Source organism: Nonomuraea rubra (assembly GCF_014207985.1).
Lineage (GTDB): Bacteria > Actinomycetota > Actinomycetes > Streptosporangiales > Streptosporangiaceae > Nonomuraea > Nonomuraea rubra.
In genome coordinates this window covers 8,247,890-8,363,232 of record NZ_JACHMI010000001.1, presented here as the reverse complement: position 1 = coordinate 8,363,232, position 115,343 = coordinate 8,247,890, and the positions used below count along the sequence as shown (strand labels likewise).

Genomic DNA, 115,343 nt, shown 5'->3' with positions numbered 1-115,343 from the left:
CGGCCAGACCGCGCCGGGTGGTGCGGCGCAGGGGCAGGGCGCGGGTGGGCGGGGGCGGCCGGTTCCGCCGAGTGCGATCAGGCGTGAGGTGCCGCCCGAGCTGGACCGGCTGGTGCTGGCCATGCTCGCCGATGACCCGGCGCAGCGGCCCGCCAGCGGCGAGGCCATCCGGCGCGCGCTGGCGGCCATCGCCCGGCCGAAGCCCGGCCCGGCCGGGCCGCCCGTGACCGGCGTCTCCCTCCGCGACCCCGGCCTCGGCCCGGGCGCCGCGGGCGCGATGGGCGCGGCAGGGGCGCCGGCCGGTGGGTTCGGGGGCGCCGGGCAGGGGGCGACGGAGGTCTTCCATGCCGCGCCCGGCGGGCCCGGCGGGGCGCCGCCCAGGGCCGGGGACACGGCGGTCTTCCAGGCGGCCGACCTGGAGCCCGACCCGCCATCGGGCCCGAACCGCAAGCTGATCATCCAGCTGGGCGTCGCCGTCGTCGTGATCGCGGCCGTGACCGTCGGCATGGTGCTGTGGGCAGGCAGGCGCGACATGCAGGCGCCGGTCGCGGAGAGCACCCCGACGGCCGAGGCCACCACGCCGTCCGCCACCCCCACCACCCTCCCGCCCACCCCCGACCCGTCACCGGGCCTCGTGATCACCGCCGGCCCCGGGCAGGACTCCGACGAGGAGCCCGACTACCTGCGCGAGACCTCGATCCCCAAGGCCACGCTGGGCGAGGCGATCCCGCCCGGCGGTTACGCCAAGTGGCTGCAGGAGTTCGACAAGGCGCTGATGGCCCAGCAGAGCATGGGCGGCATCAACCCCCAGGTCGCGGGCAAGGCGCGGGAGAAGATCCGCAAGGCGGCCAGGAAGTTCGGCGAGGGCAAGCCCGACGCCACGCTCAGCCAGATCGCCGACGTCTACCGCGACCTGGCCAGGGCGCGGGAGCGGGGCGACATGGCGCCGGAGGGCCCGGCCGTCTCGTTCATGGAGGAGTGGCGCCTCCCCACCGGGTGACCGACCGGCATTCGGGACTCCGCGGGCAATAGTGACAGGAGAGGCGTTACCCGTACATTGGGCGAATGACCTTCGACTACGCGGCGCGCCGGGAGCGGCTCGCCGGGCTGCTGCCCGCCCACGAGGTCCACGCCCTGCTGGTCACCTCCCCCGTCAACGTCCGCTACCTCACCGGCCTGGCCAGCTCGAACGCCGCCGTCCTGGTCAGGGCCGACGGCACGGCGACGCTGGCCACCGACAACCGCTACATCGAGGCGGCGCGCAGGCTGGACGTGCCGTCGGCCGAGGCGGCGGACGTGGCGGGCAGCCTCGCGTTGCCGGGCACCGGGATCGAGGCCGCGAGCATGAGCGTGGCCGCCTTCCGCCGGCTGGGCGACGGGCTCGTGCCGCTGGGGCCGGTGGTGGAGGTGCTGCGCGCGGTCAAGGACGAGGCGGAGCTGGAGCTGATCCGTACCGCCTGCGCCATCACCGACCAGGCGTTCGCCGACGTCTCCCCGCGGATCGCCCCCGGGATGACCGAGCGCGAGCTGGCCGGCCTGCTCGACCGCCGCATGACCGAGCTGGGCGCCGACAAGCCCGCGTTCGACACGATCGTGGCGTCCGGCGAGAACGGCGCGATCCCGCACCACACCCCCACCTCGCGGGAGCTGCGCGCCGGGGACCTGGTGACCATGGACTTCGGTGCCCGCTACCAGGGCTACCACGCCGACATGACCAGGACGGTCAGCCTCGGCCCGCCCGCCGACTGGCAGCGCGAGGTCTACGAGCTGGTCGCCGCCGCGCAGCGGGCCGGCAGGCACGCCCTCACCCCCGGCGCGAGGGCCGGGGACGTGGACGAGGCCGCCCGCTCCGTCATCGAGCACGCGGGCCACGGCGGGCACTTCAGGCACGGGCTCGGTCACGGAGTCGGGCTGGAGATCCACGAGGAGCCGTTCCTGGGCCCCTCCAGGACCGGTAGACTAGAGGATCGAGTTCCGATCACCGTCGAGCCTGGGGTCTACCTCCCGGGCCGGGGCGGCGTCCGGATCGAGGACACCCTGGTGACACGTGAGGGCGGGCCGGAACTTTTCACCAAGACGACCAAGGAGCTGCTCGTCCTTTAGAGCGGCCGCACGCGGGAGAAGAACGAGTGGCGACGACCAACGACCTCAAGAACGGCATGGTGCTGAAGCTCGAGGGCGGTGAGCTCTGGAGCGTTGTCGAGTTCCAGCACGTCAAGCCGGGCAAGGGCGGCGCGTTCGTGCGCACCAAGCTCAAGAACGTCCTCTCCGGCAAGGTCGTCGACAAGACCTTCAACGCCGGGGTGAAGGTCGAGGTGGCCAACGTCGACAAGCGCGAGATGCAGTACTCGTACAAGGACGGCGACGACTTCGTGTTCATGGACACCGAGACCTACGACATGGTCAACGTGCCCAGCGCCACGGTCGGCACCGCCGCCAACTACATGCTGGAGAACACCCTGGCCACGGTGGCCTTCAACGAGGGTTCCGCGCTCTACGTCGACCTGCCCGCCGCCGCCGAGCTGACCATCGCCGAGACCGAGCCCGGCCTGCAGGGCGACCGCTCCACCGGCGGCACCAAGCCCGCCAAGCTGGAGACCGGCGCCGAGATCAAGGTGCCGCTGTTCATCACCACCGGCGAGAAGGTCAAGGTCGACACCCGCAGCGGCGAATACCTCGGCCGGGCCTGAGGTGTCGGCACGGGGCAAAGCACGCAGGCGAGCGCTCGACATCCTCTTCGAGGCCGAGCTGCGCAGCGAGGATCCGCTGAAGATCCTCGCTGAGCGCGTGGAGCGGCAGGAGCCGCCGGTGAACGAGTACACCTCGGCCATCGTCGAGGGCGTCGCCAGGCACCACGCGCGCATCGACGAGCTGATCACCACCTACGCCGAGGGCTGGACGCTCGACCGGATGCCCGCGGTCGACCGCAACCTGCTGCGCGGTGGCACGTACGAGCTGCTGTGGATGCCAGACGTGCCCGAGGGCGTGGTCATCAGCGAGTGGGTGCACCTGGCGGGCGAGCTGTCGACCGACGAGTCCCCGCAGTTCGTCAACGGCCTGCTGGCCCGCTTCAAGCAACTCAAGCCAAGCCTCACCCTTTAGACACCCCCTTTGGTTCCGTCTTCGCGGGCCGGGGCCGCGCGTTCGGGGTACGTTCTGACCACGCCGGCCTGCACCACGGCTTGCGAGGCGAGGGACGTGTACTGCCGCGCGGTCAGGCGTCGCATCCGTCAGCCCGGGGCGGGTGCCTGACCGTGTGGCCGGGACGGTACGGAAAGTGGCGCGTCACCAGCCGCGACGCGCCCTTTTCCTTGTCCGGCTAATTTCCTTGTCCGGCTAACGTGGTTCCCATGGCGACCGAGGACGACGTGCGCGGGCTCGCGCTCGCGCTGCCCGAGACCTCCGAGAAACTCATGTACGGCACCCCGGCCTTCTACGTGCGCGGCAGGTGGTTCGCCCGGATCAAGGAGGAGGGCGACCTGCTGGTGCTCCCGGTGGCCTCGCAGGAGGACAAGCAGGAGCTGATCGCCGCCGAGCCGGGCACGTTCACCACCACCCCGCACTACGACGGGCACGCCATCGTGCTCGTGCGGTTCGGCGCGGTGGACGCCGGGGAGATGGGCGAGCTGCTGACCGACGCGTGGCGGTTGCGGGCGCCCAGGCGGCTGGTCGCCTCCCTGGGCGACGGCTGAGCGGAACGGGTATCGGCGGTGGGGAGCGGGAGCTCGCGCGTACGGCGTAGGCTGGGCCCGACCACGAAGAAGAGGCGTTCGCGACGTGCACCTTCGCGGCGTGCACATTTACGCGGGGAGAGAGGCGAGCCGACGTTGCGTGCTGAAGGCGTCACCACCAGGACCCCGGCGGTGCGGACCGCCGTCGTCTGGGACGCGTTGCGGTCCATGCTGGCCGAGCGCACGGCGGCCACCGGCCGGGAGTCGCTCGACATCGTCGACGCCGGCGGCGGCACCGGCGGGTTCGCCGTGCCGCTGGCCGCGCTCGGCCACGCCGTCACCGTCGTCGATCCGAGCCCCGACTCGCTGGCCGCGCTGGAGCGCCGCGCCAAGGAGCGGAACGTCGGCGTGCGCGGCCTGCAGGGCGACGCCGCCGACCTGGGCGAGCTGCTCGCCCGCGACTCCGCCGACCTGGTCCTGTGCCACAGCGTGCTGGAGTACGTCGAGGACCCGATCAGCGCGCTGACCGCGGTCGCGGCCCTGCTGCGCAGGGGCGGAGCCGTCAGCGTGCTGGCCGCCAACCCCGTCGGCAGCGCCATCCACCGGGCGCTGTCCGGGCAGTTCGACGAGGCCGCCGCCGTCCTGGCCGACCCGCGCGGCACCTGGGGCGATCGCGACCCCACGCCCAGGCGCTTCGCCGCCGACACCCTCGTCGAGCTGCTGACCGCGACCGGCTTCACGGTCGGCGCGATCCACGGCGTACGCGTCTTCGCCGATCTGGTGCCCAGCCGGCTGGTGGACGGCGAGCCCGGCGCCGCGGAGGCGCTGGTGGCGCTGGAACAGGCCGCCTCGACCCATCCCGTGCTGCGTGACATCGCCACGCAGCTCCACGTGCTCGGCCACCGCAACTGAAGGAAGTTCGCATGCTCGCCCCCCTCGGTGTAGAACGCGTGTTCGGATAGACTCGGAGACGTGTCTCGCAAGCAGATCACCGGCATCGGCCCCGCTCCGCGGACCGGGGTCGATGACAGCGGCTGCCCGATCCTCCATGTCGACATGGATGCCTTCTTCGCCAGCGTCGAGCTGCTCGACCGTCCCGAGCTGCGCGGCCGCCCGGTGATCGTGGGCTCGCCCGCGGGGCGCGGCGTGGTGCTCAGCGCCACCTACGAGGCCAGGGCCTTCGGCGTGCACTCGGCCATGCCGATGAGCAGGGCACGCAGGCTCTGCCCCCAGGCCACGGTCATCCCGCCCAGCCACGGCAAGTACTCCGAGGTCTCCAAGGGCGTCATGGAGATCTTCCACACGATCACCCCGCTGGTGGAGCCGATCGCGTCCGACGAGGCGTTCCTCGACGTCGGCGGCGCGCGGCGGCGGCTCGGCGCGCCCGCCGCGGTGGCGGCGATGATCAGGGAACAGGTTCTCGACCGCTACGGCATCACGTGCTCCGTCGGCGTGGCGAGCAGCAAATTCGTGGCAAAGCTGGCCTCCAAGCAGTGCAAGCCCGACGGGTTGCTGGTGGTGCCCGCCGACCAGGTCGTCGACTTCCTCCATCCGCTGCCCGTGTCCGCCCTGTGGGGGGTCGGCGAGCGCACCGAGCAGTCCCTCGTACGCCTGGGCATCCGCACGGTCGGAGATCTGGCCAGAGTGCCGTCCAGCACGCTCCAGCGGGAGCTGGGGCAGGCCGCGGGGGCCCACCTGGCGGCGCTGGCCTGGGGGCGTGACGAGCGGGCCGTGACGGCCCACGTGCCGGACAAGAGCATCGGCAACGAGGAGACGTTCGCGGCCGACGTCGACGACCCCGAAGTGATCAAGCGGGAGTTGCTGCGACTGTCGGAGCGGGTGGCGGCCCGCATGCGTAAGGCCGGTCACGTGGGAAGAACTGTAAGTGTGAAGCTACGCCGAGCCGATTTCACCACGATCAACCGCTCGCGCACGCTGCGTGAGCCGACTGACGTGGCACAGGTGATTTACGCCACCGCCTGCGAGCTGTTCGGGGCGGCCGGGCTCGACCGGGTGCGGTTGCGCCTGGTGGGCGTCCGGATGGAGAACCTGCGGCCGGTAGACGAGGCCACCCGCCAGCTCGCTCTGGGGGAGAAGGAGACCGGGTGGCGCGAGGCCGAGCAGGCCATGGACAAGGCGATCCGGAGATTCGGACCCGATGCGGTGGTCCCGGCGTCGCTAGTACGTGGCAAGCTTGATGAAATAGAGACATGACGTTCGATGTGCGGACATGCTGGGGGCGTCCGTGTCAGGATTTTGGGGGAAGGGGGGCGAGATGGGCCACAATAGAGCCATGACGTCACCTCCGGTTTGGTCTGCGTTGGACGTTTGCTTTCGCCTACGTCTACAGCCTCGTATTCTGGGGATAACCGACCGCGAGGTTCGGACACCCCGTGTCGTCCGTTGCCGTCTTCCCCGTCCTGGGGCCGTCCTTGGGAGGCGCCGTGCCGCTCTCTGAGCACGAGCAGCGCTTGCTCGACCAGATCGAGCAGGCCCTCTACGCCGAGGACCCGAAGTGGGCCAACACCGTAAGGATCAGCGACCCGCGCAGCCATTACAAGCGTCGCCTCATCAAGGCCTCCATCGGCTTTGCTGTCGGTGTCGTGACCATGATGGTCGGCGTGGTGTTGAGTGGCGCTGCCCTGATCCCGCTCGGCGTCGGCGGTTTCGTGGTCATGCTCGCCGCGTGTCTGTGGGGCCTGTCCAGTTGGAAAAAGATGAATGGGTTCGGTGACGCCGCCCCCGCCGCAGGCACGGCACCTCCTCCGGGCAAGCAGGCCCGCAGGGGCAACCGGGGCAGTTTCATGGAGCGCATGGAAGAACGCTGGCGCCGTCGCCACGACGAGCGCTGACCGGCAGAGCCGGCGTACGTGCGGCCGCCTCCTTCGGGAGACGGCCGCACGTGCGGTCGGTGTGAAGGCCGGTCCGGCGTGCCGCGCCCTCGCGGGCTCCGGCGCCGCCGCACCGGTTCCGATGGCGCCGTCTCGCTCAGGCGACTCCCGGCGGCGCCGGATCCTCCTCAGGTCTTGACGGCCGGGCACTGCCCGCCGGGGAATCACGGGGCCCCGACGGCACGCCCGCACCGGCCGCCCCCGCCTCCAGCCACCCGCCCGCACATGAGATGGCGGCCGCCCCCAACGGGGGACGGCCGCCATTCGCCTTTCCGGTCCGGTGCCTCAGCCGCCCTTCTGGGCCGCCGTCCTGCGCAGCCTGATCGTCTCCAGCAGGTCGAACCCGTCCAGCAGCCGCTCGCCCAGGAGCCGCAGCCGGCGCAGCGTCGACGGGGGCAGCAGCACCGCCCGTACCCGCCGGCCGCGTGACACCGTGGCCGCCAGGGCCTGCCGCACCTTGCGCAGGTCCTTGCTCATGGGCTCGATCCGGCCAGGGTCCCGGGCGAACAGCACCCGCTCGACCGCCGAGGCGATGGCCGTGATGGCCGCCGCCGAGCCGGCGTCGAACTCGTACTGCTGGGACAGCCGCCGGGCCAGCGCCCGCGGGGTCTCGCTGGACTCCCGGGCCATGCCGTAGTCGAACAGCACGTCGTCCAGCTCGGCCCACGCGGCGGCCACCGTGACCTGGTTACGGCCCGCCGCCATCCTGGCCGTCAGCTCGTCGGAGGGTTGTGACACCTTCCAGCCGAGGCTGCGGACCCGCCGGTTCCTGGTGATCAGCCGCACGCCCGCCGGGATCAGCAGGACGAGCAGCAGCGCCGCCGCCCCGATGCCGATCTTGCCGATCAGCGGCATCGAGTCGTCCGGCGGCAGCGTGCCGGTCGCCGCCGTGCCCTCGCGGTCCAGCTCGCGGGGGTTGCGCCGGGTCGCCGGGTTCTGCGGCTCGTCGGCGGAGGAGCTGGAAGCCCCCGGCGTCGGCGTGTTGCTCGCCCCGGGCGTCGGCGTCGGCCGCGGCGCCGCGTACGGGGGAACGCGCGCGCTGCCCTGACCGGCCGCCCCCGACGGGGTCGGCTCGAACGGCAGCCAGCCCACACCCTCGAAGTACAGCTCCGGCCAGGAGTGGGAGTCGTTCGTGCCCACCTCCCACCGGTCGCCGACCTGCACGCCGCCCGTGTAGCCGATCGCCACCCGCGACGGGATGCCCACCAGCCTGGCCAGCACCGCCATCGACGCGGCGAACTGCTCGCAGTACCCGACCCGGTCACTGATCAGGAAGTTGCGCAGCGCCGAGCTGTTGTGGCCCTGCGTGCGCAGGTCGTACTGGAAGTTGCCCGGCTTGGTGAAGAACTGCTGCAGCTTCAGCGCCGCGTCGTAGGTGGTCCTGGCTCCCGCCGTCTCGTCCTCGGCCAGCTGCCTGATCTCCGGCGGCAGGTCGTCCGGCAGGGCGAGGAAGCGCTCGTCCACCTCCGGCCTGATGCCGTCGAAGGAGTCGAGCAGGTCCGCGGTCGGCTCGGGCTCGCTCGTCATCACGTCGTAGTCGATGCCGGCGGCCTCCTCGCGGGTGGAGAAGACCATCAGCGTGTCCACGTCGGCCCGCCAGTCGCCGTCCACCCTGATCTCCCGCGCCGGGTACGGCAGCGGCAGGAACTGCAGCCGCGCGATCTCGTCGCTGATCTGGACGTTCGTGACCACGTTGTTGATCTTCACCTCGGGGCCGAGCCCCGGAGGTTCGGGCAGCGGCCCGTTCTCCGTCCTGTTCTCCGGGGCGCCCTTCGGCTGCGTCATGCCGAACTGCTGCCCGTCGAACGTGTCCAGCGCGTAGATCCGCAGGTACCGGGGCTTCTTGTCGGAGCTGGTGTAGGACAGGACCACCCGCCGCTCCGGCAGGTCGAGCTGTCCCTTCAGGTTGGCGATCGGGTTCGGGATGCTGATCGAGTTGCCGGGCCCCGAGCCGCGCCCGCCCACGCCGAACGTGAAGAACGACACCGGCTCCATCGCCGGCAGGGCCGCGGGCAGCAGCACGGCCAGCAGGATCGCGGCGAACCCGATGCGCTTGCCCGACAGCCGCAGGCCGCTGGTGTCCGCCGGGGCGCCGTTGCCGGCCAGCGGGCCCGAGGCGGTCTGGCGGCTGCGGCGTACCAGCACCGCCCTGCCCCAGTGGCCCACCCGCTCGCGCCCGTCCGCGATCAGCAGGCTGACGAAGCCGAGCGCGGCCACGATGAACGCCCACCAGCTGATCGGGTCGGTCAGGATCGTCGCCGGCACCGTCGCCAGCGCCAGCAGTGGCAGCCCCGACAGGGCCGCCCGCCGCACCCGCGCGGCGAGCAGGTCCACGGCGATCGCGATCAGCGCCACGCCACCGGCGGTCAGCAGCGTGATGCCCTCGGTCTCCGGCACGGGGGCCGCGAAGCGCTGGATGTCGGCCCAGCCGACGCCCAGCAGCCTGGCCAGCTCCACCACCGAACCCTTGGTGGGCACCACCAGCGCCCACGCCTTCTCGGAGGCGAAGGCCGCCGTCAGGTAGATCCACGTCGCGGCCACGCCCAGCAGCGGCGCCGCCCACGCGGGCAGGGCCAGGCGGCTGCTCAGCAGTCCCGCCGCCACCACGGCCAGCACGGCGCCGAGCGAGGTCCAGAACCAGCCGCCGCCCTGGAAGAGCGGGGTGAGCAGCAACGCCGCGGTGAACGCGGCCACTCCCGAGGCGATCGTCAGTCTCATGCCGCACCTCCCGCGGGGTTGAGCGCGTACCTGCCGCGGTTGGCGGCGTCCTGCCAGACGGAGGCGATCGAGGTGCCGGCGGGCAGGTTCACGATGCGCCAGCCGTACCCGGCCAGGACGGTCTGCACGGCCTGGTGGTTCTCCTCGGCGGCCCGGTCGCGGCCCTCCCACGTGCTCACGTCGAGCAGGACGGCCACGCCGGTGATGCCGCTGTGCCGCAGCCTGGCCAGCTCCCTGGCCTCCTCGGCGTCCATCCCGCCCAGCACCGCCACGATCAGCCCGTCGCCGCCGCCCGAGCGCAGCGCCGAGATGCCCATCTCCAGAGAGCGGGCCGGGCTGTGCCGTACCACGGCGAGGGTGTCGAGCAGCGAGTAGCTCAGGCCCGTGTCGGTCAGGTGCTCGGCGCCCTGGTCGGTGACCAGCCGCAGGCCGAGGCCCTCGTGGGCGAGGTGCACGCCGATCGAGGCGGCGGCCGAGACCGCCACCTCGAAGGACGAGCGCGGGCCCTCGCCGCGGTGGGCGTGCCTGCGGGTGTCCAGCAGGAGCGCGCCGCGGCTCTGCCACTGCTGCTCCTCGCGGCGCACCATCAGCTCGCCGTAGCGGGCCGTCGAACGCCAGTGCACCCGGCGCAGGTCGTCGCCCTGGCGGTATTCGCGCGGCGCCACGTCGTCGTCGCCGGCCGCCGCCACGCTCCTGGTCCTGCTGTCGCCGCCGCCCGTCCACTCACCCGACAGCCGTACGTGCGGCAGCGCCGCGACGTGCGGCGTCACCACCAGCGTGTCGCTGATCGTGAACGAGCGGGTCAGCTCCACCAGCCCGAACGGGTCGGCGATGCGGATGGACAGGGGCCCGATCGTGTACCGGCCGCGCAGGTCGGAGCGGACCCGGTAGTCGATCTCCCGCACGCCGCGCGGCTCCACCCGGTCCAGCACGAACCGGGGCCGCACGCCCAGCGCGTACGGCACCGTGTCCTCGACGAGCAGCAGGCCGGTGGGCAGCCTGGTGACGTTCTCCAGCCGCAGGGTCACGGTGGCCTCTCCGCCCACCTCGGCCCTCGGCGGGTCCAGGCGCCTGGCGCAGCTCAGCCGGTAGCGGGTCCGCGCCACCACCATCGCGGCCAGCAGCGGCAGCGCCGTCACCAGGACACCGATCCTGAACAGGTCGTTCTCGCCGAGGAAGAACGCCATCAGCAGGGCGGCGATCCCGGACGCCAGGAACGACCTGCCCCTGGACGTCAGCGCCTGCATCCCCGCTCTCACGGTGTCTCCTTGGGAGCCATCAGCGGGTCTCCGGCACGGGAACGCGCCTGATCAAGTCGGTCACCACCTGCTCGGGCAGGCGGCGCTGTCCCTGGGCCTCGACGCTGGGCAGCAGGCGGTGCGCCAGCACGGGGATGGCCAGGTCCTGGAGGTCGTCGGGGATGACGTAGTCGCGCCCGGCCAGTGCCGCGTGCGCCCGCGCGGCGCGTACGAGCTGCAGCGTGGACCGGGGGGAGGCGCCCAGCCGCAGGTCGGGGGAGTGACGGGTGGCCACGACGAGGTCGATGGCGTACTTCTTGACCGCCTGGGAGACGTAGACGCCGCGTACGGCCTCGATCAGCGCGCGCACCTCCGCGGTCGTCGCCACCGGCTCGAGCTTGTCGAGCGGCGAGGTGCCGCCGTGCACGTCGAGCATCTCCAGCTCGGCGTTCGGCTCGGGGTAGCCCATCGCGACGCGCGCGGTGAAGCGGTCGCGCTGTGCCTCGGGCAGGGGATAGGTGCCCTCCATCTCGATCGGGTTCTGGGTGGCGATCACCATGAACGGCGCGTCGAGCTGGTACGTGTGCCCGTCCACCGTCACCTGGTGCTCCTCCATGCACTCCAGCAACGCCGACTGCGTCTTGGGAGAGGCACGGTTGATCTCGTCGCCCACCACGATGTTGGCGAAGACGGGCCCTGGCTTGAACTCGAACTCTCTGGTCTGCTGGTTGTACGCGCTCACTCCGGTGATGTCGCTGGGCAGCAGGTCCGGGGTGAACTGGACCCGGCGCACAGGACAGTCGATGGAGCGGGCGAGTGCCTTGGCGAGCATCGTCTTGCCGACACCCGGCACGTCCTCGATCAGGAGGTGGCCCTCCGCGAGCAAGACGGTCAGCGTGAGGCGGACGGCATCGCTCTTGCCCTCGATCACCGATTCGATGGCCTGCCGAATCCGGTGGGCTGTGGAGACCAGCTCGTCGAGCTGGGGAGGGACGTCATGGGTTACTGCCACCAGGCCTCCATGAGAAGTGCGACGGCTGTCCCGGTACGGTGCCTTTGCGGGAGCCATGCCATTCCTTTTCCATTGTCTGTACGACCCTACGACGCTGCGGGTTCTTGAGCGACATTTGCGGATATTCCAGCGAACACCGGCAAAGTTCCTGTTCTTGTGGCATAGCAGTGCGAATCCAGTGACACAGCCGGTCCCACGGAGCGCCCCACTTTCCCCCACCCGGCGCCTCCCCGGCCCCGCGCCCCCTATTTCCACGGGCTTTCGAACTCTCGACACGCCCATGAGGGTTGACCCCCCGTGCACCGCCCCCCACCCCGCCCCATGGCTCTGACCTGCGGTAACGCAAGGGAAACCGATGATGAAGACGGTTCGAATCAGTTGACGGTGGGGAGAAGTGGAGTATGGTGGTGCGCAGTGGAGAGCCCGGTGCACCAGCGCTGAGCGCTTCACGAGGCACGGGAGGTGGGGCCGATGTTCCTCGGCACCCATCAACCGCGTCTGGACGACAAGGGACGGCTGTTCCTGCCGGCTAAGTACCGTGAGGAGCTGGCGGAGGGTCTTGTGATCACCAAAGGCCAGGAGCGATGCCTCTACGTGTTTCCCGTGGAGGAGTTCCAGCGCATTACCGAGGCTCTCAGCACCGCCCCGGTCACCGCCAAGGCGGTGCGTGACTACAGCCGCGTCTTCTTCGCCAGCGCGTCCGACGAGAAACCAGACAAGCAAGGGCGCATCACGATCCCGCAGAGCCTCCGCCAGTACGCGGGGCTGGAACGTGACTGCGTCGTCATCGGGGCCAACACCCGGCTGGAGATCTGGGACGCACAGGCCTGGGACACCTATCTCAGCGCACAGGAGCAGGCGTTTTCCGAGCTGTCGGAGGAGGTGCTGCCAGGGATCTTGTAGTGACCACGGTCGATCCGTCGGTGATGTCGTTCGGCGAGGTCTCCACCCGCAACCACTGTCCGCCAGCTGATGCACCTTCCCCGGTGTCAGATGGCGGGCGTCCACGAAGAGGGTGCGGATGGGGACCTGGCCGGGCGGCTCCGGGTGGGGACCCAGGAAGGACCGGCGAACGATCGATGAACGCGTCAACCGCGAGCAAGGACGCGAGAGGGGGGTTGGAGATGAGCGACGACGTCGGCACGGGCGGTCACGTTCCGGTGCTGCTCGAGCGCGTACTGGAGCTGCTGGGCCCCGCGCTCTCGGTGCCTGACCCGGTCGTCGTCGATGCCAACCTCGGCCTCGGTGGCCACTCGGAGGCCCTGCTCGCCGCCCACCCGGGCCTGCACCTGATCGGGATCGACCGCGACCCCTTCGCCATCGACTTCTCCACGCGCAGGCTCAGCGCGTACGCGGACCGGATCACCCTCGTCCACGCCTCCTCCGCCGAGCTGGCGGACGTGCTCGCCCGCACGGGCCGCACCGCGATCAACGGGGCGCTGTTCGACCTGGGCGTCTCCTCGCCGCAGCTCGACGAGGCGGAGCGCGGGTTCGCGTACTCCTACGACGCGCCGCTCGACATGCGCATGGACACCTCGCAGGAGCTGACGGCCGAGCAGGTGGTCAACACCTACGGCGCCGCCGAGCTGACGCGCATCCTGCGCGACTACGGCGAGGAGAGATTCGCCCCGCGTGTCGCGGGGCTGATCATCAAGGAACGGGCCAAAGAGGCAATAACGTCTACGAAGCGGCTGGCGGACATCGTCCGCGAGGCGATCCCCGCCGCGACCCGGCGCACCGGGGGCAACCCGGCCAAGCGAACTTTCCAGGCGCTGCGCATCGAGGTGAACGCCGAGCTGTCCGCCCTGGAGGCGGCGCTCCCGGCGGCACTCGACGCGCTGGTGCTCGGCGGGAGAGTCGTCGTGCTCTCCTACCACTCACTCGAGGACCGGCTCACCAAGCAGGCCCTCACGGCGCGAACCAGGGACACCAGCCCCCCAGGGCTGCCCGTCCCGCTACCGGCTCACCAGCCGAGGTTCCGCCTGCTGACGAGGGGAGCGGAGCTCCCAAGCGACGAAGAGCTCGCCCGCAACCCGCGGGCGGCCTCGGCCCGGCTACGGGCGGCAGAGAGGATCCGTGTTGACGACTGAGCAGGAGACCGGCAAGGGTGCGCCCGGCCGCCGCGCCGTGCCCAAGACGGGCACGCGCCGCTCGGCGACGGGGCACCAGCCCAAGCCGCGTCCCCGTCCCGACACGCGGCACGAGCCCGAGGCCAAGCGCTCGGCCGCCGAACGAACCCGCGCCGAGGCCGCCGGGAGGCGGCCGGCCGACGAGCGCGCTCGGGCCGAGGCGGATGGCACGGCGCCCGCCGCCGGCCGCTCGCGCGGCTCCGCCGGTGGCCGTGAGGCCGCCGGGCGGGTGCGCGGTGCCGCCGGCCGTGAGACGGGCGGGCGTGACGCGGGTGAGCGGGTGCGTGACGCCGCCGGTCGTGAGGTGCCGGCCGCCGAGCGGGTGCGGGGTGCGAGCCGCAGGACGCCGGTCGTCGAGCGGGTGCGTGCCCAGGCCGCCGGGAAGCGGCCGGCCGGCGGGCGCTCGCGTGCCGAGACGGCGGCGAGCCGTCCCGCGGCGCGGCGTGGTCCCGCGCGGCGGCAGCGGGCGCCGTTCGTGCTGCTCGTCGTCGGGCTGCTCTGTGGCGGCCTGGTGAGCCTGCTGCTGCTCAACACCATGCTCGCCCAGGACGCCATCACCGACGCCACCCTGCGCAAGGAGATCGCCGAGGCGCGGCTGCAGAACGAGCAGATCGACCAGGAGTACCAGCGCAAGACCCAGCCCGACGTCATCGCCGACCTGGCCGAGAAGCAGGGCTACGACCGCGACTGGGGCGAGGTCAACAGCTGGAGCAGCGCGGGTGACCAGGCGAGCCGGGTGGACACGGAGCGGTGAGGGATTCGGGCGGCAGGGGGCAGGGACCCGGCCGCGGCGCTGGCGGCGCCGGCTCTCAGGGAGGGCCCGGCGCCGCTCGTCGTACGCCGGGAGGTCCGGGGCGGGCGGGGCGCCAGGGCGGCGGCTCCCGTTCGGACGGTTCGCGGTCTGACGGGGGCCGTTCTGACGGTTCCCGCTCGGACGGTTCCCGCTCGGACGGGGGCCGTTCTGACGGGGGGCGTTCCGACGGGGCGGGGCGTCCGGCGTCGCCCGAGAACCCGCCGCGACGCCCGCGCGACCCCCTCGACCTGCCGTTCGGACGTGACACGTTCGGCCGCGACGACGGCCGTGACCGGCCGGGGCGTGACTCCGGCGACAACGCGCGCGGCCGCTCCCGGCAGGAGCCGGCGGACGACACCCGCAGGCGGCCCCGCGACGAGGGCGACTCCCCGCGCGGCCGCGGCGCCCAGGGACGCGAGGACACCGACAGCCCCAGGGGCCGTGGCTCCCGGGGCGCCGGAGAGGACGAGCGGCTGAGGGGCCGCGTGCAGGGGCGGGACGAGCGTGACCGCGGTCGTGCGGGCGAGCGGCCCGACGACCGCCCCTCGGCATCCCGGGGCGCCGGATCCGGAGGCGCCGCGGCCCGCGGGACCGGCGCGCGGCGCGGGGACGGGCGCACCGGGTCGGAGGCAGGGCGTCCCAGGGCGGAGAGCGGCCGCACCGGGGCGGAGAGCGGTCGCGCCAGGCCCGAGACCGGCCGCGCCAGAGCGGAGGCGGGGCGGGCCGAGACCGGCCGCGCCAGGCCCGAGAGCGGGCGTGCCAGACCCGAGGCCGGACGGGGCGGGACGGAGTCCGGGCGGGGCGGAGGTGAGGACGCCAGGCGCAGGAGCAGGCAGGAGGACGGGCCGCACCGCCGCCCCCAGCCGGGAAGCTCCCGCCCGGAGGCACGCGAGCGGGCCGCCAGGCGCGGCCCGCTGGGTGGCGACGTGCCGCCGCCCAGGGGCCCGCGCAGGCCGCCGCCCAGGCCGCCGCGCCCGCCGCTGGTGCTGCGGCTGGGCAGCCCGCGCCGGCGGATCAACTTCGGCCTGATCGGCATGACGTTCATCCTGTCGATCTTCGCCGGGCGCCTGATCCAGATGCAGGGCCTCGACTCCAAGGTGTACGAGGAGGCCGCCGCCGACCAGCGCCAGCACGTCGAGACGATCCCGGCCAAGCGCGGCTCGATCACCGACGTCAACGGCCACGACCTGGCCGTCACGGTCGAGGCCCGCGAGGTGTCGATCGACCCCACCAAGGTGCCGGTCGGCGTGCGCGCCAACGTCGCCAAGATCCTGGCCCAGCAGCTCGGCAAGGACGAGCAGGAGATCGCCGCCAAGCTGGCCAAGCCGGGCACCCACTACCAGCTCCTGGCCAGGGACGTCGATCCCGTCGTGGCCACGCGCCTGCTGCAGGCGCGCGTGCCCGCGCTGTCGGCGAAGAAGACGTACAAGCGGCTCTACCCGTCCGGCGATCTGGCGGGGAGCCTGATCGGGTTCGTCGGCGACGAGGGCGACGGGCTCGGCGGCATGGAGCAGGCCAAGAACTCGCTGCTGGCCGGGCGCGACGGCGAGCAGCGCGTCGAGACGGGCCGCGACGGCCTGCGCATCCCGATGACCAGCAGCCAGCGCACCGCGCCCGTGGACGGCCAGGACATGCGGCTGACCATCGACCGCGACATCCAGTGGGCCGCCCAGAAGTCGATCGCCGAGCAGGTGCAGAGGTCCGGGTCCGACAGCGGCACCGTGATCGTCATGGACGTGCAGACGGCGCAGATCGTGGCCATGGCCAACGCTCCCGAGCTCGACCTGAACAACTGGCGCAAGGCCCCCGAGTCCAGGTACGTCAACAAGGCCGCCGCCGACGTGTTCGAGCCGGGCAGCACCAACAAGGTGATCACCGCCGCCGCGGCGCTGGAGGCCAAGGTGGTGACCCCCGACACGGTCTACCAGGTGCCCGACCGGATCAGGTGCGCCGACCAGGTGCTGCGTGACGCCCACGCGCACAAGGTGGAGGCGCTGACGTTCCGCCAGGCGATGGCGCAGTCCAGTAACGTGGCCACGGTCATGGCGGCGCGCAAGGTCGGCAGCCAGAAGCTGTACGAGATGCTGAAGGCGTTCGGGTTCGGCTCCACGCCTGGTGGCGGCGTGCCCGGCGCGGAGGCGGGTCTGCTGCCCGACTACCGCAAGTGGTCGGGCAGCCAGAGCTGCACGGTCGCCTACGGGCAGGGCGTCTCGGTGACGGCCCTGCAGATGGCGAGCGTCTACCAGACGATCGCCAACGGCGGCGTGAAGATCGAGCCGCAGATCGTGGCGGGCACGACGGACGCCACGGGCAGGTTCGTCCCGGCTCCTGCTGGTAAGCAGACCAGGGTGGTGAGCGAGACGACGGCCAAGGAGATCACGACCATGCTGGAGAGCGCGGTGGGCGAGGAGGGCACGGGCCAGCTCGCGGCCATCGACGGCTACCGGGTGGCGGGCAAGACGGGCACGGCCAACCGGTACGACGCCGAGCTCGGCCGCTACGACGGTTACACCGCCTCGTTCGTCGGGTTCGCGCCGGCCGACAAGCCCCGGCTGGTGGTGCTGTCGGTGCTGCAGAACCCGAAGAAGGGCCACTTCGGCGGGCAGTTGGCGGCCCCCGTGTTCAAGGATGTGATGACGTTCGCCATCAAGAGCAAGAAGATTCCTCCCACAGGCTCCGCCGCGCCGACGGTGCGTACGCGCGCCGGACAGTGACCAGGGAAGGTACGCTCTCGCCGTGCGTCCCCCGTCGTCTATGCGTCCCACGACCAGCCCGCCTCGCCCGCTGACCGGGCTCGCGACCATGCTCGACGCCGATTCGGGCACTGCGCGGTCGCCTCATGCCGCGCTGACCGGCGTCACCATCGACAGCCGCAGCGTCAGACGCGGCGACCTCTACGTAGCGCTGCCCGGCAACCGGGTCCACGGCGCCACGTTCGCCGCCGACGCGATGGCGTCCGGCGCCGTGGCCGTGCTCACCGACCGGGCGGGCCGCGACGCGGCCGTGGCCACCGGCCTGCCGGTGCTCATCGTGCCCGACCCGCGCGCCCTGCTCGGGCAGATCTCCTCCTGGGTGTACGGGCAGCCGGCCCACGACGTCCAGGTGCTCGGCGTCACGGGCACCAGCGGCAAGTCCACCACCACGTTCATGCTGGAGGCGGGCCTGCGGGCCGCCGGCCATCGGGCGGGGCTGGTGGGCGGCGTCGAGATCCACGCGGGCGACCTGCGCTTCCAGCCCACGCTGACCACGCCGGAGGCCAGCGACCTGCACGGCCTGTTCGCGCTGATGCGCGAGGAGGGCGTCACCGCGGCCGCCATGGAGGTCTCCAGCCACGCGCTCGCCCTCGGCAGGGTCGACGGCATCTACTACGACGTCGCCCTGTTCACGAACCTGTCGCAGGACCACCTCGACTTCCACAAGGACTTCGAGGACTACTTCGCGACCAAGGTGAAGCTGTTCCAGCCGGAGCTGAGCCGCGTCGGGGTGACCAACCTCGACGACCGCTACGGGCGCGAGCTGCTCGACCTGGCGAAGGTGCCGATGACCACGTTCTCGGCGCTGGGCGACCCGGAGGCCGAATGGCGGGCGGTGGACGCCAGGCTCGGCTCCGACGGCAGCGTCTTCCGGGTGGTCGGGCCCGGCGGCGTCGAGGCCGACGCGAGCGTCGCGCTGCCCGGCCCGTTCAACGTGGCCAACGCGCTCGGCGCCGTCGTCACGCTCGTCGAGGCCGGGGTGCCGCTGCACACGGCCGTGCACGGCGTCGGCACGCTGGGCGGGGTGCCCGGGCGCATGCAGCGCGTCACGGGCGCCGAGGACGACTTCCAGGCCGTCGTGGACTACTCGCACAAGCCGGGGGCCGTCGAGTCGGTGCTGCGCTCGCTGCGTACGGTCACGGAGGGCACGCTGACGATCGTGCTCGGCTGCGGCGGCGACCGCGACAAGGGTAAACGCCCCATCATGGGGGAAATCTCCGCCGAGCTGGCGGATGTGGCCATTTTCACGAGCGACAATCCGCGCTCGGAGGATCCGCTGGCCATCCTCGCGACGATGATGGAGGGAGCGCTCCGCGTTCCGCAGCACGACCGCGCTCATGTGATCATTGAGCCCGACCGCGCGGCCGCCATCGGCCTGGCGATCGCCCGGGCCGGGCGCGGCGACGTGATCGTCGTGGCGGGCAAGGGTCACGAGCAGGGCCAGTACGTTTCAGGCGAGGTGATCCCCTTCGACGACCGCGAAGTGGTCGCCGGAGCGATCGACGCACGCAAGGAAAGCAGGAAGCACTAATGATCCCGTTGCCGCTGGCCAGGATCGCCGAGATAACCTCGGGCGCCCTGTCGGGCATGGCCGATCCCCGCGCGGTGGTGCGCGGGCCCGTCGTGATCGACTCGCGGGCCGTTGAACCGGGATCCCTGTTCGTCGCCATCAAGGGCGCGCGGGTCGACGGTCACGACTACGCCGCGCACGCCATCCGGGCCGGAGCCGTCGCCGTGCTGGCCGCCAGGCCGGTCGAGGCGCCCGCGGTGATCGTTCCCGACACCGCCGCCGCGCTGGCCGAGCTGGCCGCCGCCCAGGTCCGTACGCTGTCGAACGTCACCGTCATCGGCGTCACCGGCTCGGCCGGCAAGACCAGCACCAAGGACCTGCTGGCCAGGCTCACCGCCAGGATCGGCGCCACCATCGCGCCCCAGGGCAGCTTCAACAACGAGCTCGGCCACCCGCTGACCGTGCTGCGCGCCGACCTCGACACCCGGTTCATGGTGCTGGAGCTGGCCGCGCGCAACATCGGCCACATCAAGGAGCTGACCCGCATCGCCCCGCCGCAGATCGGCGTGGTGCTCAACGTCGGCACCGCGCACCTCGGCGTGTTCGGCGGCAAGGAGGCCATCGCCAAGGCCAAGGGGGAGCTGGTGGAGTCGCTGCCGCGCTCGGGCGTGGCCGTGCTCAACGCCGACGACCCGCTGGTGCGCGGCATGGCCACGCGCACCGAGGCGCGGATCACCTTCTACGGGCGCGGCGAGTCGGCGTCGATCAGGGCCGAGGGGGTCGTGGTGGACGCGCGCGGGCGCGCCTCGTTCACGCTGCGCACCCCGTCCGGGGCCGCGCACGTGTCGCTGCAGCTGTACGGGGAGCACGCCGTCGAGAACGCGCTGGCCGCGGCGGCGGCCGGGTACGAGCTGGGCCTGCCGGTGGCCACGATCGCCGAGGAGCTGTCGGAGGCCACGCCGCGCAGCCGGTGGCGGATGGAGGTCACGGAGCGGGCCGACGGGGTCACCGTGGTCAACGACGCGTACAACGCCAACCCCGACTCCATGAAGGCGGCCTTCTCGGCGTTCGAGGTGCTGGGCAGGGGGCGGCGGCGCTTCGCGGTCATCGCGGCGCTGCGGGAGCTGGGCGAGGAGGGGCCCGCGCTCAACGCCGAGCTCGGCCGGCTGGCCGGCGGCGCGGGGCTGGCGGGGCTCGTCGTCGCCGGACCCGACGCCGAGCCGGTCCTGGCGGGCGCCCACGCGGCCGCCCAGGCGAGCGCCGCACAGCCCCCCGCCGGGTGGCAGGGGCCGGACGGCGCACCTCCGGGAGCGCCCGCCTACCCCGGGCAGCCCGGCCATGGGCAGCCCGGTTACGGGCAGCCGACGCGGATCGTGCACGTGCCCGACGCCGAGGCGGCCGCGAGGGAGCTGGCCGCGTGGCTGCGGCCGGGTGACGCGGTGCTGATCAAGGGCCCGAGGGCCATGGGTCTGGAGCGGACGGCCGAGCTCGTGCTCGGAGGTGCCACCCAGTGATCAACATCGTCATCGCCGGCGCGGTGGGCCTGGTCCTGTCGATGCTCGGCACCCCCCTGGCGATCAGGCTGTTCTCCCGGCGAGGCATCGGCCAGAACGTCCGCGAGGAGGGCGTGCAGGCCCACCTCGGCAAGAAGGGCACGCCCACGATGGGCGGCATCGTGTTCGTGCTGGCCGCGCTGCTCGCCTACGGCGCCTCCCACCTGGCCACGGTGGAGCCCCCGACCGTGTCGGGCATGCTGGTGCTGTTCCTGATGACCGGGCTGGGCGCGGTCGGCTTCCTCGACGACTTCATCAAGATCTACAAGCAGCGCAGCCTCGGCCTGCGCAGCGGCGCCAAGGCGCTCGGCCAGCTCGTCGTCGGCGCGGTCTTCGCCGTCCTGGTGACCCGCCAGCCGAACGTCTACGGCATCACCCCCGCCGAGACCCGCGTGTCGTTCCTGCGCGACATCGGCCCGTCGATCGGCATCGTCGGGTTCACCATCTGGGTGCTCATCATGATCGTCGGGTTCTCCAACGCGGTGAACCTCACCGACGGTCTCGACGGCCTGGCCAGTGGCGCCACGGGGGCGGTGCTGGCCGCGTACGTGCTGATCGGCAACTGGCAGCTGCGCAACAACTGCATCGACCAGCTCGGCCCCAACTGCTACTGGGTGCGGGATCCGCTCGACCTGGCGGTGGTGGCCTGTGCCGTGCTGGGGGCGCTGATCGGGTTCCTGTGGTGGAACGCGCCGCCCGCCAAGATCTTCATGGGCGACACCGGCTCGCTGGCCCTGGGCGGCGTGCTGGCCGGGCTGGCCATCGCCACCCGCACCCAGCTCCTGCTGATCATCCTGGCCGGCCTGTGCGTGATCATCACGCTGTCGGTCATCATCCAGGTCGGGTCGTTCAAGATGACCGGCAAACGTGTGTTCAGAATGGCCCCCCTGCAGCATCACTTCGAGCTCAAGGGCTGGGCTGAGACCACGATCGTGGTCCGATTCTGGCTGATCGCGATCCTGTGCGCGGCGCTCGGGCTGGGGCTGTTCTACGTGGAGTGGATGCCCAAGTAATGAGTTACACCTGTGTGGCCGGGCTCGGAGTGTCCGGTACCGCCGTCGCCAGGGTGCTGGCCGCGCGCGGCGAGCGGGTCGTGGTCGTCGAGTCCGTGGAGGGCGAGCGGCAGCTCGACGCCGCGGCCGGGCTCGCCCGGCTCGGCGTGGAGACCCGGTTCGGCGAGATGGTGCTGCCCGAAGGGGTGACGCGGCTGGTCACCACCGGGTGGGCGCCGCACCACCCGCTGATCGCCGCCGCGCTGGGCGCCGGCGTCGAGGTCGTCGGCGAGGTGGAGCTGGCCTGGCGGCTGCGCCCCGGTCACGCCGCGCCCTGGCTGGCGCTCACCGGGACCAACGGCAAGACCACCGCGGTACGCATGCTCACCGCCATCCTCCAGGCCGACGGCCGTAAGGCCCTGGCCGTGGGGAACGTGGGGGTGCCCGTGGTGCAGGCCGTCGCGGAGCCGTACGACGTGCTGGCCGTCGAGCTGTCCAGCTTCCAGCTCCACTGGTCCGGCACGCTGGCCCCGCACGCCGCGGCCATCCTGAACGTGGCGCCCGACCACCTCGACTGGCACGGGTCCATGGAGGAGTACGCCGCCGCCAAGGGCCGCATCTACGAGCGGGCCGGCACCGTGATCTTCAACGCGGACGATCCCGAGACCGCCCGGCTGGCCGCGCCGTACCCCGGGGCCGTCGGGTTCACGCTGCGCGTGCCCAAGCGGGGCGAGATCGGCGTGGTGGAGGACCTGCTGGTGGACCGGGCGTTCGTGGCCGACCCGGTCGAGGCGGCCGAGGAGCTGGCGACGCTGGAGGACATCCGCCCCTTCGCGCCGCACAACGTGGCCAACGCGCTGGCCGCCGCCGCCCTGGCCCGCTCGCTCGGGGTGCCGTCCGAGGCCGTACGCCAGGGGCTGCGCGACTTCGTGCCCGACCCGCACCGGCTGGCCCACGTGGACCGGATAGGCGAGGTCGACTACATCGACGACTCCAAGGCCACCAACCCGCACGCCGCCGCGGCGGCGCTGGCCTCGTACCCGTCGGTGGTGTGGGTGGCGGGCGGGCTGCTCAAGGGCGCCGACGTCGACGACCTGGTACGCCAGGCGGCCCCCAGGCTGCGCGGCGCGGTGCTGCTGGGCACCGATCGCGCCAGGATCGCCGAAGCCATTGCGCGACACGCGCCGAATGTCCCCCTCGTGGACATCCCCGATCGGGACACTGGTGCGATGGAAAAAGTCGTCACCGAAGCCGCGCGGCTGGCCTCCCCCGGGGACACCGTGCTGCTCTCCCCGGCGGGGGCTTCCCTCGACATGTTCGCGAACTATCCGGCGCGGGGGGAGGCCTTCGCGCGTGCCGTACGTGAGCTGAAGCAGCGACATGAGCGCGAGCGCTGAGGAGCGGGTCAGGGCGCCCGCCCCCGCGAAGGAGGGCCCGCAGGGCTGGGCCCGCGAGCAGCTCGGCGCGCTGAAGGAGCTGCTCGACCGGCCGCTGACCACCTACTACCTGATCATCATGTGCAGCGCGCTGCTGCTCGCACTCGGGCTGATGATGGTGCTGTCCGCCTCCAGCATCGAGGCGCTGCAGAAGACCGGCAGCCCGTTCTCGTGGTTCATCAAGCAGTCGCTGTCGGCCGCGATCGGCGTGCCCGTCATGTACCTGTGCTCGCGCCTGCCCGTCAGGTTCTTCCGCTGGGCCGGCTACCCGGTCATGGCGCTGTCGATCATCGCGCTGGTCATGGTGCTGTTCATCGGCTCGTCGGAGCTGGGCGCGCAGCGGTGGATCTACATCGGCCCGCTGACCATCCAGCCGTCGGAGCCGGCCAAGCTCGGGCTCGTCCTGTGGGGCGCCGACCTGCTGGCCAGGCGGGCGCGGCAGGGCCGCATCGAGTGGCGGCAGCTGCTGATCCCGCTCATGCCCGGCACCGCGATCCTGGCCGTCATGGTCATGCTCGGCCGCGACCTGGGCACCACGCTCGTGCTGTTCATGATCTTCCTGTCGCTGCTGTGGGTGGTGGGGGCGCCGGTCAAGCTGTTCGGCGGCATCATGGCGCTGGCGGTGCTGGCCGCGGTCATCATGATCAAGGTGGAGCCGTACCGGATGGCGCGCATCGGCGCCTTCCTCGACCCGTGGGCCGACGCGCAGGGCGCCGGTTACCAGGCCGTGCAGGGGCAGATCGCGATGGGCTCGGGCAGCTGGTTCGGGCTGGGGCTGGGCGAGAGCCGGCAGAAGTGGAGCTGGCTGCCGCACGGCGAGAGCGACTTCATCTTCGCCATCATCGGCGAGGAGCTCGGGCTGATGGGCACGCTGATGGTGGTGGCGCTGTTCGGGCTGCTCGGCTACGCGGGGCTGCGCGTGGCCGTCCGGGTCAACGACCCCTTCATCAGGCTCGCCGCCGCCGCCATGGTGGCCTGGATCGTCGGGCAGGCGACCGTCAACATGGGGGCCGTGCTCGGCGTGCTGCCGATCACGGGCATCCCCCTCCCGCTGGTCTCGTACGGCGGCTCCGCGCTGCTGCCCACGCTCGCCGCGCTCGGCATGCTGCTGTCGTTCGCCAAGCGCGAGCCAGGCGCGCGTGAGGCCTTGGCGGCTCGTGGCCCCGGACCGGCCGCCCGGGCCCTAAGCTGGCTTGGCCTGGGGGGTACGACCAGAGGCCGAGTGACACGTTAGGGAGTGACCGAGATGAGGGTGGTCCTCGCCGGTGGGGGGACAGCCGGGCACATCGAGCCCGCGCTCGCCCTTGCGGACGCGCTGCGTCATCTTGACGGGAGCGTCGGCATCACCTGCGTGGGCACGGAGCGCGGCTTGGAGACGCGGCTCGTGCCTGCCAGGGGCTACGAGCTGGAGCTGGTGCCGGCCGTGCCGCTGCCCAGGGCGATCACTCCGAGCCTGCTCACCGTGCCCGGCAGGCTGGCCGGGGCGATCAACGCCACGGCGGCGATCCTCGACCGCGTCAAGGCCGACGTCCTCGTCGGCTTCGGCGGGTACGTGGCGACCCCCGCCTACCTGGCGGCCAAGCGGCGTGGCGTGCCGATCGTCGTGCACGAGGCCAACCCGCGCCCCGGCCTGGCCAACCGGCTGGGCGCGCGGCTGACCGACCACGTGTTCAGCGGGTTCCCCGACGCCGCGCTGCCCAAGGCCGAGTTCATCGGCACGCCGCTGCGGCGCGAGATCGTCACGCTCGACCGGCTGTCCACGGGCGACAAGGCGCGCTCGTGGTTCGGGCTGGAGAACGACCGGCCGACGCTGCTGGTGTTCGGCGGCTCGCAGGGCGCCAGGTCGATCAACGAGGCCGCGCTCGCCGCCGCCCCCGTGCTGCGCAGGGCCGGCGTTCAGGTGCTGCACGTGCTGGGCCCGAAGAACACCGTCGAGCACGAGCCGCCGCCAGGCGACCCGCAGTACGTGCTGCTGCCGTACGTGGACCGCATGGATCTCGCCTACGCCGCCGCCGACCTGGCCCTGTGCCGCAGCGGCGCGCTGACCTGCGCGGAGCTGACGGCGGTGGGGCTGCCCGCCGCGTACGTGCCGCTGCCGCACGGCAACGGCGAGCAGCGCATCAACGCCGAGCGCATCGTCGCGGGCGGCGGCGGCCTGCTGGCCGACGACGCCGAGTTGTCACCCGAATGGATCATCCACAACGTGCTGCCCATCCTCCACGACCCGGAGCGGGTCGCCGTCATGTCGGAGGCCGCCTCCAGACTGGGGAGGAAGGACGCCGATATCATGCTTGCCAGGAAAGTGTTGGAGATAGCCCGATGAGTCTCGTGAAGCTGGTCGATCCCGTGTCCGTCGAAGAGTTGGGCCGGGTGCACTTCATCGGCATCGGCGGCGCGGGAATGTCGGGGATCGCCCGCATCCTGCTCAAGCGCGGCGTGCGGGTGACGGGCAGCGACGCGCGCAGCTCCGAGCAGATCACCGAGCTGCGCGAGCTGGGCGCCACCGTGCACATCGGGCACGCCGCCTCCCACATCAGGGACGTCGACACCGTGGTCGTCTCCACCGCCATCCGCGACTCCAACCCCGAGCTGGGCGAGGCGCTCAAGCAGGGGCTGCGGATCATCCCGCGGGCCGCCGCGCTGGCCTCCGTCATGGCCGGGCGCACCGCGGTCGCCATCGCCGGCACCCACGGCAAGACCACCACCACCTCCATGCTCACCGTGGCGCTGCAGAAGTGCGGCGCCGACCCGTCCTACTGCGTGGGCGGGCAGCTCGTCACCACCGGGCTCGGCGCCGACGACGGGCAGGGGCGGGTGTTCGTGGCCGAGGCCGACGAGAGCGACGGCTCCTTCCTGATGCTCGCCCCCGACCTCGCCGTGGTGACCAACGTCGAGGCCGACCACCTCGACAACTACGGCGACCCGCGGGCCGTGCACGACAGCTTCGCCCGCTTCGCCGAGCGGGTCGGCTCGCTGCTCATCGCCTGCGCCGACGACCCCGGCGCGGCGGAGCTGGCGCGGCGCGCCAGGGAGCGGGGGCTGCGCGTCAGGACGTACGGCGCCCAGGGTGACGACTACCGCGTCTCCGGCGTCAGGCCCGACGGGTTCGGCACCGTCTTCACCATCGAGGGCAGGGGCGAGGTGCGGCTGGCCGTTCCCGGGGCTCACAACGCGCTCAACGCCACCGCGGTGATCGCCGTGGCCGACGAGCTGGGGCTCCCGTTCGAGGAGATCAGGGAGGGCCTGGGGGCCTTCACCGGGGCCAAGCGGCGCTTCGAGGCCAAGGGCGAGGCCGGGGGCATCGCCGTGTTCGACAGCTACGCCCACCACCCGACCGAGCTGACCGCTGACCTGAAGGCCGCCAGGGACGTCGTGGCGTCCTACTCCGGCACCGGGCGGGTGATCGCGATCTTCCAGCCGCACCTGTACTCGCGGACGCGGTTCTTCGCCGACGAGTTCGGCCTGGCGCTGGGGCTGGCCGACGAGGCCATCGTGCTCGACGTCTACGGGGCCAGGGAGGATCCCGAGCCCGGGGTGTCGGGGGCCATGGTGGCCGGGCGGGTGCCGTTGCCGCCCGAGCGGGTGGCGTACGCGCCGGACCGGTCGGCCGTGCCGGCGATGGTGGCCGAGCGGGCGCGGCCGGGCGACATCGTGCTGACGATGGGGGCCGGCGACGTGACGGAGCTGGGGCCGCAGATCGTGGCGCGCCTGGCCTGAGGGGGGCCGCCCCAGGCCGCCCGGGGCCCCACCAGCGGCGGGACGGCGTGTTTGGGCGTGGCGTGCGGTGTCGGGGCTCGCGTCGGCGTAGGTTCGGTGCCGACATGAGCCGCGTTCGGTGGGAGGGCGATGAAGGCGCGCACGGCGTTCCTGGTGCTGCTGACGGCAGGGGTGGTGGGCTCGGCCGCGTGGCTGGTGTTCTTCTCGCCCGTGCTGGGAGTGCGTTCGATCGAGATCGTGGGAAATCTCACAGTCCCCAGCGAGCGGATCGAGCAGCAGGCCGGCGTGGCGGACCTGCACCCCCTCGCCACCGTGAACCTCGCCGACGTCGAGACCCGCGTCCTGGGCATCAGACAGCTCGCCTCGGCCAAGGTCGACCGGGTCTGGCCCGGCACGCTCAAGATCGAGGTGGTCGAGCGCCAGCCGGTCGCCGCGGTCCAGGCGGGCGACAAGGTGGCGATCGTCGACGGGCAGGGCGTGGTGATCGAGCTCAAGCCGGCCGCCCCGCCCATGCTGCCGCTGCTCAAGGTGGACCGCCCGCAGCAGGGCGACCCCGCCATGATGGCCGCGCTCAAGGTCATCGAGGCGGTGCCCGACGAGGTGGCGGCCAAGGTCAGGCAGGTACGCGCGGGCACGGCCGAGGGCGTGACGCTGACGCTGTCGGACGGCCGTACCGTCATCTGGGGTGGCCCGGACCGGCCGGAGGAGAAGGGCCGCATCCTCAGCTCGCTGCTCAAGAGCGAAAGATCGGTCACCCTGTACGACGTCAGCTCACCCGACGTGGTGACCCTGAAGTGATCGTGATCGTCAGGGTCTGGCAACTCAGGGGCAAGGGCATCGCCGAGCCTGTGCGAGGCGGGGGCCGCGGCGTGAGAGCCTGTAAGCCGGACTTTCGGCGAAGGAGGGCCGCCACCAGGCGCGACTGCGGAGCGAAACGGACAGCCCGCGACACGCCGGACGTGCTTGCGGCGCGGTTAGTTGACCCGCCTGGAGCGTAACTCCTACTGTCCGTATCAATCTCAGGTTGACATAAATCTAAATCTCAACCTGAGGTTGAGAGTTACCCGAACTGACAAAAAGCGGAGACAATCCGCACCGAAATGGCAAGTCAACGAGCGGAAAGGCCCCTCGTCGTGGCAGCACCGCAGAACTACCTCGCGGTCATCAAGGTCGTCGGCATCGGCGGCGGCGGAGTCAACGCCGTCAACCGGATGATCGAAGAGGGACTCAAGGGCGTCGAGTTCATCGCGATAAACACCGACGCCCAGGCGCTGCTGATGAGTGACGCCGATGTGAAACTCGACGTGGGCCGCGAGCTCACGCGCGGACTCGGCGCGGGCGCCAACCCCGACGTCGGCCGCAAGGCCGCCGAGGACCACCGCGAGGAGATCGAGGAGGTCCTCAAGGGGGCCGACATGGTCTTCGTCACGGCGGGCGAGGGCGGCGGCACGGGCACGGGCGGCGCCCCCGTCGTGGCCAACATCGCCAGATCGCTCGGCGCGCTCACCATCGGTGTCGTGACCCGGCCGTTCAGCTTCGAGGGACGGCGCAGGGCGTCGCAGGCGGAAGCGGGCATCGAGACGCTGCGCGACGAGGTCGACACGCTGATCGTGATCCCCAACGACCGGCTGCTGTCGATCTCGGACCGGCAGGTGAGCGTGCTCGACGCGTTCAAGGCCGCCGACCAGGTCCTGCTGTCGGGTGTCCAGGGCATCACCGACCTGATCACCACCCCCGGCCTGATCAACCTCGACTTCGCCGACGTGAAGTCGGTCATGTCGGGCGCGGGCTCGGCCCTCATGGGCATCGGCCACGCGCGCGGCGACGACCGCTCCGTGGCGGCGGCCGAGATGGCCGTCTCCAGCCCGCTGCTGGAGGCCAGCATCGACGGCGCGCACGGCGTGCTGCTGTCGATCGCGGGCGGCTCCGACCTCGGCCTGTTCGAGATCAACGAGGCGGCCCAGCTCGTCTCCATGGCCGCCGCGCCCGACGCGAACATCATCTTCGGCACGGTCATCGACGACGCGCTCGGCGACGAGGTGCGGGTGACCGTGATCGCCGCGGGCTTCGACGACGTGCCGGGGCCGGCGGAGAAGCAGGCGCCGCGCCCGGTGGGCCGCGCGCCCGCGCAGCCGCCCGCCGCGGCTCCTGTGTCGCCTCCGCGGCCGAGCGCGGCCGCCCCGAGCGTGAAGTCCGAGCCGCCCGCGCCGCGCCCTGAGGTGCGTCCTGAGCCCCGTCCCGAGCCGCGCGCGGAGTTCAGGGCCGAGCCGCCGCGTCCCGAGCCGCGTACGGAGTTCAGGCCCGAGCCGCCCCGCCCCGAGCCGGTGCGCCCGGTCGAGCCGGTGCGCGAGGTGCCCAGGGAGCCCGTGCGGGAGCCGGCACGCGACTCCCTGCGCGACCCGGGCCCCGGCGACGACCCGGCCGACGAGCCGTCCGGCCCCGTCTCGATCCCCCGGCCCGCGCCCGAGCCCGCCAACCCGCCCACGCCCATCACCTCCCGCATGTCGGAGCCCCCCAAACGTCCTCGAGTGATCTTCGAGGAGCAGGAAGAGGAACTCGACGTTCCCGACTTCCTCAAATAGCCGTCAAGTAGCCGCGCCTGACGCCGCTCCCCACAGGGAAACGGGAGCGGCGCCGTCGTGCGTACGGGATGCCGGCGAGCACACCTGGAGGAGGGGGAGAGGCACGTGAGAAGGGACGAGATCGCGGCCGGTCTCGCCGAGGTCGACGCGCGCATCGCCGAGGCGTGCCACGCGGTGGGGCGCGACCGCGGCGAGGTCACGCTGATCGCCGTCACCAAGACGCGCCCGGCGGAGGACGTGCGCATCCTGTCCGAGCTGGGCGTGCGCGACGTCGGCGAGAACCGCGACCAGGAGGCCGCCCCCAAGGCGCACGAGCTCGCCGGCCTCCCGCTGACCTGGCACTTCGTCGGCCAGCTGCAGACCAACAAGGTCCGCTCCGTGGTCGGGTACGCCGACGTGATCCACTCCGTCGACCGCGTCAGGCTGGTGGAGGCGATCAGCAAGGAGGCCGTGCGGCAGGGCCGCAGGGTCGGCTGCCTGGTGCAGATCGCGCTCGACGACGACCCCGACAGAGGCGGCGTGCCCCCCGCCGGCCTGCTGGAGCTCGCCGACGAGATCGCGCTGACCGAGGGGGTGTGGCTGGGCGGCGTGATGGCGGTCGCGCCCCTGGGCGAGGAGCCGGCCAAGGCGTTCGCCCGGCTGCGCGACCTGGCGATGCGCCTCCAGGAGCAGCACCCCCGCGCGACCATGATCTCGGCCGGGATGAGCGAGGACCTCACGGAGGCGATCGCCTACGGCGCGACACACGTGCGGGTCGGTACGGCGTTGCTCGGTCGTCGCAAGCCCTACGTCAGGTAATGTCCCCTCAAGTGGGTCTTCAGGCCCATGACCAAGTAGAGGTCGATCAGCGGTGAGCTCCAAGGGGGTACGGCTACCGCCTCGGACACGGCGACGGGCCCGAGCGAGTGCGACCATGAGCAGGAGGACGACGTAGCGATGGCCGGCGCGATGCGCAAGATGGCGGTCTACCTCGGTCTCGTGGAGGACGACCGCTACGAGAGGTACGAGACCTACACCGACGACTACACCTACGACGACGAGGTGCAGCGGCCCGGCGAGGAGCGTGCCGTGGCGGTCCAGGAGCGCGAGGACGAGCCCGACGCCGGGGCGCCCGCACCGAGGCCCACGGCGACGATCCTGGAACGCCGCACGACGGATCTGGCCCGCATCACCACCCTGCACCCCCGCACGTACAACGAGGCCCGTACGATCGGAGAGCACTTCCGCGACGGGACCCCGGTCATCATGAACCTGACCGAGATGGTTGACAGCGACGCCAAGCGGCTCGTCGATTTCGCGGCAGGTCTGGTCTTTGGCCTACACGGCAGCATTGAACGTGTTACCAACAAGGTGTTCCTGTTGTCCCCTGCCAATGTAGAGGTGACTGCCGAGGACAAGGCTCGAATCGCGGAACGCGGGTTCTTCAATCAGAGTTAGAGTCTCTGTATGCCTATCGGACCCAACCCGGTCTCACCGAGGCCGGGCGGGCACATCAGAAGAGGAGGCGCGGCCGGGCCGTGGAGATCATCGGTGGGATCTTGGTCGTTGTCCTGTCTCTCTATCTGGTGCTGCTCATCGGCAGGATGATCTTTGAGACGGTGCAGGCGTTCGCCCGTCAGTGGCGGCCTTCCGGCGTCGTCCTCGTGCTGGCGGAGGCCACATACACCGCAACTGACCCACCCCTCAAGTTCCTCCGCCGTTTCATTCCTCCGCTCCGGTTGGGTACGGTGGCCTTTGACCTAAGCTTCACTGTCCTGTTCATCGTGGTTCTGATCTTGATACAGATCGCCGGAACTCTGCGATGACCGGTCCGGTGAGGCGCCGGTCGTGATCCAACTCGTGTCCGCGCTGAGGTGATTCGGGTTACCGTCCTCCGGACAGACTCCAAGCGCGCCAAGGAGACCAAAAAATGCCGCTGACGCCCGCTGATGTGCGGAACAAGCAGTTCAGTACCACCCGGCTGCGGCCGGGCTACGACGAGGAAGAGGTCGACGCCTTCCTCGACGAGGTGGAAGCTGAGCTCGACCGCCTGATCCAAGAGAACGAGGAGCTCCGCGCGAAGCTGGCCGAGTGCCTGCGCGGGAAGGTGCCGGGCGGCATGAACATGCCCATGGCCTCCGCCCCCATCCAGGAGCAGCCCAAGCCCGAGATGATGGCGCCGCCGCAGCCGGAGCCCATGCGGGCCCCCGAGCCGCCGCCGGTGCAGCAGCAGCCGCCGGTCCCCGTTGCCATGAACATGCCTCCCGCAGAGGACAACATGGACACCGCGGCTCGCGTGCTCGCGCTCGCCCAGCAGACCGCCGACCAGGCGATCGCCGACGCCCGCCGGGAGGCGGACGAGACGGTCACCCGCGCCCGCCGCGAGGCCGACGAGATCCTCACCAAGGCCCGCCGCCAGGCCGAGCAGGTCATCGGCGACGCCCGCGCCCGCGCCGAGACGCTCGAGCGCGACGCGCAGGAGCGCCACCGCCAGGCCATGGGCTCGCTGGTGCAGACCCGCGACGAGCTCGAGCGCAAGGTCGAGGAGCTGCGCAGCTTCGAGCGCGAGTACCGCAGCCGCCTCAAGCTCTACCTGGAGAACCAGCTCGCCGAGCTGAACGTCTCCGCCGAGGGCAGCGGTGGTTTCCCGGTCATGTCCGGTGGTCCGCAGGGTCAGGCTCCCGCCATGTCGCACGCCGTGCCTCAGGGTGGCCAGCAGCCCCTTCCCGGTGGTCCGAACCCGTTCGGCGGCGAGCCTCCGCAGGGTGCGTTCCCCGGCGGTGACGGTCCGCACAACGACCGCCGGTAAAGTAGCGGGTCACTAGGACCTGACACTCGAAAGAGCCCCCTGTGATCCTTATCAGTGCTGGTTTGGTGCTCGCGGCAGTGGTTCTGCTGATCGCGGGCTTCGTACTGGCGAAGCCGTTCCTGATCATGTGGTCCATCGTGGTCAGCGTGCTGTCCGCGCTGTTCCTGGTGATCGGGGCGTTCCTGCGGCGGAACGAGCTTTTTCCCGGAGGTGGGCAGGCCGCTGCGCCGGCCACCCCCCCGAAGGGGCTCATGCCGTCCGCGCCGCCGTACAACCAGACCGGTCCGATGGTTCACCCGCAGCAGCACACGCAGCCGCGGCAGCCACCGCAGACGCATCCCCAGGCGCACCCCCAGGCGCCGCAGCGCACGGCGACCGCACCGGGCCCCGCCCCGCGCAGGCCCGCGCCGGGCGGCATCGCGCCGGATGCGATCGTGCTGGTGATCCCCGGGCGCAAGCGCTACCACGTGCCCGGCTGCCGGCAGCTGATCGGCCGGGATCACGAGGAGCTCACCTACGAAGAGGCACGCGAGGAGGGCTTCACGCCCTGCACCACGTGCCTGCCGGACGCAGCGCTCGGCGGACGGCAGCTACCGCCTGCCGCCGACCCCGAGCCCGCCGTCACCCCCGGCCCCGCCGCCGGCGTTCCCACGGCGAGCCGGGCCGAGAACTCCGCGGAGACCCGCGACGTACGTCCGCCGGTCGCCCCGCCGAAGCCCGACACGAAGGCTTCCACCCCCAGCCCGGAGCCTGCCGCCTCCCACGAGGAGGAAGGCGCCACCGGGTGGTTCGGCCGTCCCCCTGCCGCCCCCGCCGCGGGCCAGGGCAAGGCCACCTCCTCCTCCGCCGCCCCCGAGCCCGGCTCGGACGATGAGCAGGCGGACGACACACAGACTTCCTTCTTCCGGCCGGCGCCGTTCGCGCGCAAGGCCGGTTCCTCGTCCGGTGAGCCCGGTTCCGGGGCGGACGAGCCTTCCTCCGACGAGACGTCGCCGAGCAACCCCCGGCCTGTGGACAAGCCCGCACCGCGGCCTGCCACCACCGGCAGCCCCGAGCAGCCGGTCGGGTCCGGCCCGAAGCCCGGTGCCGGGCAGCCTGGCTCCAAGCCCGTGGCCGGGCAGGCGGGTGCGAAGCCCGGGAGCACGCCCCGTGGCCCGGGTTCGAAGCCCGACGCCAGGCCGGGGCAGTCCGGCGCGGCCTCCGGTCCGAAGAGCGGGCAGCCGGGTGCGACGCCTGAGACCACCAGGGCTGGGCAGGCCAATGGCACGTCTGAGCGGGCCGGTGCCGAGGGGCAGGTGGGCGGCGGGAAGCCGCAGACGCCCGAGAGCCGGCCACAGGCTGCCGAGGGCAGGCCGCAGACGTCCAGTGGCAAGCCGCAGAGCGTTGGTGGGAAGCCGCAGAGTGGTGGCGCGCAGCCTCCGACGGCTGGTGACAAGTCCCAGACCTCGGGTGGTAAGCCTCAGACGGGTGGCGGTAAGGGCGGGCAGGCGGGTGGCAGGCCCACGTCGCCCGCCGGTGCGTCCGGGTCGGCTGCCGGCGGGCCTGGATCGGGTTCTGGCGCGGCTGGCGTGGCCTCCGGTGCGGTGGCCAGGCGGCGCGTTGACGATGATGACGTTTCGGGCTCTGACACGGCGCCGCAGCCGCGGGTGACTGCGTCCGGGATGCCGGTGGAGCCGTCGGGCGGAGCTGCCAGGCGTCCGTCCGGGGCCGCTGAGGAGCCGCCATCGTCCGGGGAGACCGCGGTCCTGCACGAGCGGCCCGCGTCCTCGGCCGAGTCGACGGCCAAGCCCAAGGGGCCGCTGCCTCCGGGCACGCCGGCCAGGCCGTCGGCCGCCAAGCCCGTGGCCGTTCCGGCGAAGGCCACGTCCGAGCGTCCGCCCGCGCCCAAGGCCGGGGTCGCCAAGGGGGAGCCGCCGCGGAGCGCGGACAGCGGCCCCAGGAGCGGCGCGGCCGGTAAGAGCGGTGACGAGCCCGGCCAGGGGAGCACCGGGGGCGGCAAGGGCGAGCGGTCGGGCACGGTGAAGGTCATCGTCGGCACCCGCCGCTACCACAGCACCGCGTGCCCGCTGATCCGGGGCGCGGGTGAGACCGGCGTGGAGACGATGACGCTGGCCGCGGCCGAGGCGGCCGGGCTGACGAGCTGCTCGGTGTGCCAGCACGACCGCGAGACGGTCGGCTGAGCGCCTGCCGCAGAACGGCCGGCTGGGCGCTGGTCGCGGGGTGACCGGTTGAGCGCCGGCCGCGGCATGGCCCGGCTGAGTGGCGCTGTCTGAGCATGATCCCCCTGGCGAGGACCCCTTGCCCACGGCCTCCCGCATGCTGCTGGAGGCCGTTCTGGCGTGCGGGGTCGAGGAGCGGGGCGGCCGAGCCGGGGCCTGCGAACGTGCCTGGGCTAGCGGGGCGGGCCGGGGCTTGCGAATGTGTGCGGGGAGCGGGGTGGCGGGGGCGGTGGTTGACGGGCGGGGTGGTGGCCGGTAACGTGCCCCACCCCTAGCGACGCTTCGGAGCTGCGGGTGGGGGTTGGACACCACCCACCGGCTCTCTGGAGGCTCCTAGATGTCCAGCCGTCCGCCGTCCAGGCGACGCGACTTCCGGCTGCTGCTGTTCGGGCAGACCACCACCCAGCTAGGCACCCAGGTCAGCGGCGTGGCGATCCCGCTGCTCGCCGTCGTGACCCTCGACGCCTCACCCCTGCAACTCGGCCTCGTCACAGCCTCGGGAACGGTCGCGTTCGCGCTGATCGGCCTGCCCGCCGGCGCGTGGATCGACCGGTGGCGGCGCCGGCCCGTGCTCGTCGCGGCCGACGTGGCCCGCGCTGCGCTGCTGGCCACGATCCCGCTCGCCGCGCTCCTCGGGACGCTGACCATCGCGCAGCTCGTCCTCGTCTCGTTGCTGGCCGGCGTCGCCAGGGTCTTCTTCGACGTCGGCTACCAGAGCTACCTCCCGTCCGTCGTCGGCCGGGCCGGACTGCTGGCGGGGAACTCGGCGATGGAGACGGTGCGCGCCTGCGGCCAGGTGGCCGGGCCCGGAGCCGGGGGCTGGGCCGTCACCGTGCTCGGCGCCGCGAACATCGTCCTGGTCCAGGCCGTCACGTTCGCGCTCTCGGCCGCGTCGCTGCTGGCCATCAGGGCTCCCGAGCCGCCCCCGGGCCCGCGGCGGGGCCGGCTCGCAGCGGAGATCCGGGAGGGGCTGGCGTTCGTGGCGGGGACCAGGGTGCTGCGTGCGACGGCGATCACCAGCGCCGCCTGCAACTTCTCGTTCGCGATCGCCTCGGCCGTGAGCTTCGTCTTCATGGTCCGCACGCTCGGCCTCGCACCCACCGCGATCGGGCTCGTCGTCGCGGCGGGTTCGCTCGCCGCGCTGGCCGGCGCGGCCCTCACGCCTCGCCTCGCCCGCCGCGCGGGCTCGGCCCGCGTCATCTGGCTGTCCCTGGCCGTCACCGGCCCCGTCGCGTTGCTCACCCCTCTGGCACAGCCGGGCTGGGCGGTGGGGCTGCTCGTGGCCGGTACGGCCGCCGGCGAGCTCGGCCAGATCGTGTACGCCGTCACGAACGTCAGCCTGCGCCAGCGCCTGTGCCCCGAGCGCCTGCTCGGCCGGGTCAACGCCACCATGCGCGTCCTCATGATGGGCCTGTTCCCGGTGGGTGCCCTGGTGGGCGGCGTGCTCGGGGAGGTGGCCGGGCCACGGCAGGCCCTGTGGACGGCAGGCGTGCTCGTCCTGCTGTCCCCGCTGCCCGTGTACGCGGCGCTGCGCGGGGTCCGCGACGCCGAGGACGTCCCGCCCTGGCACGGGCGCTGAGCACGGGAGAGGGCGGCACCCGGAGCCGGGTGCCGCCCTCTCTCAGAGCGGGTCAGGCGCGGCGGAGCTGGAAGGTGAGGCCGAGGTCGGCGTCCGTGTGGGACGGCAGGTCCGCGGCGGTGCCCTCCGTGAGGCCGGTCGCCAGGACCTCCTCGCCGACCACGTGGCCCTCCGCGCGCAGCGCCGCGGCCAGGTCGCCGGACGTGGCGGTCCACCACAGGTCGATGCGGTCGGTGATGGACAGGCCGGTCGCCTTGCGGGCCTCCTGCACCAGGCGGATGACCTCGCGCAGCAGGCCGGCGCGGCGCAGCTCGTCCGTCAGCTCCAGGTCGAGCGCGACGGTCTCGCCCGTGCCGGTGCCGATGGCGCCCGTCTCGACCGCCCAGCCGGAGCGGGGCTGCTCGTTGACGATCACCTCGTCGGGGCCGAGCATGACCTCGCCGAGCTCGTCCGCCTCCACCATGACCGTGGCGCCCGAGCGCAGGGCCCTGGCGACGCGGGTGGCGTCGGCGGCGGTCACGGCGGCGGCCACGAGCTTGGTCTGCGAGCCGAAGCGCTTGCCCAGGGCCCGGAAGTTGGGCTTGACCGTGTAGGACACGAGGTCGGCGCTGAAGCCGGACATGTCCTCCAGCGTCTGGACGTTCAGCTCGTCGGCCACGAGGCCGCGCAGCTCGCCAGGCAGCGACGGCCAGCCGTGCGCGCCCACCAGGGCCCGCCGCAGCGGCTGGCGGGTCTTGACGCCCGACGAGGCGCGGGCCGAGCGGCCCAGCTCCACCAGGCGCCGTACGAGGGCCATCTGGTCCGACAGCGCCGGGTTCAGCAGGTCCTGGCGCACCTCCGGCCAGGAGGCCAGGTGGACCGAGGAGGGCGCGTCGGACGAGCGCAGGACGTCCCACAGGTAGTCGGTGACGAACGGCGTGACGGGCGCCATCAGCCGCAGCACCGTCTCCAGGCACTCGTACAGGGTCGCGAACGCGTCCTGTGAGCCCTGCCAGAAGCGGCGGCGGGAGCGGCGCACGTACCAGTTGGACAGGTCGTCGAGGAAGTCGGCCAGGCGGCGGCCGGCGCGCTGGGTGTCGTACTCGTCGAACGCCGCCGTGACCTCGGCCACCGTCCGGTGCAGCTCGGCCAGGGCCCAGCGGTCGAGCAGCGGGCGCTGCGCGGCCGGGGTGGCCTCGGAGAGCATGGCCGGGGACCAGGACTCGGCGTTGGCGTACAGGGTGAAGAACGACGAGGTGTTCCACAGGGTCAGCAGGACCTTGCGGACGATCTCCTCCAGCGTGCCGTGACCCACCCGGCGGGCCGCCCACGGCGAGCCCGCGCAGGCCATGAACCAGCGCAGCGCGTCGGCCCCGTGCTGGTCCATCAGCGGGATCGGCTCGAGGATGTTGCCCAGGTGCTTGCTCATCTTGCGGCCGTCCTCGGCCAGGATGAGGCCGAGGCAGAGCACGTTCTCGTAGGAGGACTGGCCGAAGACGAGCGTGCCGACGGCCATCAGCGAGTAGAACCAGCCGCGCGTCTGGTCGGTGGCCTCGCAGATGAACTGCGCCGGGTAGACGCCCTCGGGCTTGCCGCGCTCGCCCCACTGGGCGAACGGCATGGAGCCGGAGTCGTACCAGGCGTCGATGACGTCGGGCACGCGCGTGGCGAGGGCGCCGCACGACGGGCAGTCGAAGGAGATGTCGTCGACGAACGGGCGGTGCGGGTCGACGGCCGAGACGTCCTGGCCGGACAGGGCGCCCAGCTCCTCCATCGACCCGACGCACGTCACGTGCGACTCGTCCTGCGAGCACACCCACAGCGGCAGCGGCGTGCCCCAGTAGCGCGAGCGCGACAGCGACCAGTCGACGTTGTTGCGCAGCCACTCGCCGAACCGGCCCCACTTGATCGTGTCGGGGAACCAGTTGGTGCCGGCGTTCTCCGCCAGCATCTGGTCCTTGACCGCGGTGGTGCGGATGTACCAGGAGGGCAGCGCGTAGTAGAGCAGCGCCGTGTGGCAGCGCCAGCAGTGCGGGTAGCTGTGCTCGAAGTGGCCGCCGCGGTAGAGCAGGCCGCGGGCCCGCAGGTCCTCGGTCAGCGCCTCGTCGGCGTCCTTGAAGAACGTGCCGCCGACCATGGGCACGTCGTCGAGGAAACGGCCGTCGGGGCCGATCGGGTTGACGACCGGCATCTCGTACTTCTTGATCACGGCCATGTCGTCGGCGCCGAAGGCGGGCGCCTGGTGGACCAGGCCGGTGCCGTCCTCGACCGTGACGTAGTCGCCGAGCACCACGTAGTGCGCGCCCGGGATGTCGACCAGGTCGAACGGGCGGGAGTAGGCGGTGTGCTCCAGCTCGCGGCCGGTGAAGCGGGCCACCTCGGTCGCGCCCTCGCCGAGCACCGACAGCAGGGGCTCGGCCACGACCAGCACCTCGCCGCCGGCGGTGCGGGCCGCGACGTAGGTGACGTCGGGGTGCACGGCGACGGCCGTGTTGGAGACGAGCGTCCACGGCGTGGTCGTCCAGATCAGCAGCGCGGCGTCCAGCTCGGCCAGCGGGCCGGACGTGACGGGCATGCGGACGTAGACCGACGGGCTGGAGACGGTCTCGTACGCCCCGGGCTGGCCCAGCTCGTGGTCCGACAGGCCGGTGCCGCAGCGCGGGCAGTAGGGCGTGATCCGGAAGTCGCGGAACAGCAGCCCCTTGTCGAAGATGACCTTCAGCGACCACCACACGGACTCGACGTAGGACGGGTCCATGGTGCGGTAGGCCTGGGACAGGTCGATCCAGTAGCCCATCCGCTCGGTCATCTGCTCGAACGCGTCGACGTGCCGCAGCACCGACTCGCGGCACTTGGCGTTGAACTCGGCGATGCCGTACGTCTCGATGTCGCGCTTGCCGGACAGGCCCAGCTCGCGCTCGACGCTCACCTCGACCGGCAGGCCGTGGCAGTCCCAGCCCGCCTTGCGGGGCACGCTGAAGCCGCGCATCGACTTGTAGCGGGGGAACAGGTCCTTGAACACGCGCGCCTCGACGTGGTGAACGCCGGGCAGTCCGTTGGCGGTGGGCGGGCCCTCGTAAAAGACCCAGGCGGGGTTGCCCGCGTTCTGCTCCACGGAGCGCTCGAAGATCTTCCCGTCCCGCCAGCGGTCGAGGACCTCGCGCTCGAGCGCGGGCAGGTCGACCTGCGCGGGAAGAGAGCGGAATGATGGGGAAGACATCTCGGGCGGGACCTCCACGCTTGATCGGCCGGGTCGGCTGGACGCGTGAAGGGACGAAGCCTGGCGGCTCCGCGGTACCACCCTTCTTGACCCCGCCTCGGGCGGGGCCCTCTTCATTTGGCCTGCTGCCGGTTCTAGTGAGCTCGTCAGAGCCGTTCTTCCGGCGGCTCCGGGGTGATATCCCTCACAGTCGGGCCCCATCAACGCCTTGCAGACTCAAACCATAACGCAGAGTGGGGGCGAAGGCTTCCTTGTTTTCCTGGTGGCGGTGCCCTTGCGCCGGTACGCGAGTCGTAAACGGCGCAAAGTTGTGGGAATGGACGCCACCGGTGAGGAGTTGAATGCGCGAGGCGGGATAGTACGGGGGAGGTAAACCGTCCGGCGGGTCGTTTGCCGTTCCGTTATGAGGATCCTAAGCTGCCCGCACCATTTACGGCCTTGATCAGCAATGGAGGCAGCCATGGCGGCAGTCACGCAGACCGCGACACCCTCGATGTGGTCGGAAGAGGAGCTGGCCGAGGTACGCGGCAGGCTCCAGACGGAGATCGACGAGCTCGAGGCGGACATCCTCCGCCACGAGTCGGAGATAGCCTCTGGAGACGTCACCCAGGGCGCGGGCGACGACCAGGCGGACGCCGGCGCCAAGACGTACGAGCGCGAACGCGAGATCGCCCTTACCCTGAATGCGCGCGATCTGGTCGCGCAGAACGAACGTGCGATCGCCAGGATCGACGCAGGGACCTATGGAGTGTGCGAATCGTGCCACAAGCCGATCGGCAAGGAACGCCTCCAGGCGTTCCCGAGGGCGACGCTGTGCGTGGCCTGCAAGCAGAAGGAGGAACGCCGGTAACCGGCTCCGCCGCAGGCTCGGGAGGCGCAGCGGGCAGGCCCCGCCGGCGCCTCTTCGCCGTTCTCGTGACGCTGGCGGCCGTGATCTACGCGGCCGACCTGGCCACCAAGACCGTGGTGCTGCGCACGCTGGAAGGTGAGCCGCCGCTGGTCGTGCTCCCGGGGGTGCTGCAGTTCCGGGTGATCTTCAACTCGGGCGCCGCGTTCAGCATCGGCACGGGGATGACGTTCGTCTTCACGCTCATCGCGGCCGGCGTGGTCGTGGCCATCGTGCGTACGGCGCGCAAGCTCGGCAGCCGGTCCTGGGCCGTCACGCTCGGCCTCCTGCTGGGCGGCGCCACCGGCAACCTCACCGACCGGCTGCTGCGCTACCCCTCGGGGTTCGGGCGCTCCTCGCAGCTCCAGGGGCACGTCGTCGACTTCATCGAGGTACTGCCGGGCAACTTCCCGGTCATCGACTACTTCCCGGTGTTCAACATCGCCGACTCGGCTATCGTCTGCGGCGGCGTCCTGGCCGTGATCCTGGCCTGGCGCAACGTGCAGATCGACGGGTCCAGGGAGGTGGGCAAGGATGACTGAGCAGCGCAGCCTGCCCGTGCCCGACGGGCTGGAGGGCGAGCGGCTCGACGCCGCGCTCTCGCGGCTGTTCGGCTTCTCCCGCACGCGCGCGGCCGAGCTGATCACGGCCGGCGAGGTGCTCGTGGACGGCCGCCAGCCGGCCAAGTCGGACCGGGTGCACGCGGGCGCGTGGCTGGAGGTGACCCTGCCGCCGCCGGTCACCACCCCCATGCCGGTGGCCGAGCCGGTGCCCGGCATGACCATCGTGTACGAGGACGACGACATCATCGTGGTCAACAAGCCCATCGGGGTGGCGGCCCACCCGACCGTCGGCTGGACGGGGCCGACCGTGATCGGCGGCCTGCTCGGAGCCGGGCACACGATCGCCACCAGCGGCGCCGCCGAGCGCCAGGGCATCGTGCACCGGCTCGACGCCAACACCACGGGCGCGATGGTGGTGGCCAAGAGCGAGCACGCCTACTCCCGCCTCAAGCGGGCCTTCAAGGAGCGTACGGTCGACAAGCGCTACCACGCGCTGGTCCAGGGGCATCCCGACCCGTTCAGGGGCACGGTGGACGCGCCCATCGACAGGCACCCGTCGGGCGACGGCCGCTTCGCGGTGGTGGCCGGGGGCAAGCCGTCCGTCACGCACTACGACACGGTCGAGGCGTTCAGGGCCGCGTCGCTGCTGGACATCAAGCTGGAGACCGGGCGCACCCACCAGATCAGGGTGCACATGTCGGCGCTGCGCCATCCGTGCGTCGGGGACATGCTGTACGGCGCCGATCCGACGCTGGCGGCCCGGCTGGGGGTCACCCGGCAGTGGCTGCACGCGGTGGCGCTCGGGTTCGAGCACCCCTCGTCTGGGGAGTGGATGTCGTTCAGCACCGACTACCCGCAGGACCTGCAGAAGGCGCTGGACATCGTGCGCGCGGAGTCCTGAGCCTCCCTCACGCCGAGTCCCCCTCGCCGTGGTCCGAGCCCTCGACCCGGCCGGGGTCCCCGTCCTCCTCCTCGCTCCGGGTCGGCTTCGGCTCCTTGGTGGAGCCCTTCTTGTTCCCGCTGGGTGACGGGCTGCGCGGCTGGTCGCGGGTCGGTGGCGGGGTGCTGCGAGGCGGGGGCGTCGTGGTGGCCCGGGGCTGGACGCCCTGCGGCGCCGGGCTGCTCTCGGGGCGGGTGGTCTCCAGCTCAGGGGTGGGGGATTCGTACACGGTGGTGGCCTCGGTGGTCACCACGACGGGTGCGGGGCTGGGGGAGACCGCCTCGCGCGGCCGCTGCGACCACCAGGCCGCGCCCCCCGTGACCAGCCCGACGAGCAGCGCGCCCCCGGCGATGGCGGCCAGTGGCAGCAGGCGCCGGCTGGACCGCCGCCGCCCTGACGGCGCGGTGACGGGGCCGGTCCGCCCGGGGGGCTCGCCCGTCAGGATCGCCGCCAGCCGCCGCTCGGCGTCGTCCAGCGACAGGCGCCCGGACGGGTCCTTGTGCAGCAGCCCGTCCAGCACGGGGGCGAGCGCGCCCGCGCGGGCCGGCGGCCGGGGCTCGGCGTGCATGACGGCCCCCAGCGTGGCCAGGGCGTTGTCCCGCTGGAAGGGGGAGTCGCCCTCGACGGCCATGTAGAGCGTCACGCCCAGCGACCACATGTCCGAGGCGGGCCTGGCCCGGCCGCCGGCCGCGCGTTCCGGCGCCATGAAGGCGGGGGTGCCGATCAGGATGCCCGTCCTCGTCACGGGCGCCTCGTCCTCGGTGGTGGCGATGCCGAAGTCGGTCAGTACCGCGCGGCCGTCGTCCGTCAGCAGCACGTTGTCGGGTTTGACGTCGCGGTGCAGCACGCCGGCCGCGTGCGCCGCGCGCAGCGCCTCCAGGAGCTGTAACCCGATGCCGGCGACCTTGGCGGGCGGCATCGGGCCCTCGTCGCGGATCAGGGCGCCCAGCGTGCGCGAGTGCACGAGCTGCATGACGATCCAGGGGTGACCGCGCTCCTCCAGCACGTCGTAGACGGTGGCCACGCCGGGGTGCGCCACCCGGCCCGCGGCCCTGGCCTCACGGAAGGTGCGTACGGCGAACTCGTCACGCTCGGGACCGGTCATGTTCGGCGGCGGCAGCACCTCTTTCACGGCCACGTCCCGGCCGAGCACCTCGTCGTGGGCGTGCCACACCATGCCCATGCCGCCCTTGCCGATCGTTCTGAGCAGCCGGTAACGCCCACCGACCACCAACCCAGCTGAATCGGACATGCACGGCGACTACCCGAGAAGCATCCGGGCAAGCGCGGTGACGACGGCCGCCGAGGCGAGCACGACGAGGAACGGCGCCCGCAGCAGCAGCGCCACCACCGCCGCCCCCAGCCCCGCCGTCCTGGCCGGGTCGAAGCTCAGCCCGCCCTCCGCCGTGAACGTCTGCACCGCGATCAGCGCCGCCAGCAGCGCCACCGGCACCAGCTCCGCGAACCTGCGCACCCGCGGATGGTCCAGCACCCGCCGGGGCGCGGCCAGGCCCGCCAGCTTCAGCGCGTAGCAGCCCAGGCAGACGGCGGCGATCGCCCACCACAGCGTCATCGCAGCATCACCGCCAGCACCGCGACGGCCGACAGCAGCACCGGCACGCCGGCGGGCAGGAACGGGGTGGCGCACAGGGCGATGGCCGCCGCCCCCGCGGCCAGCCAGCGCAGCTCGGCGCTCTCGGCCAGCCGCGGCCACAGGATGGCCAGGAACGCCACCGGGCCCACCACGTCCAGCCCCAGCACGCCGGGGTCGCCCAGGAACGAGGTGCCGTACGCGCCGGCCAGCGTGGTGAGGTTCCAGGCGACGTACAGGCTGGCGAACGTGGTGACGAAGCCCGTGCGGGCCGACTCGGGGTCCGGCTGGGCCATGGTGACGGCGGTGGTCTCGTCGATGACGCCGTGGGCGGCCAGGAGCCGGCCCAGGAACCGGTGCTGACCGCGTACCCGCAGGAGATCGGCCATGCGCAGGCCGTAGAGCGTGTTGCGGCCGCCGAGCAGCAGCGCGCCGAGCGTGGCGGCGGCCAGGTCGCCGCCGGCGGCGACCGCGCCGGTCAGCGCGAACTGCGAGGCGCCCGTGAACGCCAGCAGGCTCAGCACGCACGCCTGCGGCACGGACAGGCCCGCGGTGACCGCCGCGGCGCCGAAGGCGATCCCGGACAGCCCCACGGCCAGTCCCACGCCGAGACCGTCCCGCACGGCGGCGGAACGGGAGGTCGTCTCTTCCATGCCACCCGAGGCTAGGCGCCGGGTGAATCGTCCGTCTTGTACGTTCCTGCAGCTCGCTGGTAGGCAGCGGGCGGAACGCCCACGATGCGCTTGAAGTGACGGTTCAGATGGGCCTGATCGGTGAAGCCCACCTCGGCGGCCACCTGCGCCGGCCGCACGCCCGCCTGCAGCAGGCTGCGCGCCTGCCGCACCCGCAGCGAGGTCAGGTACGCGTGCGGCGGCAGCCCCGTCGCGGCCTTGAACGCCCGCAGCAGCGCGAACGGCCGCGCCCCCACCGCCCCGGCCAGGTCCTCCAGCGTCGGCGGGTCCACCAGGCTCTCGTGCAGCAGGTCGAGCGCGGCCCGCACCGCCCGCCTGCCCTCCGCCGGCAGCACCGTGACCGGCCTGGGCGCGGCGTGGCGGGCCACCAGCCGGCCGAACAGCGTGCGGCTCAGCGTCGAGGCCGCCAGCGCGTCACCCCGCTCGGCCGCCTCGTGCGCCCGCGCCAGCAGCGCCGCCACCTGGTCGTCGCGCACCACCTGGCGCGGGAAGTACGGCGTGCCGCTGGGCGCGCCCAGCTCCGCCGCGATCCCGCTCAGCGCGTCGATCGAGGGATAGAGCATGCGGTACGCCCAGCCGCCCGGCACGCCCGCCTGCCCCGTGTGCACCGCGTCGGGGTTCACCAGGACCAGCTCGCCCGCGCCCGCGCGGTGCAGCGTGCCCCGGTAGTCGAACTCCTCCACCCCCGAGACGATCAGGCCGATCGCGTAGCCGTCGTGCACGTGCCGGGAGAAGCGGTGGGTGACGTAGCGGGCCTTGAGCAGGTCCGTCTCCGGCACCGCCGGGTGCCGCCAGAATCGGGCCTGCTCCTTCACAGCGGCTTGAACGTCCTGGCGAACGTCTCGAAGTAGTGCCGGTCCCGGGTCCAGCGGGCGTGCGGCGTCTCCCAGTACAGGGCGTACGGGCGGCCGTCCGCGGTGTGGAAGCCACGGTTGATCACGTGGATCGTCTGGCCGCCGCGCACCCGGATGAACTCCCAGTCGGCGGCCTTCACGCCCAGGTAGTCGACGGGGGTGATGCGGACCCGCTTGTACTGCTGGAACTCGCCCTTCGCCCGGATCTCCTTCTCCAGGCCGAGCCAGTGCCGCTCCGGGTCGTCCCACGGGATGTCGGGGACGGTCCACTCCACGATCAGCGTTCCGGGGGAGCCGGGGCCCTTGATGGCGATGCTGTCCCTGTCCGGGTTCTTCGCCGGGCGCCACCCCTCGGGCATGGCGATCTGGAAGCGGCCGACCGCGCTCCTGTAGGACCGCCAGCCCGCCGGGACCGCGGTGCGGGTGGGCTTCGGGGCGGTGACGGTCTCGGTGGGTCCGGGGGTGGGCTCACCGGTCGTGGGGGACGGGCTGGGGGACGTGCTCGGGGACGTGCTCGGTGACGCCGTGGGGGACGTGCTGGGGGAGGCCGCGGTCCAGCGGTCGGACAGCAGCACGCCGCCCGTGCCCAGCACCGCCACGGTCGCCACCGCCACGGGCAGGCCGATCCACCAGGCCTTGCGGCGCCCGCCGGCGGGCCTGGGCCGCTGTTCTGGCATGGTCGGGTGCGAGGGGCCCGGGCCGGTGCCGGCCGTCTGCCAGCCGGTCCCGTCCGCACCGGGCTGCCAGGGCGGCGGCGTGGCCGATGCGCCCTGGTGCGGGGCGGGGGGCGGGGTGGGGTGCGGGGTGGGGTGGGGGGCAGGGTGCGGTCCGGCCGGTGGGGCGGAGGCGGCGTCGTGCAGCAGTCTGGCGGCCTCGGCGGCGGGCAGCCGCGCGCCGGGCTCGCGGCGCAGCAGGCCCATGATGACCGGCTCCAGCACGCCGGCCCGCACCGGCGGCTCGGGCTCGTCGCGCAGCACCGCCGCCACTGTCGCCGCCCACGAGTCGCGCTTGAACGGCGGCCGCCCCTCGACCGCCGCGTACAGGGTGGCGCCCAGCGACCACAGGTCGGACTCGGGGAGCGCGGGATCGCCGTTCAGCCGCTCGGGCGGCATGTACGCGGGCGTGCCCACCAGGCCGCCCGTGGCCGTGAGCCCCGCCTCGGCCTCCATGGAGGCGATCCCGAAGTCGGTGAGCACGACGCGGCCGTCGTCGGCCAGCAGCACGTTCTCGGGCTTGACGTCGCGGTGCAGCACCCCGGTGGCGTGCGCGGCGCGCAGCGCGTCGAGCACCCGCCCGCCGATCACCGCGACCTGCCCGGGGCGCAGCGGCCCGCTCTCGCCGATCACCTGCGCCAGCGAGCGCGAGCGGACGAGCTGCATCACGATCCAGGGCCGGCCGTCCTCCTCCACGACGTCGTGGATGACGACCACCGACGGGTGGTCGAGGCGCCCGGCGGCCCTGGCCTCCCTGATGGTCCTGCGGTTGAGCTCGGCCCGCTTGGCGTCGCCGACGCCGGTGTAGCGGACCTCCTTGATCGCCACCGTCCGGTCGAGCAGCTCGTCGTAGGCCCGCCAGACGACACCCATCCCGCCCTCGCCGAGCGGCTCGACGAGGCGATAGCGATTGCTGACGTGCACGCGGCGAGCCTACCTACTTGGAGGGCACGAACGTCGCGCAGAAGCCTTCGAAGAAGTCGTAGTCCTGCTTCCAGTGGCTGCTGAGCGTGTGCCAGTAGATGGCGTACGTCTTCCCGTTCTCGGCGACGAAGCCCCGGTAGCGGATGCGGCTCTTGCCGGTGTTCGTGGGCCAGTAGAAGTCCCAGTCGGCGGCGGCCTCGCGGAAGTCGGCCTTCTCGATGCCGATCTTCTTGTAGCCGCCGTACCGGTCCTTGAGGCTGGGCTCCAGCTTCTTCCAGCCCTTCAGCGGGTCCTTGCCCAGCTTGGGCATCTCCTCGACGCGTACGTGCGCGTTGGGCGCCCCGCCCGGGCCCTTGAACTCGACGCCCCTGCCGGTGCGCGTCCACTCGTCCCAGCCCTTGGGCAGGCCGATCTTGAAGCCGAGCTTCTTGTCCGTGTAGTACTTCCACCCGGACGGCAGCGGGTCCTTCTCGGCCTCCTCGGTCTTCTCGGGTTCAGAGGTGGGCGAGGCACTCGGCGACGGGGAGGACGAGGCCGTGGGCGAGGCCGAGGGCGGCTGCGAGGCGGACGCGCTGGGCGACGGCTGCGCCGGGCTGGTCGTGACGCCTGCCGCACGCGTGGCGGAACGCTCCGCGGCGTCGTCGCCGGGGGCGGAGTTCAGGCCGAGGTAGCCGCCCACGATCGCCACCAGCAGCACCGCCACGGCCGCCGCGATGACGATCGTGGGCTTGCGCTGCGGATCGGGCCTGGCCGCGTCCATCGTGGACTCGGCGGGCGGCAGCGGCGGCTCCACGGTCGGCGTGTGCGGGATGCGCGCGCCGGTCTCGGGCAGGGCTGCGGGCACGGCGTTGGGGGCGGCGGCGGGCCCGGCGTTGGGCACGGCGTTGGGCACGGCGTTGGGCACGGCCTGGGGCGCTCCCTCCTGGGAGGCGCGGGCGGCCAGGAGGTTCGGGTCGGTCGGGGTGTCGTCCTCGACGGGCTCGTAGGGGCGCCTGGCCTTGGCGGGGCCGGGCCGCTTCGGCCTGGCCGGCGGCGCGACGGGGCGCTTCTGCTCGGCCGGGGCCGGCACCTGGAGTTCCTGCGCGGCGGGGAACTGCTTGGTGGGCGGCGAGACGGACGGGCCGGTCGCGCCGGTGTCCGGCTCGGCGGCGATCATGGCGCGCAGGGCCCGGCGCAGCATGCGCTGCGCCTCCTCGTACGTCAGCCGCTGCACCGGCTCCTTGACCAGCAGCCCGTTGATCACATCGGTGAGCGGGCCCGCGTGCGTGGCGGGGTCGGGCTCGTCGGTGAGCACGGCGTGCATGGTGGCCAGCGCCATCCCGCGCTCGTGCGGGGAGCGGCCCTCCACCGCCGTGTAGAGCGTGGCGCCCAGGGACCACAGGTCGGACTCGCGCCGCGCGGGCAGGCCCTTGAGCCGCTCGGGCGCGATGAACGCCGGCGTGCCCGCCAGGCCCGTCACGGTGAGCTGCGTCTCGGTCTCCAGCGTGGCGATGCCGAAGTCGGTGAGCACGACGCGGCCGTCGTCGGCCAGCAGCACGTTCTCGGGTTTGACGTCGCGGTGCAGCACGCCCGCCTCGTGGGCGCGGTGCAGCGCGTCCAGCACGGCCAGGCCGATCTCCGCCACTCGCTTGGGCTGCAGCGGCCCGTCCTGCTTGATCACGGCCCCCAGCGAGCGCGACTGGACGAGCTGCATGACGATCCAGGGACGTTCATCCTCCTCGATCACGTCGTGCACGACGATCACGTTGGGATGCTCGAACCTCGCCGCCGCCCTCGCCTCGCGCATCGTGCGCCGGTTCAGCAGCTGCACCTCCTCGCCCAGGGCGGCGGCGTACCTGACCTCCTTGACCGCGACCGTGCGATCCAGGAGCTCGTCGTAGGCGCGCCAGACGATGCCCATCCCGCCCCTGCCGATGGGTTCCTGCAGCTGGTAGCGGCCGGCGATGCGGCGTCCGTCCTGCTTGCGATCCGACATCAACGGCCTCAAACCCTCCTCTAGGCCAAGAAATACTCTCATGGGCAGGGATCAACGGCGACTCGCCTGAAGGTCAGTCCGCCATGTGAGAAGCGCCGCCCAGCAGGTGGAGACAGGGGTGTAGGGTTCAGATATGACTTGTCGTCGCTACGCGTTTACCGAGCCGGCTCCGGGAGAGCCGGTCGTCAGCTAGCGACCACCTGGAGTCGGCACGAAGGCAGAGACAGACCGTCTCTGCCTTTTTGGTTTTCCGCCGGCTCCGAGGGCCGGCCACAGTGGGGAGTCGGGATGTCATCGACGTTGGAACGGCACGCGGTCGGCGCGGTCGCCGTGGGCGGCCTCCTCGTGGGAGCGGGGCCCGCCGTGGTGATCGGCGACCGGGTGAGCCTGCGTACCGATCCGCCCGCCGCGTTGCGCGCGGGTGTCACGCTCGCGGAGCCGGCCACGGCGGCCGACCTGCCGGCCATCGCGGAGCACGCGGCGGCCGTCGTGGTGGGGGCGTCGTGGACGCGCGACATCCCCCTCGTGCGCGCGGCTGCGGGGCTCGGGCTGCCGGTCGTGGTGGAGCGGCGGGCGTCGGCCTCCATGGAGGAGTGGCTGGGGCTGGCCGCCTACTGCGCGGGCGAGGGCGACGGGCGGGTGATCCTCTGCGAGGGGGGCAGCCGTCCCGACCTGGCGCTCGTACGGGCCGCGCGGGCCGCCTCGGGCCGCCCCGCGCTGGTGGACGTCTCCGCCGACCTCGGCCTGTCGGCCGCCGCCGTAGCGGCGGGCGCCGATGGGCTGATCATTGACTCGGGCACGGGCACGGGCACGGGCACGGGCACAGGCACGGGCACAGGCACGGGCACAGGCACGGGCACAGGCGCGGGTACAGGCGCGGGGGCGGCGCAGGCCGCGGGGGCGGCGCAGGCCGCGGGGGCGGCCGGGCGGCGGGTCGCCGAGGAGGCCGTGACCGTCGTCGGCGCGCTGCTGCGCGACGAGACGCCCGCCACGCTGCCCGAGTGCAGGCAGGCGATCGACCGGGTGGACGCCGCCCTGGCCACGCTGCTGGAGCGGCGGGCCGAGCTGGCGGGCATCGTGCAGCGGCTCAAGCCCGTCGGCGGCTTCGCCGGGCGCGACCTGGGCAGGGAGCGCGACGTCGTGGCCAGGATGGCCGTGCGGGCGCCCGCGCTGGGCGAGTCGCGGCTGTCGGCCATCATGAACGCCGTCATCGAGGCGGGGCTGCACCTTGCCGAGGAGCGTTCGGGTCGGTGACCAGGACGTTGTTCATCGGCCGCCCGGGGCCGGCGGCGATCTGCTTGGTGATGAGCTCGGCGAAGCGGCGGTAGCCGTCACCCGTCGGGTGGTAGCTGCGCGCGTTGACCCGCAGCTCGTCCATGTCCACGGCCAGCCCGTTCAGGAACGGGCGCGGCCGGCCCACCTCGTGCCCGGCGAACGCCTCGTAGGCGTCCACGTACTCGGCGCTGCCCGGCGCCCCGAACGCCGCGATGGCCCGGTCGAACTCCGCCACCACCGACCCGACCGTGTCGTTGAGCCGCCGCGTCATGGTGTTCAGCCAGCGCTGGTCGGCCACGGTCAGGTTGTCGACGCTCTCCACCGGTTGCTCGGGGAACGGGCGCGGGTAGCCGAGCACGATGACGCGCGCGGCGGGCGCGCGCCCGCGTACCTCCCTGAGCACCTGGAGCATGCTCGTACGCAGCTCCTCGATGCGCCGGTTGACCGCGGCGTCCTGGTCGACGCAGGCCGACGACCACGGGATCTTGACGATGCAGCCCGTCAGCACCTTGGAGAAGCCGGCGTCGTTGCCCCCGATGCTCAGCGTCACCAGGCTCGCCGCCGCGGTGACGCGGGTGATCTGGGGCGGCTGGCCGTACTGGCCCGACAGGAGCTGGCGGGTGGTGGCGCCGCTGCAGGCGTAGAAGGCGGTGCCGCCGCCGAACCGGTAGGCCTCGGCGACGAGCGGCACGTACGAGCCCTCCGAGCGGTGGCAGCGGTCGGCCCCGTCGTTGACCGGAGCCTGGTCCAGCTCCCACACCCCCTCGCCGGAGGAGTAGGAGTCGCCGAGCGCCACGTACGTGCCGCTCTGGGCCACCTGGACGGCCGTCAGCCTGGTGAGGCGCGGTAACTCGCCCCGCGGCGCGGCGCCGGTGGGGCAGCCCGCGTCCAGCACGGCGCAGGCCAGCCTCGGGTAGACGCCCAGGGGCAGGCACGCCACGGCCAGCGCGACGCCGATGGCGGCCGCGGCCACCGTCTGGACGATCTTCCTTCTCGCTGCGTCCAGTGCGACCTCCCCGCCCGGCGACTCCTCTGCTGCGCCATCGAGACTACCCAGCGACCCCGGCGCCGCGGGCGTGCGGGAACGGCGGCCTCAGGACGGGCGGCGGCGCCGGACGGCCCACCAGCCCAGCGCGATGGCGGCGGCCAGCAGGGGGATCAGGTAGAACGCCACCCGCTGGTCCTCGTCGGCGAACGGCATCAGCAGCACCACCAGCGCCAGGAACGCCATCGTCAGCCAGTTGGTGTAGGGCGAGCCCGGCATCGGGAAGTCCGAGCGGTGACCCGTGCGGCGCAGCCGGGTCTGGCAGTGCACCAGCACGCCCCACGTCGTGATCACCCCCAGGGAGGCCACGGCGGTGGCGATGTTGAAGGCCCGCTCCGGCAGGAAATAGAACAGCGCCACCCCCGCCAGGAACATGATCGCGGTGAACAGGATGCCGCCGATCGGCACGTGCCTGGTGCTCAGGGCGCCGGCGAAGCGGGGCGCCTCCTGCTTCATGGCCATCGAGCGCAGGATGCGGCCCGTGGCGTACAGGCCGGAGTTGCAGGACGAGAGCGCGGCGGTGATCACGACGAGGTTCATGGCGTCGGCCGCCCACGGGATGCCTAGCCCGGAGAAGACCGTCACGAACGGGGACGTGCCCGCGCGGTAGGCGGTCCACGGCAGGACCATCGCCAGCAGCGCCACCGAGCCCACGTAGAAGATCGCGATCCGCCACACCACGCCGTTGATGGCCTTCGGCATGACCTCGCGCGGCCTGGCCGTCTCGCCCGCCGTGATGCCGACCAGCTCGATCGACGCGTACGCGAACACCACCGACTGCAGGCTCATCAGCACCAGCGGGAACCCGGTCGGGAAGAACCCGCCGTGCGAGACCAGGTTGTGCGGCCCCGCCTGGCCGATCGCGAACACCACCAGCACCAGGCCGACGACCAGGAACACCGTGATGGCCAGCACCTTGAGCATGGCGAACCAGAACTCCAGCTCGCCGAACAGGCGCACCGACAGCAGGTTGACCGTCATGACGAAGCCGAGCGCGATCAGCGCCGTGAGCCACTGGGGGAAGGCCGGCGCCCAGTAGTGGATGTAGGCGGCGATCGCGGTCAGCTCGGCGACGCCGGTGGCCGCCCAGTTGATCCAGTACATCCAGCCGCTGGCGAAGGCCGCCCACGGGCCGATGAACTCACCGGCGTAGTCGACGAACGAGCCGGAGACCGGCCGGTAGAGCACGAGCTCGCCGAGCGCCCGCATGACGAAGAACGCGGCGATCCCGGCGGCGGCGTAGGAGAGCACCAGCGCGGGCCCGGCGGCTGCGAGCCGGCCCCCGGAGCCCAGGAACAGGCCCACGCCGATGGCCCCGCCGATGGCGATCATCTGGACCTGGCGGTTGCCCAGCGCGTGCGTGTATCCCTCTTCGGTCTGCGTGCGCACCCCGTGACTCCTCGATCACCCAGTGTGAATCCGAGGATATCGGTGCTGCTGATCGCCGCCGCCCGCGGCGCGCCGGTCCCCCGGGCCGCCGGATGGGCCCCGGGTTGTCGGTCGGGACCACTAAAGTCAGATGCCACAACCCACCGAGACCGGGAGGCGCCGCTCCATGTCGTCCAGCGACTCGTTCGTGCACCTGCATGTACATACGGAATACTCCATGCTGGACGGGGCGGCCCGCCTCAAGCAGATGTTCAAGCAGGTCGGTGACCTGGGGATGCCCGCGATCGCGATCACCGACCACGGCAACATGCACGGCGCCTACGACTTCTACAAGCAGGCCACGGCCGCCGACATCAAGCCGATCATCGGCATCGAGGCGTACGTCGCGCCGGAGTCGCGGCACAACAAGAAGCCGGTGCTGTGGGGCGAGCCGCACCAGAAGCGCGACGACGTCTCGGCGGGTGGTTACTACACCCACATGACGATCTGGGCGCGCAACAAGACGGGCCTGCACAACCTGATGCGGCTGTCCTCGCGCGCCTACACCGAGGGCTTCGTGCGCAAGTGGGCGCGCATGGACGCCGACATCCTGGCCGAGCACGCCGACGGCCTGATCGCCACCACGGGCTGCCCGTCGGGCGAGGTGCAGACGAGGCTGCGGCTCGGCCAGTACGACGAGGCGCTGAAGGCCGCCGCGAAATTTCAGGACATCTTCGGCAAGGAAAACTTCTTCCTGGAGATCATGGACCACGGCCTCGACATCGAGCGCCGCGTCCGCGACGGCCTGACCAGGATCAGCAAAGAGCTGAACATCCCGCCCCTGGTGACCAACGACTCGCACTACACCTACGAGTCCGACGCCTCCTCCCACGACGCCCTCCTGTGCATCCAGACGGGCAAGCAGCTCTCCGACCCCGACCGCTTCCGCTTCGACGGCTCCGGCTACTACATCAAGAGCGCCGACGAGATGCGCGCGGTCGACTCCTCCGACCTGTGGGCCGAGGGCTGCCGCAACACCCTGCTGGTGGCCGAGCGGGTCGACGCGACCGGGTTCTTCGAGTTCAAGAACCTCATGCCGACCTACCCGGTCCCCGACGGCATGACGGAGAGCGCGTTCTTCCGCCAGACCGTCTGGGAGGGCATGGACCGGCGCTGGCCCGAGGGCTACGACGAGGAGCACCGCCGGCAGGCCGAGTACGAGATCGGGATCATCGAGCAGATGGGCTTCCCGAGCTACTTCCTCGTGGTCGCCGACTTCATCATGTGGGCCAAGGAGAACGGCATCCCGGTCGGCCCCGGCCGTGGCTCGGCGGCCGGCTCGCTGGTCGCGTACGCGATGGGCATCACCGACCTCGACCCGCTCCCGCACGGCCTGATCTTCGAGCGGTTCCTCAACCCCGAGCGCGTCTCCATGCCCGACGTCGACATCGACTTCGACGAGCGCAGGCGCGGCGACGTGATTCGCTACGTGACCGAGAAGTGGGGCGCCGACAAGGTCGCCATGATCGCCACGTTCGGCACCATCAAGGCCAAGGCCGCCATCAAGGACGCGGGCCGCGTCCTGGGCTACCCGTACGCGCTGGGCGACCGCGTCTCCAAGGCGTTCCCGCCCGCCGTGATGGGCAAGGACATCCCGCTGGCGGGCATCTTCGACAAGGACCACCCGCGCTACGCCGAGGCGGGCGAGCTGCGCCGCCTGTACGAGGAAGACGTCGACGTCAAGGCGACGATGGACCTCGGCAAGGGCCTGGAGGGCCTGATCAGGCAGACCGGCGTGCACGCCGCCGGCGTGATCATGTCCGCCGAGGTGCTGACCGACCACATCCCGATCATGCGCCGCGACTCCGACGGCGCGATCATCACGCAGTTCGACTACCCGACCTGCGAGACGCTCGGCCTGCTGAAGATGGACTTCCTGGGCCTGCGCAACCTCACCATCATGGACGACTGCCTCAAGATGATCGAGGCGACCACGGGTGAGAAGGTCGACCTGCTCTCGCTGCCGCTGGACGACCGCAAGTCGTACGAGCTGCTGGCCAGGGGCGACACGCTGGGCGTGTTCCAGCTCGACGGCGGCGGCATGCGCTCGCTGCTGCGCCTGATGCGCCCCGACAACTTCGAGGACATCTCCGCCGCCCTCGCGCTCTACCGTCCCGGCCCGATGGGCGCCAACTCCCACACCAACTACGCCCTGCGCAAGAACGGCCAGCAGGACATCACGCCGATCCACCCGGCGCTGGAGGAGCCGCTCAAGGACATCCTCGACACGACCTACGGCCTGATCATCTATCAGGAGCAGGTCATGGCCATCGCCCAGAAGGTGGCCGGCTTCACGCTCGGCGCCGCCGACCTGCTGCGCCGCGCGATGGGCAAGAAGAAGAAGGCGGAGCTGGACAAGCAGTACGCCGGCTTCGAGAAGGGCATGCTGGACAACGGCTTCCCCGCCGAGGCCATCAAGGCGCTGTGGGACATCCTGCTGCCGTTCTCCGACTACGCCTTCAACAAGGCCCACACCGCCGCCTACGGCCTCATCGCTTACTGGACCGCCTACCTCAAGGCCAACTACCCGGCCGCCTACATGGCCGCGCTGCTGTCGTCGGTCAAGGACGACAAGGACAAGTCGGCCCTCTACCTCAACGAGTGCCGCCGCATGGGCATCAAGGTGTTCCCGCCGGACGTCAACGACTCCGACTTCGACTTCACCCCGCGTGGCACCGACATCCGCTTCGGCCTGTCGGCCGTCCGCAACGTCGGCGGCAACGTCGTCGACGGCATCATCTCCGCGCGCAAGGAGAAGGGCCGCTTCGCCGACTTCAAGGACTTCCTGCGCAAGGTGCCGGCCATCGTCTGCAACAAGCGCGTGATCGAGTCGCTGATCAAGGCGGGCGCGTTCGACTCGCTGGGGCACGTGCGCAAGGGCCTGGTCATGGTGCACGAGCAGGCGGTAGACGCGATCATCGACATCAAGAAGAACGAGGCCATCGGCCAGGACTCCCTGTTCGGCGCGATCGACGGCGGCGAGGACCAGACCTTCGACGTGCAGATCCCGGTGGGCGAGTGGGACAAGAACACGCTGCTGCAGTTCGAGCGGGAGATGCTCGGCCTGTACGTGTCGGACCACCCGCTGTTCGGCGTCGAGCACATCCTGGCCGCCGGGGCCGACTGCTCGGTCGCCGCCGTCCAGGACGAGAGCCGGAGCGACGGCCAGGTCGTGACCGTGGGGGGCATCCTGAGCGGGGTGCAGCGCAAGGTCACCAAGAAGGGCGACACCTGGGTGCTGACCCAGCTGGAGGACCTCGCGGGCTCCATCGAGGTGATGATCTTCCCGTCGGCGTACCAGCTCTGCTCGACGTTGCTGGCCGAGGACGCGATCGTGTTCGTCAAGGGGCGGATCGACAAGCGGGAGGACGTCGCCAAGATCATCGCGATGGAGGTGACGGCGCCCGACCTCACCGTGGAGGCCGGCGGCCCGCTGCTGGTGAGCCTGCCGCTGACCCGCTGCACGCCGCCGGTGGTGGGGCGGCTGAAGGAGATCCTCACCACCCATCCGGGCACGTCCGAGGTGCATCTGCAGGTGCACAACGGGCCCAAGACGACGGTGATGCGGGTGGACGACCGGCTGCGGGTCACGCCGTCCCCGGCGCTGATGGGCGACCTGAAGCAGCTCCTCGGCCCGGCCTGCCTGGGCGCCTGACCCCCGTTCCCCGGCGGGGCGGCCGTGGGGCAGGATCGCAGGCGTGAGCGAACTGCATTTCCTGACCGCGACCGAGCTGGCCCGGCTGATCAGGGCCCGGCAGGTGAGCGCCGTGGAGGTACTCCAGGCCCACCTCGACCGGATCGAACAGGTCAACCCGCACGTCAACGCCATCGTCACCCTCGTCGCCGAGCGGGCCATGGAGGCGGCGCGGGCGGCCGACGCGGCCCTCTCGTCGGAGGGGGCCGCCGGGCCGCTGCACGGCGTGCCGGTCGCCCACAAGGACCTCGTCGACACCGCCGGCATCAGGACCACGTACGGCTCGCCGCTGTTCGCCGACCACGTGCCCGAGCGGGACGACCTGATCGTCCAGCGGCTGCGTGCGGCCGGCGCCGTCACCGTGGGCAAGACCAACACCCCCGAGTTCGGCACCGGCTCCCACACCGTCAACGAGGTGTTCGGCGCCACCAGGAACCCCTACGACCTGTCCAAGTCAGCCGGAGGCAGCAGCGGGGGAGCGGCGGTCGCGCTGGCGACCGGGATGGTGCCGCTGGCCGACGGCTCCGACATGGGCGGGTCCCTGCGCAACCCCGCCTCGTTCTGCAACGTCGTCGGCCTGCGCCCCACGCCCGGCCGGGTGCCCGACATCTCCGACGTCAACGCCTGGTACACGCTGAGCGTCTCCGGGCCCATGGCCAGGACGGTCGAGGACGTGACGCTGATGCTCGGGGTCGTCGCCGGGTTCGACCGGCGCTCGCCGTACTCGATCAAGGAGGTGTTCGCGCCCGAGCCCGAGCAGGGGGTGGCGGGGCTGCGCGTGGCGTGGAGCCCCGACCTGGGCGGGCTGCCCGTCGACCCGCGGACGGCGGCGGTCACCGCGACCGCGCCCGGGGTGTTCGAGCGGCTCGGGGCGCGCGTGGAGCAGGTCGAGCTGGACCTGAGTGACGCCGAGGACGCGTTCAGGACCTACCGGGCGTGGAACTACCTGCTCGTCCACGGCGACAAGAGCGGGCTCGGCCCCAACACCGCCTGGAACGTCGAGCAGGGCCGCAAGGTCACGGGCGCCGACCTGGCCAGGGCCGAGACGGCGCGCAGCCGCCTCTACCAGCGCATGGCCGCCTTCTTCGACACCTACGACGTGCTGATCGCGCCCGTCAGTCAGGTGCCGCCGTTCCCGGTCGAGCACCCGCACGTCAGCGAGATCAACGGCCAGAAGCTGCCCGACTACCTGGCGTGGATGCGCTCGGCGTACTGGATCAGCGTGCTGCACGCGCCGGCCGCCTCCGTGCCCGCCGGGTTCACCGGGGACGGGCTGCCGGTGGGCGTGCAGATCGTGGGCAGGCCGTTCGAGGACGCCAGGGTGCTCCGGGTGGCGCGGGCCTTCGAGCAGGCCACCGGCCACGGCCTGCGCCGCCCCGTGCTCTAGCCCTGCCCGATCCCGCCGTACGGCTGCCTGAGAGGCGACTCGCGGTAGCCGTGCATGCCCTCCAGCAGCCCGAAGAACCCCACGGCCAGCAGCGGCCAGGACACCAGCACCCCCTGGGCGGTCAGCCTCAGCGCGCCCGGGACGATCTTCACTCCGGTCACGCTGGGGGCCGCCTCCACCACGACGGCCCCCAGCGTGAACGTGGACCCCGTCCACCACGTCAGGAACGCCGCCAGCACGCCACCCGCGCACAACCCGAGCAGCACCGGCAGCATCCACCGCCGCGCCGAGAACCAGGCCACTCCGCCGCACAGCAGCCCCAGCCCGCCCGTGATCACCGCGAACCAGCCGTCGGCCGCGATCAGCGCCTGCGTGGTCGGATCGGCCAGCACCGTGCCCTGGTCGGTCACCTGGTACGGCGCCCGCGGTGTCAGGCCTGACCAGAGCAGTCCGGCGGCGACCCCGAGAGCGGCGAGTGTGAGGACAGTTACCGCAAAAGCGCGTACTTCCCTCGTCACGCCACTCCCCCTCACATGTACGTCCGAATCAGCTCGATGGTATCCCCCGGCTAGGCTCACTCCGTGATTGCAGAAGAGGTCTGGCAGATTGAACCCTCCGGCCCGCTCCGGGGAGACGTCGAAGTACGCGGTTCGAAGAACGGCGTGTCCAAGCACATGGTCGCGGCCATGATGGGCAACGGCGAGAGCAGCATCCACAACGCCCCCGAGGTGGGCGAGGTGGGCATCACCGCCGAGATGCTGCGGGCGCTCGGCATCCACGTCGAGATCTCCCGCACCGAGATCAGGATCGAGAAGGGCGCGGAGATCGAGCCCCGGGTCCCCGACGCGTTCACCGGGCTGAACCGCATCCCGATCCTCATGCTCGGCCCCCTGCTGCACCTGGCGGGGGAGGCGTTCGTGCCGCTGGTCGGCGGCGACCCGATCGGGCGGCGGCCGGTGAACTTCCACGTGGACGCCCTGCGCGCGATGGGGGCCGAGGTGCAGGTGGGCGACGCCGGCATCTACGCCAAGGCCAAACGGCTCAACGGCACCCGGATCGAGCTGCCGTACCCGAGCGTGGGCGCCACGGAGACGGTGCTGATGTCGGCGGTGCTGGCCGACGGCAAGACCGTGCTGAAGAACGCGGCCACCGAGCCGGAAGTGGTGGAGCTGGCGCTGTTCCTGCAGCGGATGGGAGCCAGGATCGAGCTGTCGCCCGACCGCAGGATCGTCATCGAGGGCGTCGAACGGCTGCGCGGCGCCCAGACCTGGCTGACCGGCGACCGCATCGAGGCGTTCTCGTACCTGGCGGCGGGCCTGGTCACCCAGGGCGAGGTCCGCGTGCACGGCTGCCCCCAGGACCGCCTGGTCACCGCGATCACCACGCTGGCCAGGATGGGCGCCCAGTTCGACATCAACGACGAGTACCTGTGCGCCACCGCGCCCCCCGAGGGCCTGCGCGCGGCGGCCGTGCAGACCGACACCCACCCCGGGTTCATGACCGACTGGCAGACGCCGCTGATGGTGCTGTTCACGCAGAGCCAGGGCATGTCGGTGCTGCACGAGACGGTCTTCGAGAACCGCCTGGTGTACGTGCCCGCGCTGCAGAAGATGGGCTGCGAGATCGAGGTGTTCGACCAGTGCCTCGGCGGGCCCGCCTGCCGCTACCACGACACCAACGCCCGCCACTCGGCCGTCGTGCGCGGCGTGTCCAGGCTCAAGGGCGCCGACGTGACGCTGCCCGACATCAGGGCCGGGTTCTCGGCGGTGCTGGCCGCGGCGGTGGCCGACGGGCCGTCCACGCTGCGCGGCGTCCACCACATCGAGCGCGGCTACCACCGGCCGTTCGAGCAGTTCGTGTCGCTCGGTCTGAACATCACACGCCAACGGTAAAGAGGCCGGAAGCGGGCGTTTGCCACTGATCGGGACGTCGCACATCATCTGACGTGACCGTACTCAGATCCGTCGGGGCGCTCGGCCTGGCGGGGGCGCTCGGCGGGGTGCTGGCGGCCGCGCTGGCCGCTCCGCTGGTGGGCGGGGGCGGCCTGGCGGCGATGAGCGTCACGAACACCTTCGTGGACCTGCCGCCCGCCCCGCGCGAGGAGCCGCTCGCCCAGGTGACCAGGCTGCTGGACAAGGACGGGCGGCCGTTCGCCCAGTTCTACGAGGCCAACAGGACGGCCGTCCGGCTCGGCGCGGTCGCGCCCGTGATGCGCAGGGCCATCGTGGCGATCGAGGACGCCCGCTTCTACGAGCACGGCGGCCTCGACGTCAGGGGCACGCTCCGGGCACTGCTCACCAACACCCAGGCAGGCGGCATCCGGCAGGGCGGCTCGTCCCTGACCCAGCAGCTCGTCAAGAACATCCTGGTGGAGAGCGCGCGCAGCGACGCGGAACGCGACAGGGCCCGCGCCCCCAACCTGGCCCGCAAGATCACCGAGCTGCGGCTGGCGCTGGCGCTGGAGAAGAAGTACCGCAAGGACGAGATCCTGGAGCGGTACCTGAACATCGCCTACTTCGGCGCGGGCGCGCACGGGGTGGAGGCCGCGGCCAGGCGGTTCTTCTCCACCTCCGCCTCCCGGCTGACGCTCACCCAGGCGGCCACGCTGGCGGGGGCGGTGCGCATGCCGTACTCGACGGATCCCTCGCTCGGGCAGGAGCACAGGGAGCGCCTGAAGATGCGGCGCGACCTCGTGCTCGACCGCATGGCGGGGCTCAAGCAGATCACCCAGCAGGAGGCGGCGAGCGGCAAGGCGGCGCCGCTCGGCATCCGGCTGCGGCCCGAGCCCGGCGGCTGCGCCCAGAGCGAGTACCCGTTCTACTGCATGTACGTGCAGCGCGAGCTCCTGTCGAACCCCGTCTTCGGCAACACCGAGCGCGAACGGCAGCGCAGGATGGCCAGGGGCGGCCTGACGATCAGGACCAGCCTCGACCCGATCGCGCAGCGCGCCGCCGAGCGGGCCATCCGCGAGCACGTCTCGCCGGAGGACACCGAGGTGGCCGCCGAGGCCATGGTGGAGCCGCGTACCGGGCGGATCAGGGCGATGGCCGCCAGCAAACGCTTCGGCCGCAACCCCGGCAACCGCAAGAATGGCCCCAAGACCACCTTCAACCTGCCGGCCGACGTGGCGCACGGCGGCGGGCAGGGATTCCAGGCCGGCTCCACGTTCAAGGTGTTCACCCTGGCCACCGCGCTGCAGCAGGGGTGGCGCTTCGGCGACGGCTTCCAGACGCCGGGGTCGCTGGTGCCGGGGCAGGGCTACCGCGACTGCTCGGGCAAGCCCGTCAACGACCCGAACACCCGCGTGCTGAACGCCAGCGGCGAGGGCGAGGGCGGGCCGCACAGCATCGAGACCGGCACCTGGAAGTCGGTGAACATCTTCTACATGATGCTGGAGCGCAAGGTCGGGCTCTGCAACGTCGTGCGCATGGCCAGGACGCTCGGCGCCACCAGGGCGGACGGGGAGCCGCTGAAGGAGGTGCCGACGTTCACGCTGGGGGTCAACGAGATGGACCCGGTGACGGTCGCGGCGTCCTTCGCGGCGTTCGCGGCGCGGGGGCAGTACTGCCGGCCGCTGGCCATCGTGGAGATCGTCGGCAGGGACGGGCGGCGCACCCACGTGCCGCCGTCCTGCGAGCAGGTCATCGAACGGCCCATCGCGGACGCGGTCAACCACGTGCTGGAGGGCGTGTTCGACAAGGGCACGATGAAGGGGCAGAGCATCGGGCGGCCCGCCGCGGGGAAGACGGGCACCAACAACGGCTACACCTCCGCCTGGTTCGCCGGCTACACGCCGCACCTGGCGGCGGCGGTCAGCGTGGGGGACATCCGGGGGTCCTACCGGTTCCCGCTGCAGGGGGTGCAGATCGGGGACCGGTACTACGGGTCGGTGCAGGGGGCGTCGCTGCCGGGGCCGATCTGGGTGGAGTCGATGGGGGCGGCGCTGCGGCGTACGGAGCCGCGCGGGTTCGCCGGGCCCGACATGTCACGCTTCGGGGGCGGGCACACGCCGGGGCTGGAGGAGGCGCTGGCCGAGGAGGAGCGCAAGAAGCGGGGGAACAACCCGTTCGGGCGGCGGGCCCGGCGGCTGTTCGAGTGGCTGCTCGGGCAGAGCCCCGGGCCGTCTGTGGAGTGGCCGCCGCCGCGCGAGCGCGAGCGCCCGGACCGGCTGCTCCGCCGCCTGCCCCCGGACCGCCCCCTGCTGGAACGGCCCCGCCGCGGCCCGGCCGACGGGGCGCCCGAGGGGCGGCGTTACGGGCGCAGGCCGTGAGGCGCGGCGGCGGCCATCCGGACTGCCAGGTGTCAGCCGGTCTTGCCGATGGGGGCCGTGACGGCGCGGGTGAGCGTGATGAGGTTGTCGGGGGCCGTCTCGATCTGGAGCCCGCGCTTGCCCGCCGAGAAGTAGATCGTCTCGAAGTCGAGCGCCGACGAGTCCACCACGGTGGGCAGCTGCTTGCGCTGCCCCAGCGGGCTGATCCCGCCGACGACGTACCCCGTCACCCGTTCGACCTTGGCGGCGTCGGCCATCGCGGCCCGCTTGCTGTTGAGCGCGCTCGCCAGCGCCTTGAGGTCGAGCTTGCCCGCCACCGGCACCACCGCCACCGCCAGCCCGCTCTCGACCTCGGCGACGAGCGTCTTGAAGATCCGCTCGTACGGCACGCCGAGCGCGTCGGCGGCCTCCTCGCCGTACGCCTGGGCGGCGGCGTCATGCTCGTACGGGTGCAGCGTGAACTCCGCCTTGGCCTTGGCCAGGGCCATGGTGGCAGGAGTGCCCCCTGTCTTGGTTTTGCGAGACATGGTTGATGACCCTAGCGCGGCGCCGCCGTTGGACACGCGGGGCTTCCCCTCTGCGATACTCGTCGAAAAGGTTTGCCGGCAAACCCACAGAGGAAGCGATGCCTACGGACGGCCCGACCGTCGACCAGGGAGTGCGGGAGATGCTCCTGCTGATGCCGCGGCTGGTCGCGCGTGCCAAGCGCATGCCGGTCCCCGAGCAGCTGCGCGACTTCGCGCTCACCCCCCGCCACCTGTCCCTGCTCGCCCTCCTGCTGTACGACGGCCCCGCCACGGTGAAGACGCTGGCCGGGAGGCTGGAGATCGCGTCCACGACGGTCAGCCTGATGGTCGGTGACCTGAGCCGGCAGGGGATCCTCGTACGGACCGAGGACGAGCGCGACCGCCGGCGCACGATCGTGAGCATCGGCGACGGGCACCGCGACGCGATCGAGGGCTGGCTGGCCGCGGGCGCGGACGCGTGGCGGACCGCGCTGGAGCCGCTGGCCCCGCGCGAGCGGCAGCTGGTCATCGACGCGCTGCGCACGTACGAGCGCGAGACGATGAAGCGCACCGGGCAGCCCGACTGACCCTTCCGTCGCCCGCGGGGCGTTGACAGGCACCACTATGCCTCTTTAGGTTTGGTTTCAAATGTTATTTGATTTCAAACCCAACAGGAGTAGTCGCATGCCCGTGTACGACCTCGACCACGTCACCCTCGGCGTACGTCACCTCTACGAGAGCGCGGAGCGGCTGCGCCGCGAGACCGGGCTGCGCAGCCACGAGGGAGGATGGCTGGCGGTCATGCCCACCGCCCACCGCGTCATCCCGCTGCCGGGCGACGCCTTCATCAACGTCGAGTCCGTGATCGACCACCACGCCGAGCTGCCCCCGGAGATCGGCGCGTTCCGCACCTGGTTCGAGGAGACCACCCGCCGGGGCGACCACTGGATGACGTGGAACCTCCGGGCCCGCAGCTACGCGGACCTCGAGGACGTGGCCCGCCGCTTCGGCGGCGAGGTCGTGACGGCCCCGGGCGCCCTGCGGCCGGACGGGACGTCCTCGACCACGGTCATGGCGCCCGGCAACGCCGCGCTGACCTGGGCCCGCGGGCTCCCCAACTGGTACTACCACGAGGACCTGGACCAGCACCCGGCACGCCGGGCGCCGATGGCGCACGAACGGCCCCTGCTCGCGGTCGCCTGGCTCGAACTCGGCGGCGACCCCGACGAGGTGGAGGACCACCTCGGCCCCGAGACGTTCCAGGCCCTGCCCCTGCGCTTCGTCGGCGGGACGCCGGGCCTGCGGGGGCTCGGCCTCACCACCGAGGACGGGGCCGAGATCGCCATCCGCGCCGCCTCGGGCGCGGCCGGCCTCGCCGAACTGGCCGCACGGTAGCCGGGACGGCCGGAGAAGGAGGCATGGCGTGGCCTGGCTCCGCTCGTTCTGGTCAGGGCTGCCCGCCGAGGGGCGGTGGCTGCTCGCCGTCGTCGCCGCGCAGACGCTCGGCCGGGGCCTGACACTGCCCTTCACGATCATCTACCTGCGCGAGGTGCGGGGGTTCGACCTCGGGGTGGCCGGTGCGCTGATGGCGCTCGTGGCGGTCGCGGGGTTCGCCGCCACCGTCCCGACCGGCCGGCTGGTGGATCGGTACGGCGCCCGCGGCGTCCTGCTCGGCGGCCAGGGCGCGATGGCGGCCGGCTGCGCGCTGCTGGCGTTCGCCGCCGGCCCCTGGACGGCGGGGGCGGCGCTCACCCTGATCGGCCTGACGTTCGGGGCGGCGCTCCCGGCGTTCAACACGATGATCGCCGCCGTCGCGGACGGGGACGTGCGGCAGCGCTTCTTCGGCGTGCACTTCGCCCTCATGAACCTGGGCATCGGCGCGGGAGGCGTCGCCGGCGGGCTGTTCGTCGACGTCGAGGCGCCCGCCACGTTCGCCGCGGTCTACCTCGCCGAGGCCGCGACCGCGCTGGTCGCGATGGCCGTGCTCCTGTTGCCGCTGCGGCGGCTGCGAGGGCGGGCCGGGCGGGGAGCGGCGCCGGGGGCCGGGCGGGACCCGGCGCCGGGGCCCAGGGAGGCCGGGTACCGCGCCGTTCTCCGGCAGCCCGCCGCGCGGAGGCTCGCCGCCGTCACCTTCATCGGCGTTCTCGCGGGTCACGGGCAGTTCCAGGTGGGGATCCCGAGTTTCGCGCGGGAGGTCGCCGGCGTCTCCACCGGGGCGATCGGCCTGGCGTTCGCGGTCAACACCGTGATGATCGTCGTCCTGCAACTGCCGGTGCTGTCGGCCATCGGCGGACGTCGCCGGACGCGGGCCATGCTGGTGATGGGCGGCGCCTGGGCCGGTGCGTGGGTGCTGCTCGGCCTCTCGGCGCTGGGGGCGGGCGACCTGCCGCCGGGTGCGGGGCCGGGTGCAGGGGCCGCCGTTGCCACCGCTGGGCTGCTGGCGTTCATGGCGGTGTTCGCCTTCGGTGAGACCCTGCTGCAGCCGACGGTTCCCGCGGTCACCAACGACCTGGCGACCGACCACGACCGGGGCCGGTACAACGCGGTCAACGCGGCGGCGTTCAACGGCGGCGCCATCGCCGCGCCCGCGGTCGCCGGCCTGCTCCTCGGCCTCGACCTGGGCGCCTGGTACGTGGGGCTGATGGCCGCCGGCTGCCTGGCGCTCTGCGGCCTGGCGCTCGCCCTGGAACGGGTGCTCCCGCCGGAGGCCAACGGCGTGCCCGCCACCGCCGCGCCTGGCGCCCGCTAGGCCGGCGCCGGACCGCCGTTGCGCCGCTGCTGCGATCTGGCGGGGTCAGGGCGTCGGGCGGAGGCGGCCGGGTGTGTAGCCGAAGGCACGCCTGAACACGTCGATGAACGCGCTCGCCGACGCCCACCCGCACCGGTGCGCCACGGCCGTCACCGGGCTGCCGTCGGCGAGCAGGAGGAGGGCGTGGTGGAGGCGGAGCTGGGTGCGCCACTGGGGGAATGTCATGCCCAGCTCGGCCCGGAAGAGGCGGGCCAGCGTGCGGTCGCTGGTCCCGGCCCTGGCGGCGAACCGGGCCAGGGTGCTGTTGTCGGCGGGGTCGCGGTGCAGGGCGGCGCAGACGGCGGCCAGGCGCGGGTCCCTGGCGGTGGGCAGGTGGAGCGGCTGCTCGGGGGCGTGCCTGAGCTGGTCGAGCAGCACCGCCAGCAGCCGCTCCCGCTCGTCGTCGCTTCGGCCGTCGGGAGGGTCGCCGGTGTAGGTGATGATCAGTTCGCGGAGCAGCGGGCCGACCGCCAGGACCGCGGGGCGGCCGAGCCCGAGCGGGTTCTCCGTGAGGCCGACCAGGCGCAGGTCCGTGTCGCCGTGCGCGCGGTGCTCGTGGACGGTCCCGGCGGGCACCCACAGGGCCCGGTTCGCGGGGGCCACCCAGGTGCCGGCATCGGTGGTGACGGAGATGACGCCGCGGCAGGCGTACGCGATCTGGTGGGTGTCGTGACGGTGGGCGTCGATGCCCGCGCCCGGCGCGAGGGGACGGCGGCCGGTGGGCGCCTCGGACAGATGGCGGATTTCCATCATGGATTGGCATTTTATCGGAAGCGAGCCATCCGCCCCCGGGAAAGGATCGGAGGCGTGAACAGGATCCCCATGCTCGCCGCCGGTCACGCCACCGTGGACTTCTACCAGGGCGCGGTCCCCGCCCTCGTGCCGTTCCTGGTGGCCGGGCGCGGATACGGGTACGTCGCCGTCTCCGGCATCGTGCTGGCCGCCACGCTGCTGTCGTCCATCGTGCAGCCGCTCTTCGGCGTGCTGACGGACAGGTGGCGCATGCCGTGGCTGATCCCGGCGAGCATGATCCTGGCGGGAACGGGGGTGGCCATCTGCGGCGTGTCCGACTCGTACGTGCTGACCTGGCTGGCCGCGGCCCTGTCCGGGCTCGGGGTGGCCGCCTACCATCCGGAGTCCGCGCGCCTGGCCAGGATCGCCAGCGAGGGCAGCCACGTACGGATGAGCTGGTTCTCCACGGGCGGGACGCTGGGCTTCGCGTCGGCGCCCGTGCTGGTGACGCCGCTGCTGGCGGGGTGGGGCCTGGGCGCCTCGCCGTTCCTCGTGCTGCCCGCCGTGCTGGGCGCGATCGTGACGCTGCCGGCGATCAGGGCGCTGGCCGGGGGCACCAGGGCGGCGCGGGCCGCCGGGACCGTGTCCGGCCGGGACGACTGGCCGTCGTTCGCCCGGCTCACGCTGGTGATCGTCTTCCGCTCGGTGGTGTACGTCGGCCTGAGCGCCTTCGTGGCCCTCTACATGGGCGGCGGGGCGGCCGGGGCGGTGGCGCTGTTCGTGCTGTTCGCGGGCGGGGCGGTGGGCACCGTGGTGGGCGGCAGGATGGCGGCGCGCCTGGGCAGGGTGCGGACGATGCGGCTGGCGTACGCGCTGGCCGTGCCCGCCGTCGCCGGTGTGGTGCTGGTGCCGGGCCCGGCCGCGTACGTGTTCGTCGCCGCCTCCTCCATCGCCCTGTACGCCCCGTTCTCCCTGCACGTGACGCTCGGCCAGGACTTCCTGCCGACCAGGGTGGGCACGGCCGGCGGCGTCACCCTGGGGCTGGCGGTCAGCGTGGGCGGCCTGGCCAGCCCGCTGGTGGGCGCGGTGGCCGAGGCGTCCTCGCTGCGTACGGCGCTGGCGTGCCTGATCGTGTTCCCCGTGCTCGCGCTGCTCATGGCCCGCACGATCAGGGAACCCGCCCCGGCGGCCGCCTGACCGCTAACCGGCGGCCGGGAGCCGCAGGACGCTGGTGTTGTCGCGCTGCGTCGGGTCCAGCCGGGTGGAGGTGACGCGCGCCACGAGAGGCAGCCGGTCCGGCGCGTCGCGGGCCACGCGGACGCGCGCGTGCAGCCGTACCGGCCTGCCCGGATGGATGGTGCCGATCGTGCAGGCGGCCTCGCGCTCGGCGCTCTTGCACGTGGCGCCGCTGATCGAGGCCAGGGCCGTGCCGGACGGCAGGGTGAGCGTGACGGGCACCTGGGCGGCGGCCATCAGCCCGCGCATGGTGACGGTCGCCGTCACCGTGGCGGTGCCGCCGCGCCTGACCGGCCGCCCGGGGCCCGACAGGCTGACGGACAGCGCGTCGTACGTCCCGCGCGGGTCGGCCCGCTTGACGATCGCGCCGTAGCCTTCGAGGTTGATCGCGTTGGCGACCGAGTTGCCCTCGGACTCGCCGTCCTCCTTGCCCGCCGACAGCACGCCGACCAGGTCGCCGGTGCCCTTGACCACCCACGGCCCGCCGCTGTGCCCCTTGAACAGGTGGCAGTTGACCGTCTCCAGCCGCCCCGCCTTCGACGCGGTGCCCGCCGCCGTGCGGGCGGCGCGCATGGTGTCGTGCGCCGTGTCGTGCATGGTATCCGCGTGGGCGATCCCGAGCGCCTGCCTGGTCCTGGCCAGGCACCAGAGCTGGTCCCTGCCGTCGTACGGCTTCCTGCCGAGCAGGCCGGGGTAGCCGGTGGTGGCGATCGTGTGCCTGCCGCCGTGGTTGAGGAGCGGGGTGAAGGCGCCCACGGCGTCCTGAAGGGTGCCGTCGCGCCGGCCGACCTCGATGAGGGCGATGTCGTAGATCGAGTTCCAGTCGCCGCCGGGCGTCCCGGTGTAGCCGTCGGGCTTCCACGCCCGCCGCCCGCCCCAGCGCCCGTACGGCTCGCGCTGCCGGACGGTGGCCCCCCGGCCGTCGTAGGCGGGCACGAACGCGAAGCTGGTGTGCCAGCGGCCGGTGGCCGAGCCCGCCGGGACGCCGTACACGCAGTGGGCGGCGGTGACGACGAGCAGCCTGGAGGCCGAGCGGACCACCGAGGCGCTGCAGGAGTCACCGTTGCCCGCCGCGTTGACGAAGAACAGGCGGCCGGTGATCCGGCTGGCCGGCGCGCCCGTGTACGGGCGGTGCACCCGGGCGTACCCGTTGCTGTCGCCGCCGGGCGTGATGCGTTTGCCCGAGGGCACGCTCAGCCGCCGTTCCGCGGCCCCGCCGCTGTCGTCGGCGTCCTCGCTCGCCTCCGCCCCCGAGCCCGTGGCGGTTTCCGCACCCGTGGTCGGCACGCTGGTCGGCAGGTCGGCGGCCTTGGCCCTGGCCTGCTTGTCCGCGGTCCAGTACCGCACCGCGCGGCCGGGCCGCATCAGCGGCGACGCCACCGCCCCCCACGAGTGGTCGTGCTGGGCGGCCCGCACGGTCCGGCCATCGGACGGCGTCTGTACGGCGGGCGCGGCGGGCGGCTGGTCGGCCGCCGCGGGCAGCGCGATCGTGCCGCCGGCCAGCGTGGTCAGTGTGGTCAGCGTGGTGACGAGAGTTCTCTGCACCGTGTCCCCCGAACGGTTCGATGACCTTGTGATCACTTTAAGTCACCATAAGGTGACGAAGTGTTGTCCGGGGGTGTGTGTCGGGTAAATCAGCCCGCGGCGGCGTCCCCCTGCCCGCGCGGCAACTCGGCCGTGGTCGCCTCGTGCGGCTCGCGATCGGGCCGCAGCCCCCGCCAGGACGGATGCCGCAGCCGCCCGTCGCCGGTGACCTCGGCGTACTGCACCTCACCGACCACCCGGGGCTCCACCCAGCGCGCGTCGCGGGCGTGCTCGCGCGGCACCACCTCGTCGAACGGCGGCTCGGCCCGCTCCAGGGGCGCCAGCCGCTCCCGCAGGTCGCGCAGCACGGCCTCGGTGAAGCCGGTGCCGACGTGGCCGACGTACAGCAGCCGGCCGCGCGGGTCGTACGCGCCGAGCAGCAGCGACCCGATCATCCCCGACCGCCGCCCGCTGCCGGGTTTCCAGCCGCCGATGACGACCTCGACCGCGCTGACGTTCTTGACCTTGGTCCACTCGCCGCTGCGCCGCCCGGGCCGGTACGGCGAGCTCGTCCGCTTGCACACCACCCCTTCGAGCCCGAGCTGCCGCGAGGAGTCGAAGGCCCGCGAGGCGTGGTCGGCGAACCAGACGGGCACCTGCCACCGGTACCCGGGCCGCAACGTGCCCTCCAGCAGCTCGCGCCGGCCGGTGTACGGCCGCGAGACCGTGCTCGCGTCGTCGAGGTGCAGGATGTCGAACGCCATGTACGTCACCGGCACCGCCCTGGTCAGCTCCGCCACGGCCGCCGGGTTGCGCTGGTGCATCCGGGGCTGCAGCGCCTCGAAGCTGGGCCGTCCGGCCTCGTCGAAGGCCACCACCTCGCCGTCGAGCACGGCCGCGTGCCCGCCGGTGGCGCCGGCCATGAGCTGCAGCTCGGGGTAGGCGGCGGTGATGTCCTTGCCGTTGCGCGACATCAGGCGGACGGCGCCGTCCTCGACGTAGGCGAGGGCGCGCACGCCGTCCCACTTCATCTCCACGGCCCAGTCGTCACCCTGAACGGAGGTCAGCGTCCCGAGCTGGGCCAGCATCGGGGCGTAGGCCGGCAGCCGCACCATGGTGCATGCCGTACCCCGTCCGCTTGATCGACAGTGGTGGACAGGGGTCTACAGATGGTCAAGTGGCCTGTCTTCCACCAGTTCGGCCAGGTCCACGCCGTGCTCGCCGAGATCGGCGACCGTGGCGCAGTACCCGCGCAGGTAGGTGCGGCCGTTGACGTGGTGGGAGACACGCAGCAGCGGGCGATCGTCCATGATGATCGCCTCCACGAGGATGCCGCCGGGGCCGCGCCACTGTCCCATGCCGGTAAGGGTATGTGCCCCGACATAATGGACAGGTAATGAAAGCGCCCGTCACGGGAAGGCCGGGCCCGGTTCGGGGGCGTCGTCCGGCCAGGTGCGCCGCAGGCGCAGCACGGCGGCGGGTGCGTCGGGCGATTTCACGAACGCGTCCTTCAGCGGGAAGCACAGGTAGCCGCTCGTCGTCCAGACGTGGTGGCCGCCGAGGTCGAAGCAGCGGGCGCCGCTCTCGTCGTGCTCGGGGAAGCCGGTCATGGCGAGGTAGAGGAGGCCGGTGTAGACGCCGCCGATGCCGTAGACGTCGATCCGGCCGCGCTCGCCCGGCTCGACGAGCAGGTGGGAGTGGACGGTGTCGGAGCTGGGCCACGGGCTGGTGTTGCCCACGCCGTGCGTGTAGCTGCCGGTGAACCGGCCGTGCCCGGGCACGGCGATGTCGACCGTGCCGCCGACCGCCCACCCGCCGGACGCGGTGACGGCCTTGCGGATCTCGCTGCCGACGGAGTAGCGCAGCCGCGCGCCGCCCTCGACGACGGCGGTGGCGGCCCGCCACGGGTAGCGGGCCGCCAGGCAGCCGCCGAACGCCAGGTGCCCGGCATAGCGGGAGATGAGCTCCTCGAAATGGTCGAGCACGAGCCTGGCGGTGGCGTGACCGGTACGGTGGTCGATGATCGTGATGCCGCGCTCCCGCTCGGCGTCGTCGAAGCACTCGGGGCAGACCTGCTTCACCTCGGCCCACTGCTCCTCGCACGGCTCCACCCCGGGGACCGTCTTCCACTGCGCGCCGCGCGGCACGCCGGCGGCGGCGACGTGCGCGGGGATCGTGTATCCCGGGTCGATCCCCGGGCGGACGAGCGGGATGCCGGCCACCGCGTCGGACTCCACGTCCTCGACCTGGTGCAGGGCGGCGGCGTGCCGGCGGGAGGTGCAGACCGCCACGCCCCGGTGGTGTGTGCCCGCGCCGGTGCTGTTGTGGTGCATGAGACGGCCCCTCTACGATTCGTTCCCTGCCGTAAAGGCGACGTAACGTTATTTTCTGGTTACACTAAGTTTTTCTTGGCTTGAAGCGTTAGAAGCCGCGCGTCCCGGGCAGAGGTGACCCCCTGAGCCTTTCCCTGCCGTGGCCGTGCCCCCGTGACGGCCACGGCTCCCGCCCCGGCAGGCCCGGTCCGGGGTGTCGGAGGCCGCGGGGCGCGCGTCGGCGAGCGCCCGCCCCGCGGCCTTCCTGCTGTACGGAGGCCGACATGTCCGGATCGTGGACAGAACCAGATTCAGGGCCCGGACTCCGTAGACTGTCAGGGTGATTTCCCGTATTGACATGCGCGGTTCTCTGCCCGAGGACCTGCGCGACGTGCTGCCCCACGCCGAGCTCGACGTCGAGGCCGCCCTGGAGAAGGTGCGGCCCATCTGCGACGACGTGCGCCATCGCGGGGCGGCAGCCGTACGGGAGCTGACCGCCAGGTTCGACGGTGTCGACATCGCCTCCGCCCGCGTGCCCGCCGAGGCCCTGGAAAGGGCGCTCGCCGAGCTCGGCCCCAAGGTCAGGGCGGCGCTGGAGGAGTCGATCAGGCGGACCAGGCTGGTCCACCGCGACCAGCGGCGCACCGACGTCACCACGCAGGTCGTGGCCGGCGGCACGGTGACCGAGCGGTGGGTGCCGGTCGACCGCGTGGGCCTCTACGTCCCCGGCGGCCGCGCGGTCTACCCCTCCAGCGTGGTGATGAACGTGGTGCCCGCGCAGGAGGCGGGCGTCGGCTCGCTGGCCGTGGCCAGCCCGGCGCAGAAGGAGTTCGGCGGGCTGCCGCACCCCACGATCCTGGCCGCGTGCGCGCTGCTCGGCGTCGACGAGGTCTACTCCGTGGGCGGGGCGCAGGCCGTGGCCATGTTCGCGTACGGCACCGAGGACTGCGCGCCGGTCACCATGGTCACCGGCCCCGGCAACATCTACGTGGCGGCCGCCAAGCGGCTGCTCAAGGGCCTCATCGGCATCGACTCCGAGGCGGGCCCGACCGAGATCGCCATCCTGGCCGACGAGACGGCCGACCCGGTCCACGTCGCCGCCGACCTGATCAGCCAGGCCGAGCACGACACGATCGCCGCCGCCGTGCTCGTCACGACCAGCGCCGAGCTGGCCGACGCCGTCGAGAAGGAGCTGCCGGGCCAGGTCTCGGCCACCAAGCACTCCGAGCGCATCACCGAGGCGCTGAGCGGCAAGCAGTCGGGCATCGTGCTGGTCGGCTCGATCGACGACGGCCTCAAGGTCGTCGACGCCTACGGCGCCGAGCACCTGGAGATCCACACCGCCGACGCGGCGGCCGTCGCGGCCCGGGTGCGCAACGCGGGCGCGATCTTCGTGGGCACGTACGCGCCGGTCTCGCTCGGCGACTACCTCGCCGGCTCCAACCACGTGCTGCCCACGGGCGGCTGCGCCTGCCACTCCAGCGGCCTGTCGGTGCAGTCGTTCCTGCGCGGCATCCACGTCGTCGACTACAGCCGCGAGGCGCTGGCCGGCGCGGCGGCCCACGTGTCGGTCCTGGCCGACGCCGAAGACCTGCCCGCACACGGCGCGGCGATCCGCGCCCGATTCGACTGGCGAGTGCCCGAGTGAACCTCGACGACCTGCCCATCCGCGAAGACCTGAGGGGCAAGACGCCGTACGGCGCGCCCCAGATCGACGTCCCGGTCCGGCTCAACACCAACGAGAACCCCTACCCGCCCTCGCCCGCGCTGGTGGCCGACCTGGCCAGGGCGATCGGGGAGCAGGCGGGCGAGCTCAACCGCTACCCCGACAGGGACGCCGTCGAGCTGCGCGCCGAGCTGGCCGCCTACCTCGGCCACGGGCTGACGACCGAGCAGGTGTGGGCCGCCAACGGCTCCAACGAGGTGCTCCAGCAGATCCTCCAGGCGTTCGGCGGCCACGGCCGCACCGCCATGGGGTTCGAGCCGTCCTACTCCATGCACCCGATCATCACCAGCGGCACCAGCACGGAGTGGGTCAAGGCCAGCCGCGAGGAGGACTTCTCGCTCGACCCGGGCAAGGCCGTGGCCGCGGTCGAGGAGCACCGCCCCGACATCGTCTTCATCACCTCCCCGAACAACCCGACCGGCACCGCGCAGCCCCTCGGCACGATCGAGGCGATCGCCTCGGCGGCGCCCGGCATCGTCGTGGTGGACGAGGCCTACGCCGAGTTCGCCCGCGAGGGCACGCCGTCGGCGCTGACCCTGCTGCCCGCGCACCCGAGGATGATCGTCACCCGTACGATGTCCAAGGCGTTCGCCATGGCGGGCACCCGGGTGGGTTACCTGGCCGCGCACCCCGCCGTGGTGCAGGCGCTGCTGCTGGTGCGGCTGCCGTACCACCTGTCGACGCTCACCCAGACGGCGGCGCGGGTGGCGCTGCGGCACCAGGAGGAGCTGCTCGGCAGCGTCGACGAGCTGCGGCGCGAGCGTGACGACACGGTGGCGTGGCTGCGGTCCAAGGGCCTGGCGGTGGCCGACTCCGACGCCAATTTCGTGCTGTTCGGGCGTTTCCCCGAGCGCCGCTCGGTGTGGGAGGGGATGCTGGAGCGCGGCGTGCTCATCCGCGAGGTGGGCCCGCCGGAGTGGCTGCGTGTCTCGATCGGCACCAGCGAGGAGATGGCGGCCTTCCGCGCCGCCCTGGAAGGAGTGCTTTGAGCCGCGTAGGTCGCATCGAGCGTGTCACCAAGGAGACCTCGGTCCTGGTCGAGGTGAACCTCGACGGCACCGGCCAGGTCGAGGTGGCCACCGGGGTCGGGTTCTACGACCACATGCTGGCCCAGCTCGGCAAGCACGGGCTGTTCGACCTGACCGTCAAGACCGAGGGCGACCTGCACATCGACTCGCACCACACGATCGAGGACACCGCGCTCGCGCTGGGTGCGGCGTTCCGCGAGGCGCTGGGCGACAAGTCGGGCATCAGGCGGTTCGGTAGCGCGTCGTGCCCGCTGGACGAGTCGCTCGCCCAGGTCACCGTCGATCTGTCCGGCCGCCCGTACCTCGTGCACCACGAGCCCGAGGGCATGGCGCCGATGATCGGCCCCGAGTACGACACGACGATGACCCGCCACATCCTGGAGTCGTTCGTCGCGCAGGCGGCCATCTGCCTGCACGTGCACGTGCCGTACGGCCGCAACGCCCACCACATCGTCGAGGCCCAGTTCAAGGCGCTGGCCAGGGCGCTGCGCGAGGCGTCCGAGCTCGACCCCCGGGCCACGGGGGTGCCCAGCACCAAGGGCGTGCTATGACTGACAACGTCCTGGCCATCGTGATGGTCTTCCTTGGACTGTTTCTGATCGGTGGCGTGTTCTCCCTGGGCAAGCAGGGGCTCAAGATCGGTGCGGCCGTCTGCGCGCTCGGCGCGGCGATGGCGATCACGGCGGGGGTGCTGTGGTGGTGAGCAAGAAGAACGTCGTGGTGCTCGACTACGGCTCGGGCAACCTGCGCTCGGCCGAGCGTGCCCTGTCCCGGGCAGGCGCCGAGGTGACGGTCACGCCCGACTTCGAGGCGGCGCTGGAGTGCGACGGGCTCGTCGTGCCGGGCGTGGGCGCGTTCGAGGCGTGCATGAAGGGGCTCAAGGCCGTGCGCGGCGACCAGATCGTCGGCCGCCGCCTGTCCGGCGGCCGTCCGGTGCTGGGCATCTGCGTCGGCATGCAGATCCTGTTCGCCAAGGGCGTCGAGCACGGCGTCGAGACCGAGGGCTGCGGCGAGTGGCCGGGCACGGTCGAGCGGCTGGAGGCGCCGGTGCTGCCCCACATGGGGTGGAACACCGTCAAGGCGCCCGCCGACAGCGTGCTGTTCGCCGGGCTCGACGCGGCCACCCGTTTCTACTTCGTGCACTCCTACGGCGTGCGCGAGTGGGTGCTGCGCACCGGCGACGGCTTCGCCGAGCCCGCCGTCACCTGGGCCGAGCACGGCGTGCCGTTCGTGGCCGCCGTGGAGAACGGCCCGCTCATGGCCACCCAGTTCCACCCCGAGAAGTCCGGCGACGCCGGAGCCCACCTCTTGCGGAACTGGCTGCGGACGCTGTGAGCCCGTCGTGAGCAAGGAACGCGCGCGCCGCAGGGCCGAACGGGAGGCCGAGCGGGCGCGCGCGATCCGGGCCAACGAGGAGCGGCAGGCCCGCCGGGCACGCCGCCGCGCCCTGCTCGGCCGCCTGACCCCGCGCCCGGTGCGGTTCTACCGCCAGGGCGGCCTGCTGGCCCGCCGCCACCGCGCCCAGAACGCGGTCGTGGCGCTCGGCTTCCTGCTCGTGCAGGTGATCGTCTGGCTGGTCTGGGGCTCGTTCCCGCTCAGCTTCGGCGCCTTCATCCTCTCCCTGCTGCTCGCACCCGTAGTCGTGACCCTCGCCTTCGACCGGAGGACCTGAATGTCGCTCGTATTGCTGCCCGCCGTGGACATCGTGAACGGCCAGGCCGTGCGCCTGACGCAGGGCGAGGCCGGGACGGAGACCGTCCACGGCACGCCCCAGGCCGCCGCGCTGGCCTGGCAGGAGGCGGGCGCCGAGTGGATCCACATGGTCGACCTGGACGCCGCGTTCGGCCGGGGCGGCAACCGCGAGCTGATCGCCGAGGTGATCGGCAAGCTGGACGTCGACGTGGAGCTGTCCGGCGGCATCCGCGACGACGAGTCGCTGGCCGCCGCGCTGGCCACCGGCTGCCGCCGGGTCAACATCGGCACCGCCGCGCTGGTGAACCCCGAGTGGTGCCGGAAGGTCATCGCCGAGTACGGCGACAGGATCGCGGTCGGCCTCGACGTGCGCGGCACCACCCTGGCCGCCCGCGGCTGGACCGAGGACGCCGGCGACCTGTGGGAGGTGCTCGACCGGCTGGAGTCCGACGGCTGCCCCCGCTACGTGGTCACCGACGTGACCAGAGACGGCATGATGCAGGGCCCCAACCTCGGCCTCTACCGTGAGATCTGCGCCCGTACCGACAGGCCCGTCATCGCCAGCGGCGGGGTTTCCAGCCTCGATGACCTGGTCGCACTCGCTTCTCTCGTCCCGGACGGAGTGGAGGGCGCGATCGTGGGCAGGGCCCTGTACTCTCACGCGTTCACGCTGGAAGACGCGCTTTCCGCGGTGCGCGTGTAACTCTTGCCGGGAGGGGGCGAGATGAGCGTCAGCAGCATCGGCATGGAGAGCACCGGGTACAGGGTGTTCTCTGGCGGCATCTGGGAGGAGAAGTACGGCTACGCCCGGGCGGTGGTGGCGGGCGAACGAGTGATCGTGTCCGGCTGCACGGCCACGGTCGACGGCGAGGTACGGCACGTCGGAGATCCGTACAAGCAGGCCATGACCGCGATCGGCATCGCCCTGGAAGCCGTCCTGATGGGCGGCCTGACCAGGGAGGACGTCGTCATGGTGCGCTACTACGTGGTCGAGCAGCGCCACTTCGACTTCGTCGGACAGGCCATCCGCGAGGTCTTCTGCAAGGTACGCCCCGCCTGCACAGGGGTGCGGGTGGCGGGGCTGGTCGACCCTAGAATGCTGGTCGAGATCGAAATCGAGGCACTGCGAACATGACCGTAGCGGTAAGAGTCATCCCCTGTCTCGACGTGGACGCCGGACGCGTGGTCAAGGGCGTCAACTTCGAGAACCTCCGCGACGCGGGCGACCCCGTCGAGCTGGCCAGGCGCTATGACGAGGAGGGCGCCGACGAGCTGACCTTCCTCGACATCACGGCGTCGTCGGGCGAGCGCGAGACGATGCTCGACGTGGTGCGCAGGACGGCCGAGCAGGTGTTCATCCCGCTCACCGTCGGCGGGGGAGTGCGCTCGGTCGAGGACGTGGACCGGCTGCTGCGGGCGGGCGCCGACAAGGTGTCGCTCAACACGGCCGCCATCGCCAGGCCCGAGCTGCTCACCGAGGCGTCCAGGCGGTTCGGCGCGCAGTGCATCGTGCTGTCGGTGGACGCACGCCGGGCCCCGGGTACGGAGACCGGCTTCGAGGTGACCACGCACGGCGGGCGGCGCGGCACCGGGATCGACGCCGTGGAGTGGGCCGCCCGGGGCGAGGAGCTCGGCGTGGGCGAGATCCTGCTCAACTCGATGGACGGCGACGGCACGCTCGACGGCTACGACCTGGAGATGTTGCGCGCGGTCAGGGCGGCCGTGCGGGTGCCGGTGATCGCCAGTGGCGGCGCGGGCCGGCTGGAGGACTTCCCTCCGGCGGTGGCGGCGGGCGCCGACGCCGTGCTCGCGGCCAGCGTGTTCCACTTCGGCACGCTGAAGATCTCCGAGGTCAAGGACACGCTCAGGATGGCGGGGCACCCCGTCCGCTGAGCGGCTCGCCCCGGGCCGCGCCGCCCGGGGCCGAGAGCCTCAGAACACCCGCAGGTGGTGGAACAGCTCGTACGGGACGTCCTTGCCCGCGAACGCCGCCGCCTCGGAGCGCTTGACGGCCAGGTACGCGCTGCGCCGCAACGGCCCGAGCGCCTCCATGAGCACCTCGTCGCCCTCCAGGGCGTCGAGTGCCTCGTCCAGCGACTTCGGCAGGCGGGGATAGCGGCCCGGACGCGTGTCGGGATCGACGTCCACCGCCTCGCCGGGGTCGAGCTTGCGCCGGATGCCGTCGAGCCCGGCGTGGATGACGGCGCCGAGCGACAGGTAGGGGTTGGCGGAGGAGTCGGACGGCTTCAGCTCCAGGTTCGGCTCGCCGGTCTCTCCCAGCGGGGAGCACACCCGGATCGCGGCCTCCCGGTTGTCGGGCCCGTACACGGCGTAGGCGCCGGCCCAGGTGCGGGGGGCCAGGCGGCGGAAGCTGTTGACGCTGCCGCAGGTCAGCGCCGTCAGGGCGGGCAGGTGTGCGAGCAGGCCGCCGATGAAGCCGTCGCGGACCTCGCTCTCCTCGGCGAAGACGTTCTGCGTCTCGTTCCACAGTGACAGGTGCAGGTGGCAGCCGTTGCCCGCCTGGTCGGCGAGCGGTTTCGGGGCCAGCGAGGCCCACATCTGCATGCGCATGGCCACGCCGCGCACGGTCTCGCGGTAGATCACGTGGTTGTCGGCGGCACGCAGCGCGGGCGCGTGGCGGATCGACAGCTCCTGCTGCCCGGGGCCGAGCTCCGGGTGGTAGTGCTCGACACGCAGCCCCTGCGTCTCCAGCGCGCGGATCAGCTTGATCGTGTAGTCGTGGGCCGTGTCGAAGCCCGTGGTGGCATAGCAGAGCGAGTCGTCGAGCGGCACCAGCCGGTCGGGACCGCCCGACGGGTCGGGCAGCCGCCGCCCGAGGGTGAACTCGGGCTCGAACGCCGCCACCAGCGTGTACCCCTCCGTCCTGAGCTCGGCAATGGCCTCCTTCAGGAACGTCCGTGCGCACGCCCCCCACGGGCTGCCATCCGGCAGACACAGGTCCGACAGCATGGCCGCCGCGCCAGGGGCGTGGGGCAGCGGGACGTACGTGGCCGGGTCGGGGACAATGCGTACCTCGCCCACCGGACCCAGGTGCTCGACCTCCTGGAGCTGGTCGAGCATGTTCATCGCCATCATGGCCACCGTGTGCCCGATGCCCGTGCTGAGCCGTTCGGCCAACCGTGACCGGGATGCCGCCTTGCCACGGATCACGCCACCGTGGTCGGCGTACAGGAAACGGATCAGCTCGATGCCCTCGAGCTCCGCTCGCTCGAGGATGCGCCGCGCGTGCGGGTCGAGCTGATGAGGTTTGGTGCCGCTGGGGCGATCTCTCATCCTGCCTGCGTAACACGATCTGGCAGCGCGGGGAAGCACCTGACGCAGACAGAACCTACGGTCAGGTCAGAACACTTGAGAAGAACACGGCCAACCGATCAGCTCCTTGAATGATTCCGGCGAACACACCGTTGACCGCGGCGGCGGCTTGCTCCGGCCGGGTGAACAGGTAGAAGACCACGAACGCGACAGCCACGTAGGTGATCACCTTCTTGACCTGCATGGGGGGCCTCCTGCAGTCCATTCCCAGCCGTATATACCCGGATCTGGGCGATCCCTAGGCATCTTCTGTGAAGATGTACATGATCCTAACCGGGGGGCTTCTTACTCATGCCATGGTACGGGCAGGAGATTACCCGTGAGCGCCTTCCGCATCGGGATTTCGCGCGGTAGCAGGGCAACCCCGGAGAGGGCTCAGACCCCCAGAGTGGCCTCCCGCAGCCGGGTGATGGAGCCGGGGTCGCCGGTGAGCTCCACGCGGGCGTGAGCCTGCCGCCCGAAGCAGAACATCAGCAGCTCCGCCGCCTTGCCGGTGACCTCCACGCGCGAGCCGCCGCGCGGCCCGCCGAGTGCCACGCCGCCGCCGAGGCGGTGCAGCACCACGCCCACCGGCGACTTGCGCAGCATCAGCCGGGCGCCGGTGGAGACCCGCTTCCAGATGAGCGCCTCCAGGTCGGCGGGCAGCTCGCGCGGCTGCCACGCGGGCTGGGCGCGGCGCACGTCCTCGTGGTGCACGAACAGTTCCAGCGTGTTGACGGCCTCGTCGAGCGCGGGCAGCAGGCCGTACACGCCGCCGGGCCTGCGGATGACGCCGACCAGCTCGGGGAAGGGGTGGCGGGCCTTGAAGCCGTTCTGGACCGAGGCGGTGTAACCGGCCAGGGCCTTGATCGCGATGCCGCCCATGGCGTCGGGCCTGCGCTCGCGCACCGCGAGGTGGGCCGCCAGGTCGTAGGTGGTCCAGCCCGCGCAGAGGGTCGGCGCGTCGGGGCCGAGCCGGTCGAGCAGGTCGCAGAGCGCGGAGCGTTCGCCACGAGCGTGAGTCACGTGCCCAACCCTACCGCTGGGAATAACCACCTGATCGGGAGTGATACTGACATACGGAGAAACGTCAGACTTGAGAGGAAACCCACCGCGTGGCGAGCAAGGTCACCTCGGCCGTGATGCGTCAAGGGCTCCGCGTCCTTGGGGTGGCCATCCGCACGGAGAGAACGGTGTTCACGCTGGCCGTCCTGGCCAGCGCCGTCTACGGAGGCATGACCGTCGCCTCCGCCTGGGCGCTCGGCTGGGCGACGCAGCACGTGGTGCTGCCCTCGTTCGCCGAGGGCGCCGTCACCGCGGGCGCGCTGTGGACCGGCACGTTACTGATACTCGGGACGGCGTTGCTCAAGGCGCTCGGCGTGGCCGGGCGCCGCATCCTTGCCGGCGTCATGCAGTACCGCATGCAGGCCCGCTCGCGCCGCGACGTCACCAAGCAGTACCTGCGCCTGCCGCTGTCATGGCACCACCAGCACCCGACCGGCCAGCTCCTGTCGAACGCCAGCGCCGACGCCGAGGCCGCCTGGGCCCCGCTCGCGCCGCTGCCGATGGCCGTGGGCGTGATCGTCATGCTCGTCACCGCGGCCGTCGCGATGCTGTTCACCGACCTGGTGCTCGCCCTGGTGGGCTTCCTGATCTTCCCGGCCATCGCCGTGCTGAACCTGGTCTACCAGCGCAGGCTCAGCCCGCTGGCCACCCGCGCGCAGCAACTGCGCGCCGAGGTGAGCGAGATCGCGCACGAGAGCTTCGACGGCGCACTGGTCGTCAAGACGCTCGGCCGGGAGGACCTGGAGACCGAGCGGTTCCAGCGGCGCGCCCACGAGCTGCGTGACGCCAACATCGCCGTCGGCCGGGTGCGCGGGCTGTTCGACCCGATGCTGGAGGCGCTGCCCACGCTCGGCGTGCTCGCGGTGCTGGCCGTGGGCGCGGCGCGGCTGTCCACGGGCGCGATCGACGCCGGCGGGCTGGTGCAGGTGGCGTACCTGTTCACGCTGCTCGCCTTCCCCATCAGGGCGCTCGGCTGGGTGCTGGCCGAGCTGCCGCGCAGCGTCGTCGGCTGGCAGCGGGTGCAGGCCGTGCTGGAGGCGACCGGCTCCATGGAGTACGGCTCCACCGCCACGAACTCCACGACCCCGGCGAAGCTGGCGGTCGAGGGCGTCTCCTACGCCTACGGCGAGGCCGAGGTGCTGCACGACGTCACCTTCGAGGTGCCCGCCGGCCGTACCGTCGCCCTCGTCGGGCCCACCGGCTCGGGCAAGTCCACGCTCGTCCAGCTCCTCGCCCGCCTGGTCGACCCCGGCTCGGGCCGGGTGCTGCTCGACGACGTGGACCTGCGCGAGCTGCCGTACGGCGGCGTGGCCGGGGCGGTCGCGCTGGTGCCGCAGCAGACGTTCCTGTTCGACGACACCGTGCGCGGCAACGTCGCGCTCGGCGCCGAGACCTCCGACGAGGACGTGTGGGCGGCTCTGGGCCTGGCCCAGGCTGACGGGTTCGTCGGCGCGCTGGCCGACGGCCTCGACACCCGCGTCGGCGAGCGCGGCGCCTCCCTGTCGGGCGGCCAGCGCCAGCGCCTCGCGCTGGCCCGCGCGGTCGTGCGCCGCCCCCGCCTGCTCGTCCTCGACGACGCCACCTCCAGCGTGGACCCGCAGGTCGAGGCCAAGATCCTGTACGGCCTGCGCGACGCCGCCGAGGCCTCGACCGTCGTGGTCGTCGCCTACCGCATGGCCACGATCGCCCTGGCCGACGAGGTCGTCTACCTGGACAAGGGCCGCGTGGTGGACCGCGGGCCGCACGAGGAGCTGATCGAGCGCTGCACCGGCTACCGCAACCTGGTGACCGCGTACGAGCGTGAAGAGGCCGAGCGCGCGGCCATCGACGTCGAGGAAGCGGTCGAAGGGGTACAGGCATGACGGCCCAGAGCACGGCCCAGAACACGGCCCAGAACACGGCCCAGAACATCAGGCGCGACTCGGAACGTTCCGCGCTGGCCACGGTCCGCCAGGGGCTCTCGCTCACGCCCGAGTTCCGCAAGGGCCTGGTGGGCACGCTGGCGCTGGCTGTCATCGCGACCATCGGCAAGATCATCGTCCCGATCGCGGTCCAGCAGACGATCGACACCGGCCTCAAGGGCGGCACACCCGACATCTCGTACATCACCACCGCCGTCCTGGTCTGCGCGGCGGCGGTCGTGCTGACCGCCCTGGCCGGGTACGTCATGAACGTCCGCCTCTACAAGGCCACCGAGTCCTCGCTCGCCACCCTGCGCGTGCGCGGATTCCGCCACGTCCACGACCTGTCGGTGCTCACCCAGAACACCGAGCGCCGCGGCGCCCTGGTCTCCCGCGTCACCAACGACATCGACCAGATCAGCAACTTCATGCAATGGGGCGGGCTGATGATCATCGTGGCGCTCGGCCAGCTCCTCGTGGCCACCGTCCTGATGTTCGTCTACTCCTGGCAGCTCACCCTGCTGGTCTGGATCTGCTTCATCCCGCTGATGATCGCCCTGCCGCGCTTCCAGCGGCTGCTGTCGCGCGCGTACACGGTCGTCCGCGAGCGCACCGGCGACATGCTCGCCGCCGTCAGCGAGTCCGTGGTCGGCGCCACCGTGATCCGGGCCTACGCCTCCGAGCGGCGCACCGCCGAGCGCATCGACCAGGCGGTCAACGCCAACAGAAAGGCCCAGACCAGGGCGCAGACCATCGTCGGCTTCGTCTTCCCGCTGACCGAGATCGTGGCCGCGATCGCCATCGCCGGAATCGTGCTGCTCGGCGTGCGGCTCGGCCTGTCGGGCGACATCTCGCAGGGGCGGCTGGTGGCGTTCCTCTTCCTCGTCACGCTGTTCGTCTCGCCGCTGCAGACCGCCACCGAGGTGCTGAACGAGGCGCAGAACGCGGTCGCCGGCTGGCGGCGCATCCTCGGCGTTCTCGACACCCCGCCCGACGTCGCCGACCCCGGCGAGACGGGCGTGACGCTGCCCCGCGGCCCCATCCAGGTCGCCTTCGAGGACGTGCACTTCTCCTACCCAGGAGGCGTGCCCGTGCTGCGCGAGGTCACCGTGGACATCCCGCCCCGCTCCCGCGTGGCCGTCGTGGGGGAGACCGGCTCGGGCAAGACCACGTTCGCCAAGCTCCTGACCAGGCTGATGGACCCCGGCTCGGGGCGCGTCACCGTGGACGCCCACGACCTGCGCGACGTGCGCTTCTCCTCGCTGCGCGAGCGGATCGTCATGGTCCCGCAGGACGGCTTCCTGTTCGACGGGACCCTGGCGGACAACATCCGCTACGGCAAGCCCGCGGCCACCGCCGAGGAGATCGAGCTGGCGCTGACCGAGCTGGGCCTGGCCGACTGGCTGGAGGGCCTGCCCGCCGGCCTCGACACCCCGGTCGGTCAGCGCGGCGAGTCGCTGTCGGCGGGCGAGCGCCAGCTCGTCGCCCTGGCCCGCGCCTACCTCGCCGACCCCGACCTGCTCCTGCTGGACGAGGCCACCTCCGCGGTGGACCCCGCCACGGAGGTGCGGCTGGCCCGCGCGCTCGAAGGCGTCACGCGCGGCCGCACGGCCGTCTCGATCGCGCACCGCCTGTCCACGGCGGAGAACGCCGACGAGGTCCTGGTCTTCGACGCCGGGCGGCTGGTGCAGCGCGGGCCGCACGCGGAGCTGGTCCAGGAGCCCGGCGTGTACGCCGATCTGCACGCCTCGTGGATCTCGGCCGCCCGCTCCTGACGGCGGCTACCCGCGGATGGCGGCGAACGTCACGGTCGTGCCCGCAGGCCCGGACACGATCGTGATGTGATCGCACAACATGCTGGTCAGCCACAACCCCCGCCCGCGGAAGTCGAACCCCTCGGGCGGCCGCATGTCGCCCATCCACCCGGCGGGCAGCCCCGGCCCCTCGTCGCTGACCTCGCACCACAGCCGCTCGCCGTGCGACCACAGCCGCAGCCGGCCGTGCCCGCCGCCGTGCACGACCGCGTTCGTGGTGATCTCGTTGACCGCCAGTACGAAGTCCTCCAGGCGCCTGCCGGTGAGCCCCTCGTACCTGGCGTGCTCGGCGACGGCCCTGCGCAGGAACGTGATGCGTCCCCGGGCGAAGGCCGCGCAGAGCACCTGCCTACACATCGCCCACCCGGCGTACGGCGACGAACTCGTCCGCGCCGATCAGCCGCAGCACCCGGGCGGTGGAGTCGCGGCACACCACGGCGGTGGCGCCGCGCGGCCTGGCCATCGCCGTGACGGTCAGCAGCTGCGCCGAGCCGGCGTCGATGAAGTCCAGCCCGGACGCGTCGATCACGACCTCGCCCGGCTCCTTCTCCAGCCGTGACAGCAGCGAGGCGAACGCCGGCCGGTTGGTCAGGTCGATGTCCCCCCACACGCGCAGGCCCGCCGGCTCGAAGGTGTTGGCGAAGCGCAGCAGCGCCTGCTCGGGCGCGATCGGATGCACGGAGGTGGCCCGGTCGATGGCCTCGCGGGGGAAGAGCCCGCGGTCGTACTGGCACACGGCCGCCAGCCACCGCTCCCCGAACAGCTCGTTCGTCTTCGCCTCGAACGCCGCCTGCCGCGGCGCGTCACACGCCCCCCAGGAGGCGTCGACCAGCGCGTACACGCCGTGCTGGCCGTGCTTGCGGGCCCGGTCGTAGGCGTCGGCCAGCCCGGCGTACACCCGCCCGGGGTCGAGGCGGCCGCCGGTGAAGTGGGTGTCGGCGCAGTCGAGGATCTCGACCTGCCCGGCGGACTCGGCGTCGGCGAACCCGGGCACGAGCGGTGCCAGCCACCCGCGCGTCCGCTCCGGGCTGTCGGCGTGCGTGATGATCACCACCTTGGTACGGCGCCGCAGGCCGTTCACCGTGAACAGCCCGGTGGCCGTCATCCGCTCCCGCTCGCCGTCGAACGGCAGGCAGACGTGATCACCGAGGTCGGGATCGAGGACGAAGCCCGCGACGTCCACCACGATGGTCCTCCCCTAGCACGCGTCGGGACGAAAGTACTCCGATCCCCGCCATCACGTACCGCATTCTCGGCAAAACCCACTGTGACGCGATGCAGACAGGTGTACCTTTTCGGCGGGGCCGCCCGCGGGAGGGGTCGTGAGGAGCATGGGCGTGGATGTGCTGGAGATGTCGCGACGCCGACACGGGGAGCTCGTGGTGGTCAGCCTGGCCGGGGAGATGGACGTGGACAACGTCTCCCAGGTGCGCAAATGCCTGGACGAGGCGGTGGCCACGGCCGAGCCCAGGCTGGTGGTGGACCTGAGCGCGCTGACGTTCATCGACACCACCGGGCTGGGGGTGCTGGTGCGGATGCTGGCCTCGCTGCGCGACCGCAACGGGACCATGGCCCTGGTGGCGCCGGACGGGCAGGTGCTGCGGCGCCTGCGGCGGACGAACCTGGCGCCGCTGTTCCCGATCTACGACACGCTGTCGCAGGCACTCGCCTGAGGCCACCCGCGCCTGCGGGGGGCGGTGGGCGGGGCTGGTTGAATGGATGCATGTCCCTTGACCCCAAGATCGCCGCCAGGCTGAAGCGCAACCCTGAGGGGCTGGTCCCGGCGATCGCCCAGCAGTACGACACCGGCGAGGTCCTCATGCTCGCGTGGATGAACGACGAGGCGCTGCACCGGACCCTCACCACCGGCAGGGCCACCTACTGGTCGCGCAGCCGCCAGGAGTTCTGGGTCAAGGGTGACACCTCCGGCCACGTCCAGCACGTCAAGTCCGTGGCGCTCGACTGCGACGGCGACACCGTCCTGGTGCGGGTGGACCAGGAGGGCGCCGCGTGCCACACGGGCGACCGCACCTGCTTCGACGCCGACCGGCTCGAGCTCGCACTCGGCTGAGGACGTCGTGGGGAGCGAGAAGGGGAACGAGAAGCCGGAGGCCGGCCGCCGGGAGTTGTGGGGCTGGGTGGCGGCGACCGCGCTCGGCTGCCTGCTCGTGCTGGTGGCCGCCGGGCAGGTCTGGGCGCGGGTGCTGCAGGGCACCGAGGTGGCGGCGCCCACCGGGGGCGACCTCGGCCCCGCGCTGACGCCCGTGGCGCTGGCCGGGCTGGCCGGGGTGGTGGCGGTGCTGGCCACCAAGGGCGCGGGGCGCAGGCTCGTCGGCGCGCTGCTGGCGCTGTGCGGCGCCGGCGCGGCCGCGGCGACGTGGGCGGCGCTGAGCGGCGACAACGTGACCGGCTGGCTGCGCGAGCAGAACGTGCTGCACGGCGCCACCGACCTGCCCTGGGAGATCGCGCCGCTGTGGCCGGCCGTGGCGGCGGCCGGCGCGCTGCTGATGGTGGCGGGCGGGATCGTGGCCGCCGTACGCGGCAGCAGGTGGGCGGGCATGTCCGCCCGGTACGACCGCGGCGCGGGCCCGCACCCCGAGGCGAAGGCGCAGGTCAGCGACGACAGGGCGCTCTGGGACGCGCTCGACAGGGGAGACGACCCGACGGATTCCCGCTGAACCAGGCGCTGTCGAATCCTCCACTGTTCTGAACCATTGTCTGCTTGGCAAAGGTTTCCTCAATAAGCTGCCGTTGCAACTCGCCACGGAACACTGAGGAGCCAGCTCATGACCTACGGGGACCAGGGCGCCAGCGGCGGCTACGGGCAGCAGCCGCCGGGCGGGGGAGGCTACGGCCAGCAGCCGCAGAGCGGGGGCGGCTACGGCCAGCAACCCCCGAGCCACGGCGGTGGCTACGGTCAGCAACCCCCGAGCCACGGCGGCGGATACGGTCAGCAGCCCCCGAGCTACGGCGGCGGATACGGTCAGCAGCAGCCGGGCTACGGCGGCTACGGCGACCAGCCGAACAGCCAGCAGAACCTCGGCTACGGCCAGCTCCCCCCGAGCGGCGGCTACGGCTACGGCCAGCAGCCGCCCCCCGGCTACTACGCTCCGCCGCACCCGCCCCGCTCCACCAACGGCATGGCGGTGGCCTCGCTCGTGCTGGGCATCATCGGCCTGGTCTTCTGCGGCCTCACGAGCATTCCCGGCGTGATCCTCGGGCACATCGCGCTCAACCGGATCAAGAAGACGGGCGAGGACGGCTCGGGCATGGCGGTGGGCGGTCTCGTCACGTCGTACATCACGGTCGTGATCTGGTTGTTGTGCTGGCTCTTCTTCGGCGGGTTCTTCCTGTGGATGCTGGGCCTGTCCGCCGCGGCCTCGTCCTCCTACGACTACTGACCGGCCGGTAACCTGCCGGACATCTAGCCGGACCGTGACGAGCCGCTTGCGGTCCGATTACGAATTGTCCGCAAAATGGACGTTCGTCCACGTAGCAGATGCATTCTCGCTAGGCTGCCGCGCGCAACTCAAAGATGACGACACTGAGGGGTCATGAACATGAGTTACGGTAACCAGGGCGACGGCGGTTACGGCGCCCAGCCGCCTGGCGGTGGCTACGGTCAGCAGCCGCCGAGCGGCGGTGGCTACGGCGGTGGCTACGGCCAGCAGCCGCCGAGCGGTGGCGGTTACGGCCAGCAGCCCCCGTCCGGTGGCGGCTACGGTCAGCAGCCGCCGAGCGGCGGCGGTTACGGTGGCGGCTACGGCCAGCAGCCTCCGTCCGGTGGCGGTTACGGCCAGCAGCCCCCGTCGGGCGGCGGCTACGGTGGCGGTTACGGCGGCCCCGGGGGCAACCCGCCGGACAACCAGCTCGTCCCGGCCATCCTCACCACCCTGTTCTGCTGCCTCCCGCTGGGCATCGTGGCGATCGTCAAGTCGTCGCAGGTGAACCAGAAGTGGCAGGTCGGCGACTTCGCCGGCGCGCAGCAGGCGGCCGACGAGGCCAAGACCTGGTGGAAGCGCAGCCTGATCATCGGTGCCATCGGCATCGGCCTGATGATCATCGCGTACGTGCTCTTCTTCGTGATCCTGGCCGCCAGCGTGTCCACGTCGACGTACTCGTACTAGGCCGCACCGGAAGGCGGATACTGGGAACATGAGCCTCGCAACCACCGGGCGGCACGGGACACGGCGCGTCAAGGCCCTGCTCGCGCCGCTCGGTGTTGCGGCCGCCACCGGGGCGGTGTTCGCGTTCGTCGGCACGGTCGATCCGAACGAGCCGGGTCACTACCCGACCTGCCCGTTCCTGTGGATCACCGGTCTGTACTGCCCGGGTTGCGGCACCATGCGCACCATCCACGCGCTGGCCCACCTCGACCCGGTCGCCGCCCTCGGCCTCAACCCCCTCGCCGTCGCCATGATTCCGTTCCTGGTGTTCTGGTGGGGCCGATGGGTGGTGCGGGCGTGGCAGGGCAGGCCCAGGCGTACCACGCTGGCGCATCCGGCGTGGCTGTGGGCCTTCCTCGCGATCGTCATGGTCTACTGGGTCGTCCGTAATCTGCCTTTCGGGGCGTTCCTTGCCCCTTAGGGCGGCGCCCACATGGGGACCGGTGGTGAGGTGACCCCGTAGGGGCCGATACCATCGCAGGACAAGGCAGAGAGCGGACGCGACGCGAACTCTCCGCCGCCCCCAGCAGCCGACCGGAGGGACCTCAAGCGCGTGAGTGAGCGGACGGAAGGGCCGAGTGTCCTCGACGACATCCTCGACGGGGTGCGCGCCGACCTCGCCGCACGACAGCAGGCAGTGTCCATCGACGAGCTCAAGCAGCGAGCCGAGCGGGCCCCTGCGCCCCGCGACGCGATGGCCGCGCTGGGAGGCGACCGGATCTCGGTGATCGCCGAGGTCAAGCGCTCCAGCCCGTCCAAGGGCGCGCTCGCCGCGATCGCCGACCCGGCGGCGCTGGCGGCCGACTACGAGGCGGGCGGCGCGCACGTCATCAGCGTGCTGACCGAGCGCCGCAAGTTCGGCGGCAGCCTCGACGACCTGGCCGCGGTCCGCGCCCGGGTGGACATCCCGATCCTGCGCAAGGACTTCATCCTCACCTCCTACCAGCTCTGGGAGGCCCGGGCCCACGGCGCCGACCTGGCCCTGCTCATGGTCGTCTGCCTGGAGCAGGAGGCGCTGGTGTCGCTCATCGAGCGGGCCGAGTCGATCGGGCTCACCCCGCTGGTCGAGGTGCACACCGAGGAGGAGCTGGAGCGGGCGGTCGCCGCCGGCGCCCGGGTCATCGGGGTCAACGCGCGCAATCTCAAGACACTCGAGGTCGACCGCGATGTCTTCGCGAAGATCGCGCCGAAGATCCCCGATAATGTGATCAAGATTGCCGAGTCGGGCGTGCGCGGCCCGCACGACCTGCTCGCCTACGCGCGGGGCGGCGCGGACGCCGTCCTGGTGGGCGAGAGCCTGGTCACCGGCAAGGACCCGCGCAAGGCAGTGGAGGCGTTGGTGACCGCCGGCGCTCATCCGTCGACGCGCCCCGACCACTCAGCAGAGGGATAGCAGTGGCAAACGAAGGCACCATCCTGACGGCCGCCGACCTGGCGGGCAACGGCGCGTACGGCGACGACCCCGACGTGCACGGCAAGTTCGGCATCTTCGGCGGCCGGTACGTGCCCGAGGCGCTCATCCCGGCGCTCGACGAGGTGGCCGCCACCTACGAGAAGGCCAAGAACGACGCGGAGTTCCTGCGCGAGTTCGACCACCTGCTGCGCACGTACGCGGGCCGGCCCACCACGCTGACCGAGGTGCCGCGCTTCAGCGAGCAGGCCGGCGGCGCGCGGATCATCCTCAAGCGCGAGGACCTCACCCACACCGGCGCGCACAAGATCAACAACGTGCTGGGCCAGGCGCTGCTGACCAAGCGGCTGGGCAAGAAGCGGGTGATCGCCGAGACCGGCGCGGGCCAGCACGGCGTGGCCACCGCCACCGCCGCGGCCCTGCTCGGCCTGGAGTGCGTCATCTACATGGGCGCCGTCGACTGCGAGCGCCAGGCGCTCAACGTCGCCAGGATGAAGCTGCTCGGCGCCACCGTGGTGCCGGTCAAGAACGGCTCCCAGACGCTGAAGGACGCCATCAACGAGGCCTTCCGCGACTGGGTGACCAACGTCGACACCACCCACTACCTGTTCGGCACCGTGGCGGGCCCGCACCCGTTCCCGGAGATCGTGCGCGACTTCGCGCGCATCATCGGCGTCGAGGCGCGCCGCCAGATGCTGGAGCTGACCGGCAAGCTGCCCGACGCCGTGTGCGCGGCGGTCGGCGGCGGCAGCAACGCGATCGGCATCTTCCACGCCTTCATCGGGGACCAGGACGTCAAGCTGCACGGCTACGAGGCCGCGGGTCACGGCCTGGAGAGCGGCGAGCACGCGCTCACGCTCACCGCCGGCTCGGTCGGCGTGCTGCACGGCTCGCGCACCTACGTCCTCCAGGACGACGAGGGCCAGACGATCGAGTCGCACTCGATCTCCGCCGGGCTCGACTACCCGGGCGTCGGCCCCGAGCACGCCTGGCTGAAGGACTCCGGCCGCGCCACCTACCACGGCGTCACCGACGACCAGGCGATGGCCGCGTTCTCGCTGCTGGCCAGGACCGAGGGCATCATCCCCGCCATCGAGTCCTCCCACGCCCTGGCGGGCGCGCTGGAGCTGGGCCGCGAGCTCGGCCCCGAGGCCACCATCCTGGTCAACCTCTCCGGCCGCGGCGACAAGGACATGGGCACGGCGATGAAGTACTTCAACCTCTAGGTCTTCCGGCGTCCCCTCGATCGCCGGCGGCCCGCGCCGGGGCGGCGACTCACCGGCGCGGGGATTCTGGGGCGGGCCCGTGGCAGGGCATCATGGGAAGACTCGACCTTTCGAAACGGACAGACATGACGACTCTTCAGACGGTTTTCGCCAAGGCGAAGGCGGACAACCGGGCCGCGCTCGTCGGCTACCTGCCCGCGGGCTTCCCCTCCAAGGGTGGCGACGTCGCCGCCGCCGCGGCCCTGGTGGAAGCCGGCTGCGACGTCATCGAGATCGGCCTGCCCTACTCCGACCCGCTCATGGACGGCCCGACGATCCAGGACGCGGTGCACAGGTCGCTGACCAACGGCACGCGCATCGCCGACGTGATGCGCACGGTCGAGGGCGTGGCCGCCACCGGCGCCGCCACGCTCGTCATGACGTACTGGAACCCGATCGACAAGTACGGCGCCGACCGGTTCGCGCGCGACCTGGCCAACGCGGGCGGCGTGGGCACCATCACGCCCGACCTGACGCCCGAGGAGTCCGAGCCGTGGCGGGAGGCGTCCGCGGCGGCGGGCATCGACACGGTGTTCCTGGTCGCGCCCAGCTCGACCGAGCCGCGCATCAAGGCCGTCGTCGACTGCTGCACCGGTTTCGTGTACGCGGCCTCGCTGATGGGCGTCACCGGCGCCAGGGAGACCGTCAACGTCGCCGCCGAGGGCCTGGTCAAGCGGACCAAGGCGCACACGGACCTGCCGGTGTGCGTGGGCCTGGGGGTCGGCACGGGCGCGCAGGCGGCCGAGGTGGCGGCCTACGCCGACGGCGTGATCGTGGGGTCGGCGTTCATCCGCCGCATCCTCGACGCGCCCGACGAGGCGGCCGGGCGCGAGTCCATCGGGGTGCTGGCCAGGGACATGGCCAAGGGCGTGCGCCGCTGAGCGTGGCCCTGACGCGGTGATCTGACCGGGCGCGGTTCCCCTGCGGGGGGCCGCGCTTTACCGTCTAGGTCAGACGGTCCCGGGAGGACAGGTCATGCGTCCCTTGTTACTGACAGCAGCCCTCACCCTCGCGGCCACGGCCATGGCCGCCCCGACCTCGCAGCCGGTCGCCGGCCAGGAGCCGCCCGCGCCGACCCCGGCCCCCACCTATGAGCTGCCGTCCCCCGAGCCCTCGCACACCGGGGCGCCGCCGCCGAGCCCCACCGCGCAGCAGATACCGCCCACCCCCGCGCGGGTCGCCGAGCCGATCGTGATCGCGTCGGCGGCGCTGCGCGTGGAGCTGGACCCGGCCTTCCCGCGCGTCCTGCGCTACACCGACCGGGCGAGCGGCGCCACGCTCGGCGGCAGTACGGCGGTGCCCGCCGTCGTGCTGAACGGCCAGGCCAGACCCGCCGAGGTACGGCTGACCGGCAACGACGGCGCGACCGCCCGCTACCGGCTGGACCTCGGCGACGGGGTCGCTCTCCGGGCCAGCCTCGGGGTCAGGGGCAGGGTGACGACGTTCGCGATCGACGAGGTGATCGACACCGAGGCGTTCAGGGTCGGCACCATCGACCTGCCGGGCCACGACCTGGTGTCCGTGTCGAGCACGCAGCCGGGCGCGGCCACCGCGTTCACCCGCCTGGACCCGAACTCCACCCGCACCGCCGACGTCTTCGCCCGGGTGACCGCGGACACGGCCGCCGAGGAGACGCCGGCCGGGGCGACGTACGCGATCGTGCACACCGACCGGCTGGCCGCCGCCGTCGAGACGAACTCCACCTACGACCGCCCGTCCGGCGCGACCGACCGGGACGCGGCCCGGCTCTGGCACCAGGCCAGGAAGGACGAGGACGGCACGGTGCGGGTGGGCGTGTGGAGCGGCCAGTGGACGCACCGCGCGAGCGGCTCGCCGTTCACCGAGGCCCGCCCGTGGGCCAAGGTCGTGCTCACCCCCGACGCCAACGGCGACGGCACGCTCGACTGGCAGGACGGCGCGATCGCGTTCAGGAGCATCGCGACCAAGGCGCTCGGCGCGGAGGAGACCAGGGACCGGGTGGTCACGCACATCCCGTTCAACTTCTCCAGCCAGGCCACGCACCCGTTCCTGCGCACGCTCGACGACGTCAAGCGCATCTCCCTGGCCACCGACGGGCTCGGGCAGCTCGCCCTGCTCAAGGGCTACCAGTCGGAGGGCCACGACTCCGCGCATCCCGACTACGGCGGCAACGTCAACCGCCGCGCCGGCGGCCTGAAGGACCTCAACACGCTGCTCAAGGCGGGCAGGGCGTGGAACGCCACGTTCGGCGTGCACGTCAACGCCACCGAGGCCTACCCCGAGGCCAGGAGCTTCGACGAGCGACTCGTGAACAAGGACGCCAAGGGCTGGAACTGGCTCGACCAGGCGTACCTGATCGACCAGCGCGGCGACCTGACCAGGGGCACGCTGGCCGCCCGCCTGTCCCGGCTGCGGGCGGAGACGGACAGGAACCTCGCGGTGCTGTACGTGGACGTGTTCAGGCCCTTCGGCTGGGTCGCCGACCGCACCCTGGCCGAGCTGCGCGCCCAGGGCTGGCAGGTGACCACGGAGTGGTCGGACAAGCTGGAGCGCTCGTCGCTGTGGGCGCACTGGGCCACCGACCTCAACTACGGCGGCGTCACCAACAAGGGGCTGAACTCGCAGATCATCCGGTTCGCGCGCAACCACGAGAAGGACGTCTGGAACGCCCACCCGATCCTGGGCAACGCCCGCATCGTCGAGTTCGAGGGCTGGACGGCGGAGAACGACTTCACCGCCTTCTACCGCAACATCTGGGAGCACAACCTGCCGGTCAAGTTCCTCCAGCAGCAGCAGATCATGGACTGGAACGACGGCGAGATCGTGTTCACCGGCGGCGTGCGCGGCACGTACCGGGACGGCAGGCGCGAGCTGTTCGCCGGCGGGCGCAGGGTGCTCGACGGCGGCACGTACCTGCTGCCCTGGCACGGCAGGTTCTACCACTACAACCCGGCGGGCGGCGAGAGCACGTGGGAGGCCGACCGGGCGATGAGCGTGTACGAGCTCACCGACCAGGGCCGCGTCCCCGCCGGCACGGTCACCCCGTCCGGCGGGAGGATCACGCTGCGGGCGAAGGCGGGCGTGCCGTACGTGCTGTATCCCGGCAAGGCGCCCAGGCAGGCCGATCCCGGGTGGGGGCAGGGGAGCGGCCTGCGCGATCCGGGCTTCAACGGCGACCGCCTCGGCGGCTGGACCGTCAGCGGGCCCGTGAGCGTGGAGCGCAACGCGCTGGGCCACCGGGTGGCGCTGCTCGGCGGGGGCGCGCAGGCACGCCTTGAGCAGCCGCTGAGAGGGCTGCGGCCGGGCCGGACGTACACCGCGTCCGCGTTCGTCGAGGTGGAGCCCGGCAGGACGCGCGCGACCACGCTGGAGGCGGGTGGCGAGTCGGTGACCGTGCTGCGCTCCACGGCCAGGAACTACATCGCCTCCGACGAGAAGCACGACACCTTCTTCCAGCGGGTGAAGGTCACGTTCACCGCGTCCTCGCCGTCCACGGTGCTGCGGATCACGGCCGCCGGGGCCGAGGGGTTGGTGCGGGTGGACGACGTACGCGTCTTCGAGCGGGAGCCGGCCGGGGCGGTGGAGACGTTCGAGTCGGTGGAGCCCGGGTGGGGGCCGTTCGTGAAGGGGGACGCGGGCGGGTCGTTCGACGCGCGCACCCACCTGTCGGAGCGGCACGAGCCGTACACGCAGGCAGGCTGGAACGGCAAGACGGTGGACGACGTGCTGAACGGCGACTGGTCGCTGAAGGCGCACGAGGAGCGGCAGGGCCTGATCTACCGTACGGTGCCGCAGACCGCGCGGTTCGAGCCGGGGCACGCCTACGAGGTGTCGTTCGCCTACCAGAACGCGCTGGCCGGCACCTACCAGTGGGTCACCGGCTACGACCGGGGCGGCGCCAGTGTGGAGACGCGCCGCACGCCGATCCCCGAGCGGCGTGTCACCGCCCGGTTCAGCGAGCGGGTCGTGGCCGGGTGCGGCGACGTGTGGGTGGGGCTGCGCTCGCTCCTGCCGGAGCAGGCCGGGGCCGACTTCGTGCTCGACGACTTCGCCGTCACCGACCTCGGGCCCGCGACCGGCGCGCAGGCGTGCGGGACGCTGGAGGTGACGCCCGCGGCGCCAGCGTTCGAGCAGGGGGCGGCCAACGAGGTCACCACCACGTTCACGAACCTCGAGGAGGTGGCGGTCCGGGACGTGGCCGTGCGGCTGGACGTGCCCGAGGGGTGGACGGTGGAGGGAGACGGCGCCGGTTCGGTGGAGCCCGGCGGGAAGCTGGTCACGACCTGGCGGGTCACGCCGCCCGCCGGCGCGCCGTACGGCACGTACGAGCTGGCCGCCACGGCCTCGTACACCGCCGGCGGCGCCGCCAGGACGCTGACCGCCTCCGCGTCCGTGCGCACGCTGCCGCCGCCGCCCGCGGCCGACGCCTACGCCAGCGACCTGGAGTGGGTCAGCGCGGACAACGGCTGGGGCCCGGTGGAGCGCGACCGGTCCAACGGCGACACCGGGCCGGCCGACGGCGGGCCGATCGTCATCGGCGGCCGGGCGTTCGGCAAGGGGCTGGGCACGCACGCGCCCGCCGAAGTGCGTTTCTACCTGCGTGGCCGGTGTACGGCGTTCACGGCCTTCGTCGGTGTTGACGATGTGCAGGCCACGCGGGGGTCGGTGGAGTTCGGGGTGGTGGCCGACGGGGTGGAGCGGGCGCGCAGCCCGGTGCTGCGGGCCGCCGACGCGGCGTACGAGCTGAGCGCCGACGTGACCGGCGCCCGGTACGTGGACCTCGTGGCGGGCGACGCGGGAGACGGCGTCGGCAACGACCACGCGGACTGGGGCGAGGCCCGGTTCAGGTGCTCCTGAGCTCGGCGTAGAGAGGGGACCAGCGGTTGTAGACGCCGGTGGGGACCAGGTAGACGTTCATCGCGACCTGCATGAGCAGGAGGAAGGCGATGTACTGCGCGGTGTTGACCCCCGGCACCGCGTCCACCGGCAGGGCGTAGGCGATGACGACCCGTACCACGGCGTCCAGGAGCAGGCCGATGCCCCACATGACGCTCGCCACCCGCCAGATGCGGCGGAAGGCGGGCAACCGCTCCCACAACACGTCCCACGACTCGCGGTTGGGCCCGATCCGGCCTTCCAGGACGAACCGGGTGAACACGAACGCCAGCGGACGCTCCCCGCGCGCGCTGAGCAGGAACCACAGCCCCCCCGCCGCCGTGAACCAGCCGTCCTTGGCCAGCAGCAGCCGCGGGTCGTGGACCAGGACGGACACGGCTGCGCTGGCCAGCATCATGACCGTCATGTAGAGGCCCAGCCGGTCGGGCCTGCGGCGGCGTACCAGGTCGGAGACGACGCTGACGCCGGGCACGAACGAGCTGATCACGAACGCCGTGTGGGCCTCGACGCCTGCCGCGCGCAGCGCATAGTAGAGCGCCACGGTCAGGCCGACGTCCACGGCCAGCGTGAGGAGCCCTCTCGACCGGGTGCTCATGCGCGGGTCGCCCTGGCGAACAGCGCCGCCAGCTCATCGGCGTACTCGGCCAGGTCGGCCCCGGGGTCGGCCTCCAGCAGGAACGGCAGCCCGTCCAGCGACCGCTGGACGGTCATCGCCATCACCCGCGTGCTGAACGGCCTGAACTCGCCGCTCTCCTGCCCCCACTCCAGAAGGCGCTCCAGGTGGGCCAGCGACGCCAGGTCGGTGGCCGCCTCCTGCACCGCCGTGCCGCCCTCCGGGCGGAAGTTGAGGAAGATCTCCGTGGCCGCGCGCATCTCGGCGCGGTGGCCGCCGAGGTACTCCACCAGCGAGCGGATGTACGCCTCCAGCGCGCCCGAGGCCGTCCGCTGGGCGCTGACGCGCTCGTGCATGAACCTGCTCAGATCACCGTAGATCGTGGCTATGGCCTGGCCGATCAGCTCGTCCTTGCCGTCGAAGTGGTACGAGATCAGCCGCGTGCTACTCAGCCCGGCCCGCTCGGCGATCCGGGCGAAGGACGCCTGCTGGTAGCCGAGCTCGGCGATGGTGGCGATGGTCGCGGTCACGATCTGAGCCCGCCTGGCGGAGCTCGTGACCGACTCGTCTCGTTTTACTTGCATGAGTAATTTTTAACTTAGATGAGTAAATGTGGCAACCCTCCCAGCTCAGGCGCGGAAAACTCGCTTAGCTGACGCTTATCCGCGACGTGATGCGATGGGACCCGGGTACTGTGCGCATTCCGGCGCAGAGACAGAGGAGAACGCTTGTGGCCGCGTCACTACCGTCACCTTGGGCGAGATGGGCGATACCCTGGGTGACGACTGTCGCCCGCTTGATTCTGGGCGGGGTGCTGATCGCGGCGGGTGCGCTCAAGATCGGCAATCCGGCCGACTCCGTGGTGGCGGTCAAGGCCTACCAGTTGCTGCCGGAATCGATCGCCGTCGCGGTGGGCTACGCCCTGCCGATCCTGGAGATCGTCGTCGGCGTGCTGCTGGTCGTCGGCCTGCTGACCAGGGTGGCCGCGGTGGTCGCCGCGCTGCTCATGTTCGCGTTCGTGTTCGGCATCGGCTGGGCGTGGGCGAAGGGCCTGCGGATCGACTGCGGCTGCTTCGGCGGCGGCGGCCAGCTCGGAGCCGGGCAGGAGCCGACCTACCTGCTCGACATCCTGCGCGACTTCGGCCTCGTGCTGCTCGGCGCGTGGGTCGCGCGTTTCCCGCCGGGCCGCTTCGCGCTCGACGGGGCCCTCGGTCTCGGGGGCGATACTCAAGATGAGGACGAGGGGGACGACTGATGGGCAAGGGCGAGCGTACGAAGACGAAGTCGCAGTCGGCGCGCGAGAAGATCAAGGCGCAGCAGGCCGAGCAGCGGGCGCGGGAGAAGCGCCGCAAGACGGTCACGTACGTGACCGCGGGCGCGGTCGCGGTGGCCGCGGTCGGACTCGGCTGGTGGTACGCCGCCAGCATCTCCCGCCCGGAGGAGGCCGCCGGCGCGCTGGCTCCGATCACCGTGCAGGCCGACGGCACCGCCGTGATGGCGAAGGCCGGCGTCACCGCTCCGGTGGTCGACATCTACGAGGACTTCCAGTGCCCCGCCTGCAAGGAGCTGGAGCGCGTCAGCGGCCAGACCTTCAAGAACCTCGCCGCCGAGGGCAAGGCCAAGGTCGTCTTCCACCCGATCACGATCTTCTCCCAGGAGCCGACCAAGTCCAACTCCGTGCGCGCGGCCAACGCCGCCCGGTGCGTCGCCGACGGCAAGCAGTGGCTGGCCTTCCACGACCTGCTCTTCAAGAACCAGCCCTCGGAGACAGAGGAGGGCTTCAAGGTCGATCAGCTCAAGCAGTGGGGCAAGGAGGCCGGGGTCACCTCGCCCGACTTCGACCAGTGCGTCACGTCCAACAAGAACGCCGACGCGCACCTCGCGTACAGCAAGAAGATCAGCGAGGAGCAGAAGCTCAACCACACGCCGACAGTGAAATTGAACGGCACAGAAATAGACAATCAGGTACTGTTCAGCCCGGCGCAACTGCGCGATGAGATTACGGGGGCGGCTAAGTAGGCTTGCTTCCGCTACCCTCACCTGACATGCCCCTTGCCTCGATTCCCAGCCCTTCCCAAGGGGTCTGGTATCTCGGAATCATCCCGATCCGGGCTTATGCGCTATGCATCGTGCTCGGCGTCATCGTCGCCGTCTGGCTGAGCGAGCGCCGCTGGCGCGCCCGCGGTGGCCAGAAGGGGACGATCATTGACATCGCGGTCCCCGCGGTCATCTTCGGCCTGATCGGCGGCCGCCTCTACCACGTCATCACCGACTGGCAGACGTACTTCGGCAGCCGCGCGATCAAGGAGCCCATCCAGGCCCTGTTCATCTGGGAGGGCGGCCTCGGCATCTGGGGCGCGATCGCGCTCGGCGGCGTCGGCGTCTGGCTGGCCGCGCGCAGGCGCGGCCTGTCCATGACGGCACTCGCCGACACGATCGCCCCCGGCATCGCGTTCGCGCAGGCCATCGGCCGCTGGGGCAACTGGTTCAACCAGGAGCTGTACGGCTCGCCGACCACGCTGCCGTGGGGCCTGGAGATCGACGTCGACCACGGCGGCGAGCCCGGTGTCCTCTACCACCCGACGTTCCTGTACGAGTCGCTGTGGGACGTCGCGCTCGGCTTCGTGCTCATCTACCTGGGCCGCCGCCTCGCGCTGCACCACGGCCGGCTGTTCGCCCTCTACGTCGCCGGCTACACGCTCGGCCGCTTCTGGATCGAGGGCCTGCGCATCGACCCGGTCGGCGGCGTGGACCACGCGGTGGAGTTCCTCGGGCTGCGGATCAACCAGTGGACCTCGATCGTGCTGTTCGTCGGCGCGCTGGTGTACTTCTGGGCGACCAGGAACAAGACGGGCGAGGAGATCGTCGTCTCACCGTCGTCGCGCTACGAGCCGGGCGCCGAGTCCGCCGACCCGGCCCACGCCTCCGGCCAGGCGGACCCCGGCACGGGCGAGTCCTCCGACTCCACGGAACCCTCCGGGTCCACGGAATCCTCCGCGGCCGATACGCCGGAGAGCCGGGCTTCCGCGCCTGACGAGCCGGCCCAGGCCGATGACACGCCGAAGGCGGAGCCGACCAGCGAGGAGGCCGGGGCTCCGGCTTCCGCCCGCGAGGACGTCCCCGGAGACGCCGAGCAGGACGCCGACCAGGCCTCCGACCAGGACGCCGACGGGGCGAAGCTTTCTGACGCCGACGCCGAACCTGCGACGAAGGAGAAGAACTCGCGATGAACGGTCGCGCGGAGATCCACCACCGGCATCGTGACGTCACCGGAGGCTGGTTGCGGCCCTCGGTGTTCGGCGCGATGGACGGCCTGGTGTCGAACTTCGCGCTCATCGCGGGTGTCGCGGGCGGCACCGCCAACACCAGGGTGGTCGCCCTCGGCGGCGTCGCCGGGCTCGCCGCCGGGGCGCTGTCCATGGCGGGCGGCGAGTACGTCTCGGTGGCCAGCCAGCGCGAGCTGGCCCAGGCCGAGATCGCCGTCGAACGGCGCGAGCTGGCCCGCCACCCCGACGACGAGCGGGCGGAGCTGGCCCAGACCTTCGTCGACAAGGGTGTGACCCCCGGCCTGGCCGCCGAGGTGGCCAGGCAGATCTCCGCGCACCCGGAGCGGGCCCTGGAGGTCCACTCGCGCAACGAGCTGGGGGTCGTCCCGGGGGAGCTGCCGTCGCCGATGGTGGCCGCGGTCTCGTCGTTCCTGTCGTTCGCGGTGGGGGCGGCGCTGCCGCTGCTGCCGTACCTGTTCGGGGTCCAAGGGCTGGAGGTCTCCGCGGTGCTCTCGTGCGTGGCGCTGTTCGCGGCGGGGGCGCTGGTCTCCGCCGTGACGGCGCGGAGCTGGTGGTACTCAGGGCTACGCCAGCTCGTGGTGGGCGCCGTGGCGGCGGCCGTCACGTTCGCCCTCGGCAACCTGATCGGTGCGGCGGGGCTGTGATGGCTCGTCGCAGAGGCCCGTCCGGCTCCGGCGGCGGGCGGTCGAACGGCGACCGCTCAGGCCGCCCCCGAGGCACCCGCGCCACCCCGGCCCCCGACACCCACTCCCCGGGCACCGACGGCCCCGGCTTCGCTCTCCCGGGTACCGACGGCCGCGGTTCTGCTTCCCCGGGCGCCGGTGGCTGGCCGGCCGCCGATGCCGCCGACCGGCGCGTTTCGGGCACTGACGCCGGCGGCTGGCCCGTAGCTCGCGGCGGGGGAGCGGGCGGGACCGATGCCGCCGGCCGGCCCGTCGCCGGTGCGCCCAGCGGCGGGCATGCTGCGGGCGGCATGGATGATGGCGGCTGGGCTGCCGCTCGTGCCGAGAGCCACCCTGCGGGCAGTACGGACGGTCGGGGCTGGTCTGCGGCTGGCGCGGAGCGCTCAGTGGGCGGCACGGATGGTGGCGGGTGGCCCGTCGCCGGTGCCCACGGCGGTGGTCACGCTGCGGGTGGCACGGATGGTGGCGGCTGGCACGCGGCCGGCGGCGGCCGGTCCGGAGCCGACGCGGAGGGTCGCAGGCGGTCGGCGGGGACCCGCAGCGGCCGGAGGGCGGCCCGCTCGCGCGGCTCGCGATCCACGGAGCCGGTCAGCGACGACAGGCACGCCTCGGGCGCGGACAGCAGCGGTTGGCCGGCCTCAGGTGCGGACGGCAGCGGTTGGCCGGCCACGGGGGCGGACAGCGGCGGTTGGCCGGGCGCCGGTGTGGACGGTGGCGGGCGGGCGGCTGCGCGTGGTGAGGGCGGTGGCAGAGGTGCCGTTCATGATGACGGCAGCTTCATGCCCTCGCCAGGAGAGGCCGATGGCACCTGGCCGCCGAGAGACCTGCCCCACGTGCGACCGGCGAGGAGGGCCCAGACCGGCGGACGGTCGGAGGGCGGTCGTCGCCGGACAGCGGACGGTGGCACTGACGTCGATGGGGCGGCGGGGGCCGACGAGGCCGCAAGGGGTGATGAGGCCGAGCCGACGGCGTCCAGGAAGCGGCGCCGCACCCCTCGCTCGGACTGGCAGCTCCCCCTGCTCACCGACTGGGGTTTCCGCCCGGAGCAGCAGCGGCTGATGGTCATCATCGCCACGGTCGTCGCCGTCCTGGCAGGCGGGACGGGCCTGGTGGTGGCCATCACCAACCTGGGCAAGTACTCGCCCGAACAGCAGGCCAGCGCCGCCGTGCTCGGCCCCGACGCGGCCGTGCCGCAGGTGTTCCACGGCTGGGGCTCGCCGAAGCTGTTCGAGCCCCTCGGAGAGCGGGCCAAGGACGGGAAGGCCCTGACCGAGAAGGAAGTGTTCAGCGAGAGCGAACTCGCCGTCACCAAGAAGCTCAAACTCAAGCTCGTCGCCAAGCAGCTCGACGCCGACTGCTCGGCCGCGCTGTGGGGCGGCACCCTCCTCGAACGGGTCTCGGACGCGGGATGCACCCAGGCCGCCCGCGGCCTGTACGCCAGCTCCGACGGCCGGTACGTCGGCCAGTACACGCTACTCAACCTCAAGGACGGCACGTCGGCCGCCGAGCTGGTCGAATCATTGAAGACCCATTACCGCGGCGGCTGGGCGCTGCCCCTGACCTCGACCAAGGCCTCCTTCCCCGGAGGCGGCTACTCCGAGGCGGGCGGCTACGCGCTGGGCCACTACGTCGGGCTGGTGTGGATCGGCAAGGTGGACGGCGCCGAGCCCACCACCAAGGACGACTTCGTCTCCCTCACCCTGGCCCTGCGCGGGGCGGAGAAGGCCGTCTACCGCCGCGTCGTCGCGATCACGGGATCGGCCTCCTGATGGCCCGGACCGGCACCGGAGCAACCCCCTCCGACGACCCCACCCCGGCCGAGGCCGCTCCTCCGAGCAACCCTGCCTCGGCATCGGAGCCGCGGGACGATCCGTGGGCCGAGGAGGGCAGGGAGCGTCCGTGGGCCAGGCCGCTCCTCATCGCCGCTGTCATCGTCGTCGCGGCGGCCGTGGGCGCCGGCGGATGGTTGTGGGTGGGGCGCGAGCAGCCCCGCCCCGCCACCTTCCACGCCGAGCCCACCTCCGCCTTCTACAGCGCCATCGACACCCGCCAGAACGACGCCGCCCCGCTGACCCTCCAAGAGGTCTTCACGGCGGCCGGCAAGACCCTGGGCAAGATGACCCTGGCCGCGACCCGCGAGTTCACCGACTGCGACGAGGTCCTCTGGGGCGCCACGGCTCCCGGGTGCACGCAGGCGCTCCAGGCCACGTACCAGGGCGGGTCCGTGGCGGGCCAGTTCGTCATCTTCAACCTCGGCGACGGGCGCGCCGCCGACGCGCTGGTGGCGGCGCTGCGCAAGGACGGGTTCGTGCGGCAGGACATCGCGTTCGAGGCCGCCGGCAGCCGGGCACAGGCCCGCGCGATGGGGCACTACGTGACGGTGAGCTGGGTCGGCGGCACGGCCTCCGCCCAGGACCTGCTCACCGCCCTCATCGCCCTCGACGGCCTGGGCCGCGTGGTCCAGGGCCGCGTCATCGCCGCCAGCTGACCCCCGCCAAGGTGAAGCCCCGCCTGAGTCCGGGTGCGGTGCCTGCCTGCTTGTGAGAATGGGGGCGATGCGCGTGGCGTGGCCTGTGGTGCCCTGCGCACTGGCAGGGTGATGTGCCTCAAGAAAGCAGATGATGCACTGTGCGGTTCAGGGAGTGGTGCCGGTCAGGGCCTTGACCGTGGTGGCGACCGCGTCCCGGAGGGTGGACAGGCGGTGGAGGGGGGCCTCCAGCGGGGTCAGGTCATCGGACCAGCCGGCCGCCTCCCGGATCAGGGCGCGGGCCTCGTTCTTGGTCAGAGTCGTGCCCTGCGCCCTGGCCAGCGCGATGAGGGCCTCGCGCCACGTGTTGGCCAGTTTGGCGTGGCCGTTGTCCAGGATCCTGCGCAGCACCGTGTCGGCGTCACCCTCGGGCTGGGGCCGGCGTACGACGTCCAGCACGCCCTCGCCGGCCTCGCCGAGCGCGTACACGGGCGACAGCGCCGCAGGGAGGCGCGGAGTGAGGCCCGGGCCCACGACGCGGAGGTGAGCGGCGCGGGAGGCCAGCAGGAGGCGGGGGAGTGCGGCCTCCAGGCCGGCCGGGACGGCCACGGCCACCCGGGCGGGCGCGGCCGCGTACGGCTTGGCGAGCCAGGTCGAGAGCTTGACCCGAGGCTGGGCCAGCGCCTTGGGCCAGTCACCCACCAGGAGCTCGGCCCCGAACTCCGCCGCCAGCGCCGCTAGATCTGTGGGTACACCCGAGACCCGCGCCTGGGCGCCCGCGGTCTCTGACAGCGCCGCAGCGTCCCCGGACGGCACCGCGGCGCCCGCACCCCCGGAACCCTCCGCCTGAGACCTCCCAGCGCTCTCCACGGCCTGCGGGCCCTGGGTGTAGATGGCGGTCGTCTGGCGGCTCAGCCGGGACTGCACGGCCGGGCGGGTCTTGCTGGTGGGCCGGAGGATGTACAGGTCAGCGGCCGACCCGATGGCCTCCGCCCCGAAATACCGGTTGAAATCAGGGTAGATCGCCTCGTACGCGAGGTTCAGCTCCGACAGCTCCTGCTGCACCTTGAACGCCAGCAACGGCGTACGCTCGCTGGCCCCGTACGCCAGCAGCACCCGCCCCCCGTCCTTCAGCCCCTCGACGGCGCGCGCCACGAACAGGCCGGTGCCCTCCGGCGTGTACGGCGGGTCGGTGAGCGCCAGGTCGTGGTCCCTGGCCGACGGGGGCAGGCCGAGGCGCAGGTCGGCCCAGCGGGTGCGGACGCCGAGCCGCTGCTCGTCGAGGTAGGCCAGGATGCGCTCGTCGACGTCGACCACGGTCACGTCCGTCTCGGGGTGCACGAGCTTGACCGCCAGCGAGGTCAGGTCGTGGTCGCCCACGCAGAGCAGGCGCGCGCCGGGCAGCCAGAAGCGGGCGCCCAGCAGCAGCGCCCGGCGCAGGACCGTCTCGGGCGTGGCGGAGACGTGGTCGAGCACGTGGCGGGCGCGCGGGGCCTTGGCGATGAGCGTGGTCAGGCGGTCGAGGGCGGGGCCGTAGTGGGGCAGGAGGTGGGCCACCGGGTCCTCGGGGGGCGGGGCGACGGCGATGAGATCCTGGTAGGCGGGCGTGTCGGTGAGCGGGACACGGAAACGTTCGCCGTCGTGCTCCAGCCTCAGCTCGCGCAGCAGGGCCTCGACGGTGCGCCGGGACGTGGCCGTTTCCCTGACCAGATCCGCCAGGGTCCACCACTGGCCGTCGCACACGAGGGCGAGGGCGTGCCTCAGCCGCCTGCTGTCGGCCCCGGCCTCGGTGAGCAGGCGCTCGACCCCGTCACGCTCCATGGCCCAAACCCTATCGGCTCGCGGGCACTCGCTCCTCCTGGCGGAAATCGCTGTGCCGGGCGGGAATTTCGGCGGCCAGGCTCAGGGTTTGGGATAGGGAGTTCGGATGCCGAGATGGCGGCGAAAGTTCGTAATGCGGACGCGGCGGGCACCATTCCGGCAGGGTGAGGTAACCTCTACCCACGATATGCAGCAGGGCCAACGTCGTCCCTCGCCTGTGAAGCAGTTCTCGACAGACGAAGACGACGGGAGGGATTCAATGCCTGCTGCCCACCTCGGGTTCCCCGAGCCCCAGGGCCTGTACCACCCCGCCAACGAGCACGATGCCTGCGGTGTCGCCATGGTTGCCGACGTCGCCGGGCGCCGTGATCACGGCATCGTGGTCAAGGCGCTGACGGCGCTGTGCAATCTTGATCATCGGGGGGCCAAGGGTAGCGAGCCGGACACCGGCGACGGAGCCGGGATCCTGACGCAGATCCCCGATGGGTTCTACCGGGCGGTCGTGCCGTTCACGCTGCCCGAGGCCGGTGCGTACGCCACCGGCATCGCCTTCCTGCCGTTCGACGGTGAGGCCAGGGCCACGGCCGTGCGCCTGATCGAGGAGATCGCGGCCGAGGAGGGCCTGACCGTGCTCGGCTGGCGCGACACGCCGGTCGACCGGGAGCTGCCTGGGCCGAGCGCCCGGGCGGTCATGCCGCACTTCGCCCAGCTCTTCGTGTCCGACCCCGAGGGCCGCACGGGGCTGGAGCTGGACCGGCTCGCGTTCTGCCTGCGCAAGCGGGCCGAGCACGAGGCCGACGTGTACTTCCCCTCGCTGTCGTCCCGGACGGTCGTCTACAAGGGCATGCTCACGCCCGACCAGGTCGAGCCGTTCTTCCCCGACCTGAGCGACGAGCGTTACGAGACCGCGATCGCGCTGGTGCACTCGCGCTTCTCCACCAACACGTTCCCGAGCTGGCCGCTGGCCCACCCGTACCGGTACATCGCCCACAATGGCGAGATCAACACGGTCAAGGGCAACCGCAACTGGATGCGTGCCCGTGAGGCGATGCTGGCCTCCGCCCACATTCCGGGCGATATTTCGCGACTTTTCCCCATCTGTGACCCGGATGGCAGCGACACCGCCAGCTTCGACGAGGCCCTGGAGCTGCTGCACATCGGCGGCCGGAGCCTGCCGCACGCCGTCCTCATGATGATCCCCGAGGCGTGGGAGAACCACACCGAGATGGACCCGGCGCGCCGGGCCTTCTACGAGTTCCACTCCACGCTGATGGAGGCCTGGGACGGCCCCGCCTCGATCACCTTCACCGACGGCACCCTGGCCGGCGCCGTGCTCGACCGCAACGGCCTGCGCCCCGGACGCTTCTGGGTGACCGCCGACGGCCTGGTCGTGCTGGCCTCCGAGGCCGGCGTGCTGGACATCGCGCCCGAGGACGTGGTCCGCAAGGGCCGCCTGCAGCCGGGCCGCATGTTCCTCATCGACACCGCCCGCGGCAAGATCATCGAGGACGACGAGATCAAGGCCGAGCTCGCCGCCGAGCTCCCGTACTCCGACTGGCTGCACGCCGGTCTCGTCCGCTTCGAGGAGCTGCCCGCGCGGCAGCGCGAGATCCCCACCCACGAGGCGCTCGTCAAGCGGCAGCAGACCTTCGGCTACACCGAGGAAGAGCTGCGCATCATCCTGTCGCCGATGGCCAAGGTCGGCCAGGAGCCGATCGGCTCCATGGGCACCGACACGCCGGTCGCCGTGCTGAGCGAGAAGCCGCGCCTGCTGTTCGACTACTTCACGCAGCTGTTCGCGCAGGTCACGAACCCGCCGCTGGACGCCATCCGCGAGGAGCTGGTCACCTCCCTGGCCAGCACCCTCGGGCCCGAGGGCAACCTGCTGGACCCGGGGCCGAGCTCCTGCCGCCAGCTCGTGCTGCCGTACCCGGTGATCGACAACGACGAGCTCGCCAAGATCATCCACATCAACGACGAGCACGACCTGCCCGGCTTCCACCCGTACGTCATCAGCGGCCTGTACGAGGTCGCCGGCGGCGGCCAGGCGCTGCTGCGGCGGCTGGAGGAGATCAGGGCCGAGGCGTCCCAGGCGATCGCCGACGGCGCGCGCATCATCGTGCTGTCCGACCGCGGCTCCTCCGACGCGCTCGCCCCGATCCCGTCGCTACTGCTGACGGGCGCGGTGCACCACCACCTGATCCAGGAGAAGACGCGCACCAAGATCGGCCTGGTCATCGAGACCGGCGAGGCGCGCGAGTGCCACCACATGGCGCTGCTGATCGGCTACGGCGCCGCGGCGATCAACCCGTACCTCGCGATCGAGACGATCGAGGACCTGGTCGACACCGGCGCCCTGCAGATGGACAAGCACAAGGCCGTCCGCAACCTGATCAAGGCGTACGGCAAGGGCGTCATCAAGGTCATGTCCAAGATGGGCGTGTCCACGGTCGCCTCCTACACCGGCGCGCAGATCTTCGAGGCGCTCGGCCTGAGCCAGGAGGTCATCGACGCCTGCTTCACCGGCACCACCTCCCGCCTCGGCGGCGTCGGCTTCGACGTGCTGGCCGAGGAGGTCGCGCAGCGTCACCGCCACGCCTACCCGCGCGTGGAGAACGCCCACCGCAGGCTCCAGGTCGGCGGCGAGTACCAGTGGCGGCGCGAGGGCGAGCCGCACCTGTTCAACCCCGAGACCGTCTTCAAGCTGCAGCACGCCACCAGGACCCGCCGCTACGAGATCTTCAAGGAGTACACGAACCTCGTGGACTCCCAGGCGGAGCGGCTGATGACCCTGCGTGGCCTGTTCAAGCTGCGCAAGGGCAACCCGATCCCCATCGAGGAGGTCGAGCCCGCCTCGGAGATCGTCAAGCGCTTCTCCACCGGCGCGATGTCGTACGGCTCCATCTCGATGGAGGCGCACGAGACGCTCGCCATCGCGATGAACCGGCTCGGCGGCAAGTCCAACACCGGCGAGGGCGGCGAGGACCCCGAGCGCCTCTACGACCCGGCCCGCCGGTCGGCGATCAAGCAGGTGGCCTCCGGCCGGTTCGGCGTCACCTCGGAGTACCTGGTCAACGCCGACGACCTGCAGATCAAGATGGCCCAGGGCGCCAAGCCCGGCGAGGGCGGCCAGCTGCCAGGCCACAAGGTCTACCCGTGGATCGCCAAGACCAGGCACTCCACGCCCGGCGTCGGCCTCATCTCGCCGCCGCCGCACCACGACATCTACTCGATCGAGGACCTGGCCCAGCTCATCCACGACCTGAAGAACTCCAACCCGGAGTCCAGGGTCCACGTGAAGCTGGTCGCCGAGGTCGGGGTCGGCACGGTCGCGGCCGGCGTGTCGAAGGCGCACGCCGACGTGGTGCTCATCTCCGGCCACGACGGCGGCACCGGCGCCTCGCCGCTGACGTCGCTCAAGCACGCGGGCGCCCCGTGGGAGCTCGGCCTGGCCGAGACCCAGCAGACGCTGCTGCTGAACGACCTGCGCGACCGCATCGTCGTCCAGGTGGACGGCCAGCTCAAGACCGGCCGCGACGTCGTCATCGCCGCGCTGCTGGGCGCCGAGGAGTACGGCTTCGCCACCGCTCCGCTCGTCGTCTCCGGCTGCGTGATGATGCGCGTCTGCCACCTCGACACCTGCCCGGTCGGCGTGGCCACGCAGAACCCCGAGCTGCGCAAGCGCTTCACCGGCAAGCCCGAGTTCGTGGTCAACTTCTTCGAGTTCATCGCCGAGGAGATCCGCGAGTACCTCGCCGAGCTGGGCTTCCGCTCGCTCGACGAGGCGATCGGGCACGCCGAGATGCTCGACATGACCGCGGCCGAGGACCACTGGAAGGCCAGCGGCCTGGACCTGTCGCCGATCCTGCACCAGCCGGAGCTGCCCGCGGGCACCCCGCTGCGCCGCACGGTCGAGCAGGACCACGGGCTGCAGCACGCGCTGGACAACACGCTCATCCAGCTCGCCGAGGGCGCCATCGACGACGGCACCCCGGTCACGCTGGAGCTGCCCATCCGCAACGTGAACCGCACCGTCGGCACCATGCTCGGCTACCAGGTCACCAAGCGGCACGGCGGCAAGGGCCTGCCCGACAACACGATCGACATCTCGTTCACCGGCTCGGCGGGCAACTCGTTCGGCGCGTTCGTGCCGCGCGGGATCACGCTGCGGCTGGCCGGCGACGCCAACGACTACCTCGGCAAGGGCCTGTCCGGCGGGCGGATCACCGTCCGGCCGCACGACGAGGCCCCGCTCGACGGCCACATCATCTCCGGCAACGTCGCCCTCTACGGGGCCACGTCCGGCGAGGTGTTCGTCCGCGGCGTCGTGGGCGAGCGGTTCTGCGTGCGCAACTCCGGCGCCACGGCGGTCGTCGAGGGCGTCGGCGACCACGGCTGCGAGTACATGACCGGCGGCAAGGTCGTGGTGCTCGGCCAGACCGGGCGCAACTTCGCGGCCGGCATGTCGGGCGGCATCGCGTACCTGCTGGACCTCAAGCCCGAGCGGGTCAACCGCGAGATGGTCGCCATCGAGGCGCTCACCGAGCAGGACAACGAGTTCCTCAAGGAGACGGTCGAGAAGCACTTCGCGGAGACCGGCTCGCCGGTCGCCAAGGCGCTGCTGGCCGACTGGGACGCGGCGCTCGCCAGGTTCGGCAAGATCATGCCGACCGACTACAAGAGGGTGCTGGAGGCCGCCGAGGCCGCCCGCATCGAGGGCAGGGACATCGACGAGGCGGTCATGGCCGCCGCGGTTAAGGGATAAGGGAGGCGTACCGAATGGCTGACCCGAAGGGTTTTCTCACGCACGACCGGGAGCTGCCGGCGCGCCGCCCCGTGGACGTCCGCATCAGCGACTGGCGCGAGGTCTACCAGGACTTCTCGCAGGAGAAGCTGACCAAGCAGGCGGCCCGCTGCATGGACTGCGGCATCCCGTTCTGCCACAACGGCTGCCCGCTCGGGAACCTCATCCCCGAGTGGAACGACCTCGTCTTCCGCACCGACTGGCGCGAGGCGATCGAGCGGCTGCACGCCACCAACAACTTCCCGGAGTTCACCGGCAGGCTCTGCCCGGCTCCGTGTGAGGCGGCGTGCGTGCTCGGCATCAACTCCGACCCCGTCGCGATCAAGCGGGTCGAGGTCGAGATCATCGACCGCGCGTTCGCCGAGGGCTGGGTGACCCCGCAGCCGCCGGCCGTCAAGACCGGCAAGAAGGTCGCGGTCGTCGGCTCCGGCCCCGCCGGGCTCGCCGCCGCCCAGCAGCTCACCCGCGCCGGGCACGACGTGGTCGTGTTCGAGCGGGCCGACCGCATCGGCGGGCTGCTGCGCTACGGCATCCCCGAGTTCAAGATGGAGAAGCGGCACATCGAGCGCCGCCTGGAGCAGATGCGGGCCGAGGGCACCGAGTTCCGCACCGGCGTGAACGTCGGCGTCGACATCACGGCCGCCGAGCTGCGCGAGCAGTTCGACGCCGTGGTGCTGTCCGGCGGCGCCACCCAGTGGCGCGACCTGCCGGTGGCAGGGCGCCAGCTCAAGGGCATCTACCAGGCGATGGAGTACCTGCCGCTGTCCAACAAGGTCCAGGAGGGCGACTACGCGGTCTCGCCCATCTCGGCCGAGGGCAAGCACGTCGTCGTCATCGGCGGCGGCGACACCGGCGCCGACTGCATCGGCACCGCGATCCGGCAGGGTGCCGCGTCCGTCACCCAGCTCGAGATCATGCCGCAGCCGCCGAGGTCCAGGCCCGGCAGCCAGCCGTGGCCGACGTTCCCCATCCTGTTCAAGATGGAGAGCGCCCACGAGGAGCTGGCGGACGGCGGCGGGCAGCGCGTCTACGCCGTCTCCACCACCGAGTTCGTCGGCGACGCGGACGGCAACGTGCGCGCGCTGCGGCTGGTCGAGGTCGAGGGGCCGCAGAACGGGTTCAAGCCGATCCCCGGCACCGAGCGGGAGATCCCGGCCGATCTGGTCACGCTGTCCATGGGCTTCGTCGGGCCGGAGAAGGGCTCGCTGCTGCAGGACCTGGCCGAGGCCGGCGGTGACGGCTTCTACGACGCCAGGGGGAACGTGGCGCGCGACAAGACGTACATGTCCAAGGTGGACGGCGTCTTCGTGGCGGGCGACATGGGGCGCGGGCAGTCGCTGATCGTGTGGGCCATCGCCGAGGGCCGCGCCGCCGCCTCCGGCGTCGACCGCTTCCTCACCGGCGACACGGCGCTCCCGTACCCGATCCTGCCCACTGCTCGTCCGCTCGTCTGACGGCTGCACGGCCCGGCTTCCACAGCCGGGCCGTTGTCGTTTCACGGCCACCGTCCTTTACGGCAAGCCGACGTCACCCCACCCGCCGCACGTGGCCGAGGGCCTCCAGGGAAACGCCCGCTGAACCCGCACGGGGCCGGGCGCCGTCACGTGCGCGTCCTTGGCCGTCCGCGTGGTCACGGCCCGGCCGAGGGGGTCAGCAGGCCCGCGCGACGGCGTCGAGCACGCGCTGCGAGTCCGGGTCGGCGGCCCGGTAGATGATCAGCCGCTGCCCGGGCGCCTGCAGCGGGGCCAGCACCTCGTACTCGACCGTCAGCGGCCCTTCCGTGGCGTGCCGCAGCCGCTTCTGCCCCCTGGCGTTGACCCGCACGTCGCGCATCGCCCACAACCGGGCGAACTCCTCGTTGCCCGAGGTCAGCTCCTCGACCAGGTCCGCCAGGCGCTTGTCGTCGGGATGGGCCGCCCAGGAGGCCCGCAGGTCGGCGATGCCCTCGCGCACCGTGCGCTCCCTGTCGCGGAAGAAGTGGTCCAGGCCCGGGTGCAGCATGCACAACCACAGGCTGTTGCGCTGCCTCGGCGGCAGGCTGCCGAAGTCGAGCATCAGGCCGGCCATCTCCGGGTTCCACGCGATGATGTCGAAGCGGTGATTGACCACCATGGCCGGCAGCGGCGACAGGTCCAGGACCAGCCGGGACAGTGGCCCGGCCTCGTCGCCGGCCGGGCCCTCGCGCTCGGGCCTGCTGGTCGGCCGCTGCCGGGCCAGGTCGAACAGGTAGAGCCGCTCGTCCTCGCTCAGCCGCAGCGCCGCGGCCAGCGCCTCCAGCACCTCGGGTGAGGGCCGCAGCCCGCGCCCCTGCTCCAGCCGGATCACGTAGTCGACGCTGACGCCGGCCAGCTCCGCGACCTCTTCCCTGCGCAGCCCCGGCGTGCGGCGGTGGGTGCGGCGCGCCGGCAGCTCGACGTCGCCGGGGCGCAGCCGCTCGCGGCGCGTCCGCAGGAAGGCCGCGAGCTCGCGGGTCTGGTCGACGGTGCTCATCGCCTAGATCTTACGGCCGCAGGCCCGCCCCGGCCGCGCACTGCCCGGAGCCGCGTACCCGCCGCGCGTCCGTCGCGGGCGCTGCCTGGGACGGCCGATCCCAGGAAGAGCCTTCCCTTACCCATGGCTCGCGCCCCGAGCACGCTTGGACGCATGACAACTCTTGACACCTACCGCTTGCTGGGCCGTTCCGGCCTGCGGGTCTCGCCGCTGTCGCTGGGCACGATGACGTTCGGGACCGACTGGGGCTGGGGCTCGGACAAGGAGGAGTCCCGCCGCATCTTCGACGCCTACGTGGAGCGCGGCGGCAACTTCATCGACACCGCCAGCCAGTACACCAACGGCACCGCCGAGACCTTGGTCGGCGAGTTCGCGGCCGGGCGGCGCGAGCAGCTCGTGCTGGCCACGAAGTACAGCATGGCCAGGCGCCAGGGTGACCCGAACTCGGGCGGCAACCACCGCAAGAGCATGGTCCGGTCCGTCGAGGCCAGCCTGCGCCGCCTCGGCACCGACCACCTCGACCTGCTCTACCTGCACGCCTGGGACTTCACCACCCCTGTGGAGGAGATCCTGCGCGCCATGGACGACCTCGTCAGGATGGGCAAGGTGCTCTACGTCGGCATCTCCGACACGCCCGCCTGGCAGGTGTCGCGCATGCAGGCCATCGCCGACCTGCGCGGCTGGTCGCCGCTGATCGCCCTGCAGATCGAGTACAGCCTGATCGAGCGGACGGGGGAGCGCGACCTGATCCCCATGGGCCGCGAGCTGGGCCTCGGGGTCATCCCCTGGTCGCCGCTGGGCAGCGGCGTGCTCACCGGCAAGTACACCCGGGCTGACCTGTCCCACGAGATCTCCGCCGACCCGTCGGGCACCCGCAAGAACGTGGCGGCGGCCAACGGCTCCCTAACCGAGCGCTCGCTCGGCATCGCCGAGGTGGTCAAGCGGGTGGCGGACGAGCTGGGCGCGACGCCGTCGCAGGTGGCGCTGGCCTGGACGCTGCTGGAGCCCGCCGTGACGGCGCCCATCGTCGGCGCCCGGACGCTCGCCCAGCTCGAGGACAACCTGGGCGCGCTCGACGTGCGCTTCACCGGCGCGCAGATCGCCACGCTCGCCGAGGCCAGTGAGGTGGACCTGGGCTTCCCGCACGAGTTCCTGCGGCGGCCGATGTCGCGCGGGGTCATCTCGGGCGGCGTCACGCTCGATCCGGCCCGCTGAACGGCGCGGCCGGCGCACCACTGCGAGGGCCTGACCGGGACGCGGGCCAGGAGCGGCGCGGGCCCGGCGCGGCGGCTCTGGCCAGGGACGGAGCGGACCTCCGATGGAGGTCCGCTTCGTCGTATTCGACCGAAATTTCACCACTAAGTTGCATCAGGGGATTACTGTCGGGAAGATTCAGGTTCTGCGGCAAGTCGGCGGATGGGGGAAGAATGCGGCGGGTCGCCTCGGGCTTGACGGCGCTGGCCGCCGTGGTCGCGCTCGGCGCCTGCACGCCGGCCGCGTCCCGCGAGGCCGCCACCCCGCAGGCCGAATTCCTCGTCTTCTACGACTTCGGCAAGCAACGCCAGGCCGAGGCCGCCGTCGAACGCGCCGGCGGCACCACGATCTCCGCCGACACCAGGCTCGGCTACCTCATGGCCGCCGGCTCGGGCTCCGGGTTCGAGGAGGCCGTGGGCGCGGACCCGGCCATCGCCGGCGTCTCCCCGGACCGCCGCATCGGCTACGCCACCTCCCGCCCCGCCACGGAGGCCGCCGCCCGCAGGGCCGCGTTCCCCGATGAGAAGGCGTTCACCAAGACCAAGGGAGAGCCGCTCGCGGGCCGCCAGTGGGACATGCGCATGATCGGAGCCGACCGCGCCCACGCCAAGGCGCCCGGCACCCGGCAGGTCCTCGTCGGCGTCATCGACACCGGCGTGGACGGCAAGCACCCCGACATCGCCCCCAACTTCAACCGCGAGCTCAGCCGCAACTTCGTCACCGACAAGCCCAAGGACGAGTACGGCGAGACGCTGGACGGCCCCTGCGAGGCGTCCGGCTGCAAGGACGCCGTGGACGTGGACGACGACGGCCACGGCACCCACGTCGCCAGCACCATCGCCTCCCCGCTGAACGGCCTGGGCATCGCCGGCGTCGCCCCGGGCGTGCAGATCGTGAACCTCAGGGCGGGCCAGGACTCAGGCTTCTTCTTCCTCAAGCCCAGCCTCGACGCCCTCACCTACGCCGGCGACATCGGCGTGGACGTCGTGAACATGAGCTACTTCGTCGACCCCTGGCTGTTCAACTGCGCGAACAACAAGTCCGACACCAGGAAGCAGCAGCTCGAACAGCAGGCCATCATCACCGGCATGCAACGCGCCCTCGACTACGCCCGCCAGCGCGGCGTCACGCTGGTCTCCGCCCTCGGCAACGGCTCGACCGACCTCGGCCACCCCCAGGTCGACAAGCAGAGCCCCGGCTACCCGAAGGGCGACGAGAAGGAGCGCCAGGTCGACAACTCCTGCATCAACGTGCCCGCCGAGTCCAACGGCGTCATCTCCGTCTCGGCCCTGGGCCCGTCCGGGCGCAAGGCCGTCTACAGCGACTACGGCAACGAGCAGACCGACCTGTCGGCGCCGGGCGGTGACGTGCTCGACGGGCAGGGCACCCAGGCCACCCGGTCGATCCTGGCCGCCGCGCCCGAGCACGTGCTGCGCGCGGCAGGCCGCATCGACGCCAAGGGCGAGCCCAAGGGCGCCGACGTCGTCAAGGACTGCACCGGCGGCACCTGCTCCTACTACCAGTACCTCGAAGGCACCTCGATGGCCTCGCCGCACGCCGCCGGCGTCGCGGCGATCATCGTCAGCCGCTTCGGCAAGCCCGGCAAGGGCGGGCTCGACCTCGCCCCGGCCACGGTCGAGCAGCTCCTCTACAAGACCGCCACGCAGAGGGCCTGCCCGACGCCCCGCCAGTACGTGTACAAGATCTTCGGGCAGACCGAGACGCACGCGTGCGAGGGAGCCCCGTCCGACAACGGATTCTACGGCCACGGCATCGTGGACGCCTGGAAGGCCGCTACCGTCGAACCATGATGTATCGCCTTCTCGCGGACGCCGCGATGGTGGTGCACTTCGCCTTTCTCCTCTACATGGCCGTGGGCGGGTTCCTCGCCTGGCGCTGGCGGCGTACGATCTGGGCGCACCTCGCCGTCGCCGCCTGGGGCGTACTCTCGGTCGTGGCCGGCGTCGAGTGCCCCCTCACCCTCGCCGAGGACTGGGCGCGCCACGGCGCGGGCCAGGAGGGGTTACCCGCCAGCGGCTTCATCGACCACTACATCGAGGGAGTGATCTACCCGGAGGAGTACACGAACTTGGCGCGACTTGGGGTTGCCGTTCTCGTTCTGTTCTCCTACGTCGGGTACGTTCTCCGTCGTCAGTGACTGCCAAGTGGTCTGTACCAATTAAGGTAGGACTCGTGACTCGTCGCGCGAAAATCGTCTGCACTCTAGGCCCCGCCACATCCTCGGAAGAACGCCTCCGCGAGCTGATCGCCGCGGGCATGGACGTGGCACGGTTCAACCTCAGCCATGGCAATCATGACCTGCACAGAGAGGTTTACGACCGGGTCAAGGCGGTGGCGGCCGACCTCGGCCGCGGTGTAGGCGTGCTCGCCGACCTGCAGGGCCCCAAGATCCGTGTCGGCACGTTCGAGGAAGGCCCCGTCAGGCTGGGCTTCGGCGACGTCTTCACCATCACCACCGAAGACGTGCCGGGCGACCGCGAGCAGGTCTCCACCACCTACAAGGGGCTGCCCAAGGACGTCCGCCCCGGTGACACGATCCTCGTCGACGACGGCCGCCTCGTGCTGGAGGCCACCCGCGTCGACGGCGAGCGCATCATCACCCGCGTCGTCATCGGCGGCATGATCTCCGACAACAAGGGCCTCAACCTGCCGGGCGTCAACGTCAGCGCCCCGGCGCTCACCGACAAGGACGAGGCCGACCTGCGCTGGGCGCTGCGCACCGGCTTCGACATGATCGCCCTGTCCTTCGTCCGCCGCCCGTCCGACGCCGACGTGGTGCGCAACATCATGGAGCAGGAGGCCGTCCGCCTCCCGCTGCTCGCCAAGATCGAGAAGCCGCAGGCCGTCGACCGCCTCCCCGACATCGTCGAGGCGTTCGACGGCATCATGGTCGCCCGCGGCGACCTCGGCGTCGAGCTGCCGCTGGAGCAGGTCCCGATCGTGCAGCGGCGGATCATCGAGCTCTGCCGCGAGAAGGCCCGCCCGGTCATCGTCGCCACCCAGATGCTCGACTCGATGATGAACGCCCCGCGCCCCACCCGCGCCGAGGCCTCCGACGTGGCCTACGCGGTCATGGACGGCGCCGACGCGGTCATGTTGTCGGGCGAGACCTCGGTCGGCAACTACCCGATCGAGGCCGTCTCCACGATGGACCGCATCGCCTGCGCCGCGGAGAAGTCCTCCCTGCACGCCACCCACACGCTGGAGCGCATGCCGGAGACCACCGGCGGCGCCATCGCCCGCGCCGCGGCCGAGGTCGGGGCGATCGTGGGGGCCAAGGCGCTGGTGGCGTTCACGATGTCGGGGGAGACGGCGCGCCGGCTGGCCCGCTACCGCTCGCCGATCCCGCTGCTCGCCTTCACCTCCGCGCCGCACGTGCGGGGGCAGCTGTCGCTGACGTGGGGGGTGGAGACGTTCCACGTGCCGTTCGTGCACCACACGGACGACATGGTGCGGCAGGTGGAGGCGTCGCTGCTGTCGCTGGGGCGGCTGGAGAAGGGCGACAAGGTCGTCATCGTGGCCGGCTCGCCTCC

100 protein-coding genes (2 of these 100 running past the window's edge) are annotated in these 115,343 nt (G+C 72.1%); 72 read left to right on the top strand and 28 right to left on the bottom strand.

The genetic code is table 11. The annotated features are described in order from the left end of the window. The 8 genes from HD593_RS37945 to HD593_RS37910 all read left to right on the top strand — a co-directional run. Positions 1–1,000, top strand: the 3' portion of a protein-coding gene (locus tag HD593_RS37945) for a serine/threonine-protein kinase (RefSeq protein ID WP_185106725.1). It extends 692 nt beyond the left edge of the window; the window shows 1,000 of its 1,692 coding nt (coding positions 693–1,692); its start codon lies off the left edge, out of view; its stop codon occupies positions 998–1,000. 65 nt (positions 1,001–1,065) lie between these two features. Next, on the top strand, positions 1,066–2,103 hold the full coding sequence (locus HD593_RS37940) for a M24 family metallopeptidase (RefSeq protein ID WP_185106724.1): 1,038 nt from the start codon (positions 1,066–1,068) through the stop codon (positions 2,101–2,103). A gap of 26 nt (positions 2,104–2,129) precedes the next feature. Continuing rightward, the gene (gene efp / locus HD593_RS37935; RefSeq protein ID WP_185106723.1) at positions 2,130–2,690 is read left to right on the top strand and encodes an elongation factor P; all 561 of its coding nucleotides are present in this window, start codon (positions 2,130–2,132) and stop codon (positions 2,688–2,690) included. A 1-nt stretch (position 2,691) separates the two neighbouring features. Next, on the top strand, positions 2,692–3,102 hold the full coding sequence (gene nusB / locus HD593_RS37930) for a transcription antitermination factor NusB (RefSeq protein ID WP_185106722.1): 411 nt from the start codon (positions 2,692–2,694) through the stop codon (positions 3,100–3,102). Positions 3,103–3,350: 248 nt separating this feature from the next. Then, the gene (locus HD593_RS37925; RefSeq protein WP_185106721.1) at positions 3,351–3,692 is read left to right on the top strand and encodes an MmcQ/YjbR family DNA-binding protein; all 342 of its coding nucleotides are present in this window, start codon (positions 3,351–3,353) and stop codon (positions 3,690–3,692) included. A gap of 207 nt (positions 3,693–3,899) precedes the next feature. After that, the gene (locus HD593_RS37920; protein WP_221526345.1) at positions 3,900–4,583 is read left to right on the top strand and encodes a methyltransferase domain-containing protein; all 684 of its coding nucleotides are present in this window, start codon (positions 3,900–3,902) and stop codon (positions 4,581–4,583) included. A 60-nt stretch (positions 4,584–4,643) separates the two neighbouring features. Then, entirely contained in the window at positions 4,644–5,885 is a 1,242-nt protein-coding gene (locus tag HD593_RS37915) for a DNA polymerase IV (RefSeq protein WP_185106720.1), read from the top strand. 230 nt (positions 5,886–6,115) lie between these two features. Further along, entirely contained in the window at positions 6,116–6,523 is a 408-nt protein-coding gene (locus tag HD593_RS37910) for a DUF3040 domain-containing protein (RefSeq protein ID WP_185106719.1), read from the top strand. 324 nt (positions 6,524–6,847) lie between these two features. Here HD593_RS37910 and HD593_RS37905 read toward each other — a convergent pair whose 3' ends face one another. The 3 genes from HD593_RS37905 to HD593_RS37895 are packed head-to-tail and all read right to left on the bottom strand — an operon-like array spanning position 6,848 to position 11,587. Continuing rightward, positions 6,848–9,280 carry a transglutaminase TgpA family protein gene (locus tag HD593_RS37905; RefSeq protein WP_185106718.1) on the bottom strand — a complete coding sequence of 811 codons (2,433 nt, stop codon included), beginning with the start codon at positions 9,278–9,280 and terminating at the stop codon, positions 6,848–6,850. Continuing rightward, positions 9,277–10,539 (bottom strand): DUF58 domain-containing protein, encoded by a 1,263-nt coding sequence (locus HD593_RS37900; protein ID WP_185106717.1) that lies wholly within the window; start codon positions 10,537–10,539, stop codon positions 9,277–9,279. Before HD593_RS37900 ends, HD593_RS37905 begins: the two co-directional genes overlap by 4 nt. Before the next feature lie 19 nt (positions 10,540–10,558). Further along, positions 10,559–11,587 (bottom strand): AAA family ATPase, encoded by a 1,029-nt coding sequence (locus HD593_RS37895; RefSeq protein ID WP_379478830.1) that lies wholly within the window; start codon positions 11,585–11,587, stop codon positions 10,559–10,561. A 414-nt stretch (positions 11,588–12,001) separates the two neighbouring features. Here HD593_RS37895 and mraZ point away from each other — a divergent pair, with 414 nt between their 5' ends. The 19 genes from mraZ (at position 12,002) to HD593_RS37800 (ending at position 35,581) form a co-directional block, all read left to right on the top strand. Next, entirely contained in the window at positions 12,002–12,433 is a 432-nt protein-coding gene (mraZ, locus tag HD593_RS37890; RefSeq protein ID WP_185106715.1) for a division/cell wall cluster transcriptional repressor MraZ, read from the top strand. A gap of 221 nt (positions 12,434–12,654) precedes the next feature. Continuing rightward, positions 12,655–13,620, top strand: a complete 966-nt coding sequence (gene rsmH / locus HD593_RS37885; protein WP_185106714.1) for a 16S rRNA (cytosine(1402)-N(4))-methyltransferase RsmH — start codon at positions 12,655–12,657, stop codon at positions 13,618–13,620. After that, positions 13,610–14,413 carry a hypothetical protein gene (locus tag HD593_RS37880; RefSeq protein WP_185106713.1) on the top strand — a complete coding sequence of 268 codons (804 nt, stop codon included), beginning with the start codon at positions 13,610–13,612 and terminating at the stop codon, positions 14,411–14,413. The genes rsmH and HD593_RS37880 overlap by 11 nt, the downstream gene beginning before the upstream one ends. Positions 14,414–15,435: 1,022 nt before the next feature. Then, positions 15,436–17,166 carry a peptidoglycan D,D-transpeptidase FtsI family protein gene (locus tag HD593_RS37875; RefSeq protein WP_446686253.1) on the top strand — a complete coding sequence of 577 codons (1,731 nt, stop codon included), beginning with the start codon at positions 15,436–15,438 and terminating at the stop codon, positions 17,164–17,166. Between the two features lie 40 nt (positions 17,167–17,206). After that, the gene (locus HD593_RS37870; protein WP_185106712.1) at positions 17,207–18,736 is read left to right on the top strand and encodes a UDP-N-acetylmuramoyl-L-alanyl-D-glutamate--2,6-diaminopimelate ligase; all 1,530 of its coding nucleotides are present in this window, start codon (positions 17,207–17,209) and stop codon (positions 18,734–18,736) included. Further along, positions 18,736–20,229 carry a UDP-N-acetylmuramoyl-tripeptide--D-alanyl-D-alanine ligase gene (locus HD593_RS37865; protein WP_185106711.1) on the top strand — a complete coding sequence of 498 codons (1,494 nt, stop codon included), beginning with the start codon at positions 18,736–18,738 and terminating at the stop codon, positions 20,227–20,229. Before HD593_RS37870 ends, HD593_RS37865 begins: the two co-directional genes overlap by 1 nt. Next, entirely contained in the window at positions 20,226–21,281 is a 1,056-nt protein-coding gene (gene mraY, locus HD593_RS37860; protein ID WP_185106710.1) for a phospho-N-acetylmuramoyl-pentapeptide-transferase, read from the top strand. The genes HD593_RS37865 and mraY overlap by 4 nt, the downstream gene beginning before the upstream one ends. Continuing rightward, positions 21,281–22,657: a UDP-N-acetylmuramoyl-L-alanine--D-glutamate ligase gene (gene murD, locus HD593_RS37855; protein ID WP_185106709.1), complete on the top strand. Its 1,377-nt coding sequence runs from the start codon at positions 21,281–21,283 to the stop codon at positions 22,655–22,657. Before mraY ends, murD begins: the two co-directional genes overlap by 1 nt. After that, positions 22,641–23,930 carry a putative lipid II flippase FtsW gene (gene ftsW / locus HD593_RS37850; protein WP_185106708.1) on the top strand — a complete coding sequence of 430 codons (1,290 nt, stop codon included), beginning with the start codon at positions 22,641–22,643 and terminating at the stop codon, positions 23,928–23,930. The genes murD and ftsW overlap by 17 nt, the downstream gene beginning before the upstream one ends. A 12-nt stretch (positions 23,931–23,942) precedes the next feature. Continuing rightward, positions 23,943–25,019, top strand: coding sequence for an undecaprenyldiphospho-muramoylpentapeptide beta-N-acetylglucosaminyltransferase (murG, locus tag HD593_RS37845; RefSeq protein ID WP_185106707.1), 1,077 nt, complete (start codon positions 23,943–23,945; stop codon positions 25,017–25,019). Next, complete coding sequence (murC, locus tag HD593_RS37840; RefSeq protein WP_185106706.1) at positions 25,016–26,413, top strand: UDP-N-acetylmuramate--L-alanine ligase; 1,398 nt, start codon at positions 25,016–25,018, stop codon at positions 26,411–26,413. Before murG ends, murC begins: the two co-directional genes overlap by 4 nt. Before the next feature lie 129 nt (positions 26,414–26,542). Beyond that, on the top strand, positions 26,543–27,211 hold the full coding sequence (locus tag HD593_RS37835; RefSeq protein WP_185106705.1) for a cell division protein FtsQ/DivIB: 669 nt from the start codon (positions 26,543–26,545) through the stop codon (positions 27,209–27,211). A gap of 335 nt (positions 27,212–27,546) precedes the next feature. After that, complete coding sequence (gene ftsZ, locus HD593_RS37830) at positions 27,547–28,995, top strand: cell division protein FtsZ (RefSeq protein WP_185106704.1); 1,449 nt, start codon at positions 27,547–27,549, stop codon at positions 28,993–28,995. 105 nt (positions 28,996–29,100) lie between these two features. Then, a complete protein-coding gene (locus HD593_RS37825; protein ID WP_185106703.1) occupies positions 29,101–29,793 on the top strand; it encodes a YggS family pyridoxal phosphate-dependent enzyme in 693 nt (230 codons plus the stop codon). Between the two features lie 138 nt (positions 29,794–29,931). Continuing rightward, positions 29,932–30,432: a cell division protein SepF gene (locus HD593_RS37820; RefSeq protein WP_185106702.1), complete on the top strand. Its 501-nt coding sequence runs from the start codon at positions 29,932–29,934 to the stop codon at positions 30,430–30,432. A gap of 80 nt (positions 30,433–30,512) precedes the next feature. Next, positions 30,513–30,800, top strand: a complete 288-nt coding sequence (locus HD593_RS37815) for a YggT family protein (protein ID WP_080041054.1) — start codon at positions 30,513–30,515, stop codon at positions 30,798–30,800. 104 nt (positions 30,801–30,904) lie between these two features. Continuing rightward, the gene (locus HD593_RS37810) at positions 30,905–31,783 is read left to right on the top strand and encodes a DivIVA domain-containing protein (protein WP_185106701.1); all 879 of its coding nucleotides are present in this window, start codon (positions 30,905–30,907) and stop codon (positions 31,781–31,783) included. Between the two features lie 77 nt (positions 31,784–31,860). Continuing rightward, complete coding sequence (locus HD593_RS63740; protein WP_185106700.1) at positions 31,861–33,963, top strand: hypothetical protein; 2,103 nt, start codon at positions 31,861–31,863, stop codon at positions 33,961–33,963. 376 nt (positions 33,964–34,339) lie between these two features. After that, on the top strand, positions 34,340–35,581 hold the full coding sequence (locus tag HD593_RS37800; protein WP_185106699.1) for an MFS transporter: 1,242 nt from the start codon (positions 34,340–34,342) through the stop codon (positions 35,579–35,581). A gap of 52 nt (positions 35,582–35,633) precedes the next feature. Here the strand turns inward: HD593_RS37800 and ileS are convergent, their stop codons facing one another. Further along, positions 35,634–38,780, bottom strand: a complete 3,147-nt coding sequence (ileS, locus tag HD593_RS37795) for an isoleucine--tRNA ligase (protein WP_185106698.1) — start codon at positions 38,778–38,780, stop codon at positions 35,634–35,636. Positions 38,781–39,240: 460 nt separating this feature from the next. On the opposite strand from ileS, the gene HD593_RS37790 reads away from it, so the two are divergent. From HD593_RS37790 to HD593_RS37780, 3 genes are all read left to right on the top strand, one after another. Next, positions 39,241–39,630, top strand: a complete 390-nt coding sequence (locus HD593_RS37790; protein WP_185106697.1) for a TraR/DksA family transcriptional regulator — start codon at positions 39,241–39,243, stop codon at positions 39,628–39,630. A gap of 80 nt (positions 39,631–39,710) precedes the next feature. Then, positions 39,711–40,208, top strand: coding sequence for a signal peptidase II (locus HD593_RS37785; RefSeq protein WP_312903992.1), 498 nt, complete (start codon positions 39,711–39,713; stop codon positions 40,206–40,208). Beyond that, a complete protein-coding gene (locus HD593_RS37780; protein WP_185106695.1) occupies positions 40,201–41,130 on the top strand; it encodes an RluA family pseudouridine synthase in 930 nt (309 codons plus the stop codon). Before HD593_RS37785 ends, HD593_RS37780 begins: the two co-directional genes overlap by 8 nt. A gap of 7 nt (positions 41,131–41,137) precedes the next feature. Here HD593_RS37780 and HD593_RS37775 read toward each other — a convergent pair whose 3' ends face one another. Genes HD593_RS37775 through HD593_RS37750 form a run of 6 tightly spaced genes read right to left on the bottom strand, consistent with a single transcriptional unit; the run spans position 41,138 to position 47,918 of the window. Then, entirely contained in the window at positions 41,138–42,421 is a 1,284-nt protein-coding gene (locus HD593_RS37775) for a serine/threonine-protein kinase (protein ID WP_185106694.1), read from the bottom strand. 9 nt (positions 42,422–42,430) lie between these two features. Beyond that, positions 42,431–42,742 carry an AzlD domain-containing protein gene (locus tag HD593_RS37770; RefSeq protein WP_185106693.1) on the bottom strand — a complete coding sequence of 104 codons (312 nt, stop codon included), beginning with the start codon at positions 42,740–42,742 and terminating at the stop codon, positions 42,431–42,433. Continuing rightward, positions 42,739–43,413 (bottom strand): AzlC family ABC transporter permease, encoded by a 675-nt coding sequence (locus HD593_RS37765; protein ID WP_185106692.1) that lies wholly within the window; start codon positions 43,411–43,413, stop codon positions 42,739–42,741. The genes HD593_RS37770 and HD593_RS37765 overlap by 4 nt, the downstream gene beginning before the upstream one ends. Positions 43,414–43,424: 11 nt before the next feature. Next, the gene (locus tag HD593_RS37760; protein WP_312903990.1) at positions 43,425–44,267 is read right to left on the bottom strand and encodes an AraC family transcriptional regulator; all 843 of its coding nucleotides are present in this window, start codon (positions 44,265–44,267) and stop codon (positions 43,425–43,427) included. Beyond that, positions 44,264–45,943, bottom strand: a complete 1,680-nt coding sequence (locus HD593_RS37755) for a serine/threonine-protein kinase (protein WP_185106691.1) — start codon at positions 45,941–45,943, stop codon at positions 44,264–44,266. The genes HD593_RS37760 and HD593_RS37755 overlap by 4 nt, the downstream gene beginning before the upstream one ends. A 13-nt stretch (positions 45,944–45,956) precedes the next feature. Beyond that, a complete protein-coding gene (locus HD593_RS37750; RefSeq protein WP_185106690.1) occupies positions 45,957–47,918 on the bottom strand; it encodes a serine/threonine-protein kinase in 1,962 nt (653 codons plus the stop codon). Positions 47,919–48,206: 288 nt separating this feature from the next. Here HD593_RS37750 and HD593_RS64655 point away from each other — a divergent pair, with 288 nt between their 5' ends. After that, a complete protein-coding gene (locus HD593_RS64655) occupies positions 48,207–49,172 on the top strand; it encodes a chorismate mutase (RefSeq protein ID WP_185106689.1) in 966 nt (321 codons plus the stop codon). On the opposite strand, the gene HD593_RS37740 is transcribed toward HD593_RS64655, so the two are convergent. Together HD593_RS37740 and HD593_RS37735 are read right to left on the bottom strand one after the other, a co-directional pair. Further along, positions 49,126–50,166: an SGNH/GDSL hydrolase family protein gene (locus HD593_RS37740; RefSeq protein ID WP_185106688.1), complete on the bottom strand. Its 1,041-nt coding sequence runs from the start codon at positions 50,164–50,166 to the stop codon at positions 49,126–49,128. The genes HD593_RS64655 and HD593_RS37740 overlap by 47 nt on opposite strands. Before the next feature lie 120 nt (positions 50,167–50,286). Then, a complete protein-coding gene (locus HD593_RS37735; RefSeq protein ID WP_312903988.1) occupies positions 50,287–51,627 on the bottom strand; it encodes an amino acid permease in 1,341 nt (446 codons plus the stop codon). Positions 51,628–51,793: 166 nt separating this feature from the next. Here HD593_RS37735 and dnaE point away from each other — a divergent pair, with 166 nt between their 5' ends. After that, the gene (gene dnaE / locus HD593_RS37730) at positions 51,794–55,321 is read left to right on the top strand and encodes a DNA polymerase III subunit alpha (protein ID WP_185106687.1); all 3,528 of its coding nucleotides are present in this window, start codon (positions 51,794–51,796) and stop codon (positions 55,319–55,321) included. A 43-nt stretch (positions 55,322–55,364) separates the two neighbouring features. Then, positions 55,365–56,747 (top strand): amidase, encoded by a 1,383-nt coding sequence (locus HD593_RS37725; RefSeq protein ID WP_185106686.1) that lies wholly within the window; start codon positions 55,365–55,367, stop codon positions 56,745–56,747. Here HD593_RS37725 and HD593_RS37720 read toward each other — a convergent pair. Continuing rightward, a complete protein-coding gene (locus HD593_RS37720; RefSeq protein WP_185106685.1) occupies positions 56,744–57,265 on the bottom strand; it encodes a hypothetical protein in 522 nt (173 codons plus the stop codon). The genes HD593_RS37725 and HD593_RS37720 overlap by 4 nt on opposite strands. A gap of 63 nt (positions 57,266–57,328) precedes the next feature. Here HD593_RS37720 and murA point away from each other — a divergent pair, with 63 nt between their 5' ends. Together murA and HD593_RS37710 are read left to right on the top strand one after the other, a co-directional pair. Then, complete coding sequence (gene murA, locus HD593_RS37715; RefSeq protein WP_312903986.1) at positions 57,329–58,639, top strand: UDP-N-acetylglucosamine 1-carboxyvinyltransferase; 1,311 nt, start codon at positions 57,329–57,331, stop codon at positions 58,637–58,639. 53 nt (positions 58,640–58,692) lie between these two features. Then, complete coding sequence (locus HD593_RS37710; protein ID WP_312903984.1) at positions 58,693–61,017, top strand: transglycosylase domain-containing protein; 2,325 nt, start codon at positions 58,693–58,695, stop codon at positions 61,015–61,017. A 32-nt stretch (positions 61,018–61,049) separates the two neighbouring features. Here the strand turns inward: HD593_RS37710 and ybaK are convergent, their stop codons facing one another. After that, positions 61,050–61,544 (bottom strand): Cys-tRNA(Pro) deacylase, encoded by a 495-nt coding sequence (ybaK, locus tag HD593_RS37705; RefSeq protein ID WP_185106684.1) that lies wholly within the window; start codon positions 61,542–61,544, stop codon positions 61,050–61,052. Positions 61,545–61,642: 98 nt separating this feature from the next. Between ybaK and HD593_RS37700 the strand changes: the two genes are divergently transcribed. The 3 genes from HD593_RS37700 to HD593_RS37690 all read left to right on the top strand — a co-directional run bounded on the left by HD593_RS37700 (position 61,643) and on the right by HD593_RS37690 (position 64,272). Then, positions 61,643–62,110, top strand: coding sequence for a MarR family transcriptional regulator (locus tag HD593_RS37700; protein ID WP_185106683.1), 468 nt, complete (start codon positions 61,643–61,645; stop codon positions 62,108–62,110). 97 nt (positions 62,111–62,207) lie between these two features. After that, the gene (locus HD593_RS37695) at positions 62,208–62,918 is read left to right on the top strand and encodes a VOC family protein (protein WP_185106682.1); all 711 of its coding nucleotides are present in this window, start codon (positions 62,208–62,210) and stop codon (positions 62,916–62,918) included. A 28-nt stretch (positions 62,919–62,946) separates the two neighbouring features. Beyond that, positions 62,947–64,272 carry an MFS transporter gene (locus tag HD593_RS37690; RefSeq protein WP_185106681.1) on the top strand — a complete coding sequence of 442 codons (1,326 nt, stop codon included), beginning with the start codon at positions 62,947–62,949 and terminating at the stop codon, positions 64,270–64,272. Positions 64,273–64,317: 45 nt separating this feature from the next. On the opposite strand, the gene HD593_RS37685 is transcribed toward HD593_RS37690, so the two are convergent. Next, a complete protein-coding gene (locus HD593_RS37685; RefSeq protein ID WP_185106680.1) occupies positions 64,318–65,064 on the bottom strand; it encodes an AraC family transcriptional regulator in 747 nt (248 codons plus the stop codon). Positions 65,065–65,118: 54 nt separating this feature from the next. Here HD593_RS37685 and HD593_RS37680 point away from each other — a divergent pair, with 54 nt between their 5' ends. Then, positions 65,119–66,240 carry an MFS transporter gene (locus tag HD593_RS37680; RefSeq protein WP_312903982.1) on the top strand — a complete coding sequence of 374 codons (1,122 nt, stop codon included), beginning with the start codon at positions 65,119–65,121 and terminating at the stop codon, positions 66,238–66,240. Positions 66,241–66,243: 3 nt separating this feature from the next. On the opposite strand, the gene HD593_RS37675 is transcribed toward HD593_RS37680, so the two are convergent. From HD593_RS37675 to HD593_RS37660, 4 genes are all read right to left on the bottom strand, one after another. Further along, on the bottom strand, positions 66,244–67,824 hold the full coding sequence (locus HD593_RS37675; RefSeq protein ID WP_185106679.1) for a trypsin-like serine peptidase: 1,581 nt from the start codon (positions 67,822–67,824) through the stop codon (positions 66,244–66,246). Between the two features lie 89 nt (positions 67,825–67,913). Beyond that, positions 67,914–68,918, bottom strand: a complete 1,005-nt coding sequence (gene ligD, locus HD593_RS37670) for a non-homologous end-joining DNA ligase (RefSeq protein WP_185106678.1) — start codon at positions 68,916–68,918, stop codon at positions 67,914–67,916. A gap of 48 nt (positions 68,919–68,966) precedes the next feature. Next, entirely contained in the window at positions 68,967–69,161 is a 195-nt protein-coding gene (locus tag HD593_RS37665) for a hypothetical protein (protein WP_185106677.1), read from the bottom strand. A 51-nt stretch (positions 69,162–69,212) separates the two neighbouring features. Then, complete coding sequence (locus tag HD593_RS37660) at positions 69,213–70,136, bottom strand: hypothetical protein (protein WP_185106676.1); 924 nt, start codon at positions 70,134–70,136, stop codon at positions 69,213–69,215. A 319-nt stretch (positions 70,137–70,455) separates the two neighbouring features. On the opposite strand from HD593_RS37660, the gene hisD reads away from it, so the two are divergent. Genes hisD through hisF form a run of 9 tightly spaced genes read left to right on the top strand, consistent with a single transcriptional unit; the run spans position 70,456 to position 76,454 of the window. Next, positions 70,456–71,763: a histidinol dehydrogenase gene (hisD, locus tag HD593_RS37655; RefSeq protein ID WP_185106675.1), complete on the top strand. Its 1,308-nt coding sequence runs from the start codon at positions 70,456–70,458 to the stop codon at positions 71,761–71,763. Beyond that, positions 71,760–72,830 (top strand): histidinol-phosphate transaminase, encoded by a 1,071-nt coding sequence (locus tag HD593_RS37650; protein ID WP_185106674.1) that lies wholly within the window; start codon positions 71,760–71,762, stop codon positions 72,828–72,830. Before hisD ends, HD593_RS37650 begins: the two co-directional genes overlap by 4 nt. Continuing rightward, entirely contained in the window at positions 72,827–73,420 is a 594-nt protein-coding gene (gene hisB / locus HD593_RS37645) for an imidazoleglycerol-phosphate dehydratase HisB (RefSeq protein WP_185106673.1), read from the top strand. Before HD593_RS37650 ends, hisB begins: the two co-directional genes overlap by 4 nt. After that, positions 73,417–73,572, top strand: a complete 156-nt coding sequence (locus tag HD593_RS37640; RefSeq protein ID WP_185106672.1) for a hypothetical protein — start codon at positions 73,417–73,419, stop codon at positions 73,570–73,572. The genes hisB and HD593_RS37640 overlap by 4 nt, the downstream gene beginning before the upstream one ends. Next, the gene (gene hisH, locus HD593_RS37635) at positions 73,566–74,204 is read left to right on the top strand and encodes an imidazole glycerol phosphate synthase subunit HisH (protein WP_312903980.1); all 639 of its coding nucleotides are present in this window, start codon (positions 73,566–73,568) and stop codon (positions 74,202–74,204) included. Before HD593_RS37640 ends, hisH begins: the two co-directional genes overlap by 7 nt. Before the next feature lie 7 nt (positions 74,205–74,211). Next, positions 74,212–74,541: a hypothetical protein gene (locus HD593_RS37630; RefSeq protein ID WP_185106670.1), complete on the top strand. Its 330-nt coding sequence runs from the start codon at positions 74,212–74,214 to the stop codon at positions 74,539–74,541. Then, positions 74,542–75,264, top strand: coding sequence for a bifunctional 1-(5-phosphoribosyl)-5-((5-phosphoribosylamino)methylideneamino)imidazole-4-carboxamide isomerase/phosphoribosylanthranilate isomerase PriA (gene priA, locus HD593_RS37625; protein ID WP_185106669.1), 723 nt, complete (start codon positions 74,542–74,544; stop codon positions 75,262–75,264). Positions 75,265–75,285: 21 nt separating this feature from the next. After that, positions 75,286–75,696 (top strand): Rid family hydrolase, encoded by a 411-nt coding sequence (locus HD593_RS37620; RefSeq protein WP_185106668.1) that lies wholly within the window; start codon positions 75,286–75,288, stop codon positions 75,694–75,696. Next, entirely contained in the window at positions 75,693–76,454 is a 762-nt protein-coding gene (gene hisF, locus HD593_RS37615; protein WP_185106667.1) for an imidazole glycerol phosphate synthase subunit HisF, read from the top strand. Before HD593_RS37620 ends, hisF begins: the two co-directional genes overlap by 4 nt. A gap of 39 nt (positions 76,455–76,493) precedes the next feature. Here the strand turns inward: hisF and HD593_RS37610 are convergent, their stop codons facing one another. From HD593_RS37610 to HD593_RS37600, 3 genes are all read right to left on the bottom strand, one after another. Further along, positions 76,494–77,855, bottom strand: a complete 1,362-nt coding sequence (locus tag HD593_RS37610) for a glutamine synthetase family protein (RefSeq protein ID WP_185106666.1) — start codon at positions 77,853–77,855, stop codon at positions 76,494–76,496. Between the two features lie 61 nt (positions 77,856–77,916). Beyond that, a complete protein-coding gene (locus HD593_RS37605) occupies positions 77,917–78,078 on the bottom strand; it encodes a hypothetical protein (protein ID WP_185106665.1) in 162 nt (53 codons plus the stop codon). A 191-nt stretch (positions 78,079–78,269) separates the two neighbouring features. Continuing rightward, positions 78,270–78,899 (bottom strand): TIGR03085 family metal-binding protein, encoded by a 630-nt coding sequence (locus tag HD593_RS37600; RefSeq protein ID WP_185106664.1) that lies wholly within the window; start codon positions 78,897–78,899, stop codon positions 78,270–78,272. A 116-nt stretch (positions 78,900–79,015) separates the two neighbouring features. On the opposite strand from HD593_RS37600, the gene HD593_RS37595 reads away from it, so the two are divergent. Continuing rightward, positions 79,016–80,800, top strand: a complete 1,785-nt coding sequence (locus HD593_RS37595; protein WP_185112372.1) for an ABC transporter ATP-binding protein — start codon at positions 79,016–79,018, stop codon at positions 80,798–80,800. Beyond that, a complete protein-coding gene (locus HD593_RS37590; protein WP_185106663.1) occupies positions 80,797–82,614 on the top strand; it encodes an ABC transporter ATP-binding protein in 1,818 nt (605 codons plus the stop codon). Before HD593_RS37595 ends, HD593_RS37590 begins: the two co-directional genes overlap by 4 nt. A gap of 6 nt (positions 82,615–82,620) precedes the next feature. Here HD593_RS37590 and HD593_RS37585 read toward each other — a convergent pair whose 3' ends face one another. Further along, entirely contained in the window at positions 82,621–83,010 is a 390-nt protein-coding gene (locus tag HD593_RS37585; RefSeq protein ID WP_185106662.1) for an ATP-binding protein, read from the bottom strand. Further along, positions 83,003–83,839, bottom strand: coding sequence for an MEDS domain-containing protein (locus HD593_RS37580; RefSeq protein WP_185106661.1), 837 nt, complete (start codon positions 83,837–83,839; stop codon positions 83,003–83,005). The genes HD593_RS37585 and HD593_RS37580 overlap by 8 nt, the downstream gene beginning before the upstream one ends. Before the next feature lie 151 nt (positions 83,840–83,990). Between HD593_RS37580 and HD593_RS37575 the strand changes: the two genes are divergently transcribed. The 10 genes from HD593_RS37575 (at position 83,991) to HD593_RS37530 (ending at position 94,331) form a co-directional block, all read left to right on the top strand. Continuing rightward, positions 83,991–84,326 (top strand): STAS domain-containing protein, encoded by a 336-nt coding sequence (locus tag HD593_RS37575; RefSeq protein ID WP_185106660.1) that lies wholly within the window; start codon positions 83,991–83,993, stop codon positions 84,324–84,326. Positions 84,327–84,376: 50 nt separating this feature from the next. Further along, complete coding sequence (gene hisI, locus HD593_RS37570) at positions 84,377–84,724, top strand: phosphoribosyl-AMP cyclohydrolase (RefSeq protein ID WP_185106659.1); 348 nt, start codon at positions 84,377–84,379, stop codon at positions 84,722–84,724. Between the two features lie 7 nt (positions 84,725–84,731). Further along, a complete protein-coding gene (locus tag HD593_RS37565) occupies positions 84,732–85,331 on the top strand; it encodes a Trp biosynthesis-associated membrane protein (protein ID WP_185106658.1) in 600 nt (199 codons plus the stop codon). Positions 85,332–85,439: 108 nt separating this feature from the next. Further along, positions 85,440–86,054: a DUF4190 domain-containing protein gene (locus HD593_RS37560; protein ID WP_185106657.1), complete on the top strand. Its 615-nt coding sequence runs from the start codon at positions 85,440–85,442 to the stop codon at positions 86,052–86,054. 159 nt (positions 86,055–86,213) lie between these two features. Next, positions 86,214–86,780, top strand: coding sequence for a CD225/dispanin family protein (locus tag HD593_RS37555; protein ID WP_185106656.1), 567 nt, complete (start codon positions 86,214–86,216; stop codon positions 86,778–86,780). 28 nt (positions 86,781–86,808) lie between these two features. After that, the gene (locus HD593_RS37550) at positions 86,809–87,240 is read left to right on the top strand and encodes a DUF2752 domain-containing protein (RefSeq protein WP_185106655.1); all 432 of its coding nucleotides are present in this window, start codon (positions 86,809–86,811) and stop codon (positions 87,238–87,240) included. A gap of 132 nt (positions 87,241–87,372) precedes the next feature. Beyond that, positions 87,373–88,212, top strand: a complete 840-nt coding sequence (gene trpC, locus HD593_RS37545) for an indole-3-glycerol phosphate synthase TrpC (RefSeq protein WP_185106654.1) — start codon at positions 87,373–87,375, stop codon at positions 88,210–88,212. A 23-nt stretch (positions 88,213–88,235) separates the two neighbouring features. Further along, positions 88,236–89,456: a tryptophan synthase subunit beta gene (gene trpB / locus HD593_RS37540; protein ID WP_379478834.1), complete on the top strand. Its 1,221-nt coding sequence runs from the start codon at positions 88,236–88,238 to the stop codon at positions 89,454–89,456. Positions 89,457–89,581: 125 nt separating this feature from the next. Beyond that, positions 89,582–90,376 carry a tryptophan synthase subunit alpha gene (gene trpA / locus HD593_RS37535; RefSeq protein ID WP_185106653.1) on the top strand — a complete coding sequence of 265 codons (795 nt, stop codon included), beginning with the start codon at positions 89,582–89,584 and terminating at the stop codon, positions 90,374–90,376. A 94-nt stretch (positions 90,377–90,470) separates the two neighbouring features. After that, a complete protein-coding gene (locus HD593_RS37530) occupies positions 90,471–94,331 on the top strand; it encodes an endo-alpha-N-acetylgalactosaminidase family protein (protein ID WP_221525179.1) in 3,861 nt (1,286 codons plus the stop codon). Here HD593_RS37530 and HD593_RS37525 read toward each other — a convergent pair. Then, complete coding sequence (locus tag HD593_RS37525; RefSeq protein ID WP_185106652.1) at positions 94,318–94,965, bottom strand: VC0807 family protein; 648 nt, start codon at positions 94,963–94,965, stop codon at positions 94,318–94,320. The two genes, HD593_RS37530 and HD593_RS37525, sit on opposite strands and share 14 nt — an antisense overlap. Continuing rightward, on the bottom strand, positions 94,962–95,567 hold the full coding sequence (locus HD593_RS37520) for a TetR/AcrR family transcriptional regulator (RefSeq protein WP_185106651.1): 606 nt from the start codon (positions 95,565–95,567) through the stop codon (positions 94,962–94,964). Before HD593_RS37520 ends, HD593_RS37525 begins: the two co-directional genes overlap by 4 nt. 194 nt (positions 95,568–95,761) lie before the next feature. On the opposite strand from HD593_RS37520, the gene HD593_RS37515 reads away from it, so the two are divergent. From HD593_RS37515 to HD593_RS37490, 6 genes are all read left to right on the top strand, one after another. Further along, positions 95,762–96,238: a MauE/DoxX family redox-associated membrane protein gene (locus HD593_RS37515; RefSeq protein ID WP_312903978.1), complete on the top strand. Its 477-nt coding sequence runs from the start codon at positions 95,762–95,764 to the stop codon at positions 96,236–96,238. Further along, on the top strand, positions 96,238–97,002 hold the full coding sequence (locus HD593_RS37510) for a DsbA family protein (protein ID WP_185106649.1): 765 nt from the start codon (positions 96,238–96,240) through the stop codon (positions 97,000–97,002). The genes HD593_RS37515 and HD593_RS37510 overlap by 1 nt, the downstream gene beginning before the upstream one ends. Positions 97,003–97,028: 26 nt before the next feature. Further along, positions 97,029–98,213: a prolipoprotein diacylglyceryl transferase gene (gene lgt / locus HD593_RS37505; RefSeq protein ID WP_185106648.1), complete on the top strand. Its 1,185-nt coding sequence runs from the start codon at positions 97,029–97,031 to the stop codon at positions 98,211–98,213. Then, positions 98,210–98,914, top strand: a complete 705-nt coding sequence (locus HD593_RS37500; protein WP_185106647.1) for a VIT1/CCC1 transporter family protein — start codon at positions 98,210–98,212, stop codon at positions 98,912–98,914. Before lgt ends, HD593_RS37500 begins: the two co-directional genes overlap by 4 nt. 872 nt (positions 98,915–99,786) lie before the next feature. After that, positions 99,787–100,722 (top strand): hypothetical protein, encoded by a 936-nt coding sequence (locus HD593_RS37495; protein WP_221525178.1) that lies wholly within the window; start codon positions 99,787–99,789, stop codon positions 100,720–100,722. Beyond that, positions 100,722–101,441, top strand: coding sequence for a hypothetical protein (locus HD593_RS37490; RefSeq protein ID WP_185106645.1), 720 nt, complete (start codon positions 100,722–100,724; stop codon positions 101,439–101,441). The genes HD593_RS37495 and HD593_RS37490 overlap by 1 nt, the downstream gene beginning before the upstream one ends. Before the next feature lie 147 nt (positions 101,442–101,588). Here the strand turns inward: HD593_RS37490 and HD593_RS37485 are convergent, their stop codons facing one another. Then, on the bottom strand, positions 101,589–103,241 hold the full coding sequence (locus HD593_RS37485; protein ID WP_185106644.1) for a bis-aminopropyl spermidine synthase family protein: 1,653 nt from the start codon (positions 103,239–103,241) through the stop codon (positions 101,589–101,591). 259 nt (positions 103,242–103,500) lie between these two features. Between HD593_RS37485 and gltB the strand changes: the two genes are divergently transcribed. Both gltB and HD593_RS37475 read left to right on the top strand, forming a co-directional pair. After that, positions 103,501–108,006 carry a glutamate synthase large subunit gene (gltB, locus tag HD593_RS37480; RefSeq protein WP_185106643.1) on the top strand — a complete coding sequence of 1,502 codons (4,506 nt, stop codon included), beginning with the start codon at positions 103,501–103,503 and terminating at the stop codon, positions 108,004–108,006. Between the two features lie 14 nt (positions 108,007–108,020). Continuing rightward, positions 108,021–109,499, top strand: coding sequence for a glutamate synthase subunit beta (locus HD593_RS37475; RefSeq protein WP_185106642.1), 1,479 nt, complete (start codon positions 108,021–108,023; stop codon positions 109,497–109,499). A 196-nt stretch (positions 109,500–109,695) separates the two neighbouring features. Here HD593_RS37475 and HD593_RS37470 read toward each other — a convergent pair whose 3' ends face one another. Beyond that, positions 109,696–110,535 carry a helix-turn-helix transcriptional regulator gene (locus tag HD593_RS37470; protein WP_185106641.1) on the bottom strand — a complete coding sequence of 280 codons (840 nt, stop codon included), beginning with the start codon at positions 110,533–110,535 and terminating at the stop codon, positions 109,696–109,698. A 153-nt stretch (positions 110,536–110,688) separates the two neighbouring features. Here HD593_RS37470 and HD593_RS37465 point away from each other — a divergent pair, with 153 nt between their 5' ends. From HD593_RS37465 to pyk, 4 genes are all read left to right on the top strand, one after another. Continuing rightward, positions 110,689–111,750 (top strand): aldo/keto reductase, encoded by a 1,062-nt coding sequence (locus HD593_RS37465; protein WP_185106640.1) that lies wholly within the window; start codon positions 110,689–110,691, stop codon positions 111,748–111,750. Positions 111,751–111,962: 212 nt separating this feature from the next. Continuing rightward, positions 111,963–113,600, top strand: coding sequence for a S8 family peptidase (locus tag HD593_RS37460; RefSeq protein WP_185106639.1), 1,638 nt, complete (start codon positions 111,963–111,965; stop codon positions 113,598–113,600). After that, positions 113,597–113,947 (top strand): DUF2784 domain-containing protein, encoded by a 351-nt coding sequence (locus HD593_RS37455; protein ID WP_185106638.1) that lies wholly within the window; start codon positions 113,597–113,599, stop codon positions 113,945–113,947. Before HD593_RS37460 ends, HD593_RS37455 begins: the two co-directional genes overlap by 4 nt. Before the next feature lie 35 nt (positions 113,948–113,982). Then, positions 113,983–115,343: the 5' portion of a pyruvate kinase gene (pyk, locus tag HD593_RS37450; RefSeq protein ID WP_185106637.1), read on the top strand. It continues 70 nt past the right edge of the window; 1,361 of the gene's 1,431 nt are visible here — the first part of the coding sequence; its start codon is at positions 113,983–113,985; its stop codon lies off the right edge, out of view.

Bases quoted from the DNA above. Each gene is read 5' to 3' on its own strand.
- HD593_RS37940 (WP_185106724.1), top strand. From the start codon at position 1,066: ATGACCTTCGACTACGCGGCGCGCCGGGAGCGGCTCGCCGGGCTGCTG.
- HD593_RS37925 (WP_185106721.1), top strand. From the start codon at position 3,351: ATGGCGACCGAGGACGACGTGCGCGGGCTCGCGCTCGCGCTGCCCGAG.
- HD593_RS37920 (WP_221526345.1), top strand. From the start codon at position 3,900: ATGCTGGCCGAGCGCACGGCGGCCACCGGCCGGGAGTCGCTCGACATC.
- HD593_RS37905 (WP_185106718.1), bottom strand. From the start codon at position 9,280: ATGAGACTGACGATCGCCTCGGGAGTGGCCGCGTTCACCGCGGCGTTG.
- HD593_RS37895 (WP_379478830.1), bottom strand. From the start codon at position 11,587: ATGGCTCCCGCAAAGGCACCGTACCGGGACAGCCGTCGCACTTCTCAT.
- mraZ (WP_185106715.1), top strand. From the start codon at position 12,002: ATGTTCCTCGGCACCCATCAACCGCGTCTGGACGACAAGGGACGGCTG.
- rsmH (WP_185106714.1), top strand. From the start codon at position 12,655: ATGAGCGACGACGTCGGCACGGGCGGTCACGTTCCGGTGCTGCTCGAG.
- HD593_RS37870 (WP_185106712.1), top strand. From the start codon at position 17,207: ATGCGTCCCACGACCAGCCCGCCTCGCCCGCTGACCGGGCTCGCGACC.
- HD593_RS37865 (WP_185106711.1), top strand. From the start codon at position 18,736: ATGATCCCGTTGCCGCTGGCCAGGATCGCCGAGATAACCTCGGGCGCC.
- murD (WP_185106709.1), top strand. From the start codon at position 21,281: ATGAGTTACACCTGTGTGGCCGGGCTCGGAGTGTCCGGTACCGCCGTC.
- ftsW (WP_185106708.1), top strand. From the start codon at position 22,641: ATGAGCGCGAGCGCTGAGGAGCGGGTCAGGGCGCCCGCCCCCGCGAAG.
- murG (WP_185106707.1), top strand. From the start codon at position 23,943: ATGAGGGTGGTCCTCGCCGGTGGGGGGACAGCCGGGCACATCGAGCCC.
- murC (WP_185106706.1), top strand. From the start codon at position 25,016: ATGAGTCTCGTGAAGCTGGTCGATCCCGTGTCCGTCGAAGAGTTGGGC.
- HD593_RS37835 (WP_185106705.1), top strand. From the start codon at position 26,543: ATGAAGGCGCGCACGGCGTTCCTGGTGCTGCTGACGGCAGGGGTGGTG.
- HD593_RS37820 (WP_185106702.1), top strand. From the start codon at position 29,932: ATGGCCGGCGCGATGCGCAAGATGGCGGTCTACCTCGGTCTCGTGGAG.
- HD593_RS37810 (WP_185106701.1), top strand. From the start codon at position 30,905: ATGCCGCTGACGCCCGCTGATGTGCGGAACAAGCAGTTCAGTACCACC.
- HD593_RS37800 (WP_185106699.1), top strand. From the start codon at position 34,340: ATGTCCAGCCGTCCGCCGTCCAGGCGACGCGACTTCCGGCTGCTGCTG.
- ileS (WP_185106698.1), bottom strand. From the start codon at position 38,780: ATGTCTTCCCCATCATTCCGCTCTCTTCCCGCGCAGGTCGACCTGCCC.
- HD593_RS37790 (WP_185106697.1), top strand. From the start codon at position 39,241: ATGGCGGCAGTCACGCAGACCGCGACACCCTCGATGTGGTCGGAAGAG.
- HD593_RS37780 (WP_185106695.1), top strand. From the start codon at position 40,201: ATGACTGAGCAGCGCAGCCTGCCCGTGCCCGACGGGCTGGAGGGCGAG.
- HD593_RS37775 (WP_185106694.1), bottom strand. From the start codon at position 42,421: ATGTCCGATTCAGCTGGGTTGGTGGTCGGTGGGCGTTACCGGCTGCTC.
- HD593_RS37770 (WP_185106693.1), bottom strand. From the start codon at position 42,742: ATGACGCTGTGGTGGGCGATCGCCGCCGTCTGCCTGGGCTGCTACGCG.
- HD593_RS37765 (WP_185106692.1), bottom strand. From the start codon at position 43,413: ATGGAAGAGACGACCTCCCGTTCCGCCGCCGTGCGGGACGGTCTCGGC.
- HD593_RS37750 (WP_185106690.1), bottom strand. From the start codon at position 47,918: ATGTCGGATCGCAAGCAGGACGGACGCCGCATCGCCGGCCGCTACCAG.
- HD593_RS64655 (WP_185106689.1), top strand. From the start codon at position 48,207: ATGTCATCGACGTTGGAACGGCACGCGGTCGGCGCGGTCGCCGTGGGC.
- dnaE (WP_185106687.1), top strand. From the start codon at position 51,794: ATGTCGTCCAGCGACTCGTTCGTGCACCTGCATGTACATACGGAATAC.
- ybaK (WP_185106684.1), bottom strand. From the start codon at position 61,544: ATGTCTCGCAAAACCAAGACAGGGGGCACTCCTGCCACCATGGCCCTG.
- HD593_RS37700 (WP_185106683.1), top strand. From the start codon at position 61,643: ATGCCTACGGACGGCCCGACCGTCGACCAGGGAGTGCGGGAGATGCTC.
- HD593_RS37695 (WP_185106682.1), top strand. From the start codon at position 62,208: ATGCCCGTGTACGACCTCGACCACGTCACCCTCGGCGTACGTCACCTC.
- HD593_RS37685 (WP_185106680.1), bottom strand. From the start codon at position 65,064: ATGATGGAAATCCGCCATCTGTCCGAGGCGCCCACCGGCCGCCGTCCC.
- ligD (WP_185106678.1), bottom strand. From the start codon at position 68,918: ATGGTGCGGCTGCCGGCCTACGCCCCGATGCTGGCCCAGCTCGGGACG.
- HD593_RS37665 (WP_185106677.1), bottom strand. From the start codon at position 69,161: ATGGGACAGTGGCGCGGCCCCGGCGGCATCCTCGTGGAGGCGATCATC.
- HD593_RS37660 (WP_185106676.1), bottom strand. From the start codon at position 70,136: ATGCACCACAACAGCACCGGCGCGGGCACACACCACCGGGGCGTGGCG.
- HD593_RS37640 (WP_185106672.1), top strand. From the start codon at position 73,417: ATGACTGACAACGTCCTGGCCATCGTGATGGTCTTCCTTGGACTGTTT.
- priA (WP_185106669.1), top strand. From the start codon at position 74,542: ATGTCGCTCGTATTGCTGCCCGCCGTGGACATCGTGAACGGCCAGGCC.
- HD593_RS37620 (WP_185106668.1), top strand. From the start codon at position 75,286: ATGAGCGTCAGCAGCATCGGCATGGAGAGCACCGGGTACAGGGTGTTC.
- hisF (WP_185106667.1), top strand. From the start codon at position 75,693: ATGACCGTAGCGGTAAGAGTCATCCCCTGTCTCGACGTGGACGCCGGA.
- HD593_RS37610 (WP_185106666.1), bottom strand. From the start codon at position 77,855: ATGAGAGATCGCCCCAGCGGCACCAAACCTCATCAGCTCGACCCGCAC.
- HD593_RS37605 (WP_185106665.1), bottom strand. From the start codon at position 78,078: ATGCAGGTCAAGAAGGTGATCACCTACGTGGCTGTCGCGTTCGTGGTC.
- HD593_RS37595 (WP_185112372.1), top strand. From the start codon at position 79,016: ATGCGTCAAGGGCTCCGCGTCCTTGGGGTGGCCATCCGCACGGAGAGA.
- HD593_RS37590 (WP_185106663.1), top strand. From the start codon at position 80,797: ATGACGGCCCAGAGCACGGCCCAGAACACGGCCCAGAACACGGCCCAG.
- HD593_RS37585 (WP_185106662.1), bottom strand. From the start codon at position 83,010: ATGTGTAGGCAGGTGCTCTGCGCGGCCTTCGCCCGGGGACGCATCACG.
- hisI (WP_185106659.1), top strand. From the start codon at position 84,377: ATGTCCCTTGACCCCAAGATCGCCGCCAGGCTGAAGCGCAACCCTGAG.
- HD593_RS37560 (WP_185106657.1), top strand. From the start codon at position 85,440: ATGACCTACGGGGACCAGGGCGCCAGCGGCGGCTACGGGCAGCAGCCG.
- HD593_RS37555 (WP_185106656.1), top strand. From the start codon at position 86,214: ATGAGTTACGGTAACCAGGGCGACGGCGGTTACGGCGCCCAGCCGCCT.
- HD593_RS37550 (WP_185106655.1), top strand. From the start codon at position 86,809: ATGAGCCTCGCAACCACCGGGCGGCACGGGACACGGCGCGTCAAGGCC.
- trpA (WP_185106653.1), top strand. From the start codon at position 89,582: ATGACGACTCTTCAGACGGTTTTCGCCAAGGCGAAGGCGGACAACCGG.
- HD593_RS37530 (WP_221525179.1), top strand. From the start codon at position 90,471: ATGCGTCCCTTGTTACTGACAGCAGCCCTCACCCTCGCGGCCACGGCC.
- HD593_RS37525 (WP_185106652.1), bottom strand. From the start codon at position 94,965: ATGAGCACCCGGTCGAGAGGGCTCCTCACGCTGGCCGTGGACGTCGGC.
- HD593_RS37520 (WP_185106651.1), bottom strand. From the start codon at position 95,567: ATGCAAGTAAAACGAGACGAGTCGGTCACGAGCTCCGCCAGGCGGGCT.
- HD593_RS37510 (WP_185106649.1), top strand. From the start codon at position 96,238: ATGGGCAAGGGCGAGCGTACGAAGACGAAGTCGCAGTCGGCGCGCGAG.
- lgt (WP_185106648.1), top strand. From the start codon at position 97,029: ATGCCCCTTGCCTCGATTCCCAGCCCTTCCCAAGGGGTCTGGTATCTC.
- HD593_RS37500 (WP_185106647.1), top strand. From the start codon at position 98,210: ATGAACGGTCGCGCGGAGATCCACCACCGGCATCGTGACGTCACCGGA.
- HD593_RS37490 (WP_185106645.1), top strand. From the start codon at position 100,722: ATGGCCCGGACCGGCACCGGAGCAACCCCCTCCGACGACCCCACCCCG.
- HD593_RS37485 (WP_185106644.1), bottom strand. From the start codon at position 103,241: ATGGAGCGTGACGGGGTCGAGCGCCTGCTCACCGAGGCCGGGGCCGAC.
- gltB (WP_185106643.1), top strand. From the start codon at position 103,501: ATGCCTGCTGCCCACCTCGGGTTCCCCGAGCCCCAGGGCCTGTACCAC.
- HD593_RS37475 (WP_185106642.1), top strand. From the start codon at position 108,021: ATGGCTGACCCGAAGGGTTTTCTCACGCACGACCGGGAGCTGCCGGCG.
- HD593_RS37470 (WP_185106641.1), bottom strand. From the start codon at position 110,535: ATGAGCACCGTCGACCAGACCCGCGAGCTCGCGGCCTTCCTGCGGACG.
- HD593_RS37465 (WP_185106640.1), top strand. From the start codon at position 110,689: ATGACAACTCTTGACACCTACCGCTTGCTGGGCCGTTCCGGCCTGCGG.
- HD593_RS37460 (WP_185106639.1), top strand. From the start codon at position 111,963: ATGCGGCGGGTCGCCTCGGGCTTGACGGCGCTGGCCGCCGTGGTCGCG.
- HD593_RS37455 (WP_185106638.1), top strand. From the start codon at position 113,597: ATGATGTATCGCCTTCTCGCGGACGCCGCGATGGTGGTGCACTTCGCC.